The sequence below is a fragment of the Enterovirga sp. CN4-39 genome (assembly GCF_049446235.1).
Taxonomy (GTDB): domain Bacteria; phylum Pseudomonadota; class Alphaproteobacteria; order Rhizobiales; family Beijerinckiaceae; genus Enterovirga.
Map to the genome: position 1 here is coordinate 1 of NZ_JBMSEF010000001.1, position 110,543 is coordinate 110,543.

At 68.4% G+C, this 110,543-nt stretch carries 110 protein-coding genes and 2 tRNA genes (1 of these 112 running past the window's edge); 70 read left to right on the forward strand and 42 right to left on the reverse strand.

Annotated elements, in window-relative coordinates; all coding sequences use genetic code 11:
* Positions 1–153 precede the first annotated feature (153 nt).
* Positions 154–2,319, reverse strand: coding sequence for an acetate--CoA ligase family protein (locus ACO2SS_RS00005; RefSeq protein WP_423275512.1), 2,166 nt, complete (start codon positions 2,317–2,319; stop codon positions 154–156).
* Between the two features lie 505 nt (positions 2,320–2,824).
* Between ACO2SS_RS00005 and oxc the strand changes: the two genes are divergently transcribed.
* From oxc to ACO2SS_RS00020, 3 genes are all read left to right on the forward strand, one after another.
* A complete protein-coding gene (gene oxc, locus ACO2SS_RS00010; RefSeq protein WP_423275513.1) occupies positions 2,825–4,609 on the forward strand; it encodes an oxalyl-CoA decarboxylase in 1,785 nt (594 codons plus the stop codon).
* Between the two features lie 97 nt (positions 4,610–4,706).
* Positions 4,707–5,987, forward strand: a complete 1,281-nt coding sequence (frc, locus tag ACO2SS_RS00015) for a formyl-CoA transferase (protein WP_423275514.1) — start codon at positions 4,707–4,709, stop codon at positions 5,985–5,987.
* Between the two features lie 903 nt (positions 5,988–6,890).
* Positions 6,891–8,399: an amidase family protein gene (locus ACO2SS_RS00020; RefSeq protein ID WP_423275515.1), complete on the forward strand. Its 1,509-nt coding sequence runs from the start codon at positions 6,891–6,893 to the stop codon at positions 8,397–8,399.
* Between the two features lie 68 nt (positions 8,400–8,467).
* On the opposite strand, the gene ACO2SS_RS00025 is transcribed toward ACO2SS_RS00020, so the two are convergent.
* The 6 genes from ACO2SS_RS00025 to ACO2SS_RS00050 form a co-directional block, all read right to left on the reverse strand.
* Entirely contained in the window at positions 8,468–9,172 is a 705-nt protein-coding gene (locus tag ACO2SS_RS00025; protein ID WP_423275516.1) for a GntR family transcriptional regulator, read from the reverse strand.
* A gap of 89 nt (positions 9,173–9,261) precedes the next feature.
* Positions 9,262–9,627 carry a hypothetical protein gene (locus ACO2SS_RS00030; RefSeq protein ID WP_423275517.1) on the reverse strand — a complete coding sequence of 122 codons (366 nt, stop codon included), beginning with the start codon at positions 9,625–9,627 and terminating at the stop codon, positions 9,262–9,264.
* Complete coding sequence (locus tag ACO2SS_RS00035) at positions 9,624–10,616, reverse strand: NAD(P)H-quinone oxidoreductase (RefSeq protein ID WP_423276199.1); 993 nt, start codon at positions 10,614–10,616, stop codon at positions 9,624–9,626. Before ACO2SS_RS00035 ends, ACO2SS_RS00030 begins: the two co-directional genes overlap by 4 nt.
* Positions 10,617–10,669: 53 nt before the next feature.
* Complete coding sequence (locus tag ACO2SS_RS00040) at positions 10,670–11,371, reverse strand: retropepsin-like aspartic protease family protein (RefSeq protein WP_423275518.1); 702 nt, start codon at positions 11,369–11,371, stop codon at positions 10,670–10,672.
* Positions 11,371–11,574, reverse strand: a complete 204-nt coding sequence (locus ACO2SS_RS00045) for a DUF1289 domain-containing protein (protein WP_423275519.1) — start codon at positions 11,572–11,574, stop codon at positions 11,371–11,373. The genes ACO2SS_RS00040 and ACO2SS_RS00045 overlap by 1 nt, the downstream gene beginning before the upstream one ends.
* A 54-nt stretch (positions 11,575–11,628) precedes the next feature.
* Complete coding sequence (locus ACO2SS_RS00050; RefSeq protein ID WP_423275520.1) at positions 11,629–13,149, reverse strand: sensor histidine kinase; 1,521 nt, start codon at positions 13,147–13,149, stop codon at positions 11,629–11,631.
* A gap of 124 nt (positions 13,150–13,273) precedes the next feature.
* Between ACO2SS_RS00050 and ACO2SS_RS00055 the strand changes: the two genes are divergently transcribed.
* The 3 genes from ACO2SS_RS00055 to ACO2SS_RS00065 all read left to right on the forward strand — a co-directional run bounded on the left by ACO2SS_RS00055 (position 13,274) and on the right by ACO2SS_RS00065 (position 15,144).
* Positions 13,274–13,759 (forward strand): thermonuclease family protein, encoded by a 486-nt coding sequence (locus ACO2SS_RS00055; RefSeq protein ID WP_423275521.1) that lies wholly within the window; start codon positions 13,274–13,276, stop codon positions 13,757–13,759.
* A 73-nt stretch (positions 13,760–13,832) separates the two neighbouring features.
* Complete coding sequence (locus tag ACO2SS_RS00060; RefSeq protein WP_423275522.1) at positions 13,833–14,444, forward strand: glutathione S-transferase family protein; 612 nt, start codon at positions 13,833–13,835, stop codon at positions 14,442–14,444.
* Positions 14,445–14,505: 61 nt separating this feature from the next.
* Positions 14,506–15,144 (forward strand): uracil-DNA glycosylase family protein, encoded by a 639-nt coding sequence (locus tag ACO2SS_RS00065; RefSeq protein WP_423276200.1) that lies wholly within the window; start codon positions 14,506–14,508, stop codon positions 15,142–15,144.
* Positions 15,145–15,163: 19 nt separating this feature from the next.
* On the opposite strand, the gene nhaA is transcribed toward ACO2SS_RS00065, so the two are convergent.
* Positions 15,164–16,402, reverse strand: coding sequence for a Na+/H+ antiporter NhaA (nhaA, locus tag ACO2SS_RS00070; RefSeq protein ID WP_423275523.1), 1,239 nt, complete (start codon positions 16,400–16,402; stop codon positions 15,164–15,166).
* Between the two features lie 190 nt (positions 16,403–16,592).
* Positions 16,593–17,360, reverse strand: a complete 768-nt coding sequence (locus ACO2SS_RS00075) for a class I SAM-dependent methyltransferase (protein WP_423275524.1) — start codon at positions 17,358–17,360, stop codon at positions 16,593–16,595.
* Positions 17,361–17,587: 227 nt separating this feature from the next.
* On the opposite strand from ACO2SS_RS00075, the gene ACO2SS_RS00080 reads away from it, so the two are divergent.
* On the forward strand, positions 17,588–18,298 hold the full coding sequence (locus tag ACO2SS_RS00080) for an alpha/beta fold hydrolase (RefSeq protein ID WP_423275525.1): 711 nt from the start codon (positions 17,588–17,590) through the stop codon (positions 18,296–18,298).
* On the opposite strand, the gene ACO2SS_RS00085 is transcribed toward ACO2SS_RS00080, so the two are convergent.
* The 6 genes from ACO2SS_RS00085 to moaA all read right to left on the reverse strand — a co-directional run bounded on the left by ACO2SS_RS00085 (position 18,295) and on the right by moaA (position 24,124).
* Positions 18,295–18,552, reverse strand: coding sequence for a hypothetical protein (locus ACO2SS_RS00085; RefSeq protein WP_423275526.1), 258 nt, complete (start codon positions 18,550–18,552; stop codon positions 18,295–18,297). The two genes, ACO2SS_RS00080 and ACO2SS_RS00085, sit on opposite strands and share 4 nt — an antisense overlap.
* 112 nt (positions 18,553–18,664) lie before the next feature.
* Positions 18,665–19,546: an NAD(P)-dependent oxidoreductase gene (locus tag ACO2SS_RS00090; RefSeq protein WP_423275527.1), complete on the reverse strand. Its 882-nt coding sequence runs from the start codon at positions 19,544–19,546 to the stop codon at positions 18,665–18,667.
* Positions 19,547–19,605: 59 nt separating this feature from the next.
* Complete coding sequence (locus ACO2SS_RS00095; protein WP_423275528.1) at positions 19,606–20,379, reverse strand: transporter substrate-binding domain-containing protein; 774 nt, start codon at positions 20,377–20,379, stop codon at positions 19,606–19,608.
* A complete protein-coding gene (locus ACO2SS_RS00100) occupies positions 20,376–22,274 on the reverse strand; it encodes a TRAP transporter large permease (RefSeq protein WP_423275529.1) in 1,899 nt (632 codons plus the stop codon). The genes ACO2SS_RS00095 and ACO2SS_RS00100 overlap by 4 nt, the downstream gene beginning before the upstream one ends.
* Positions 22,275–22,318: 44 nt before the next feature.
* The gene (locus ACO2SS_RS00105) at positions 22,319–22,933 is read right to left on the reverse strand and encodes a TRAP transporter small permease subunit (RefSeq protein WP_423275530.1); all 615 of its coding nucleotides are present in this window, start codon (positions 22,931–22,933) and stop codon (positions 22,319–22,321) included.
* 156 nt (positions 22,934–23,089) lie between these two features.
* Positions 23,090–24,124, reverse strand: a complete 1,035-nt coding sequence (gene moaA, locus ACO2SS_RS00110) for a GTP 3',8-cyclase MoaA (RefSeq protein ID WP_423275531.1) — start codon at positions 24,122–24,124, stop codon at positions 23,090–23,092.
* A 94-nt stretch (positions 24,125–24,218) separates the two neighbouring features.
* On the opposite strand from moaA, the gene ACO2SS_RS00115 reads away from it, so the two are divergent.
* The 15 genes from ACO2SS_RS00115 to lpxB all read left to right on the forward strand — a co-directional run bounded on the left by ACO2SS_RS00115 (position 24,219) and on the right by lpxB (position 39,387).
* Positions 24,219–24,593 (forward strand): gamma-butyrobetaine hydroxylase-like domain-containing protein, encoded by a 375-nt coding sequence (locus ACO2SS_RS00115; protein WP_423275532.1) that lies wholly within the window; start codon positions 24,219–24,221, stop codon positions 24,591–24,593.
* Between the two features lie 173 nt (positions 24,594–24,766).
* Positions 24,767–25,786 carry a 30S ribosomal protein S2 gene (locus ACO2SS_RS00120; protein WP_423275533.1) on the forward strand — a complete coding sequence of 340 codons (1,020 nt, stop codon included), beginning with the start codon at positions 24,767–24,769 and terminating at the stop codon, positions 25,784–25,786.
* A gap of 84 nt (positions 25,787–25,870) precedes the next feature.
* Positions 25,871–26,824, forward strand: coding sequence for a translation elongation factor Ts (gene tsf, locus ACO2SS_RS00125; RefSeq protein ID WP_423275534.1), 954 nt, complete (start codon positions 25,871–25,873; stop codon positions 26,822–26,824).
* Positions 26,825–26,897: 73 nt separating this feature from the next.
* Positions 26,898–27,623 (forward strand): UMP kinase, encoded by a 726-nt coding sequence (gene pyrH / locus ACO2SS_RS00130; RefSeq protein ID WP_423275535.1) that lies wholly within the window; start codon positions 26,898–26,900, stop codon positions 27,621–27,623.
* Between the two features lie 52 nt (positions 27,624–27,675).
* Complete coding sequence (frr, locus tag ACO2SS_RS00135) at positions 27,676–28,239, forward strand: ribosome recycling factor (protein ID WP_423275536.1); 564 nt, start codon at positions 27,676–27,678, stop codon at positions 28,237–28,239.
* A gap of 30 nt (positions 28,240–28,269) precedes the next feature.
* Positions 28,270–29,034, forward strand: coding sequence for an isoprenyl transferase (locus ACO2SS_RS00140; protein WP_423275537.1), 765 nt, complete (start codon positions 28,270–28,272; stop codon positions 29,032–29,034).
* Between the two features lies 1 nt (position 29,035).
* The gene (locus ACO2SS_RS00145) at positions 29,036–29,890 is read left to right on the forward strand and encodes a phosphatidate cytidylyltransferase (RefSeq protein WP_423275538.1); all 855 of its coding nucleotides are present in this window, start codon (positions 29,036–29,038) and stop codon (positions 29,888–29,890) included.
* Positions 29,891–29,900: 10 nt separating this feature from the next.
* Positions 29,901–31,088, forward strand: coding sequence for a 1-deoxy-D-xylulose-5-phosphate reductoisomerase (gene dxr / locus ACO2SS_RS00150; RefSeq protein ID WP_423275539.1), 1,188 nt, complete (start codon positions 29,901–29,903; stop codon positions 31,086–31,088).
* A 10-nt stretch (positions 31,089–31,098) separates the two neighbouring features.
* Positions 31,099–32,265, forward strand: coding sequence for an RIP metalloprotease RseP (gene rseP, locus ACO2SS_RS00155; protein ID WP_423275540.1), 1,167 nt, complete (start codon positions 31,099–31,101; stop codon positions 32,263–32,265).
* A 157-nt stretch (positions 32,266–32,422) separates the two neighbouring features.
* Positions 32,423–34,939, forward strand: a complete 2,517-nt coding sequence (gene bamA, locus ACO2SS_RS00160) for an outer membrane protein assembly factor BamA (protein WP_423275541.1) — start codon at positions 32,423–32,425, stop codon at positions 34,937–34,939.
* 52 nt (positions 34,940–34,991) lie between these two features.
* The gene (gene lpxD, locus ACO2SS_RS00165) at positions 34,992–36,059 is read left to right on the forward strand and encodes a UDP-3-O-(3-hydroxymyristoyl)glucosamine N-acyltransferase (protein WP_423275542.1); all 1,068 of its coding nucleotides are present in this window, start codon (positions 34,992–34,994) and stop codon (positions 36,057–36,059) included.
* Positions 36,060–36,087: 28 nt separating this feature from the next.
* Complete coding sequence (fabZ, locus tag ACO2SS_RS00170) at positions 36,088–36,555, forward strand: 3-hydroxyacyl-ACP dehydratase FabZ (protein ID WP_423276201.1); 468 nt, start codon at positions 36,088–36,090, stop codon at positions 36,553–36,555.
* Complete coding sequence (gene lpxA, locus ACO2SS_RS00175; protein WP_423275543.1) at positions 36,552–37,367, forward strand: acyl-ACP--UDP-N-acetylglucosamine O-acyltransferase; 816 nt, start codon at positions 36,552–36,554, stop codon at positions 37,365–37,367. Before fabZ ends, lpxA begins: the two co-directional genes overlap by 4 nt.
* Positions 37,367–38,221 (forward strand): LpxI family protein, encoded by an 855-nt coding sequence (locus tag ACO2SS_RS00180; RefSeq protein WP_423275544.1) that lies wholly within the window; start codon positions 37,367–37,369, stop codon positions 38,219–38,221. Before lpxA ends, ACO2SS_RS00180 begins: the two co-directional genes overlap by 1 nt.
* Entirely contained in the window at positions 38,221–39,387 is a 1,167-nt protein-coding gene (lpxB, locus tag ACO2SS_RS00185; protein WP_423275545.1) for a lipid-A-disaccharide synthase, read from the forward strand. The genes ACO2SS_RS00180 and lpxB overlap by 1 nt, the downstream gene beginning before the upstream one ends.
* Here lpxB and ACO2SS_RS00190 read toward each other — a convergent pair whose 3' ends face one another.
* From ACO2SS_RS00190 to gltX, 3 genes are all read right to left on the reverse strand, one after another.
* On the reverse strand, positions 39,388–39,951 hold the full coding sequence (locus ACO2SS_RS00190) for a Uma2 family endonuclease (protein ID WP_423275546.1): 564 nt from the start codon (positions 39,949–39,951) through the stop codon (positions 39,388–39,390). It abuts the gene before it with no gap.
* Between the two features lie 71 nt (positions 39,952–40,022).
* Positions 40,023–41,309, reverse strand: a complete 1,287-nt coding sequence (gltA, locus tag ACO2SS_RS00195) for a citrate synthase (protein WP_423275547.1) — start codon at positions 41,307–41,309, stop codon at positions 40,023–40,025.
* Between the two features lie 134 nt (positions 41,310–41,443).
* On the reverse strand, positions 41,444–42,904 hold the full coding sequence (gene gltX / locus ACO2SS_RS00200; RefSeq protein WP_423275548.1) for a glutamate--tRNA ligase: 1,461 nt from the start codon (positions 42,902–42,904) through the stop codon (positions 41,444–41,446).
* 184 nt (positions 42,905–43,088) lie between these two features.
* Between gltX and ACO2SS_RS00205 the strand changes: the two genes are divergently transcribed.
* Positions 43,089–45,413 (forward strand): ComEC/Rec2 family competence protein, encoded by a 2,325-nt coding sequence (locus tag ACO2SS_RS00205; RefSeq protein WP_423275549.1) that lies wholly within the window; start codon positions 43,089–43,091, stop codon positions 45,411–45,413.
* On the opposite strand, the gene lexA is transcribed toward ACO2SS_RS00205, so the two are convergent.
* Positions 45,414–46,115 (reverse strand): transcriptional repressor LexA, encoded by a 702-nt coding sequence (gene lexA, locus ACO2SS_RS00210; protein WP_423275550.1) that lies wholly within the window; start codon positions 46,113–46,115, stop codon positions 45,414–45,416.
* Between the two features lie 144 nt (positions 46,116–46,259).
* Between lexA and ACO2SS_RS00215 the strand changes: the two genes are divergently transcribed.
* Positions 46,260–46,904, forward strand: a complete 645-nt coding sequence (locus ACO2SS_RS00215) for a DUF1007 family protein (protein ID WP_423275551.1) — start codon at positions 46,260–46,262, stop codon at positions 46,902–46,904.
* Positions 46,895–47,992 carry a nickel/cobalt transporter gene (locus ACO2SS_RS00220; protein ID WP_423275552.1) on the forward strand — a complete coding sequence of 366 codons (1,098 nt, stop codon included), beginning with the start codon at positions 46,895–46,897 and terminating at the stop codon, positions 47,990–47,992. Before ACO2SS_RS00215 ends, ACO2SS_RS00220 begins: the two co-directional genes overlap by 10 nt.
* Positions 47,993–47,995: 3 nt before the next feature.
* Here ACO2SS_RS00220 and ACO2SS_RS00225 read toward each other — a convergent pair whose 3' ends face one another.
* From ACO2SS_RS00225 to ACO2SS_RS00245, 5 genes are all read right to left on the reverse strand, one after another.
* Positions 47,996–49,213 carry an MFS transporter gene (locus ACO2SS_RS00225; RefSeq protein WP_423275553.1) on the reverse strand — a complete coding sequence of 406 codons (1,218 nt, stop codon included), beginning with the start codon at positions 49,211–49,213 and terminating at the stop codon, positions 47,996–47,998.
* A 75-nt stretch (positions 49,214–49,288) separates the two neighbouring features.
* Positions 49,289–50,368: an AI-2E family transporter gene (locus ACO2SS_RS00230; RefSeq protein WP_423275554.1), complete on the reverse strand. Its 1,080-nt coding sequence runs from the start codon at positions 50,366–50,368 to the stop codon at positions 49,289–49,291.
* Between the two features lie 61 nt (positions 50,369–50,429).
* Complete coding sequence (locus ACO2SS_RS00235) at positions 50,430–51,287, reverse strand: carbohydrate ABC transporter permease (protein WP_423276202.1); 858 nt, start codon at positions 51,285–51,287, stop codon at positions 50,430–50,432.
* 53 nt (positions 51,288–51,340) lie between these two features.
* Positions 51,341–52,279: a carbohydrate ABC transporter permease gene (locus ACO2SS_RS00240; RefSeq protein WP_423275555.1), complete on the reverse strand. Its 939-nt coding sequence runs from the start codon at positions 52,277–52,279 to the stop codon at positions 51,341–51,343.
* 177 nt (positions 52,280–52,456) lie between these two features.
* Positions 52,457–53,794, reverse strand: a complete 1,338-nt coding sequence (locus ACO2SS_RS00245; RefSeq protein WP_423275556.1) for an ABC transporter substrate-binding protein — start codon at positions 53,792–53,794, stop codon at positions 52,457–52,459.
* Between the two features lie 316 nt (positions 53,795–54,110).
* On the opposite strand from ACO2SS_RS00245, the gene ACO2SS_RS00250 reads away from it, so the two are divergent.
* The 9 genes from ACO2SS_RS00250 to ACO2SS_RS00290 all read left to right on the forward strand — a co-directional run bounded on the left by ACO2SS_RS00250 (position 54,111) and on the right by ACO2SS_RS00290 (position 60,854).
* Positions 54,111–54,878: a VOC family protein gene (locus tag ACO2SS_RS00250; protein ID WP_423275557.1), complete on the forward strand. Its 768-nt coding sequence runs from the start codon at positions 54,111–54,113 to the stop codon at positions 54,876–54,878.
* 137 nt (positions 54,879–55,015) lie between these two features.
* Positions 55,016–55,450, forward strand: coding sequence for a 4-aminobutyrate aminotransferase (locus tag ACO2SS_RS00255; RefSeq protein ID WP_423275558.1), 435 nt, complete (start codon positions 55,016–55,018; stop codon positions 55,448–55,450).
* Positions 55,451–55,559: 109 nt separating this feature from the next.
* Positions 55,560–56,189, forward strand: a complete 630-nt coding sequence (locus ACO2SS_RS00260) for a hypothetical protein (RefSeq protein WP_423275559.1) — start codon at positions 55,560–55,562, stop codon at positions 56,187–56,189.
* 102 nt (positions 56,190–56,291) lie between these two features.
* Complete coding sequence (locus ACO2SS_RS00265) at positions 56,292–58,271, forward strand: acetyl/propionyl/methylcrotonyl-CoA carboxylase subunit alpha (RefSeq protein ID WP_423275560.1); 1,980 nt, start codon at positions 56,292–56,294, stop codon at positions 58,269–58,271.
* Between the two features lie 57 nt (positions 58,272–58,328).
* Positions 58,329–58,577 (forward strand): DUF2188 domain-containing protein, encoded by a 249-nt coding sequence (locus ACO2SS_RS00270; RefSeq protein ID WP_423275561.1) that lies wholly within the window; start codon positions 58,329–58,331, stop codon positions 58,575–58,577.
* Positions 58,578–58,662: 85 nt separating this feature from the next.
* Complete coding sequence (locus ACO2SS_RS00275; protein ID WP_423275562.1) at positions 58,663–59,094, forward strand: DUF1489 family protein; 432 nt, start codon at positions 58,663–58,665, stop codon at positions 59,092–59,094.
* Between the two features lie 15 nt (positions 59,095–59,109).
* The gene (locus ACO2SS_RS00280) at positions 59,110–59,370 is read left to right on the forward strand and encodes a hypothetical protein (protein WP_423275563.1); all 261 of its coding nucleotides are present in this window, start codon (positions 59,110–59,112) and stop codon (positions 59,368–59,370) included.
* Positions 59,371–59,418: 48 nt separating this feature from the next.
* Positions 59,419–60,144 (forward strand): VWA domain-containing protein, encoded by a 726-nt coding sequence (locus tag ACO2SS_RS00285; protein WP_423275564.1) that lies wholly within the window; start codon positions 59,419–59,421, stop codon positions 60,142–60,144.
* Positions 60,141–60,854, forward strand: a complete 714-nt coding sequence (locus ACO2SS_RS00290) for a DnaJ domain-containing protein (RefSeq protein ID WP_423275565.1) — start codon at positions 60,141–60,143, stop codon at positions 60,852–60,854. Before ACO2SS_RS00285 ends, ACO2SS_RS00290 begins: the two co-directional genes overlap by 4 nt.
* An 82-nt stretch (positions 60,855–60,936) precedes the next feature.
* Here ACO2SS_RS00290 and ACO2SS_RS00295 read toward each other — a convergent pair whose 3' ends face one another.
* Positions 60,937–62,463 carry a serine hydrolase gene (locus ACO2SS_RS00295; RefSeq protein WP_423275566.1) on the reverse strand — a complete coding sequence of 509 codons (1,527 nt, stop codon included), beginning with the start codon at positions 62,461–62,463 and terminating at the stop codon, positions 60,937–60,939.
* Positions 62,464–62,722: 259 nt separating this feature from the next.
* Here ACO2SS_RS00295 and ACO2SS_RS00300 point away from each other — a divergent pair, with 259 nt between their 5' ends.
* The 4 genes from ACO2SS_RS00300 to ACO2SS_RS00315 all read left to right on the forward strand — a co-directional run bounded on the left by ACO2SS_RS00300 (position 62,723) and on the right by ACO2SS_RS00315 (position 66,573).
* Complete coding sequence (locus ACO2SS_RS00300) at positions 62,723–63,055, forward strand: phasin family protein (RefSeq protein WP_423275567.1); 333 nt, start codon at positions 62,723–62,725, stop codon at positions 63,053–63,055.
* 246 nt (positions 63,056–63,301) lie between these two features.
* The gene (clpS, locus tag ACO2SS_RS00305) at positions 63,302–63,673 is read left to right on the forward strand and encodes an ATP-dependent Clp protease adapter ClpS (RefSeq protein ID WP_423275568.1); all 372 of its coding nucleotides are present in this window, start codon (positions 63,302–63,304) and stop codon (positions 63,671–63,673) included.
* A 24-nt stretch (positions 63,674–63,697) separates the two neighbouring features.
* A complete protein-coding gene (gene clpA / locus ACO2SS_RS00310; RefSeq protein WP_423275569.1) occupies positions 63,698–66,151 on the forward strand; it encodes an ATP-dependent Clp protease ATP-binding subunit ClpA in 2,454 nt (817 codons plus the stop codon).
* Positions 66,148–66,573 carry a hypothetical protein gene (locus tag ACO2SS_RS00315; protein WP_423275570.1) on the forward strand — a complete coding sequence of 142 codons (426 nt, stop codon included), beginning with the start codon at positions 66,148–66,150 and terminating at the stop codon, positions 66,571–66,573. Before clpA ends, ACO2SS_RS00315 begins: the two co-directional genes overlap by 4 nt.
* 34 nt (positions 66,574–66,607) lie before the next feature.
* On the opposite strand, the gene trpE is transcribed toward ACO2SS_RS00315, so the two are convergent.
* Both trpE and ACO2SS_RS00325 read right to left on the reverse strand, forming a co-directional pair.
* Entirely contained in the window at positions 66,608–68,116 is a 1,509-nt protein-coding gene (gene trpE / locus ACO2SS_RS00320) for an anthranilate synthase component I (RefSeq protein ID WP_423275571.1), read from the reverse strand.
* A 9-nt stretch (positions 68,117–68,125) separates the two neighbouring features.
* A complete protein-coding gene (locus tag ACO2SS_RS00325; RefSeq protein ID WP_423275572.1) occupies positions 68,126–70,027 on the reverse strand; it encodes a SurA N-terminal domain-containing protein in 1,902 nt (633 codons plus the stop codon).
* A 128-nt stretch (positions 70,028–70,155) separates the two neighbouring features.
* Between ACO2SS_RS00325 and tpiA the strand changes: the two genes are divergently transcribed.
* Positions 70,156–70,926, forward strand: coding sequence for a triose-phosphate isomerase (gene tpiA / locus ACO2SS_RS00330; RefSeq protein ID WP_423275573.1), 771 nt, complete (start codon positions 70,156–70,158; stop codon positions 70,924–70,926).
* Between the two features lie 68 nt (positions 70,927–70,994).
* Positions 70,995–71,597 (forward strand): PRC-barrel domain-containing protein, encoded by a 603-nt coding sequence (locus ACO2SS_RS00335; RefSeq protein WP_423275574.1) that lies wholly within the window; start codon positions 70,995–70,997, stop codon positions 71,595–71,597.
* A 6-nt stretch (positions 71,598–71,603) separates the two neighbouring features.
* Here ACO2SS_RS00335 and ACO2SS_RS00340 read toward each other — a convergent pair whose 3' ends face one another.
* Complete coding sequence (locus tag ACO2SS_RS00340; RefSeq protein WP_423275575.1) at positions 71,604–72,158, reverse strand: CoA-binding protein; 555 nt, start codon at positions 72,156–72,158, stop codon at positions 71,604–71,606.
* Between the two features lies 1 nt (position 72,159).
* Positions 72,160–72,972, reverse strand: a complete 813-nt coding sequence (locus ACO2SS_RS00345; protein WP_423275576.1) for an enoyl-CoA hydratase — start codon at positions 72,970–72,972, stop codon at positions 72,160–72,162.
* A 97-nt stretch (positions 72,973–73,069) separates the two neighbouring features.
* On the opposite strand from ACO2SS_RS00345, the gene ACO2SS_RS00350 reads away from it, so the two are divergent.
* From ACO2SS_RS00350 to rpsI, 3 genes are all read left to right on the forward strand, one after another.
* On the forward strand, positions 73,070–73,498 hold the full coding sequence (locus tag ACO2SS_RS00350; RefSeq protein ID WP_423275577.1) for a PaaI family thioesterase: 429 nt from the start codon (positions 73,070–73,072) through the stop codon (positions 73,496–73,498).
* 174 nt (positions 73,499–73,672) lie between these two features.
* Positions 73,673–74,134 carry a 50S ribosomal protein L13 gene (gene rplM / locus ACO2SS_RS00355; protein ID WP_423275578.1) on the forward strand — a complete coding sequence of 154 codons (462 nt, stop codon included), beginning with the start codon at positions 73,673–73,675 and terminating at the stop codon, positions 74,132–74,134.
* Positions 74,135–74,136: 2 nt separating this feature from the next.
* Positions 74,137–74,613: a 30S ribosomal protein S9 gene (gene rpsI / locus ACO2SS_RS00360; protein WP_423275579.1), complete on the forward strand. Its 477-nt coding sequence runs from the start codon at positions 74,137–74,139 to the stop codon at positions 74,611–74,613.
* Between the two features lie 55 nt (positions 74,614–74,668).
* On the opposite strand, the gene ACO2SS_RS00365 is transcribed toward rpsI, so the two are convergent.
* Positions 74,669–75,202 carry a DUF29 domain-containing protein gene (locus ACO2SS_RS00365; RefSeq protein ID WP_423275580.1) on the reverse strand — a complete coding sequence of 178 codons (534 nt, stop codon included), beginning with the start codon at positions 75,200–75,202 and terminating at the stop codon, positions 74,669–74,671.
* 204 nt (positions 75,203–75,406) lie between these two features.
* Here ACO2SS_RS00365 and argC point away from each other — a divergent pair, with 204 nt between their 5' ends.
* Positions 75,407–76,345 carry an N-acetyl-gamma-glutamyl-phosphate reductase gene (gene argC / locus ACO2SS_RS00370; protein WP_423275581.1) on the forward strand — a complete coding sequence of 313 codons (939 nt, stop codon included), beginning with the start codon at positions 75,407–75,409 and terminating at the stop codon, positions 76,343–76,345.
* A 46-nt stretch (positions 76,346–76,391) separates the two neighbouring features.
* On the opposite strand, the gene ACO2SS_RS00375 is transcribed toward argC, so the two are convergent.
* Positions 76,392–76,742, reverse strand: a complete 351-nt coding sequence (locus tag ACO2SS_RS00375) for a CVNH domain-containing protein (protein WP_423275582.1) — start codon at positions 76,740–76,742, stop codon at positions 76,392–76,394.
* A 191-nt stretch (positions 76,743–76,933) separates the two neighbouring features.
* Positions 76,934–77,008, reverse strand: a tRNA-Asn gene (locus ACO2SS_RS00380).
* Positions 77,009–77,170: 162 nt separating this feature from the next.
* On the opposite strand from ACO2SS_RS00380, the gene ACO2SS_RS00385 reads away from it, so the two are divergent.
* From ACO2SS_RS00385 to ACO2SS_RS00415, 7 genes are all read left to right on the forward strand, one after another.
* Positions 77,171–77,244: transfer RNA gene (locus ACO2SS_RS00385), tRNA-Cys, on the forward strand.
* A gap of 154 nt (positions 77,245–77,398) precedes the next feature.
* A complete protein-coding gene (locus ACO2SS_RS00390) occupies positions 77,399–78,055 on the forward strand; it encodes a protein-L-isoaspartate O-methyltransferase family protein (protein WP_423275583.1) in 657 nt (218 codons plus the stop codon).
* A 215-nt stretch (positions 78,056–78,270) separates the two neighbouring features.
* On the forward strand, positions 78,271–79,632 hold the full coding sequence (locus ACO2SS_RS00395) for a TolC family outer membrane protein (RefSeq protein WP_423275584.1): 1,362 nt from the start codon (positions 78,271–78,273) through the stop codon (positions 79,630–79,632).
* 155 nt (positions 79,633–79,787) lie between these two features.
* Positions 79,788–80,351, forward strand: a complete 564-nt coding sequence (locus ACO2SS_RS00400; protein WP_423275585.1) for a PopZ family protein — start codon at positions 79,788–79,790, stop codon at positions 80,349–80,351.
* A gap of 109 nt (positions 80,352–80,460) precedes the next feature.
* Positions 80,461–83,223, forward strand: coding sequence for a valine--tRNA ligase (locus tag ACO2SS_RS00405; RefSeq protein WP_423276203.1), 2,763 nt, complete (start codon positions 80,461–80,463; stop codon positions 83,221–83,223).
* The gene (gene kdsA / locus ACO2SS_RS00410; RefSeq protein WP_423275586.1) at positions 83,220–84,062 is read left to right on the forward strand and encodes a 3-deoxy-8-phosphooctulonate synthase; all 843 of its coding nucleotides are present in this window, start codon (positions 83,220–83,222) and stop codon (positions 84,060–84,062) included. The genes ACO2SS_RS00405 and kdsA overlap by 4 nt, the downstream gene beginning before the upstream one ends.
* Before the next feature lie 150 nt (positions 84,063–84,212).
* Entirely contained in the window at positions 84,213–85,391 is a 1,179-nt protein-coding gene (locus ACO2SS_RS00415; protein ID WP_423275587.1) for an MFS transporter, read from the forward strand.
* Here the strand turns inward: ACO2SS_RS00415 and queF are convergent.
* Entirely contained in the window at positions 85,376–85,837 is a 462-nt protein-coding gene (gene queF / locus ACO2SS_RS00420) for a preQ(1) synthase (RefSeq protein ID WP_423275588.1), read from the reverse strand. The two genes, ACO2SS_RS00415 and queF, sit on opposite strands and share 16 nt — an antisense overlap.
* Positions 85,838–85,961: 124 nt before the next feature.
* On the opposite strand from queF, the gene eno reads away from it, so the two are divergent.
* The 12 genes from eno to ACO2SS_RS00480 all read left to right on the forward strand — a co-directional run bounded on the left by eno (position 85,962) and on the right by ACO2SS_RS00480 (position 96,651).
* Complete coding sequence (gene eno, locus ACO2SS_RS00425) at positions 85,962–87,251, forward strand: phosphopyruvate hydratase (RefSeq protein ID WP_423275589.1); 1,290 nt, start codon at positions 85,962–85,964, stop codon at positions 87,249–87,251.
* Positions 87,252–87,313: 62 nt separating this feature from the next.
* Positions 87,314–88,207 carry a DMT family transporter gene (locus tag ACO2SS_RS00430; protein WP_423275590.1) on the forward strand — a complete coding sequence of 298 codons (894 nt, stop codon included), beginning with the start codon at positions 87,314–87,316 and terminating at the stop codon, positions 88,205–88,207.
* A 35-nt stretch (positions 88,208–88,242) separates the two neighbouring features.
* Positions 88,243–88,569 carry an FtsB family cell division protein gene (locus tag ACO2SS_RS00435; protein WP_423276204.1) on the forward strand — a complete coding sequence of 109 codons (327 nt, stop codon included), beginning with the start codon at positions 88,243–88,245 and terminating at the stop codon, positions 88,567–88,569.
* Positions 88,570–88,636: 67 nt separating this feature from the next.
* Positions 88,637–89,677 (forward strand): pyruvate dehydrogenase (acetyl-transferring) E1 component subunit alpha, encoded by a 1,041-nt coding sequence (gene pdhA / locus ACO2SS_RS00440; protein ID WP_423275591.1) that lies wholly within the window; start codon positions 88,637–88,639, stop codon positions 89,675–89,677.
* Positions 89,678–89,719: 42 nt separating this feature from the next.
* Complete coding sequence (locus ACO2SS_RS00445; RefSeq protein WP_423275592.1) at positions 89,720–91,189, forward strand: pyruvate dehydrogenase complex E1 component subunit beta; 1,470 nt, start codon at positions 89,720–89,722, stop codon at positions 91,187–91,189.
* Between the two features lie 4 nt (positions 91,190–91,193).
* On the forward strand, positions 91,194–91,487 hold the full coding sequence (locus ACO2SS_RS00450; RefSeq protein WP_423275593.1) for a DUF5076 domain-containing protein: 294 nt from the start codon (positions 91,194–91,196) through the stop codon (positions 91,485–91,487).
* 55 nt (positions 91,488–91,542) lie between these two features.
* A complete protein-coding gene (locus ACO2SS_RS00455; RefSeq protein ID WP_423275594.1) occupies positions 91,543–92,127 on the forward strand; it encodes a Uma2 family endonuclease in 585 nt (194 codons plus the stop codon).
* 5 nt (positions 92,128–92,132) lie between these two features.
* A complete protein-coding gene (locus ACO2SS_RS00460; protein WP_423275595.1) occupies positions 92,133–93,587 on the forward strand; it encodes a pyruvate dehydrogenase complex dihydrolipoamide acetyltransferase in 1,455 nt (484 codons plus the stop codon).
* A 16-nt stretch (positions 93,588–93,603) separates the two neighbouring features.
* On the forward strand, positions 93,604–94,167 hold the full coding sequence (locus tag ACO2SS_RS00465) for a nucleoside 2-deoxyribosyltransferase (protein ID WP_423275596.1): 564 nt from the start codon (positions 93,604–93,606) through the stop codon (positions 94,165–94,167).
* 78 nt (positions 94,168–94,245) lie between these two features.
* Positions 94,246–94,929, forward strand: coding sequence for a protein-L-isoaspartate O-methyltransferase family protein (locus tag ACO2SS_RS00470; RefSeq protein ID WP_423275597.1), 684 nt, complete (start codon positions 94,246–94,248; stop codon positions 94,927–94,929).
* Positions 94,930–95,030: 101 nt separating this feature from the next.
* Entirely contained in the window at positions 95,031–96,269 is a 1,239-nt protein-coding gene (locus ACO2SS_RS00475) for a peptidoglycan DD-metalloendopeptidase family protein (protein WP_423275598.1), read from the forward strand.
* 31 nt (positions 96,270–96,300) lie between these two features.
* Positions 96,301–96,651, forward strand: a complete 351-nt coding sequence (locus ACO2SS_RS00480) for a DUF805 domain-containing protein (RefSeq protein WP_423275599.1) — start codon at positions 96,301–96,303, stop codon at positions 96,649–96,651.
* On the opposite strand, the gene ACO2SS_RS00485 is transcribed toward ACO2SS_RS00480, so the two are convergent.
* Positions 96,644–97,522: an ATP-binding protein gene (locus tag ACO2SS_RS00485; RefSeq protein ID WP_423275600.1), complete on the reverse strand. Its 879-nt coding sequence runs from the start codon at positions 97,520–97,522 to the stop codon at positions 96,644–96,646. The two genes, ACO2SS_RS00480 and ACO2SS_RS00485, sit on opposite strands and share 8 nt — an antisense overlap.
* Positions 97,523–97,816: 294 nt before the next feature.
* On the opposite strand from ACO2SS_RS00485, the gene ACO2SS_RS00490 reads away from it, so the two are divergent.
* Positions 97,817–97,969, forward strand: a complete 153-nt coding sequence (locus ACO2SS_RS00490; protein ID WP_423275601.1) for a DUF1127 domain-containing protein — start codon at positions 97,817–97,819, stop codon at positions 97,967–97,969.
* 116 nt (positions 97,970–98,085) lie between these two features.
* Complete coding sequence (gene trmFO / locus ACO2SS_RS00495) at positions 98,086–99,522, forward strand: methylenetetrahydrofolate--tRNA-(uracil(54)-C(5))-methyltransferase (FADH(2)-oxidizing) TrmFO (protein ID WP_423275602.1); 1,437 nt, start codon at positions 98,086–98,088, stop codon at positions 99,520–99,522.
* 1 nt (position 99,523) lies between these two features.
* On the opposite strand, the gene ACO2SS_RS00500 is transcribed toward trmFO, so the two are convergent.
* The 6 genes from ACO2SS_RS00500 to ACO2SS_RS00525 all read right to left on the reverse strand — a co-directional run bounded on the left by ACO2SS_RS00500 (position 99,524) and on the right by ACO2SS_RS00525 (position 105,011).
* The gene (locus ACO2SS_RS00500) at positions 99,524–100,378 is read right to left on the reverse strand and encodes a phytoene/squalene synthase family protein (protein WP_423275603.1); all 855 of its coding nucleotides are present in this window, start codon (positions 100,376–100,378) and stop codon (positions 99,524–99,526) included.
* Positions 100,378–100,767, reverse strand: coding sequence for an Mth938-like domain-containing protein (locus ACO2SS_RS00505; RefSeq protein ID WP_423275604.1), 390 nt, complete (start codon positions 100,765–100,767; stop codon positions 100,378–100,380). Before ACO2SS_RS00505 ends, ACO2SS_RS00500 begins: the two co-directional genes overlap by 1 nt.
* Entirely contained in the window at positions 100,767–101,705 is a 939-nt protein-coding gene (gene secF / locus ACO2SS_RS00510) for a protein translocase subunit SecF (protein WP_423275605.1), read from the reverse strand. The genes ACO2SS_RS00505 and secF overlap by 1 nt, the downstream gene beginning before the upstream one ends.
* Positions 101,706–101,717: 12 nt before the next feature.
* Complete coding sequence (gene secD, locus ACO2SS_RS00515) at positions 101,718–103,325, reverse strand: protein translocase subunit SecD (RefSeq protein WP_423275606.1); 1,608 nt, start codon at positions 103,323–103,325, stop codon at positions 101,718–101,720.
* A 35-nt stretch (positions 103,326–103,360) separates the two neighbouring features.
* Positions 103,361–103,687, reverse strand: a complete 327-nt coding sequence (gene yajC, locus ACO2SS_RS00520) for a preprotein translocase subunit YajC (protein WP_423275607.1) — start codon at positions 103,685–103,687, stop codon at positions 103,361–103,363.
* Between the two features lie 115 nt (positions 103,688–103,802).
* Positions 103,803–105,011, reverse strand: a complete 1,209-nt coding sequence (locus tag ACO2SS_RS00525; RefSeq protein ID WP_423275608.1) for a glycosyltransferase family 4 protein — start codon at positions 105,009–105,011, stop codon at positions 103,803–103,805.
* A gap of 104 nt (positions 105,012–105,115) precedes the next feature.
* Here ACO2SS_RS00525 and ACO2SS_RS00530 point away from each other — a divergent pair, with 104 nt between their 5' ends.
* The 5 genes from ACO2SS_RS00530 to glp are packed head-to-tail and all read left to right on the forward strand — an operon-like array spanning position 105,116 to position 109,264.
* Entirely contained in the window at positions 105,116–105,736 is a 621-nt protein-coding gene (locus tag ACO2SS_RS00530) for an anthranilate synthase component II (RefSeq protein WP_423275609.1), read from the forward strand.
* Positions 105,737–105,742: 6 nt separating this feature from the next.
* Entirely contained in the window at positions 105,743–106,765 is a 1,023-nt protein-coding gene (trpD, locus tag ACO2SS_RS00535; RefSeq protein WP_423275610.1) for an anthranilate phosphoribosyltransferase, read from the forward strand.
* Positions 106,762–107,568 carry an indole-3-glycerol phosphate synthase TrpC gene (trpC, locus tag ACO2SS_RS00540; protein WP_423275611.1) on the forward strand — a complete coding sequence of 269 codons (807 nt, stop codon included), beginning with the start codon at positions 106,762–106,764 and terminating at the stop codon, positions 107,566–107,568. The genes trpD and trpC overlap by 4 nt, the downstream gene beginning before the upstream one ends.
* Positions 107,565–108,044, forward strand: a complete 480-nt coding sequence (gene moaC / locus ACO2SS_RS00545) for a cyclic pyranopterin monophosphate synthase MoaC (RefSeq protein WP_423275612.1) — start codon at positions 107,565–107,567, stop codon at positions 108,042–108,044. Before trpC ends, moaC begins: the two co-directional genes overlap by 4 nt.
* Complete coding sequence (glp, locus tag ACO2SS_RS00550) at positions 108,044–109,264, forward strand: gephyrin-like molybdotransferase Glp (protein ID WP_423275613.1); 1,221 nt, start codon at positions 108,044–108,046, stop codon at positions 109,262–109,264. The genes moaC and glp overlap by 1 nt, the downstream gene beginning before the upstream one ends.
* Before the next feature lie 3 nt (positions 109,265–109,267).
* On the opposite strand, the gene ACO2SS_RS00555 is transcribed toward glp, so the two are convergent.
* Together ACO2SS_RS00555 and ACO2SS_RS00560 are read right to left on the reverse strand one after the other, a co-directional pair.
* Complete coding sequence (locus tag ACO2SS_RS00555; protein ID WP_423275614.1) at positions 109,268–109,690, reverse strand: HIT family protein; 423 nt, start codon at positions 109,688–109,690, stop codon at positions 109,268–109,270.
* Between the two features lie 33 nt (positions 109,691–109,723).
* Positions 109,724–110,543, reverse strand: partial view of a GNAT family N-acetyltransferase gene (locus tag ACO2SS_RS00560; RefSeq protein ID WP_423275615.1) — the 3' portion only. Its footprint extends 380 nt past the window's final position; 820 of the gene's 1,200 nt are visible here — the last part of the coding sequence; its start codon lies off the right edge, out of view — the gene reads right to left on this strand; its stop codon occupies positions 109,724–109,726.

Below are 110,543 nucleotides of genomic sequence, written 5' to 3' on the forward strand. Positions count from 1 at the left end.
CGCGCCGCTGCGGTCCCGGCCCTAACGCCTGGATTGTGGCTGTTCATGGCCCACGCTTGTCATGGCCGGGCTTGGCCCGGCCATCTCGATTGGAAGCGCTCACTGTGTCGAACGGGATGGCCGGGCCAAGCCCGGCCATGACGTCGCGCCAGCTCAGAGGAGCCCCGCGCCGCGGGCCCACTTGTACTTGGCGCCGAGCACCTCGACCGGCAACTCGGTCGAGTAGGCATAGGCCGGGATGCCGTGATCGTAGAGGTACTGCGCGGCCTCCTCGACTTCCACGTCACCCGCGAGGGAGGCGACGACGGGCTTCACCTTGCCCTTCGCCTTCATCTCCTCGACCACCTCGACCATCAGCCTGGCGAAGACCATCGGCGGCGTCACGATCGTGTGCCAGTAGCCCAGGATGAGCGCGTGGATACGGTCGTCCTCGAGGCCCAGCTTCACCGTGTTCTGGTAGGTCTTCGGCGGCTCGCCGCCCGTGATGTCGACCGGGTTGCCGGACGCTCCGAAGGGCGGGATGAACTTCTTGAACGCCTCGTCGAGGTCCGGCGGCATCTGCATCAGCGACAGGCCGTTATCGACCACCGAGTCCGACAAGAGCACGCCCGATCCGCCCGCACCCGTGATGATCAGGACGTTCTCGCCCTTCGGGGTCGGCAGGATCGGAACGCCGCGGGCGAACTCGAGGAGCTGCCGCAGCGAGCGGGCGCGCACCACACCCGACTGCTTGAGCACGTCCTCGTAGATCTTGTCGTTGCCCGCGAGCGCGCCCGTGTGGGATGCGGCTGCCTTGGCGCCGGCCGAGGTGCGGCCCGCCTTGAGCACGATGACCGGCTTCTTCTTGGAGACGCGCTTGGCGGCTTCCGCGAAGGCGCGGCCGTCCTTCAGGTCTTCGCAATGCTGGGCGATGACCTTGGTGTTGTCGTCCTGCTCGAAGAAGGCGAGCAGATCGTCCTCGTCGATGTCCGACTTGTTGCCGAGCCCGACGATGGCCGAGACGCCCATCTTGGCCGAGCGCGAGAAGCCGATGATGGCCATGCCGATGCCGCCCGACTGGGAGGACAGGGCGGCCGAGCCCTTCACGTCATAAGCCGTGCAGAAGGTCGCGCAGAGATTCTCGGGCGTGTAGTAGAAGCCGTAGATGTTCGGCCCCATGAGCCGGATGTTGTACTTCTTGCCGACCTCGACGATCTCCTCCTGGAGTGCCGGCTCGCCGGCCTCCGCGAAGCCCGACGGGATGAGCACCGCGCCGGGGATCTGCTTCTCGCCGCACTCGGTCAGAGCCGCGGCCACGAACTTCGCCGGGATGGCGAAGACGGCCGTGTCGATCACGCCCTCGACGTCCTTGACGCTCTTATAGGCCTTGTAGCCGAGGATCTCGTCGGCCTTCGGGTGGATCGGGTAGATCTCGCCCTTGTAGCCGCCGTTGATGAGGTTCTTCATCACCGAGTTGCCGATCTTGCCGGCCTCGGCGGAGGCGCCGATCACGGCGACCGCCTTCGGCCGCATGATGCGGTTCATGGCGGTCACGATCTCCTCGTTGGAGCGGACGGCCGGACGGAGCTTCGCGTCGAAATCCACCACGATGCGCACGTCCGCCGCGATGGCGTCGTCCTTCGTGGCGAAGACGGGGTTGAGGTCGAGCTCGGAGATCTCGGGGAAGTCGGAGACGAGCTGGCTGACCTTCACGATCACGTTGGCGACCGCCTCGCGGTTCACCGGGTCGCCGCCGCGCACGCCCTTCAGCATCTCGTGGGCCTGGATGCCGTCGAGCATGGAGAGCGCGTCCTCGCGCGTCGCGGGCGCCAAGCGGAACGTGATGTCCTTCAGGACCTCCACGAGCACGCCGCCGAGGCCGAAGGCGACGAGCTTGCCGAAGGAGCCGTCCGTGATGGCTCCGACGATGACCTCGGTGCCGCCCTTCAGCATCTGCTGGATCTGGACGCCGTCGATCTTCGCGTCGGCCTTGTACTTCTTGGCGTTGGCGAGGATTGTCTCGTAGCCCTTCGCCACCTCGTCGGCGCTCTTCAGCCCCACGAGGACGCCGCCCGCTTCCGTCTTATGCAGGATGTCCGGGGAGACGATCTTCAGCACGACGGGATAGCCCATCGAATCGGCCAGCCGGGTCGCGTCGGAAGCGGAGGTCGCAACATCCTCCTTCGGCACCGGAATGCCGTAGGCGTCGCAGACGAGCTTGCCTTCGGGCGCCGTCAGGCTGGTGCGGCCCTCGGCCTTCACGTGGTCGAGAACGCGCCGCACCTCGTCCTTCGCGGCCGAGCCGTAATCGTCGCTGCGCTTGAGTGCTGCCTCAGCCATATGGTCTCCTCCTGATCCGGGCACGTCGGTGCGCGCCTTTGGTTCGATCCTGCCGGAACGCGGTGGTTTGAGCCACCCGAAACGGGCTCGAACCCATGCTGGTATTTGGCATGCCAAGGCGCCGGGATGTCAAGCGTCAGAAGGTCGGAGACGCACGCCAGATTGACCTCTGGTATTTGGCATGCCAACGATAATGGCGGGAGAAGACGCTCGCTTTGGACAGCGTGAGGGACGGTCCGCCGACCTCTGCGCAATGCGTGGCGCGGGACGCCGGGGAGGGGCTGCATGGCCCTGACATGCTTGCGCGAAAGTCGGGAGCGGCTACCCGCCGCTTCGGGGCTCGCCACGTGCGGCGGGTGCCGCTGCCGCCGGGCGGGTGACGGCTTTTGCGGCAGCGCCGGCGTGCTCGTCTGCTGCCAGGCGATCGCTCCCGCTCAGGATGCGGCCAGTCCGCCCGCCTAGCGGGACGAGGAACGATTCAACATAGGGTTTCGGAGGGAGCAGAATGTCGGCAGTGCGGAGCATCGATCAAAACGTTGAGGACATCGGCACCGAGCCGGAGCTGACGGACGGTTTCCACCTGGTCATCGACGCGCTCAAGCTGAACGGCATCACCAACATCTACAACGTGCCGGGCATCCCGATTACGGATCTCGGCCGGATGATGCAGGCCGAGGGGATGCGCGTCTTCTCCTTCCGCCACGAGCAGAATGCCGGCTACGCCGCCTCAATCGCGGGCTACCTCACCAAGAAGCCCGGCGTGTGCCTCACGGTGTCGGCGCCCGGCTTCCTGAACGGCCTCACGGCGCTCGCGCACGCCACCACGAACTGCTTCCCGATGATCCTCATCTCGGGCTCCTCCGAGCGGGAGATCGTCGACCTGCAGCAGGGCGACTACGAGGAGATGGACCAGCTCGCCGTCGCCAAGACGATGTGCAAGGCGGCCTTCCGGGTGCTGCACGCGCAGGATATCGGCATCGGCATCGCCCGGGCGATCCGGGCCGCGGTCTCGGGACGTCCGGGCGGTGTCTATCTCGACCTGCCGGCGAAGCTCTTCGGCCAGGTCATGGACGCGGAGGCCGGCCGCAAGTCGCTCGTGAAGGTGATCGACGCCGCGCCGGCGCAGATCCCGGCGCCCTCCGCCGTGAAGCGCGCCGTCGAGGTGCTGAAGGGCGCGAAGAAACCCCTGATCATCCTCGGCAAGGGCGCCTCCTACGCCCAGGCGGACGACGCGATCCGCAACCTCGTCGAGACCTCCGGCGTGCCCTTCCTGCCGATGAGCATGGCGAAGGGCCTCCTGCCCGACACGCATCCGCAATGCGCCGGGGCGGCGCGTTCGACGGTGCTGAAGGATTCGGACGTCGTCATGCTGATCGGCGCGCGACTGAACTGGCTGCTCTCGCACGGCAAGGGCAAGGCCTGGGGCGACGCGCCGAAGAAGTTCATCCAGATCGACATCGAGCCCAAGGAGATGGACTCCAACGTCGAGATCGTCGCGCCGGTCGTGGGCGACATCGGCTCCTGTGTCGAGGCGATCCTCAAGGAGATGGGCGGCGGCTGGGCGAAGCCTTCGGCCGACTGGATCGGCGCGGTCTCCAAGAAGCGGGACGACAACGTCGCCAAGATGGCGCCGCGGCTCATGAACAACAACCTGCCGATGGACTACCACGGCGCGCTCGGCGTGCTGCGCCAGATCATCAAGGACCGGCCGAACGCCATCCTGGTGAACGAGGGCGCCAACACGCTCGACCTCGCCCGCGGCATCATCGACATGTACCAGCCGAGGAAGCGCATCGATGTCGGCACCTGGGGCATCATGGGCATCGGCATGGGCTACTCGATCGCGGCCGCGGTCGAGACGGGCAACCCGGTCCTCGCCGTCGAGGGCGACAGCGCCTTCGGGTTCTCCGGCATGGAGATCGAGACCATCTGCCGGTACAACCTCCCGGTCTGCGTGGTCGTCTTCAACAACGACGGCATCTACCGCGGCACGGACCAGAATGCCGGCGGGGACGACCCGGCCACCACGGTCTTCGTGAAGGGCGCCCGCTACGACAAGATGATCGAGGCCTTCGGGGGCGTCGGCGTGAACGCGACGAGCCCCGACGAGCTCCGGCGGGCGGTGGTCGAGGCGATGGATTCGGGCAAGCCCACCCTCATCAACGCCGTGATCGACCCGGCGGCGGGCAGCGAGAGCGGCCGCATCGGCAACCTCAACCCGCAAAGCGCCCTCAAGAAGAAGCAGCCGAAGCCGGAAGGCACCGAGACCGGGACCGCCGGCGCGGCCTGACGAGACGAGCGCGTCCCGCCCCTCGCGGGCGAGACGGTTTCACCATCGCAGCATAGGGGCGGGCGACCTCGCCCCGCCGATCGATCGGAGGGATCTCATGACCAAGGCATTGGACGGCGTCCGCATCCTCGATTTCACGCATGTGCAGTCGGGCCCGACCTGCACGCAGCTTCTCGCCTGGTTCGGGGCTGACGTGATCAAGGTGGAGCGGCCGGGTGTCGGCGACATCACCCGCGGCCAGCTTCGGGACGTGAAGGACGCGGACAGCCTCTATTTCACGATGCTGAACCACAACAAGCGCTCGATCACGATCGATTCGAAGAACCCCAAGGGCAAGGAAGTCCTCGAGGCGCTGATCAAGACCTGCGACGTCCTCGTCGAGAACTTCGCACCGGGCGCGCTCGACCGGATGGGCCTCACCTGGGACCACATCCACAGCCTGAACCCCCGCATGATCGTGGCCTCGATCAAGGGCTTCGGCCCCGGCCCCTACGAGGATTGCAAGGTCTACGAGAACGTCGCGCAATGCACCGGCGGCGCGGCCTCGACGACCGGCTTCCGCGACGGGATCCCGCTGGTCACGGGCGCGCAGATCGGCGATTCCGGCACCGGCCTCCACCTCGCGCTCGGCATCGTGACCGCGCTGTTCCAGCGCGAGAAGACCGGCAAGGGCCAGAAGGTCACCTGCGCCATGCAGGACGGCGTGCTGAACCTCTGCCGCGTGAAGCTGCGCGACCAGCAGCGCCTCGCCCACGGGCCGCTCACCGAGTACTCGCAATACGGCGAGGGCATTCCGTTCGGCGACGCGACCCCGCGGGCCGGCAACGATTCCGGCGGCGGCCAGCCCGGCCGCATCCTCAAGTGCAAGGGCTGGGAGACGGACCCGAACGCCTACATCTACTTCATCACCCAGGCGCCCGTCTGGGAGAAGATCTGCGACGTGATCGGCGAGCCGGAGTGGAAGACGCACCCGGATTACGCCAAGCCCGCCGCGCGCCTGCCGCGCCTGAACGAGATCTTCGGCCGCATCGAGGCCTGGACGACCCAGCACGACAAGTTCGAGGCGATGGAGATCCTCAACAAGTACGACATCCCCTGCGGGCCGATCCTTTCCATGAAGGAGATCGCGCAGGACCAGTCGCTCTATGCGACCGGCACGCTCGTCGAGGTCGATCACCCCACCCGCGGCAAGTACATCACGGTCGGAAACCCGATAAAACTGTCGGATTCGCCCGCCGAGGTGGTCCGTTCGCCGCTTCTCGGCGAGCACACGGAGGAGATCCTCCGCGACGTGCTCGGCTTCAACGAGAACCAGATGGACCAGATCCGGCAATCGGGCGCGATCGGCGGCACGCCGGACAAGATGGCGGCCGAGTAGGGGAGGGCTCTCGCTCCCCCTCCGCTCACACCGGCGCAAGCCAGTGTCCGGGGTCTGATCCCTCCCCGGAGGGGAGGGTGGCCCGAGCGAAGCGGAGGGCCGGGTGGGGCTGCCTGCCTAGCCGCAACCCCACCCCGGTTCGCGCCTGCGGCGCGACTCGGCCCTCCCCTGGAGGGGAGGGATCAGGCGGCTCGGCCGCCAGCAGGCACGCGCCGTCCTTCCCCGGTCCGGGGTCTGGTCCATCGGCACTGTCAAAGAGCCGGCCCGAAATCCTCGAGGGGAGCGGGATGCCGGTTCTCCGGCCTAAATTTGTAGAGCGCTGGAATCTGGGTGGGTGCTCAGGTCCCTCCCGGCGAACCCGGCCGTTGCCGCCTTCGGCAACATTCCGGATCCGCAAGTCGGGTTACCCCGACTTGCATCCCGCGACGGTCTTTTCGGCCCCATGGGCAAACGCCCGGTCAGCCGCCCAAGCGCCCCGGCCGACCGGACCGAGACCCTGGGACCCGTCCTCCCCTCCGCCAGACGTGACCGGTGCGCACGCGGCTCCCTCGCGAGAGGGGAGTGCGGAGGATATAGGAATAAATGCTAGGTTTGTCAACTCGGCATTCCGCTCACACCGGCGAAGGCCGGTGCCCAGGGACTAGACCCCGGCCTTCTCCGAGGTGAGCGGGAACGAGGCGGAGAGGGTGGATTGCTTCGCTGGCGCTCGCAATGACGGGCTGGAGCCACTGAAACTCAAGCGCCGCCCAGACCTGGATGAGATCCGGTGATCGTGCCGCCGGTCGCCGCGGAAATGTTCGCTATGCGGCCCAACGCGCCAGACCAGGAACCTCCAGGTGAAACTCCCTGTTGGGCTCGACCGCTCCCCACGCCGGCGCGATCGCCCGGCGATGGAGGTCTCACATGCTGAGTCGCCGCGACGTTCTCAGAGGCACCGGCGGGATCGGTGCAGCCTTCGCCGTCGGGGGAACTGCCTTCGCAGCGCCGGCCGGCGAGGAGATCGCCTGGATGCCGGCGACGCGGCTGATCCCGGCCTTCCGTTCGGGCGAACTGTCTCCGGTCGCGGTGCTGGAGGCGCAGATCCGGCGGATCAATCGCCTGAACGGCAAGGTGAACTGCATCACCTACCAGCATTTCGACGAAGCGCTCGCCGCTGCCCGCGAGTCGGAGCGCCGCTACCGGGCGGGCACCGCGCGACCTCTCGAAGGCATCACCGTCGCGGTGAAGGACGAGTACGCCGTGAAGGGATGGGTGACCACCATGGGCACCCTCCTCCGGAAGGATGCTCCGCCCGAGCAGGCCGATGGCCCGGTGATCGAGGGGCTTCGCGCGGCCGGGGCCGTGTTCCCGATCCAGACCACCGTCCCAGAATTCTACTCGTGGGCGACCACGGCAACTCGGCTATGGGGGATCACGCGCGACCCGTGGAACCTGCGATACTCGCCGGGCGGTTCGTCCGGAGGCACCGGCGCCGCGCTGGCTGCTGGGTTCACGACCTTGGGGCTCGGCTCGGACATGGGCGGGTCGATCCGAATCCCCTCGTCCCAATGCGGCCTGTATGGCTTCAAGCCGCCGTTCGGCCGCATCCCGACGAGCGAGATCGTCTACGAAACAGAGGGTCCGCTCGCCCGGACCTTCGACGACCTCAACCTCTTCACGCGCGCCATGGTCGGCCCGCACCCGATGGTGCATTCCTCGCTGTCGCCCCGCCTCGACTTTCCGGCAACCTACGGCCCGATCGAGGGATGGAGGATCGCCTTCGATCCAGGTACCGGGGTGACGCCGTTGGACCCGTCGGTCCGAGACGCCTTGGAAAACGGTCTCGCGCGGCTGCGCGAACTGGGCGCGAGCATCGAGCAAGTGGATCTCGACTTCCAGGCGTCAGACCTCCAGACCTTCAACCTCGGTCTGTTCTCGACCGCGCTGGGCGCGTTGCTGTCCCAGGCGAGGCGCGACCCGGACAAGCTCACGCCGTATGTGCGCGAACTGGCAAGCAAGCTGACCCATCTGGGGCCAGATCAACTGGCCGCAGCCGATGCGCTTCTCGCGCGCTACAATCGTCGCGTGCAGGAGCAGGTCTTCCAGCGCGGTTGCCGGGCGTTGATCATGCCGACGCTCGCGACGCCTTTCATTCCGGCCGAACATGGCCTGGATCCCGCGAACGACAGCGTCAACGTCGATGGCAAGCCGGTGCGCGGATTGAACTTCCTCTTGACCTGGCCATGGAACCTGCTGAGCCGCTATCCGGTCGTCTCCGCTCCACTTGGCCTCGGACCGGAGGACATGCCGATCGGCATGCAGATCATCGGCGACAGGTTCGACGATCTCGGCGCATTCCAGGTGGCCGCGGCCTATTCGCGGGTGGGGCCGCCTCTCTACGCCGGCAAGGCTTTTCCCGATTTCGAGGGGTGAGCATCCGAGCGGCCGCCTGGGATTAGGCGCGACCCTTCCGGCCGGGCTGCGCTCGTCGGCGCCTCGCCTCAATCCTCGTGAAACACGCCGTGCTTCGCCACGTGCTCCGCGAGCCCGAGCGTGTGGTCGCGGACGGCGGCTTCGGCACCGAGCGCGTCGCGGCGCTGCAGCGCGGCGATGATGCGTTCGTGGTCGGCCTTCGACTGCGCGGCGCGGTTGCTCTGCCGGACGGACACGGCCCGGATGGCCCGCATGTGCAGGAACAGGTTCTCGGTCATCTCCTGGATCAGCGTGCAGCCGCCGAGCCGGATGATGGTCTGGTGGAAGCGGATATTGGCGTCCGAATATTCGTGCACGTGCTCGCCGGGCTGGTCCTGCTCGAACTCCGAGAAGATCGTCTTCAGGCCGGCCAGTTCCGCGTCGCTCGCGCGCTCGGCCGCGAGCCGTGCCGCCATGCTCTCGAGCGCCGCCCAGACCTGGATGAGTTCGATGATCTCGCGCTTCGACTTGCGGATGACGAAGATGCCCCGCCGCGGGACGGAGCGGACGAAGCCCTCCTGCTCCAGCACGGTCAGCGCCTCGCGGATCGGCGTGCGGCTGACGCCGAGATCCTGCGAGAGTTGGCGTTCGTCGAGACGGATTTCCTCGTCCGCCCCGTAGATGTCCATGTCCGTGATGGCGCGTTTCAGCGAGTCGTACGCGAGCGCGCGTAGGCTCACGCTCGCGTCGAGCGGGGCAACGTTCAGGCGAGGGCGGGCTGCTGTCTTCTGCACGCCGAAAAAATAGCCGGATTCTGCTCTGGAATACCAGCATAAAGCCTTGCCGGAGCCCGACTTTTCTCCGCGGGCCGGATGCCGGTCCGCTACCCTCCGCGAAATCCGTGCAGGCGGCCATCCGCGGGCTCCACCTCGCGCAGCTGTCGCGCCGTCTCGGTGACGCGCGCGAGGAAGCTGGCGTAATCGGCCTTGTCCGCCTCCAGGTCCCCCGCGCACCCCGTCGCCGGGAGGAATCTCGCGTATCCGCCGACCGGCCGATCGCGCTCGCCGCTCTGCCGCTCCGCCTGCTGCAGGTGGAAGGCGCCGCTCTCGTCAGGCGGCGACAGCACCGTCAGGCCGTACAGGATACGGCCATTCGGGATGCTGTTGCGGTTCGCATCCTGGCGGAAGCGGTCGAGCGGATAGACCTGCTCGATGCTCGACGGGTCGTTGACGTTCGCGGTCGGGGTCATGCCGCCGCCCCTCGCACGACGAGGACGATCTTGCCGATATGCTGGCTCGATTCCATCAGCGCATGGCCCTTCGCGGCCTCCGCGAGCGGGAAGGTGGCGTGGACGAGCGGCCGGATGGAGCCGTCGGAGAGCTTCGGCCAGACATGCTCCCTGAGCTTGGCCGCGATGGCGGCCTTGTCGGCGATCGGGCGCGGACGCAGGGTCGAGCCGGTGAGCGTCAGCCGGTTGCGCATGACGCGGTTGAAGTCGATCTCCGCCTTCGAGCCGCGCAGGAAGGCGATCGAGACGTGGCGGCCGTCCGGCGCCATGACCGAGATCGAGCGCGGGATGTAGTCGCCGCCGACCATGTCGAGGACGACGTCGACGCCCTTGCCGCCGGTGGCCTCCTTCACGACCGCCGCGAAATCCTCCTCGCGGTAGTTGATGGCCCGGTCGGCGCCGAGCTTCACGCAGGCCTCGCATTTCTCCGCGCTGCCGGCGGTGGTGAAGACGCGCGCCCCCGCCGCCTTGGCGAGCTGGATCGCCGTCGTGCCGATGCCGGATGAGCCGCCATGGACCAGCAGCGTCTCGCCGCTCTTGAGCAGGCCGCGGTCGAAGACGTTGCTCCAGACCGTGAAGAAGGTCTCCGGCAGGGCGGCCGCCTCGATCATGCTCAGGCCCTTCGGCACCGGCAGGCACTGGGCCGCGGGGGCGGTGCAGAACTCGGCATAGCCGCCGCCGGCCACCAGGGCGCAGACCTCGTCGCCGACCTTCAGGTCGGAGACGTCGGGCCCGATCTCGACCACCCGGCCTGCGATCTCGAGGCCCGGGATGTCGCTGGCGCCGGGCGGCGGATCGTAATGCCCCTTGCGCTGGAACACGTCCGGCCGGTTGATGCCGGCCGCGTGGACCTCGATGAGGACCTCGCCCTCCGTCGGCTTCGGCACCGGCCGGCTGCCCGGCTTCAGCACCTCGGGTGCGCCGGGCGCCGTGATCTCGATCGCGGTCATGGTCTCGGGCAAGGGCGTCTCCTGTTCGGCGTCGTTCGGACGTTTGGTCGGGTTTAAGCCTTCGCGGCGCGCAAGACGAGGCGTCGGCCGCGGACCTCGTAGGAGTCCAGCCGCTCCAGGAAGGTCTGGCCGAGAAGGTTGCCTTCGAGCATCCCTGGGCGGGCGACCAGCGCGGAGAGCCGCCGCATCTGGATCGGCCCGACGCTGAGGCGCTCGATGGTGATCGGCGCGGCGAGGCCGCGCCCGTTCGCCGTGGATACGGGTATGCGGAAGTTCAGCGTCTCCGGCTTGAAGCCGAGGATGGCGGCCGTCTCGGCGGAGAGGACCACCGAACTCGCGCCGGTGTCGAACAGGAACGGCACGTCCCGGTCGTTGATCCTGGCCGGGATGACGAAGGTGCCGTCATAGCGGCGGTTCACGGCCACCTCCCCGCCCTGGATGATTGTGGCCTCCGGCAGGCCGAGGCCGATCTCCTCGCTGACGCCGCGGATGGCCTCGCCGAGTTCGGTCCGGTGCAGGTAGGCCGCCCCGAGGCTGCCGACCAGCACGACCCAGATCGCAACGGAGGCGACCGCGTTGCGCCACGTCCCGCGGGAGCGTTGCGTCGCCCAGCCGGTGAGCATCAGGGCGACGGCCAGGAACGCCAGCGCCGAGGCAATCTCGGTCGTGGAGAAGCCCGCGATGGGCCCGCTTCCGACGACCGCCACCGCCCAGGCGATGACGGCGACGATCCAGCCCCAGCCAACGGCACCCATCAGCCGGCTTCCGATTGCGCCCGCTCGGGGAGGAGCAGGCGGCGCATCCGCTCGTCGAGTCCCGCCATGATGGCGAGGCGCTCGTCCTCGCTCATGCTGCCCCACCGGGCGATCTCGTCGCGTGTGCGTCCGCAGCCCTCGCAGAGCCCGCTCTCGGGGTCGAGGATGCAGACGCGAAGGCAGGGGCTGGAGACGCGAGGCATGAACCCTATGTGGCGTGCCCGCTCGCGTTCGTCACCTCCGGAAGAATCCCCGGGTCAGGCCGCCTTCGAGTTCTTCGGCTTCATGTCGACGGCCGGCAGGGCGTCGATGACGCGGGCGGCCGGGAAGGTGACGATCACCTCCGTGCCCTCGCGCGGCTTCGATTTCAGCTGGAAGCCGCCGCCATGGAGGTCGACGAGGCCCTTCACGATCGGCAGCCCGAGGCCGGAGCCCTGCTCGGCCGTCTTGATGGCCAGCGAGCCGCGGCCGAAGGACGACATGACGACGGGGATCTCGTCCTCGGGGATGCCGGGGCCGGTATCGTTCACGCTGAGATACTGGCCGCCAGACGACGTCCAGCCGACCTTGATGGTGATCTCGCCGCCCTGGGGCGTGAACTTCACCGCGTTGGACAGGATGTTCAGCACGATCTGCCGCACGGCCCGCTCGTCCGCCCACAGCCGCGGGAGGGAGGGGTCGAGGAATTCGCGGAAGCTCTGGTTCTTCGCCTTGGCCTTGAGGTTCAGCATGTGACGGCACTCCGTCACGATATGCGAGAGCTCGACGGCCTCCTCGTTGAGCTCGTAGCGGCCCGCCTCGATGCGGGAGAGGTCCAGGATCTCGTTGATCAGCGTCAGGAGGTGCTGGCCCGAGCCGTGGATGTCGGCCGAGTAGTCCTTGTAGGCGGGCGTCGCGTGCGTGCCGAACACCTCGTTCTTCATCACCTCCGAGAAGCCCAGGATGGCGTTGAGCGGCGTGCGGAGCTCATGGCTCATGGTGGCGAGGAAGCGCGACTTGGCGAGGTTCGCCTCCTCGGCCCGCCGCCGGGCTTCGTCGGAATTCGCCTTGGCCTGTTCCAGCTCGGCGAACATCGCGTCCTTCTCGGCGCGGGACTGGATGCTCGAGAGCGAGTTCGCATAGAGGCGCGTCGCGAGCAGCAGGAAGAAGGCGACCGCGCTCGACGTCATGACGAGCATCATGAAGGCGTTGAAGTCGCGCTCGCTCAGCGCGACCGAGACCGCGATCGCCCCGACGGGCGCTACGCCGAGATAGACGGCGAGCGGGATCGTGGCCGAAAGGCTCGCCGTCACGGCGGTGACGATCAGCACCACGAAGAGCGCGAAGCCGCTGGTTCCGGTCTCGACCTTCGCGAGCGTCAGGACGCTCAGGGCCCAGACGAGGCCCGTGATGAGCTCGGCGAGCATGAAGCGGCGCCGCCAATCCGGCAGCCGCACCTCCTCCGGCGGCGTTGCGAGGAAGCGCTGCGACAGGACCAGCTTGATGCCGATCACCACGACGGCCAGGAAGAGCCATCCGGTCGCGAGCCCGATCGGGACCCAGAGCGACGATATTCCCGCGATGACGACCGCGAGGGCGAGCAGGAGGAGCGAACTGCCGCTGTGGTATTGCGCGTAGACGCGGACGAGCTCGTATTCGTAGGAGCGTTCGAGGCCGACGGAGGAGGTCAGCTTTTCGCGGGCGCTCCGCATCTCCTGCGATAGCTTCCGGCGATGCACGGCGCCGTGCAGCGTGGGGCGACGCCCCTGCTGGACAATCTGAGCCGTCAACTCGCCCATCTACGCACGCGCACTCGTCCGGGGTTACGCTCCGGTCCAATTGAGCATGCTTCGGAAACGTTAACCTCCCCCTGACGATATCCGTAAAGTCGATGTTCACCCCCGAAGTTTTTCACCTCCATCCATGTTGCGGCGCATCGACGGCCTTCTGGCGACCCTGATCCTGGTCGCTCTCGCGATCGGGGTGGTCTCGGTGCAGCGCGAGGCGGAGCGCGTCGAGGGGCTTCCCCGCGTGGTGGACGGGGATTCGCTCGAGGTCGGCGGCCGCCGCATCCGGCTCGCCGGCGTGGATGCGCCCGAGCTGTCCCAGACCTGCGAGCGCCCGGGTGGCGGCACCTATCGCTGCGGCGAGGTCGCCCGCGAAGGCCTTCGCGCGCTGGCCAGGGGCGGCCTGACCTGCACGCTCACCGGCCGGGACAAGTACGGACGGGACCTCGCGGTCTGCGAGGCGGCGGGGCGGGACGTCGGCGCGGCGCTGGTCACGGACGGCCTCGCCGTCTCCTATGGCCGCTACGAGCCTGAGGAGCGGGAGGCGCGCGGGCGCGCCGCCGGGCTCTGGGCAGGGCGGTTCGAGCGGCCCTCGGCCTGGCGCGCGGCGCACGGACGCTGAAGGTGCTTGCGGGCCTGCGGGACCTTCGCGAAAAAGCCTCCGCGACAGGGACGATCCCGGCGGGAGGAACAGGATGAAGCTCTACGATTCGGGACGCGCGCCCAACCCCCGGCGGGTGAAGATCTTCCTTGCCGAGAAGGGAATCTCCATCCCGACCGAGCAGGTCGACATCGGCAAGCTCGAGCACAAGGGCGAGGCCTATTCCGCCCTGAACCCCGTTCAGCAGGTGCCGGCGCTGGTCCTCGACGACGGCTTCGTGCTGACCGAGACGATCGCCATCTGCCGCTACATCGAGGAGCTGCACCCGGAGCCGCCGCTCTTCGGCACCGACGCCTTCACGCGCGCGCTCGTCGAGATGTGGCAGCGGCGGATCGAGTTCGGGCTCCTGATGCAGGTGGCGGCGGTGTTCCGCCATCTCCATCCCGCGATGGCGCAGATGGAGGTGCCGCAGGTGTCCGAATGGGGCGAGGCCAACAAGGAGCGCGTGCTCCGCTTCCTCGGCGTGCTCGACAAGGAGCTCGAGGGCCAGGAATTCATCTGCGGGGACACCCTGACGGTTGCGGACATCACCGGGCTCGTCGGGCTCGATTTCATGAAGCCGGCGAAGCTCGCCGTGCCGGAGGAGTTCGGCCATGTCCGCCGCTGGCACGCCCGGCTGTCGGAGCGGCCGAGCGCCAAGGCCTGAGGGCGCAAGAGGTCGCATGGACGGGGAGGGCGGTCCGGTCTTTCTCGCCCGCATGAACGAGATGCAGCCGGGCGGGACGGAGCCCTTCGAGGAGGTCGCGGCCCGCCTTCGCGCCTGCCGGATCTGCCGCGAGGCGCCCCGCCACGGGCCGGCGCTCCCGCACGAGCCGCGGCCGATCCTGCAGGGCTCCCCCTCGGCGCGGCTCTGCATCGCGAGCCAGGCGCCCGGCAACCGCGCCAATATCAGCGGGCGACCCTTCGACGATCCCTCGGGCGTGCGGCTGCGCTCCTGGCTCGGGCTCGACGAGGCTCGGTTCTACGATCCGAAGCGGCTCGCCATCGTGCCGATGGGGCATTGCTTCCCGGGCTACGACCGCCACGGCGGGGACATGCCGCCGCGGCGCGAATGCGCCCCGACCTGGCGCGAGCCCGTCTTCGCCGCCCTGCCGCGGCTGGAGCTGATCCTGGTGATCGGCCTCTATGCCCAGGCCTGGCATCTCGGGCCGGGGCGGGCGGGCCTCACGGCCACGGTCGCCCGCTGGCGCGAGATCTTCGCGGAGGAGCGGCATCCGCGCGTGCTCCCGCTCCCCCATCCGTCCTGGCGCAACACCGGATGGCTGAAGCGCCATCCCTGGTTCGAGGCGGAGCTCCTGCCGGTGCTCCGGGGGGAGGTCGCCCGGCTGGTCGCGGCTCCGAGCTGAACCGCCGCCGCCGGGCTGCCTATGCGATCTCGATCTTGGACCGGGCCCGCCGGCGCGGGGCGGGGGCCGGCACGTCGCGCGGCGCCACCATGAGCACGGCCCAGCCGAGCAGCCCCGCGACCAGGGAGCCGGTGAGGATCCCGATCTTCACCCCGTCCTGCAGGGCCGCGTTATCGGCGAAGGCCAGCATCCCGATGAACAGGCTCATCGTGAAGCCGATCCCGCACAGGAGGGAGATGCCGAGCAGCTGCAGCCGGCCGGCGCCCATCGGCACGTCGGCGAAGCCGAGGCGGATCGTCAGCATCGCGCTGCCGAAGACCCCGACGAGCTTGCCGACGAGAAGGCCGAGGGCCACGCCCAGCGTCAGCGGTTCGGTCAGCTTGTCCGTCGTCACCCCGGCGAAGGACACGCCGGCATTCGCGAACCCGAAGATCGGGACGATCGCCATCGCGACCCAGGGCTGGAGAGCATGCTCGAGCTGGTGGAGCGGGGAATGCGGGATGTCGTCCGGTTGTCCCGGCGAGGTCCGCAGCGGGATGGTCAGCGCGAGCAGCACGCCGGCGACGGTCGCGTGGACGCCGGAGCGAAGCACCAGGAACCACAGGACCGCGCCCAGCAGCAGATAGGGCAGGAGCCGGACGATCCGCAGCCGGTTCATCGCAACCAGCACGGCAAGGACGAGCGCCGCGCCGCCGAGCGCCATCCCGTTGAGCTCGCCCGTGTAGAACACCGCGATGATCGCGACCGCCCCGAGGTCGTCGAGGATGGCGAGCGCCGTCAGGAACACCTTCAGCGAGGTCGGCACCCGCGAGCCGAGCAGCGCGACCACGCCGAGCGCGAAGGCGATGTCGGTCGCCGACGGGATGGCCCAGCCCCGCAGGATCTGCGGATCGCCCCAGTTGAACGCCACGAAGATCAGCGCCGGGACGAGCATGCCGCCGGCCGCCGCGATGCCCGGCAGGATGCGCCGGCTCCAGGTGGAGAGCTGGCCGTCCAGGATCTCGCGCTTGATCTCCAGCCCGACCAGCAGAAAGAACACGGCCATCAGGCCGTCATTGATCCAGTGCTGGACGCTCAAGGGCCCGAGATAGGCGTGCAGGGCGGCGAAATAGGCCGGCGCGAGCGGCGAGTTGGCGACCACGAGGGCGAGGGCCGCCGCCGCCATGAGTACCAGACCGCCCGACGCCGAATTGTCGAGGAACGCCCGCATCAGGGAGACGGGGCGCGGTGCGGGCGAGCTTTCCTGGGCGAGGCTCAAGCGTATCTCCGGGCTTGGTGATCGGGACGAAGTCGCGCCGGCCCGACCTCGGGAGCAACGCCGGGCGCGATGGATGAGGCGGGCGGGCGCCGATTCGGTACGGAACCCGTCCCAAAAGGAACAAACGAAATTTCGGCGGCGGGGCCCAGATGGACAGCGCCCGGGCTGGATCAGGCGGAGGCGACCGGCGTCATTGCCGGATCTCGCCCCGGCTGCGGCGCGCGATGCAGACCTGGTTCAGGCTATCCCCCGTGAGGGGATTGCCGTCGAAATCGCCGAAGCGTGCTTCCAGCTCGAGCCCGGCGGCGTGCAGGAGCAGCGGCAGTTCCTGCGGGAAGATCGTCCGGAGCCGCATCTCCCGGGTCCGTCGGCGCTCGCTGTCCTCGTCGCCGAGCTGCCACCTGAGGACCCGCACCTGCGCGACCGGATCATAGGCGAGGAGCTCCTCGATCGCCGCTGGTCGCGGCGGCCGGCCGGGAGGGTCGAGCGTGACGCTCGCCCGGTACGGCCGGGAGAGTTCGTCGATGCGCGGGTTCACGACGTCGAAGGCGAGCCGGCCGCCGGGGGCGAGGTGCCGGGCGATCCGCTCCAATCCGCCGACGAGCTCCTCGTTGGTGACGAGGTGGGACAGCGAATTGCAGGACACGATGACGAGGGCGAAGTCGCGCCCGAGCTCGAACGACCGCATGTCGTCCTGGACGAACGCGATCTCCACGCGGGCGCCGGCCGCCTTGCGCCGCGCCGCCTCGAGCATCGCGGCGGAGTTGTCGATGCCCACGACCTCGTGCCCGTCCTTCGCGAGCGGCACCGAGATGCGTCCGGTGCCGCAGGCGAGTTCGAGCACGGGCCCGCCGCGCCGTGCGGCGAGCCTCCGATAGAAGCTCTCGCACGGGCCTGGCGGAACGACGGCATCGTAGAGCGACGGCGCCTCGTACAGCGCCACCTCGGTGTCATGCATCGGGCTGGAAATTCCGTCGGCCGGACGCGGCCACGACGGCCGCCCGCCTCAGGAAGCCGAGATCCAGAGCTGGCTCAAACCTTTTCGAGAGCAGCGGCTGGAAAATCGAGAGCCGTTCCTGCATCCGGCGGGGACCAGAGCTTCATCGTTCGGCCGAGGTTCCAGGTGAAGCCGCGATGGGTGACCTGTAGGAAGCAGCACCCCCTTCCGCTCCCGGCGCCCCTTCGATGAATATTCTTCTGATCCCCGGTTTCATGACGGACGGCTCCTTGTGGGACGAGGTCGCCCCGGAGCTCGCGGTGCTCGGGCCCGTCATCCGCGGCGACCCGGGCCGCTCGTCCACCATCCGGGAGATGGCGGAGGACATGCTCCGGCAGGCGCCGGATCGGTTCGCGCTGATCGGCTTCTCGATGGGCGGCTATGTGGCCCGGGAGATGGTGCGGATCGCGCCGGAGCGGATCGTGGCGCTCGTACTGATCGCGACCTCCGCCCGGGCGGACACGCCCGAACAGGCACGGCGGAAGATCGCCGCCGCGAGCGCCGTCGACCCCGCCCGGTTCGGCGGGGTGAGCCGGGCCGCCATCCTCGCCTCGCTGCATCCGGCCCGCTCCGGCGATGAGGCGCTGATCGAGCGCGTCCGGGCCATGAGCGAACGGGTGGGCGGCGAGGTGTTCCGGCGGCAGGCGGCCCAGCTGCGGGCAGGCGACCTCGACGGGCTCGCCGCGATCCGGTGCCCGACCCTGATCGTCGCGGCAGACCGGGACGCCTTGCGCAGCCGGGAGGAGGCGGAGGAACTCCACCACGGGATCCCGGGCTCCACCCTGGTCCTCATCGAAGGATCGGGACACATGATCCCGATCGAGGAACCGGAGCAACTCGTCGCCGCCATTCTGCCCTGGCTCCGGGCGCAGGCTGATGGTGATCGGTCCGGAGGCTAGTAGCCGTAGCGCCGGTCCATCCGCCGGTCGTGGCGCATTGTCCTTCGATCCATCCGTCGTTCGTGCCGCCCCATTCGCCGGTCTGCGCGACGGTACATTCCAGGGGTCTGCACCTCGACGATCAGCCCGTCCGCCAGGGCAGACGTGCCGACGGCCGACCGCGACGAGCCGAGCGGGGCGGCGATCCCTCCGCTTCCCAGGCCCAGCGCAAGCGCAACAGCAAGGGGAAGCACGGCAGGCTTGAGGAACGCCATCGTGACCTCCGTCACTTCATGCGGTTCCAGGACTGGCACCGCACGGCGATTGCGTGCCCTCGCGGTCAGATTGCTTGATCGGACGGGCCGCGGCCGTCCGACCGGCGAGGCCTCAGGCCTTCTTCGCGTTCTGCTGCAGGCGGGCGAGGAGGCTCGACGTGTCCCAGCGGTTGCCGCCCATGCGCTGCACCTCGCCGTAGAACTGGTCGACCAGCGCCGTGACGGGGAGGGTCGCGCCGTTGCGGCGGGCTTCCTCCAGGCAGATCGCGAGGTCCTTGCGCATCCAGTCGACGGCGAAGCCGAACTCGTACTTGCCCTCGTTCATGGTCTTGCCGCGATTCTCCATCTGCCAGGAGCCGGCGGCGCCCTTCGAGATGACGTCGAGCACGGCCTCGATGTCGAGGCCGGAATGCTTGCCGAAATGCACCGCCTCGGCGAGGCCCTGGACGAGGCCGGCGATGCAGATCTGGTTCATCATCTTGGCGAGCTGGCCGGAACCCGACGGCCCCAGCAGGCGGCAGGACCGCGCATAGCTCATGATGACGGGCTCGACGGCCGCATAGGTCGCGCCATCGCCGCCGCACATCACGGTCAGGACGCCGTTCTCGGCCCCGGCCTGGCCGCCGGAGACCGGCGCGTCGATGAAGCCGAAGCCGCGCTCCTTCGCGTTCGCCTCGAGCTCGCGCGCGACGGCCGCCGAGGCGGTCGTGTGGTCGACGAAGGTCCGGCCCTTGCCCATGGCCGCGAAGGCGCCGTCCTTCCCGGTCGTGACCGAGCGGAGGTCGTCGTCGTTGCCGACGCAGGCGAAGACGATCTCCTGGCCCTCGGCCGCCTCGGCCGGGGTCCGGGCCGCCCGGCCGCCGTTCTCGGAGACCCACTTCTCGGCCTTGGCGAAGGTCCGGTTGTAGACCGTCACCTCGTGCCCCTTCTGGCCGAGATGCCGGGCCATCGGGTAGCCCATCACGCCCAGGCCCAGGAACGCCACTTTCGCCATCGCTTCCCCCTTGATCGTCAGGCCGCTCTTATGGAGCGACCGGCGGGCGGTCAAACCGCCTACCGGATGTCGAACGGAACGTATTTCGCCCGGATGCGGTCGTAGGCGCCGCTCGCGATCACCCGGTCGATCGCGGCGTTGAAGAACTCGAGCAGGGTGGTGTCGCCCTTGCGCACCGCGACCCCCACGCCCTCGCCCCGGTTCACGGGCAGGTCGCCGATGAAGCGGCAGCACATCTTGCCTTCGCGCGAGTCGAGGAATTTCGAGATCTCGAGCTTGTCGCCGAGCACGTAGTCGAGCCGCCCGGTGAGGAGGTCGAGATTGGCCTCCTCCTGCTTGCCGAAGGGGCGGATGTCGGCGCTCCGGTAGGTGCTCTCGAGGTAGCCCGCGAACTCGCTGTCGGCGACCACGCCGACGCTCTTGCCGACGAGGTCCGGGATGCCACCCCCGGCATCGGCGGCGGTCGCCTTGGAGGCCATGAGGGCCGCCGGGATCGCGTAGTAGCGCTTGGAGAAGGCGACGCGGTGCCTGCGCTCCTTCGTGATCTCCATCGACGACATGATGGCGTCGTAGCGGCGCTCCTTGAGGCCGGAGACCATCCCGTCCCAGTCCTGCAGGACGAAGGTGCAGGTGGCCGCCATGGCCTCGCACATGGCGCGGCCGAGCTCGATCTCGAAGCCGGCGGGCTCGTTGTTCTCCACGTAGTTGAACGGAGGGTAGGCCCCCTCCGTAGCGATGCGGATCGGCTGCGCCGGCGCGGATGGGGCCTGTGCCGCGGCGGGGCCCGAGAGCCACGCCAGAGCCAGCAACCCTATCAGGCGCGCCGCACTCACTGGATCTTCGGCGGGGCGCCGAAGTCGATCGGCGGCAGGCCGCCCCCTCCGCCCGGCAGGTCGAGCCCGGGGACCGAGAGGTTGTCGAGGCTGCGCTGCACGGCGGCCGGATCCACCACCGTTGCGGCCGTTTTGTAGTGCATCACGATCTGCGGGTAGAAGATCACGATCGCCACCATGATGAGCTGGATCACCACGAAGGGGATCGAGCCCATGTAGATCTGCCCGGTGGTCACGGGCGCCATCTGCTTGCCCGTGATGCGGTCGAGATAGGGCACCTTCGGGGCGACCGAGCGCAGGAAGAACAGCGCGAAGCCGAAGGGCGGGTGCATGAAGCTCGTCTGCATGTTCACGGCGAGCATCACGCCGAACCAGATCAGGTCGATGCCGAGCTTGTCGGCTACGGGTCCGAGCAGCGGGATGATGATGAAGGCGAGCTCGAAGTAGTCGAGGAAGAACGCCAGCACGAAGACGAGCGCGTTCACGACCACCAGGAAGCCGGTCTGGCCGCCCGGGAGCGAGGTCATCAGGTGCTCGACCCAGATATGGCCGTTGACGCCATAGAAGGTCAGCGAGAACACGCGCGCGCCGAGCAGGATGAAGATCACGAAGGCGGAGAGCTTCGCGGTCGATTCCGTCGCCTGCTGGACGAGCGACCAGTTGAACCGCGCCGGATTGCGGTCGAGCCGGCGCTTGACGGCGGCGAGGATGAGGGAGCCGAGCGCACCCATCGCGCCGCCCTCCGTCGGGGTCGCGACGCCGATGAAGATGGTGCCGAGCACGAGGAAGATGAGGAGGAGCGGCGGCACCATCACGAAGGTGACCTGGGTCGCCATCCGGGACATCAGCCGCAACCCGGCCATCCGCTCGACGAGGCCGACGAGCAGCGCATAGAGCGCGGCGGCCGCCACCATCTCGATCACGAGGGCGGTGACCTCGTAGCTCGGGTAGGCGCGGTGCAGGAAGAGGTAGGCCGCGCCGAGGACGACCACGAACAGGGCCGAGAGGACCACGCGGCTCGCGCCGAGGAAGCGGTGCATCACGGCGCAGATGAGCGCGACCACGGTGGAGACGCAGATCGTCAGGATGACGAAATCGGCGCCGCCCCGGATGCTCGTCTGCGTCATCACGTAGTAGCCGACGAGGCCGGAGAAGAGGACGAGCACGCCGAGCTGCCAGACGCCGCGCGAGCCGTCCGGCTCCCGGTACCCGATCGCCTCGACCGGGAGGCCCGGGGCGGATTTCGGGTAGATCATGCTCATCAGGAACACGTAGCCGGCATAGAGGCCGGCGAGGATCAGGCCCGGCAGGAACGCGCCCTCATACATGTCGCCGACGGAGCGGCCGAGCTGGTCGGCCATGACGATGAGGACGAGCGAGGGCGGGATGATCTGCGCGAGCGTGCCGGAGGCCGCGATCACGCCCGAGGCGACGCGCCGGTCGTAGCCGTAGCGCAGCATGATGGGCAGCGAGATCAGGCCCATGGAGATGACGGAGGCCGCGACCACGCCTGTGGTCGCCGCGAGCAGCGCGCCGACGAAGATCACCGCATAGGCGAGGCCGCCGCGGATGGTGCCGAAGAGCTGGCCGATCGTGTCGAGCAGGTCCTCGGCCATGCCCGACCGTTCGAGGATCAGGCCCATGAATGTGAAGAACGGTACCGCCAGCAGCACCTCGTTCGACATCACCTGGAAGACGCGTTCGGGCAGCGCCTGCAGGAGGGGCCAGCTCAGCGTGATCGAATGCGGCGCATAGGGCGCGAGTTCGACCGCGATGATGAAGAAGAGGAGCCCGTTCGCGGCCAGCGCGAAGGCGACCGGGTAGCCGAGGAGCAGGAAGATGACGAGCGCCGCGAACATGATCGGCGCGAGGTTGTTGGCGATGAATTCAGCCACGTGAGCCTCGGACAGGAATTACGAGTTGCGGGCGGCGCGACGGGTCAGCTCTGCAGGGCCGGGGGTTTCACGTTCGGATCGCTGCCGGTGAGGGCGAGCAGGCGCTCGGCCTCGGCCTCGGCGGCCGTCTGGTGCCCGACGGCATGCGGATCCGCCATGATCCCGCGCGCGATCGCCACGCGCTTGATCACCTCGCTCACCCACTGGACCAGCAGGAGCGCGAAGCCGACCAGGATCAGGAGTTTCGCAGGCCAGATCGTCAGGCCGCCGGCGCTGCTCGAGACCTCCCCGCTCCTGAACGAGCTCAGGAAGAAGGGCCAGGAGAGCACCGTCATCAGCAGCGCGAAGGGAAGGAGAAACAGGAAGAGGCCGATGAACTCGATGATGTTCCGGCCGCGCTCCGACAGCTTCGAGGAGACGATGTCGATGCGGATGTGCTCGTTCACGGCGAGCGTCCAGGGAGCGCAGAACATGAAGACTGCGCCGAACAGATACCACTGGAGTTCGAGCCAGGCGTTCGAAGAAACCCCGAATGCCTTCCGGACGATCGCGTTCACGGCCGAGACGAGGACAGCGACGAGGATCGCCCAGGCGGAGATGCGCCCGATCGCGCGGGTGAAGCCGTCGATCGCGCGGCTGAGACTGAGCAGGGCGGTCACGCGTTTTCCCTCTGGCGCCGCTTCGTCGGGCAGCGTCCGTCAAAAAATCGCGGCAACCTCAAGGGCAGGAGGCGGCCAGCGTCAAGCCGCCAAGTCGAAGATAGACTAAAGACCGAGTGGTTCGGCTCGGTGCAGCGCCGACCGGAAGGGCTTCGGTCAGCCCCCCGTCACGCTCATGTGGCGCGGCACTGCCGGCCTGGATTGGCGCTCGATGACGAAGTCGTGCCCCTTGGGCTTGCGGCCGATCGCCTCGTCGATGGCGGCCTCCAGCCGATCGTCTCCCTCCGACCCCCGCATGGCGGCGCGCAGGTCGGCGGCATCCTCCTGGCCGAGGCACATGAAGAGCTGGCCGGTGCAGGTGAGTCGGACGCGGTTGCAGCTTTCGCAGAAATTGTGGGTGAGCGGCGTGATGAAGCCGATGCGCCCGCCCGTCTCCGCCACGCGCACGTAGCGCGCGGGCCCGCCCGTGCGCTCGCTCGTGTCCGTAAGAGTATAGGACGCAGCGAGTCGCTCGCGCACGACCGAGAGCGGCATGAACTGCTCGATTCGCTCCGGCTCGATGTCGCCCATGGGCATGACCTCGATGAAGGTCAGGTCCATGCCGCGCCCATGCGCCCAGGCGACCATGGATTCGATCTCGTCCTCGTTCACGCCCTTCAGGGCGACCGCGTTGATCTTCACCTTGATGCCGGCAGCCTGGGCGGCGTCGAGGCCGCGCAACACCTGGGCGAGATCGCCCCGCCGCGTGATGCGGCGGAAGCGCTCGGGGTCGAGCGAGTCGACGGACACGTTGAGGCGGCGAACGCCGCATTCGGCGAGTTCCGCCGCATAGCGCGTCAGCAGCGTGCCGTTGGTCGTGAGGGTGAGCTCGTCCAGCGCGTCCGTCTCGAGATGCCGCGAGAGCGACCGGAACAGACTCATAATGTCACGGCGCACCAAAGGCTCGCCGCCCGTGATCCGCAGCTTGCGCACGCCCTTGCGAACGAAGGCCGAGCAGACGCGGTCCAGCTCCTCCAGGGTGAGGAGGTCGCGCTTCGGCAGGAAGGTCATCTCCTCCGCCATGCAATAGACGCAGCGGAGGTCGCAGCGGTCCGTCACGGAGACCCGGAGGTAGGTCACGTGCCGGCCGAACGGATCGACGAGGTTCGTCCGGGCGTCGACCGCGCCGGACGGAGCAATGATGGCTGACATGCTGGTGCCGGTTCCCGGGGCGAGGTGCTCTCGGCTAATGTAGGGTGTCCTATCTGGACCGTAAATCGTTCACCCGCATGAGTGGATCCAACGTGTGACGCAGGACCTCTGGCCGACCGAGATTCGGCTTCTTTCCGACAAGCGCGTGCTCGCCGTCTCCTTCGAGGACGGCCGGCGGGTCGAGGTGCCGGCGGAACTCCTGCGCGTGGAAAGCCCCTCGGCGGAGGTGCAGGGGCATGGGCCGAGCGAGCGCAAGCTCGTCGCCGGCAAGCGGAACGTCCGCATCCTGCGGGTCGACCCGGTCGGGAACTACGCCGTCCGCCTCGCCTTCGACGATGGGCATTCGAGCGGAATCTATGGCTGGGGCTTCCTGCTCGACATGGGGCTGCGCCAGGCGGAGATCATGCGGGACTACGAGGCCCGCCTGCTCCAGAAGGGGCTCGACCGCGACAGGCCCGGGATCGCGTAAAAGCAGAACGCGCCCGCGCCCGCGAGGCGCGCTCGCCTTGCCATCCCGCCGCGTGACATCTATATGCGCGCGTATTCCACACGCGGTTGCGGCCTCATGATTTGCAATGAGGCATCCGGTGTCCGGCACCCGCCGGGCCACTTCGCGCCGCGGCGGCATAACCGGAGAGAACCTTGGCACTTCCTGATTTTTCGATGCGTCAGCTCCTCGAGGCGGGCGCGCATTTCGGCCACCAGGCCCACCGCTGGAACCCGAAGATGTCGACCTACATCTTCGGCACCCGCAACAACATCCACATCATCGACCTCGCGCAGACGGTGCCGATGCTGCACCGCGCCCTGCAGGCGGTGAGCGACACGGTCGCCAAGGGCGGCCGCGTGCTGTTCGTCGGCACGAAGCGGCAGGCCTCCGACGCGGTCGCCGAGGCGGCGAAGCGTTCGGCGCAGTACTATGTGAATTCCCGCTGGCTCGGCGGCATGCTGACGAACTGGAAGACGATCTCCGGCTCGATCAGCCGGCTGCGCACGCTGGACGAGACGCTGTCCGTCGGCGGACCGGGCCTGACCAAGAAAGAGCGCCTGATGCTCTCTCGCGAGAAGGAGAAGCTCGAGAAGGCCCTCGGCGGCATCAAGGACATGGGCGGCGTGCCGGACCTCCTGTTCGTGATCGACACGAACAAGGAGCAACTGGCCATCAAGGAAGCGGGCCGCCTCGGCATCCCGGTCGCCGCGATCGTCGACACGAACTGCGATCCGGACGGCATCGCCTACCCGGTTCCGGCGAATGACGATGCGGGCCGCGCCATCGCGCTCTATTGCGACCTCATCGCCCGCGCGGCGGTCGACGGCATCGGCCGCAGCCAGGGCGATCTCGGCGTCGATCTCGGCGCGGAGGAAGCGCCGATCCTCGAGGACCTGCCGGTCGCCGAGACCACCGAGTTCGCCGAGCCGACCGAGGCCTTCGAGCTCCTGGCGGCTCCGCGCGGCGCGCCGGACGACCTGACGAAGCTGACGGGCGTCGGCCCGCAGCTGGCCAACAAGCTGAACGATGCCGGCGTGTTCCACTACTGGCAGCTCGGCGCGATGCAGCCCGACGATGTCGCCAAGCTCGATGCGGACCTCAAGCTGAACGGCCGCATCACCCGGGACGACTGGATCGGGCAGGCCCGGAACCTGATCGAGGCCGCGGCCTAACCAGCCGCCCGGTCCCCGACCAGAAGATCTTTTCGAAGCCGGCCGCGTGCCGGCTTCGCCGCAATTGAAGGAAGGAACAGGACAATGGCGACCGTCACCGCCGCAATGGTGAAGGACCTGCGCGAGAAGACCGGCGCAGGCATGATGGACTGCAAGGCCGCCCTCAACGAAACCCAGGGCGACATCGAAGCCGCCGTCGACTGGCTGCGCAAGAAGGGTCTCGCCAAGGCTGCCAAGAAGGCCGGCCGGACGGCCGCCGAGGGCCTCGTAGGCGTCGAGAGCCCCGGCCGCTCTGCGGCGATGGTCGAGATCAACTCGGAGACGGACTTCGTCGCCCGCAACGACGCGTTCCAGGCCTTCGTCCGCGAAGCGACCAAGGTCGCGCTCATGACCGCCCCGACGGTCGAGGCGCTCGAGGCCGCTCACATGCCGGGCTCGACGACGACGCTGAAGGACAAGATCCAGGAGCTCGTCGCCACCATCGGCGAGAACATGACGATCCGCCGGGTCGCCAAGCTGGAGGTGAACGAGGGTGTGGTTGCGACCTACGTCCACAACCAGGTCTCGGAAGGCCTCGGCAAGATCGGCGTGATTGTCGCGCTCGAATCGGCTGGCGATGTCGGCGAGCTCTCGACGCTCGGCCGCCAGATCGCGGCGCATATCGCGGCCATGAACCCGGTTGCGGTCGATGCCTCGGGCGTCGATGCCGCCGTCGTGGAGCGCGAGAGCGCGATCCTGCGCGAGAAGAACGCCGGCAAGCCGGACAACGTGCTCGCCAAGATCATCGAGAGCGGCCTGAAGAGCTACTACAAGGAGAACACTCTCCTGGATCAGGCCTTCGTGTACGAGCCTTCCAAGTCCGTCGCGCAGATGCTGAAGGAGGCCTCCTCCAAGGTCGGCAAGCCCGTCGAGCTGACGGGCTTCGTCCGCTTCGCGCTCGGCGAGGGCATCGAGAAGGAAGAGAGCGATTTCGCGGCCGAGGTGGCGGCGCAATCGGGAATCGGAAAGAAGCCGGACGGCGAGGGCGCCGCGGCTTGATTGATCAGGGCGGCCTCAGGGTCGCCCTTTTCATGTCGGCACTAGTGTCTGCGCCGTCGTTCGGGTTTGGGAGTTGGGATCTGTGGTAAGGCCGTATCGGCGCGTTCTCGTGAAGCTTTCCGGGGAGGCCCTGGCCGCCCCCGATGGGTATTGGCTCCATCCCCAGACGCTCGCCGAGCTCGCCGCCGACGTCGCGGCGACGGTCGAGACGGGAATCGAACTCGCGATCGTCATCGGCGGCGGCAACATCATGCGGGGTGCCCGGATGAGCCAGGCCGGGTGGATCGACCGGCCGACGGCTGATTCCATGGGCATGATGGCGACCGTGATGAACTCGCTCGCGCTCGAGACCGCGCTGAACGCGGCGGGCGTCTCGGCCAGGACGATGTCGGCCGTCTCCATGCCGACCATCTGCGAGACCTATGCCCGCCAGCCCGCGCTCCACTATCTCGACCGGGGCCAGGTGGTGGTGCTGGCCGGCGGCACGGGCAACCCCTTCTTCACCACCGACACCGCGGCGGTGCTGAGGGCCGCCGAGCTGCGCTGCGAGGCCGTGCTGAAGGCGACCCAGGTCGACGGGGTCTATTCGAGCGACCCGAAGACGGATCCCGATGCCAAGCGCTACGACAGACTTACCCACGACGAGGCGATCCAGCGCGACCTCAAGGTGATGGACACCGCCGCCTTTGCGCTTGCACGCGAGTCCCGGCTTACGGTGATCGTCGGCTCGGTCCATTCGCCGAGCTCCGTCAGGGCCATCCTGAATAGGGAGGCCGCCTCCACCGTCGTCGCCCCTTGATGCGCGCGGGCGCCGCGCGTAATCGCTTAGAATTCAAAAGAGAACTGCTTCCATGGCCGCCACGACCTTTGACGTCAGCGATCTCAAGCGCCGCATGCAGGGCGCCATCAACTCGCTGAAACACGATCTCGGGAGCCTGCGCACGGGCCGCGCCACCCCCAGCCTGGTCGAGCCGATCCAGGTTGAGGCCTACGGCGCCACGATGTCGATGGCCCAGGTCGCCACCGTCAGCGTTCCCGAGCCGCGCCTCCTGTCGATCCAGGTCTGGGACCGCGGCATGGTCGCTGCCGTCGAGAAGGCGATCCGCCAGTCCGACCTCGGCCTCAATCCACAGACGGAAGGGCAGGTGATCCGCCTGCGCATCCCCGAGATGAACGAGCAGCGCCGCAAGGAGATGGTGAAGGTCGCGCATAAATACGCCGAGGAGGCCCGCATCGCGGTCCGCCACGTGCGCCGCGACGGCCTCGACGCGCTGAAGAAGATGGAGAAGGACGGCGACATCAGCGAGGATGACGGGAAGCGCCAGGCCGACCAGGTCCAGAAGGCGACCGACCAGACCATCTCGGAGATCGACGGTGTCGTGGCCGCTAAAGAAAAGGAAATCATGCAGGTCTAAGTTTCGCGAGTTCGGCGAGCAGGACCCAGCATGCCATCCGAATCCACCGTACTGAGCCTCGCTGCCACGGAGCCCCAGCTCGGTCCGGTGCCGCGCCACGTCGCCATCATCATGGATGGCAACGGGCGCTGGGCCGCCAAGCGCGGCCTCCCCAGGCTCGAAGGACACCGCCGCGGCGTCGAGGCGGTGCGTCGCGCTGTGCGGGCGGCGGCCGCGGTCGGCATCGAGCACCTCACAGTCTACGGCTTCTCGGCCGAGAACTGGCGCCGGCCGGCAGACGAGGTCGCCGACCTCTTCGGCCTGCTGAAGCGGTTCATCCGGGTGGACCTCGCCCAGCTCCATGCGAACAACGTGCGCGTCACGGTGATCGGGCAGCGCGGCGGCCTGGCGGATGATATCCGCCTGCTCCTCGACGAGGCGGAGGAGGTGACGCGGCGGAACACGGGCCTGAACCTGATCGTGGCGTTCAACTACGGCGGCCGGCAGGAGATCGTCGAGGCGATGCGCCAGATCGCCCGGAAGGTCCAGGCCGGCGAGCTCGACCCCGAGGCGATCGGGATGGACACGATCTCGGCCTGCCTGGACACGCGCGGCATCCCCGACCCGGATCTCGTGATCCGCACCTCCGGGGAGATGCGGATCTCGAACTTCCTGCCCTGGCAGACCGCGTATTCGGAATTCGTCTTCCTGCCCGACCTCTGGCCCGATTTCGACGAGCATACCCTCCACCAGGCCCTGGACGAGTTCCGCGGCCGCGACCGCCGCTTCGGCGGGCGGAGCGGCAAGGCCCTCTGACATGGCGGAACCCGGCCAGCAGGGCCGTCATCCGGGATCGGCTCCCGGTCGCAGCGAATTGCGCCTGCGGGTCCTCTCCGGCCTCGTCCTCGCGGCCGTGGCCCTCGCGGCGACGTGGCTCGGCGGCTTCGTCTTCGCCGCGCTCTGGCTCGCGGCGGGCATCGCGATGGCGTTCGAGTGGATCACGATCACGCGGGCGGAGCCGCGGACCACCCTGGCCGCCTTGTGCGCGGCCGGTCTCGCGGGGCTCGTGGTGGCCTACAAGCTCGATACGGGCTGGTCGGCCGAACTCGCCGTCCTGGTCCTCGCCTGCGCGGGGCTCCTGATCGCCGCCGATCGGGGCCGCGATCGCGGATGGGCGCTCGCCGGGTTCGGCTATGCCGCCCTGGTCGCGCTCGTTCCCGTGATCATCCGCGACCGGCCGGAACTCGGCGCCATCGGCATCCTCTGGATGTTCGGCGTCGTCTGGACGACGGACGTGGCCGCCTATTTCACCGGGCGGGCGCTCGGCGGGCCGAAGCTCGCGCCACGCGTCAGCCCGAAGAAGACCTGGTCGGGCTTTCTCGGGGGGCTCGCGGGGGCGATCCTCGTCGGCGTCCTCGTGGTCCAACTCGGCCGCTCCTTCGGCACGGAACTGCCTTTCGGGCTCGCCTGGGTCGTCGTGGCTTCCGCGATCGCCTCGGTCGCCAGCCAGATCGGCGATCTCGGCGAATCCGCCCTGAAGCGGCATTTCGGGGCGAAGGATTCCGGACAGCTCATTCCCGGCCATGGCGGCGTCATGGACCGGCTCGATGGTTTTGCGGCGGTCGCGCTTCTCTGCGGCGTCGCGCTCGCAGGCTCACGCCTGGCGCGCTGAGGAGAGAAGTTTGACACACCGTATCACGATCCTCGGCGCGACGGGCTCCATCGGCAAGTCCACCGCCGACGTGCTGGCGCAGCATCCGGACGGCTTCAGGGTATCCGCCCTCGTGGCCGGGAGCGACGTTCGCGGCCTCGCCGAGATGGCCCGGCGGCTCGGGGCGGAGTTCGTCGCCCTGTCGGACGCCTCCAAGCAGAAGCCCCTCCGGGAGGCCCTGGCCGGCACGGGGATAGCCTCCGGGGCGGGGCCCTCGGCCGTGACCGAGGCCGTGGAGCGCGAGGCGGAGACGATCGTCGCGGCGATCTCGGGCGTCGCGGGCCTCGCACCGACGCATGCCGCCCTCAAGGCCGGGCGGCGCATCGGGCTCGCCAACAAGGAGAGCCTCGTCTGCGCCGGCACGGCCTTCATGCGCGATGCGGCGGCGACCGGCGCGGTCATCCTCCCCATGGATTCGGAGCACAACGCGCTCGCCCAGGCCCTCGCCTCCGGCCATCCGGAGGACGTCGTCACGATGACGCTCACCGCCTCGGGGGGACCGTTCCGGACCTGGGATGCCGACCGGATCGGCGCGGCGACGCCGGCCCAGACGGCCAAGCACCCGACCTATTCGATGGGCGCCAAGATCAACGTCGACTCGGCGAGCCTGATGAACAAGGGGCTCGAGCTGATAGAGGCGCACCATCTGTTCGGCCTGAGCGCCGACCAGCTCGACGTCGTGGTGCACCCGCAATCCATCATCCACGGCCTCGTCCATTGGCGCGACGGGGCGGTGACGGCCGGCCTCGCCAATCCGGACATGAAGATCCCGATCGCGAACTGCCTCGCGACAGAGCGCCGCCTTCCGATGTCGGTGCCGCGTCTCGATCTTGCCGCTATCGGCGGGTTTACCTTTGAGCCTCCCGACGAGGCACGCTTCCCGTGCCTGCGGCTGGCGAAGGCGGCGCTTTCCGCTGGAGGCGGCATGCCGGCAGTGCTGAACGGTGCGAACGAGATCGCGGTCGAGGCTTTCCTCGCGGGTCGCGCCAGCTTTCCGGACATCCCCAGGGTAGTGGAAGAGACCTGTGCGGCCCTCGCGGGCGCAGGCAGAGCGGAGCCTGCGACGGTCGAGGAGGCGCTCGCTCTCGACAGCGAAGCACGGCGGGTCGCGGCGGGACTTCTGCCGCGTGTGACACGATCGGCCGCCTCGCGGCTGTAAGGAGACGGGAATGGAATTCCTCGCAGCAGCGCTGGGCAAGGCGGGCTCACTGCTGGTCTACCCCGTCGCGTTCCTGTTCGTGCTGACGATCGTCGTGTTCGTCCACGAATACGGGCACTTCTGGGTCGGCCGGCGCTGCGGCGTCGGCGTGAAAGCCTTCTCGATCGGGTTCGGGCGGGAGCTCTTCGGCTGGGACGATCGCCACGGCACCCGCTGGAAGATCTCGGCAATTCCGCTCGGCGGCTACGTGAAGTTCGTGGGCGACATGAACGCCGCCAGCGTGCCGGACGATGCGGCGGTCGCCCGGATGTCCGCGGCCGAGCGCGCCATGAGCTTCCAGACCAAGTCGCTGCCGAAGCGGGCCGCCATCGTGGCCGCTGGGCCGGCGGCGAACTTCATCCTCGCCATCCTGGTCTTCGCGGGGCTGGCCTATTTCGGCGGGCGGCAGGTTCTCGCCCCGCGGATCGAGGCCGTCCAGCCCGGCAGCGCAGCGGAGATCGCCGGCCTGCGTCCCGACGACCTCGTGGTCTCGATCGACGGGCGGTCGATCGCGAGCTTCGCCGACATGCAGCGGCTCGTCTCGACGAGCGCCGGCGACACGCTCGAGATCATCGTGGAGCGCGACGGGCGCCGCCTGAACCTCCAGGCGACCCCGACCGTTCGCGAGGTCGAGGTTCCGGGATTCGGCAAGCAGCGGATGGGCCTGCTCGGCATCCAGGGCTCGCGCGATCCGGCGGATGTTCGCTTCGTGCGCTACGGACCGCTCGAGTCGCTGTCGCTCGGCGTCTACGAGACCTGGAGCGTGGTCGACCGCACGTTCAACTACCTCGGGAAGCTGATCAGCGGACGCGAATCGGCGCAGCAGCTCTCGGGGCCGATCGGCATCATGCGGGTCTCGGGCGAGGTGGCCTCGCTGGGCGGGGTGAGCCCCCTGATCTCCCTGGTCGCGATTCTCTCGGTTTCGATCGGTCTCATCAATCTATTCCCGATTCCGCTCCTCGATGGCGGCCATCTGCTCTTCTACGCGGTCGAGGCTGTGCGTGGCCGCCCCTTGAGCGACAGGGCGCAGGAGATCGGGTTCAGGATCGGGCTTGCCATCGTGGTGATGCTCATGCTCTTCGCCACTTGGAATGACATTGTTCACCTTGGCGCATCATTTGCCGGCCGTGGGACGTGACACGGACGCAACGCGCGCTGAGAATGAGCCAACGTTAAGCTTAACCGGGTGTCCTTGGTTCGGGGCACCCGTTAGAAGCGGATTTCTCGCGGCTGCGTGAGATAAGCCGCCGAAATGGGCCTCGCTTCGAGAGAAGCAAGAGCGAGACGGGCAGTTGATGATGCTGATGAAGACGGTCCGACGGTTCAAGTCGGCGAGCCTAGCCGCTGCGGTCCTCGCAGTGGCCCTGCTTAGCGGGGGCGGTGTCGCCCTTGCGCAGGAGATCGTCGTCCAGGGCAACGGCCGGGTCGATGCGGAGACCGTGCGGTCCTACGTGACCGGGTCGGGCTCCCTCGAGGAGGCGCGCCGCAACATGCTGCAGACCGGCATGTTCTCGGATGTGCGCCTGTCCCGCCAGGGCAACCGGATCATCGTCAACGTCCGCGAGAACACCACGGTCAACCGTGTCGTGATCGAGGGCAGCAAGCGCTTCCAGCGCGACGCGATCGAGAACGAACTCCAGACGAAGGCGCGGCGCCCGTTCAACCAGGCGACCGTCGACGCGGACGTCGCCCGCCTGCGCGAGCTCTATGCCCGGGTCGGCCGCGCGGCCGCCAAGGTCTCGGCCCGCACCGTCGATCTTCCGAATGGCCGCATCGACGTGGTGTTCACGGTCGAGGAGGGCGGCAAGACCGGCGTCGTCGAGATCAACTTCGTCGGCAACGAAGCGTTCTCCTCGCGCCGCCTGCGCGAGCTGATGAACACGACGGAGATGAACCTCCTGTCGTTCCTGAAGTCGAACGACGTCTACGATCCGGACAAGATCGCCCTCGACGCGGAGATCATCCGCCGCCACTACCTCAAGAACGGCTATGCCGACTTCCACTTTGTCTCGACGGACGCCCGTTACGACGACCAGAAGGAAGGCTATGTCATCACCTTCACGGTGAGCGAGGGCCAGCAGTACCGCGTCGGCTCGGTCGGCTTCGACAGCCGCGTGTCGCAGGTCGACCCGACGATCCTCAAGGACGAGATCGAGCCGCGCGTCGGCGACGTCTACAGCGCCGAGGACGTCGAGAAGACCCTCAACAACATGACGAACGCGGCGGTCCGTCGTGGCCAGCCCTTCGTGATCGTGCGCCCGACCGGCGCCCGGAACCCCGCCACCCACACGGTCGATATCGGCTTCGTCGTGGAGGAGGGCCCGCGCGTCTACATCGAGCGCATCAATGTCCGCGGCAACACCCGCACCCGCGACTACGTCATCCGTCGCGAGCTCGACATCGGTGAAGGCGACCCCTTCAACAAGGTGCTGATGGACCGCGCCGAGCGTCGCCTGAACGGCCTCGGCTACTTCAAGAAGGTCCGTGTCTCGACCGAGCCGGGCAGCGCGGCCGACCGCGTGGTCGTCAACATCGACGTCGAGGATCAGCCCACCGGCGCCTTCTCGATCTCGGGCGGCTACTCGACCTCCGACGGCGCCATCGGCGAGGTCGCGATCTCCGAGTCGAACTTCCTCGGCCGTGGCCAGTTCGTCCGCCTTGCCGGCCAGCTCGGCCAGCGCTCGAACGGCGTCGACTTCAGCTTCACGGAGCCGTACTTCCTCGGCTACCGCTTCGCGGCCGGCTTCGACCTCTTCTCGAAGTACTCGGACCAGACCCAGTACTCGCGCTACGAGAACCGGACGACCGGCGGTCAGATCCGCATCGGCCTGCCGCTCACGGAAGAGTCCGGCGTCACGCTGCGCTACTCGCTTTACGAGCAGAACCTGAAGGTGCCGAACACCATCCGGCGGCCGTACAACGACTGCTCGGTTCCGATCCCCGGCTACACGCTGCTGAATCCGGATGGCACGTCCGCCTATCCGTCCTGCGCCTTCGACGGCGAGGCCTCGATCGCGGTGAAGGAGTCCCAGGGCTCGACCCTGACCTCGCTCGCCGGCCTGACGCTCGCCTACAACACGGTGAACGACCTGCGGAACCCGCGTAACGGCCTCTATGCCGAGGCCAAGCCGGAGATCGCCGGCCTGGGTGGCGACTCGAACTTCTTCCGCGTCACCGGCGAGGCCCGCTACTACAAGGAGCTCTACGAGGACATCATCGGCCTCGTGAAGATCCAGGGCGGCCACATCGAGTCGACCGGCAGCAACCGCTCCTCGAACGGGCTCGCCACCTTCGGCGGCGACCTCCGCCTCGTGGACCACTTCTTCCTCGGCCCGACACTGGTCCGCGGCTTCGCTCCCTCGGGTATCGGTCCGCGCGACATCTCAACCCCGGATTCGAGCCAGAACGCGCTCGGCGGCACCACCTATATCGGCGGTACCCTCGAGGCTCAGTTCCCGATCCCGCTCATTCCGCGTGATCTCGGGATCAAGGGTGCGGTCTTCGCCGATGCCGGTACGCTGTTCGGCTACCGGGGACCCCGCGGCTTCGACGTCACCCGTGACGGCACGATCAGCTGCGGCAACCCGACCATTCAGCCGGAATGCGTGAACGTCCGCGACCGGATCGTGCTGCGGTCCTCGATCGGCGCCTCGATCCTCTGGAACTCGCCGCTTGGCCCGATCCGGTTCGACTACGCCTATGCCCTGTCCAAGGACGAAGGCGTGATCGTGAACTATCCGACGCTCGGACCAGTGCGGGTTGGGCAGGACCAGACGCAGGCCTTCCGTTTCTCCGGCGGCACCCGCTTCTGATCCGCCTCATCTGAGAGAGTATCGCCGGCCGCCTCTGGCGGCCGGCATCATCATGTCCGAACCAGTCTTTTTCCCGCCCGAAGCGAGTCTCTCGCTCGGCGATGTCGCGCATCTGGCAGGCGTAGCGCTCCCGGCCGACGCGCCGGAGCTCCAGCTCCGGGCCGTCGCCTCGCTCGAGGAAGCCGGCCCGTCCGACCTCGCCTACATGGACAACCCCCGCTACGTTGAGGCGCTCCGCCTGACGCGCGCGGGTGCCTGCCTCGTCTCCAAGCGCTTCGCGCAGGCTGTTCCTCCCGGCACCTACGCGTTCATCGTCCCGGCGCCCTACCGCGCCTACGCGAACGTGCTCGCGCATCTCCACCCCTCGGCCATGCGGCCGAGATCCGTCTTCCGCTCGGCCGGCGTCACGCCCGGCAGCTTCGTCCACCCGACCGCGCGTCTCGAGCCCGAGGTCGTGATCGACCCCGGTGCTGTCGTGGGGCCCGGCGCGGAGATCGGACGGGGGTCGGTGATCGGCGCCGCCGCCGTGATCGGCGCGGGCTCGCGGATCGGCCGCGACTGTTCCATCGGCCCGGGCGCCAGCGTCCTGCATGCCCTGGTGGGCAATCGCGTCATCATCCATGCCGGCGCGCGGATCGGGCAGGACGGGTTCGGCTTCTCCTTCTCCGAAGGACGTCACCGGAAGGTGCCGCAGGTCGGGCGCGTGATCATCCAGGACGACGTGGAGATCGGCGCGAACACCACCGTCGACCGCGGCGCGACCCGCGACACGATCATCGGCGAGGGCACGAAGATCGATAATCTCGTGCAGATCGCCCACAATGTCGTGATCGGCCGCCATTGCATCATCGTCGCGCAGACGGGGATCTCGGGATCGGCGCGCCTCGACGACTACGTCGTCCTCGGGGGACAGGTCGGCGTGGTCGGCCATGTCCGTATCGGCGAGGGGACGCAGATCGCGGCCTCCTCCAACGTCGTGGCCGACGTTCCGGCGGGGGTGCGCTGGGGCGGATCGCCGGCGAAGCCCGTCCGGGATTGGTTCCGGGAGGTGCACACGCTCAAAAGGCTTGCATCCAGGCCCGCAAGCACCAAAGAGGGCGACAATGACGACGCTGCTTGATGGGACCGAGACCGGCGGGGACGTGACGATGACGGAAGATGCGGGGAAAACGCTCGGCAGCGCCGATATCGTGAAGCTGCTGGACCTGCTGCCGCACCGCTACCCGTTCCTCCTCGTGGACCGGATCATCGAGATGCGGGGCGACGAATCCTGCATCGGGATCAAGAACGTCAGCTTCAACGAGCCTCAGTTCCAGGGCCATTTCCCCGGCAAGCCCGTCTTTCCCGGGGTGCTGATCATCGAGGGCATGGCACAGACGGCCGGCGCCTTGTGCGTTTGGTCGCAGCTCGCGGACAAGAAGCCGCCGAGCAAAGTCTTCTTCATGACGATAGACAACGCCAAGTTCCGCCGTCCGGTGGAGCCGGGCGACGTCCTCCACTTCCACATGACGAAGCTGAAGAGCCGTCGGAACATGTGGTGGTTCCGGGGCGAGGCGAAGGTTGATGGCGTGCTGGCGGCGGAGGCCGAGGTGAGCGCCATGCTGGTGAGCGAATGACATTCCAAGGCACGATCCACCCGGCCGCGATCGTCGATCCGGGCGCCCGGATCGGCGACGATGTGAGGATCGGCCCCTATTGCATGGTCGGTCCGGACGTTGAGCTCGCGGACGGCGTGGAGCTGGTGAGCCACGTCGTCCTGTCGGGGCACACGTCCATCGGCGCGCGCACGCGCATCTATCCCTTCGCGTCCATCGGCCATGCGCCGCAGGACCTGCGCTACAAGGGCGAGCCGACGACGCTCTCCATCGGTTCCGATTGCATCATTCGCGAAGGCGTGACGATGAATCCGGGCACGCCGAACGGGACCGGCTCGACCACCGTCGGGAACGGCTGCTTCTTCCTGGCCCATTCGCACGTCGCGCATGATTGCCGGGTCGGCAACAACGTGATCCTGACGAACAACGTCATGCTCGCCGGGCACTGCAAGATCGGCGACTACGCGATCATCGGCGGCGGCGCGGGCATCCACCAGTTCGTCCGCATCGGGCCGCACGCCTTCGTGGGCGGGCTCTCCGGCGTCGAGAACGACGTGATCCCCTACGGGATGGTGCTCGGCAACCGCGCCTACCTCGCCGGCCTCAACATCGTGGGCCTGCGCCGCCGCGGCTTCTCGCGCGAGCAGATCCACGATCTCCGGCGCGCCTACCGCCTCCTCTTCGCCGACGAGGGCACATTGGCCGAGCGGGTCGACGACGTGGCCGAGGAATTCTCGCTCCATCCGACCGTGCACGAGATCCTCGACTTCATCCGCGGCGGCGGCGACCGTGCGCTGTGCACGCCTCGCGAGGCGGTCCCCGTTCGGCCGTGATGGCCGGGGAGGGAAGTGCCGGCCCAGTGGCGATCCTTGCCGGATCGGGCGAGCTTCCGCTGCTCCTGGCGAACAGCCTCTCGGCTTCCGGCCGGGAGGCCCGGATACTGGCCTTCCGCGGCTTTGCCTCCCGTGCCGTGCGGGCGCGGGCCGACCTCGTCGGCGGCCTGCTGGACGCGGCGGCGACGCTCTCCTGGCTGGAGAGGCTTCGTCCCGCCTGCGTGACCCTGGCGGGCGGCCTGCGGCGGCCCGACGCCCGGATCCTGCTGGACGCCTATTCGGCCTTCCGCAGCCGGGGCGAGCTGCGCGACATCCTCGGCCGGGGCGACGACAACCTGCTGCGCGCGGCGATCGGTCTGATCGAGGAGAAGGGTTTCCCGGTCCTCGGGCTCCGTGAACTCGCGCCCGAACTCCTCGCGGGAGCCGGCCAGTACGGCGCCCACGCTCCGGACGAGACGGGGCAGCAGTCGATCGCGACCGCGATCGAGCTCCTCCGCTCCCTTTCGTCCTTCGACATGGGGCAGGCCGCCGTGGTGGCCGGCCGCCGCGTCATCGCGGTCGAGGGGCCGGAGGGGACGGACGGGATGCTCGCCCGCGTGCGGGGGCTGCGCAGGGCAGCACCCTGGCGTCGTCCCGAGCGGGGCGGCGTGCTCGTGAAGGCCCCGAAGCAGGGACAGGACCTGCGCGTGGATCTCCCCGCCATCGGGCCCCGCACGGTGCGGAACGCGGCCCGGGCCGGGCTCCGCGGCATCGCGGTCGCGGCCCGGCATACGGTCGTGCTCGATGCGCAGACCACCCGGAGCGAGGCCGACCGGCTCGGCCTGTTTCTTCTCGGCATCGAGTATCCAGGCTGATGGCGCAGGCGAAGGTCTTCCTGATCGCGGGCGAGGAATCGGGGGACCAGCTCGGTGCGGGCCTGATGCGGGCGCTCAAGCAGCGCCTGGACGGCGTGGCCTTCGCGGGGGTCGGCGGGCGCGCCATGGAGGGCGAGGGGCTCCAGAGCCTGTTTCCGCTCTCCGAGGTCGCCGTGATGGGGATCACGGCGGTGCTTGCGCGGCTGCCCGCGATCTACCGGCGCGGCCTCCAGGTGGTGGATGCCGTCGTCGAGGCGAGCCCGGACGTCCTCGTCGTCATCGACAGCCCGGAATTCACCCACGCGGTCGCCCGCCGGGTGCGGCGCAGGCTGCCCAACCTGCCGATCGTGAACTATGTCAGCCCGAGCGTCTGGGCGTGGCGGCCGGGACGGGCACCGCGGATGCGGGCCTATATCGACCACGTGCTGGCGCTGAAGCCCTTCGAGCCCGCCGCGCATCTCCGGCTCGGAGGACCTCCCTGCACCTATGTCGGCCACCCGCTGGTCGAGCAGCTTGCCAAATTGCGGCCCGCCGAGGGCGAGCGCGCGCCCCTCGCTGCCGAGCCCCTGACCCTGCTCGTGCTGCCGGGCAGCCGGCGATCCGAGATATCGCGCCTGATGGAGCCGTTCGGGCAGGCGCTCGAGATCGTCGCGCGATCGACGCCGCGGCGGCTGGAGGTCATCCTGCCTGCCGTTCCGCATCTCAGGGACGAGATCCGGGCCCGGGCCGCCGGATGGGCCGTGCAGCCGATCCTGGTGGAGGGTGACGAGGCGAAACGCGCCGCCTTCCGACGGGCGAATGCCGCGCTCGCGGCTTCCGGTACCGTGACGCTGGAACTCGCGCTCTCCGGCGTCCCAATGGTCGTCGCCTACAAGGTCTCGAAGGTCGAGGAGCAGCTCAAGCACCTCATCAAGGTGCCCTCGATCGTGCTCGCCAACCTCATCCTGGGCGAGAACGTGGTGCCCGAGCGCGTGCAATGGGACTGCACGCCGGAGAAGCTCGCCGCCGCCCTCCTGCCGCTGCTGTCGGACACGGCCGAGCGCCGGGCGCAGGTGGACGCCTTCGGCCGCCTCGACACGATCATGGAGGCGAATGCGGTCGAGACGCCGTCCGAGCGGGCGGCGAAGATCGTCCTCGCGGAGATCGGGCGCGCCCGGGCGGGCTGATCAGCCCCGGTCCGAGAAGAAGCGCGCGACCGGCAGTGTGAGGCCCGGCGGCTCGAGGCGCAGCACGCCCTCGCGCATGAAGCTGGTCTGGATGCCGCCGTCAGCCCGGCGGGCGTGATGCGTGACGGTGCCGGAGCGCCCGTCGAGGATCAGGTAGTGCCTGACGCTCTCCAGGCGGAGATAGTCCTGGAGCTTGGCGCCGCTGTCGAGCCGATAGGTCGAAGGCGAGGTAACTTCGACGACGATGGTCGGATCCGAGATCTCGACCGTCTCGTCATCGACAAGAGGCCCAAGGCGGACGAGACAATCCGGCTCGTAGACCGTTCGCCCATCGATCCTGACGGCGATGCCGTCGCCGAGTACCTCCCCTGAGACACTCGATTCTCGCATCGCGTCGTTCAGCGCGAGCCATGCCCGCTGCTTGGTCCGGAAGTGCCCCGCCCGTTCCGCCGCCATCGGCACGACCTCGCCGGCAACGAGCTCGTAGCGCTCGCCCTTCGGAAGGTTCACCGCCCAGGCGATGAACTCGTCCGCGTCCATCCGGAGCTTCGTCGGTGCGTTCATCCCGCCCTCCGCGCTGCGGCGGAAGAGTAGCGCGGGGTTGCGCGGGCGGTCCAGCCGCCCGCGTCTGCCGATCAGCTGCGCTGGCCGATCGGCGTGTAGTCGCGGCGCGGCTCGCCGGTATAGAGCTGCCGCGGACGGCCGATCTTCTGGGACGGATCCTCGATCATCTCCATCCACTGGGCGATCCAGCCGACCGTGCGGGCGAGCGCGAAGAGGACGGTGAACATCGAGGTCGGGAAGCCCATCGCCTTCAGGGTGATGCCCGAATAGAAGTCGATGTTCGGATAGAGCTTCTTCTCGATGAAGTACTCGTCCTTCAGGGCGATCTGCTCGAGCTCGAGCGCGACGTCGAGCAGCGGGTCGTCCTTGATGCCGAGCTCGTTCAGGACCTCGTGCGTGGTCCGCTGCATGATGCGGGCGCGCGGGTCGTAGTTCTTGTAGACGCGGTGGCCGAAGCCCATCAGGCGGAACGGATCGTTCTTGTCCTTCGCCTTGGCGACATACTTCGCCACGTTGTCGGGCGTGCCGATCTCCGCGAGCATCTTCAGCGCCGCCTCGTTGGCACCGCCATGCGCGGGCCCCCAGAGGCAGGCGATGCCGGCCGCGATGCAGGCGAAAGGATTGGCACCGGACGAGCCGGCGAGGCGCACGGTCGAGGTCGAGGCGTTCTGCTCGTGATCGGCGTGCAGGATGAAGATGCGGTCGAGCGCCCGGGAGAGCACCGGGTTGACCTTGTACTCCTCGCACGGGACGGCGAAGCACATCTTCAGGAAGTTCGACGTATAGTCGAGCGTGTTGTCCGGATACACGAAGGGCTGGCCGATCGAATACTTGTACGCCATGGCGGCCAGCGTCGGCATCTTCGCGATCATGCGGATCTGCGCGATCATGCGCTGGTGCTCGTCCGAGATGTCGGTCGAGTCGTGGTAGAAGGCCGAGAGCGCGCCGACCGACGCGACCATGATGGCCATCGGGTGGGCATCGCGGCGGAAGCCGTTGAAGAACCGCGTCATCTGGTCGTGCACCATCGTGTGGCGCGTGACGCGGTAGACGAAATCGTCCTTCTGGTTCGCCGTCGGCAGCTCCCCGTAGAGGAGGAGGTAGCAGCTCTCCAGGAAGTCGCCATGCTCGGCGAGCTGCTCGATCGGGTAGCCGCGATAGAGCAGGACGCCCTGATCGCCGTCGATATAGGTGATCTTCGACTCGCAGCTCGCCGTCGACGTGAAGCCCGGATCGTACGTGAAGGCGCCGGTCTGCCCGTAGAGTTTCGAGATGTCGATGACCGAAGGCCCAAGGGTGCCTTCCTTCACCGGGAACTCGACCTTCTTGTCGTCAAGCGTGACCGTGCTGCTGCTCATCGAGCTCGCCTCTTCTTGGGGATCGGGCCCGGGAGAGACGATGCATCTCTCGAGCCACAAGGACGTCCGACGGCTGCCTGCGGCAATCGCCGGACCTCAGGTGACACGCTCGGTATCGGATCGACGAAGCCCGTTCAAGCAGCCCCGACCGCAGCCTGAACAGCAGATGAAGCGGGCGCGCTCTGGGCGTCGAGCCGGGCAAGGCACTCTTCCCGCCCCAGAACGGCCATCACGTCGAAGAGACCGGGCGAGGTCGAGCGGCCCGTCAGCGCGGCCCGGAGGGGCTGCGCGACCTGGCCGAGCTTACAGCCTGTCTCTTCTGCGAAGGCGCGCACGACCGCTTCCAGCGGGGCCTGAGACCAGTCCTCGACCGCCGCGAGCCGAGGCCGCAGCGCGGCGAGACGCTGCCGGGCGGCACCGTCCAGCAGCGAGGCCGCCTTTGCGTCGAGCACCAGGGGCGATTGGGCGTAGAGGTAATAGGCGGCGTCGAGCAGTTCGACCAAAGTCTTCGCCCGCTCCTTGAGGCCGTCCATGGCGGCCTCCAGCTTCGCACGCACGTCCGGCGAGAAGCTGGAGCCGAGACCGCGCGCCGGGCCGAGAGAGGGTAGAAGATCCTCCATGCGGCGGACAAGCTCCGCATTGGAGGCCTGCCGCATGTAGTGGCCGTTCAGGTTCTCGAGCTTGGCGAAGTCGAACCGCGCCGGAGAGCGGCCGATCTGCCCGAGATCGAATGCGGCGACCATCTCCTCGTCCGAGAAGATTTCCTGGTTGCCGTGGCTCCAGCCGAGGCGGACGAGATAGTTGCGCAGGGCCACCGGCAGGAAGCCGAGGTCACGGTAGGCGTCGATGCCGAGCGCGCCGTGCCGCTTCGAGAGCTTCGCGCCGTCGGGCCCGTGGATGAGCGGGATGTGCGCCCATTGCGGCACGTGCCAGCCCAGAGCCTGGTAGATCTGCGTCTGGCGCGCCGCGTTCGTCAGGTGGTCGTCGCCGCGGATGACGTGCGTGACATCCATGTCGTGGTCGTCGACCACCACGGCGAGCATGTAGGTGGGCGTGCCGTCCGAGCGCAGCAGCACGAGGTCGTCGAGGTCCTTGTTCTGCCACACGACCCGGCCCTGGACGTGGTCCTCGACCACCGTCTCGCCCTCGGAGGGAGCGCGCAGCCGGATGACGGGCTTCACGCCCGCGGGAGCGGTTGCGGGATCACGGTCGCGCCAGCGCCCGTCGTAGCGCAGCGGACGGCCCTCGCGGCGCGCGGCCTCGCGCATCTCCTCGAGCTCCTGCTGCGTCGCGTAGCAATGGTAGGCGCGGCCGGAGGCGAGCAGGCTCTCGGCGACCTCCCGGTGCCGGGCCGCCCGCGCGAACTGGTAGACGACGTCCCCGTCCCACGTCAGGCCCAGCCAGGACAGCCCATCGATGATGGCCTGGATGGCGGGCTCGGTCGAACGCTCGCGGTCGGTATCCTCGATGCGCAGGAGCATGCGGCCCCCGAAGCGGCGGGCATAGAGCCAATTGAACAGGGCAGTGCGGGCCCCGCCGATATGGAGGAACCCGGTAGGGGAGGGCGCGAAGCGCGTGACGACCGGAGCGGACATGGGCTCGTCTGTGATGCGGGAGGCCTGCGGCGGCCTCTGCCGGCGCGGAAGGCGGCTCCCTACCACCCGCGGACGCGCGCGTTAAGCCCGCCTTCCGTCGCCGGGTGTGGCGGCTGCCTCCAACCGTCTGGCGTCGCCCACCTGATCCGCTACTCTTCGGGGCGGCATCGCCTTTGGGTCGCGTATGGGGGCAGGGCGCCAGGACGGCGGAGGAGGCCGCGGGACGGGCGCCCGTGCGGCGGCGCTCCCTTTCGGGCGTGCCTGGGCCTGGAACGGGCAGCATCTGGCGCGGAGCTTCGCGGCCGGTCCGGGGTGGATCTCCGCAAGCCTTGCCAGGGAAGCCGATGCGCGCCGGCTCTTCCCGTGGATCGCGGTGTTCTACGGGATCGGGATCGCGCTCGCCTTCGCGGCCGACGGTCCGCTGTCGGTCTGGCCGCCGGCACTCGTCGGGCTCGGCATGGCCGCGACCGCAATCCTGTTTCGCGCGCGGCCCGTGGCGCTCCCGGTCCTGCTCGCGCTGGCGGCGATCGCCTCCGGGTTCGGCATCGCCGCCCTGCGCATCCAGCTTGCCGAGGCGCCCGTGCTCGGGCGCGTCCTGTCGACGAGCTTCGAGGGTTTCGTCGAGAGCGTGGAGGAGCGCCCGGCCGGCGGGCGGCTGCTGATCCGCGTCACGAAGCTCCACCGGGTGGAAGCTGCGGAGCGGCCGAAGCGCCTGCGCGTCAGCGCGCGTTCCCTGGAGGGCGTGGCGCCTGGGGATTACGTCTCGGCGGCCGCGCGCCTCCTGCCGCCGCCGGAGGCGGCACGGCCGGGCGGCTACGACTTCGCCCGGGATACCTATTTCCGCGGGATCGGGGCGGTCGGATCGGTCTCGGGTCGGCTACGCCGGATCGAGGCGCCGCCGGTGGAACGCCCGCTCGATCTGCGCCTCGCCGCCGGGATCGACCGGGCGCGCAATGCGCTGACCGCCCGGATCGCGACGACGATCGGCGGGCAGGCGGGGGCGGTCGCGGCTGCGCTCGTCACCGGCAAGCGGGGGCTGATCGAGGAGGGCACCAACGACATCCTCCGCGCCGCCGGGATCTACCATGTCGTGTCGATCTCTGGCCTGCACATGATGCTGGCGGCAGGCGTGTTCTTCTGGCTCGCCCGGGCCCTGCTCGCGCTCTCGCCCACGCTCGCGCTGACCTGGCCGATCAAGAAGCTCGCCGCCCTTGCCGGGATGGCGGGAGCGGCCGCCTATTGCGTCTTCTCCGGCTCCGAGGTCGCCGCCGAACGCTCGCTCATCATGATCCTGGTCATGCAGGGCGCGATCCTTCTCGACCGGCCGGCGCTGTCGATGCGCAACCTCGCCATCTCGGCGCTGATCGTCCTGACGCTGGAGCCGGAGACGCTGCTCGGGCCGAGCCTCCAGATGTCCTACGCGGCGGTCGCCGGGCTGATCGCGCTGGCGGAGTGGACCCGGCACCGCCGCGGCGCTCCCGAGGGCACCGATCCGCTCGGGCGGGCCCTGTACTGGGCGGGCGCTCTCGTCCTGGGCGTGATCGGCACCACGCTCGTCGCGACGCTCGCCACGGCGCCCTTCTCGGGCTTCCACTTCCAGAACCTGCAGCCATACGGGCTGCTCGGGAACGCCGCCACTCTCCCGCTCGTGTCCTTCCTGGTCATGCCCTGCGCGGTTCTGGGCACGCTCGCCTACCCGTTCGGCCTGGACCGCCCGGTCTGGTGGGCGATGGGGGTTGGGGTCGAGGCGGTTCTCGGGCTGTCCGGATGGGTGGCGTCGCTCGGTGGCGCGAGCGTCACGGTCCCGGCTTTCGGCCATGGAGCGCTGATGCTGCTCGTCGTGGCGCTTCTCTGCGCCACCCTGTTCGTCTCGGGGCTCCGCTGGCTGGCCGTGGCGCCGGCCGCCCTCGGCCTTGTCGCCGCCTTCGGATCGGCGCGCCAGGACGTCTATGTCGCCCGGGACGGCTCGGGAGCCGCGATCCGCGGGCAGGACGGGCGGCTCGTAGTGGTCGGCCGCGTTCCCTCCTTCACGGCGGAGCAATGGCTCAAGGCGGACGGCGACGGGCGGAAGGGGACTGATCCTGCGATCCGCACGGGAGCGCGTTGCGACCCGATCGGCTGCACGGTTCTCCTCTCGGGTGGCCGATACGTCTCCTATCTTGAGGATCGACGCGGCTTCCGCGAGGATTGCCGGCGCGCGGCGATCGTGATCTCCCGCCTGACCTCTCCGGCCGGCTGCGCCGCCTCGATCGTCATCGACCGCGAGCATCTCGCCGGACATGGCGCCACGGCGATCCGGGCCACGGAGACCGGCTTCACGCTCGCGACGGCGCGGCGCCCGGACGAGACCCGGCCCTGGCTGCCCAAAGCCGTCGCCTTCCGAGCTGCAGCCCGAACGCCGAGCTCGGCCGCAAGCTCGTCCCGACCGCCTCCCGCCGACCCGCCGGAGGCAGCGGCGGAGCCGGATCTCCCGCCGGCAGAGGCGCCGGACGGCGATCCCGGCCCGTGATCAGTAGCGCCGGACGAGGCTGACGAGCTTGCCCTGGATCTTCACGCGGTCCGGTCCGAGGACGCGCGTCTCGTAGGCGGGATTCGCAGCCTCGAGCGCGATGGAGGAGCCGCGGCGGCGGAAGCGCTTCAGCGTCGCCTCGTCGTCGTCGATCAGGGCCACGATGATGTCGCCCGTATTCGCCGTGTCCTGGCGCTTGATCACGACGGTGTCGCCGTCGAGGATTCCCGCATCCACCATGGAATCGCCGCGGACCTCGAGCGCGTAATGCTCGCCGCCGCCCAGGAACTCGGGCGAGACGGTGATCGTGTGGGAGCTGTTCTGAATGGCGCTGATGGGCGTGCCGGCCGCAATCCGCCCCATGACGGGGATCTGCATCGCCCGGCTGTCCGACGCAGAGGCGGGGGCGGGAGGCGGGGTCGGTATGCCTCGCGGCTTGCCGAAGCCGCCCTCGACGACGCTCGGCGAGAATTTCGGCCGCGCCATCGGCTCGGGCAGCTTGATCACCTCCAGCGCCCGTGCCCGATTGGGCAGGCGGCGGATGAAGCCGCGCTCCTCGAGCGCCGTGATCAGCCGGTGGATGCCGGATTTCGACTTCAGGTCGAGCGCCTCCTTCATCTCGTCAAAGGATGGCGGCACGCCTGTCTCACGCAGGCGCTCGTGAATGAAGCGAAGCAGCTCGTTCTGCTTGCGGGTCAGCATCGTCACCTCCGCGCGGCGTTCCGACTCGCGCTCGAAACAAAGCAAGAACAAGTTAGCCGTTCCTGCTGTGTTCCACAAGCGTCGCTTTTCAGCCGATTTCGGCCGTTAACCGGGGCGCTTACCTCTGCGCGTCAGCCTCTGAACATGCGATTCGTCAACAGTCTCGGCGCCGGCCTCGTCCTAGCCCTGCTCTCCACCGGGGCGATGGCCCACCCCCATGTCTGGGTGAAGTCGAAGGCCACCATCCTCTACGACGCGACGGGGCGGATCACCGGCATCCGCCATGGCTGGACCTTCGACGAGGCCTATTCGGCCTATGCCGTCCAGGGCTTCGAGAAGGGGCCTGACGGCAAGCTCGCGCCCGACAAGATGAGCGAGCTCGCCAAGATCAACATGGAGGCGCTGGCCGAGCAGGGCTTCTTCACGAACGCCAAGGCGAATGGGAGCAAGCTCTCCTTCGGCGAGCCGGCGAACTACACGACCGCCTTCCAGGACAACGTGCTGACGCTGACCTTCGACCTGCCGCTGCGCAGCCCGGCCAAGGCGGACCGCGCCTTCACGCTGGAGGTCTACGACCCGACCTTCTTCGTCGACTTCTCCATTGCCGAGGGCGACGACGCCGTGAGGCTCGATGGGGCGCCCAGCGGCTGCGCCCTGAAGGTGACGCGGCCGAAGCCGCCCGAGCAGAGCCAGACGCAATCGGTGAGCGAATCCTTCTTCAACGCCCTGAACGCCGCCTCGCAATTCGGCGCGCAATTCGCCTCCCGGGTGCTCGTCGCATGTCCGTGAGCTCGGCCGCGCTTGCGGCAGGCAGGCCGCGCCTGAACCGTCCCGCGCGGCGCGCGCTCGTCATGGCCGCGGCGCTCGCGATCGTGGCGGGGCTGATCGCGCTCCTGGGGCTTCTGGTCGGGGCGGGTGCCGCTCCGCCCGCGCCGGCGCCGAAGAACCCGTTCGGCACGGGCATCCGCGAGGCGGCTCCGGCCGCGACCGGCATCGGCGGCTGGATCCTGGCCGTCCAGTCCGAGTTCTACCGCGGCCTCACGGGCGCGCTCTCCGCCATGAAGCGCGACGGAGCCGCGTTCTGGGGGCTCGCCGGCATCGGCTTCCTGTACGGCGTGTTCCACGCCGCCGGGCCGGGCCACGGCAAGGGCGTGATCTCCGGCTACATCCTGGCGACGAAGCGGACGCTGGCCCGCGGCATCGGGCTGAGCTTCGCGGCCGCCTTCGTGCAGGCAGCGGTCGCGATCGGGCTGGTGGGGATCCTCGCGGCCGTGCTGCGCGCGAGTTCCGCCTCCATCAACGCCGCGGCGGGCGCGATCGAGGTCGCGAGCTTCGGAGCTCTTCTCGTCGTCGGGCTGGCGCTTCTCTGGCGCAAGAGCGCCGCCGTCGTGCCGGCGTCAGCCCATGCCCATCATCACCACCACCATAATGGCCACGGGCACCACGGCCACGTGCACCACGACCATCACCATCACCACGCCCATGGCGAGGCTTGCGGATGCGGCCATTCGCATGGCCCGACGGCAGCCGAGGTCGAGCGCATGGCAGGATGGCGCGAGAGCGTCGGCGTCGTCATCGCGGCCGGCATCAGGCCCTGCTCGGGCGCCATCATCCTTCTGGTCTTCGCGCTGTCCCAGGGGCTCTTCTGGGCCGGGGTCGCCGCCACCTTCGCGATGGCGCTCGGGACGGCGATCACCACGGGTGCGCTCGCCGCGCTGGCGGTGCTTGCGAAGAGCGTCGCGCTTCGCCTCGCCAGCGGCCGGGGAGAGAGCGGCGCGCGCGCCGTCGCCTGGCTCGAGGTGCTGGCGGCGGCCTTCGTGGCCGTCCTCGGCGGGGCGCTGCTGCTGGGGATGTGGGGTTCGGGCCTCGCGAGCTGAACCTCACTCGGCCGGGACGGCCTTCGCCTCCCACAGCTCCGGTTTCAGCTCCTCGGGCCGGTGGGGGAAGAAGAAGGCGCAGCCGAGCGTGATGAGGGCGCAGGCGGCGAGGACGAGCGTGACGGCGGTCAGGTTGCCGGTGCGCTCATGCAGGAAGGCGACGAGCGGAGCGGCGGCCGCGCTCCCGAGGAAGCCGACGAAGAAGCGCACCGAATACATCTTTGCCCGCAGCGCAGGCGAGATGTAGCGCGCCGTCATCGTCTCGTTCACGGTCACCTGGCCGAAGATGACGGCCGCCGCGATCCCGGCGAGCGGCAGCACGAGCCAGCCCTGCGCGAAGGAGAGCGCCGCGAGGGCGGGTGCCAGGATCATGGCCAGCGGCATGAACAGCCGCCGCAGCGTCGTGCGGTCGATCAGCCGGCCGACGCTGAACTGGGTGATCGCGCCGCAGATCGTGACCAGGAAGGCGAGGGTGCCGATGAGCGGCAGCAGCGTGGCGTCGCCCGCGAGGCGCTCCTCCATGAGCTTCGGGAGAAGCAGCGTGAAGGCGTTGAAGACGAGGCCCGACACCACGGCGACGGCGAGGAGCACGATCACGGCGCGGCGGACGAGGAAGCTCGGGATGGACGGGAAGGGCCGCGAGGCGAAATGCGCCGAATGGTCCGGCGTCTTCTCGCGCCACCACATGAGGCCGAGGATGATCCCGAACAGGCCCGGCGCGATGAAGGCGGCGCGCCAGCCGTACTGGCCGGCCAGGAACGCCGTCACGATCGGCGCCGAGGCGACGCCGAAATTGCCGAAGACGCCATTCACGCCGATGGACTTGCCGGGCGTCGCGCCCGCCGCCTCCACCAGCATGGCCGTGCCGATCGGGTGGTAGATGGCCGCGAAGAGGCCCGCGAAGCCGAGCGAGGCCGCAAGCCCGAAGGGCGTCGAGACAAGCCCTGCCGCGATCAGCGACGCGCCGGTGCCGATGCAGAAGGCGACCATCAGGGCCTTCCGGCCGACCCGCGCCGCGAGCCAGCCCTGCGGCAGCGAGCCGACCCCGTAGAGGACGAACATCGCGGTCGCGAGCGCCAGGACGGGGCCGTAATCGGAGCCGAACTCGCCCCCGGGCCGCGCCATGACCAGCACGGCCGTCGGCAGGATCAGGAGGCTGTAATGGGTGAGAAAATGCGCGGCGTTGATGAAGACGATCTGCCGGCCTGCATTCGAGGGCATGCGCGCGCTTTCTCCCGGCGGTCTCGGCCGCTTCCGGAGTTCCTCTAGCGCGCGCCGGGGGATCCCGCCACGTCTTCAGGTGCGTGGCGGCTCTGCTCCGATGTCTCGGCCCTCCAGGATCCGCTCGACATAGACCCGCCTGACCACGACGATGACGACCGCGAGGAGCGGGGTGGCGACCAGCACCCCGGGCACGCCGAAGAGCAGTCCCATCCCGAACAGGACGACGATCAGGAGAACCGGCGGGATCTCGACCTGGGATTTCTGGATCAGCGGCTGCAGGATGTTGTTCTCGCCCTGCTGCACCAGGACGAAGAGCCCGACCGTCCAGAGCGCGAGCTGGGGATCGGTCCCGAGCGCGACGAGGATCGCCGTGCCGGCGGACAGGATCGGACCGAGGTAGGGGATGAACTCGACGAGCCCGGCGAAGAGCCCGAGCGCCAGCGCATAGGGCACCCCGATCGCCCACAGGCCAAGGCCCACCAGGACGCCGATCGTCACCATCAGGATGAGCTGGCCGCCCAGCCAGTTCAGGATCGTCTGGTCGAGCTCGTCGAGCAGCGACTGGGTGAAGAGGCGGTGGCGGACCGGCACGAGACGGACGAACCCGCGCCGGTACAGGCCCGGATCGAGCGCCAGGAAGAGCGCGCCGACGAGGGCGAGGCCCGCATAGCCGAAGGCGGCGGAAACCGACCCGATCACCGACCCGACGCTGCCCATCGCATCGCTTGGGCTCGGCAGGCTCAGTCCCGAGGAAAGCTGGTCCCACAGGAACTGGAGCCAGGAGATCTGGGCGATGCGCTGCTCGAGCGAATTCACCGCCGCCGGCAGGCGCTGGACGAGCTGGCGGGCCTGGTCGCCGATCGTCGGGGCCACCAGCACCGCAGCGCCGCCCGCGAGGGCCACCAGCAAGGCTGCCACGAGGAGCACGCCCCAATGGGGCTTCATGCCCGTGGCGCGATGGACGAGGTCGCCGAGATAGCGCAGCACGATGGCGAGCAGCATCGCCAGGAACGTGACCAGCAGGAGCGTCCTGAGCGCCCAGGCGGCGGCGAAGAGCGCCGCCATGCTCAGGACCACGAAGGTCGTGAACACGACCCGCAGCCGATAGCCATGGATGCTGGAGGAAGGAGGGTCTGCGAGCAACTTGGCCATGGCGCTGCAATTCGCTCGGGGGAGGTGGCGTTCCCTCACCTCCGCCCGAGCACGCCCGGCATCAGCCCTTGGTGGCGCCCGATGTCAGTCCCGCGATGTAATAATCCATGAGGAAGGCATAGATGACGAGCGGCGGCGCCGCGCCGAGGAGCGCGCCCGCCATGATCTGCCCCCAGTTGAAGACGTCCGCCTTGATCAGCGTCGTGGCGATGCCGACCGACAGGACGAGCTGGTCCTGCGAGGTCGTGAAGGCGAGGGGGTAGAGGAACTGCGCCCAGGAGACCGTGAAGGCGAAGATGGTCGCCGCGATGATGCCGGGCAGGGCCACGGGCACGAAGATCTTCAGCAGGGTCTGCGTCCAGGACGCGCCGTCGATCAGGGCCGCCTCGTCCAGCTCCTTCGGGATGGAGGCGAAATAGCCGATCATGATCCAGGTGCAGAAGGGCACCGTGAGGGTCGGATAGACGAGCAGCAGCACGTACCAGTGGTTGATCAGCTCGATCCCGGTCCAGTCGCGAAAGGTCGCGAACATCTTGAAGAGCGGGATGAAGAGCAGCGTCTCCGGGACGAGGTAGGTCAGGAAGACGCCCGTCGCGAGGACGGACGAGCCCCAGAACTTCATGCGCGAGAGCGCAAAGGCCGCCGGCACGCTGATGACCATCGTGATGATGACGACCAGCACGGCCACGATCGCGGTGTTCTTGAAGAAGGTCAGGAACTGCGCCGAGGACAGCAGCTCGGCGAAGTTCGCCAGGGTCGGATGGTAGACCCACCAGGGATTGGTGGCCGCCGAGATCTCGTTGGAATGCTTCAGCGAGGTCAGCAGCATGTAGAAGGGCGGGACGAGCGCGAAGACGACGAAGAGGCACAGGAAGAAATACGCCCAGCGCACGGCCCAGCGCCGGTCGGAGCCGGCCATGTGGGAGGTGGAGGTGTCGATGACGGGTGGGGCCGAGAGCGCTGCCGTCGCCATCACATCCGCTCCGCACGCTTGTTGACGTCGCGCAGGATGAACACCGCCGCGACGGCCAAAATGGGCAGCATGAACAGCGACACTGAGGCGCCGAGCGGGATGTCCCCGCCCTGGATGCCGAGCCGGAAGGCCCAGGTCGCGAAGACATGCGTCCGATCGATCGGGCCGCCGGCGGTCAGGATCCAGACGATGTCGAAATTGGCGAAGGTGACGATGAGCGAGAACAGCGTCGTGATCGCGATGATGTTGCGCATCATCGGGAGCGTGATGAACCAGAGGCGCTGCCAGAAGGTGGCCCCGTCGATCGCCGCCACCTCGTAGAGCTCGGCCGGGACGGATTTCAGCGCGGCCAGGTACATGATCATGAAGAAGGGCGCGCCGTACCAGACATTCACCAGGATGACGGAGAAGCGCGCCCACATCGCGTCACCCGTCCAGGGGATCGGGCCGATGCCGAGCCCGCCCAGCACGTAGTTGAAGGCGCTGTAGGAGGGGTCGAAGAGCCAGAGCCAGGCGAGCGTCGAGAGCGCGGGCGGGATGACCCAGGGCACGAGCAGCATGCCGCGCCACTTGCGCTGCCCCTTCTCGGGGATGGCGTTGACGAGATGGGCGACGATGAAACCGATCAGGGCTTTGAAGATGACGGCGCTGATGGCGAAGATGCAGGACTGCTTCACCACCATCCAGAATGTTTCGCGGGTGAACAGGAAGGTGAAGTTCGACAGGCCGATGAAGCGGTCCATCCGCTTGTTCAGCGTGGCGAGGTGCATCGCGTAGAAGGCGGGATAGATCACCATCACGCTGATCAGGATCAGCAGCGGCAGCGTGAAGAGGAACGCCACCGTCGAGCGCTGGCGCAGGAAGGTGCCGAGCCGCGACCGCTTGCGCGGCGAGGATGTCGCGAGCGACGAGATATGCCGGACGGCGAGTTCGGTCATCGCGCTGGTTCACCGGTGCACCGGCCACGGGGATCCTCCCCCGCAACGCGGGGGAGGGGGACAAGGCAAAGCCTGGTGGAGGGGGCGCCCCTTTGCGCAAACGTCGCGCCCCCTCCACCGCCCTGCGGGCGGTTCCCCTCCCCCGTCGCACGGGGGAGGATCCCGGGGCTCACGACGCTAGCCCCGCATGAAGCCTTCCACCTCGCTTTCGGCCCAGGCGAGGGTGCGCTCGAGCGGCTCGCCGCCAAGGTTCCGCGCGACCATCTTGGTCATGATCGCCTGGTTGTAGATCTGGTTGGCGATGTTCGGCGGCGCCGGCGCGGCCGCGATCGACAGCGTCTGGTGGTTGTGCGGGTTCGGGTAGTGGTAGAGCGTGCCCTTGGGCGGCTCCGCCTCGGCCCAGGTCTTCAGGGTCGTCAGCTTCTCGTAGGCGGGCAGGTCGTAGCCCGCGCTGACCTCGACCATCTTGGCGATGGCGTCATGCGACGAGAGCGCCACGAGCAGGCTCTTGGCGGCGTTCTTGTTCCGCGAGAACGACCAGATGCCCCAGAGATAGGGGAGGTAGGGCGCGAACCGGCCCTTCGGCCCGGCCGGCATGCCGTGCGTCCAGCATTGCTTGGCGATGTCGGGCGCGTCGCGCTTCGCCACGGCCCAGGCGCTCGGCGGATTGCAGATGAGCGCGCCGCGTCCGGCGACCAGCCATTTGTTGTTGGAGGCGTCGTCCCATGCCGGCGCGTCCGGCGGCAGGAAGGCGGCGAGCTTGCGCAGGTATTCCATGACCTGACGGACATTGTCCGACTTGACGGTGATCTTGCCGTCCTTGTCGACCAGCTCGGCCCCGAAGGACTGGAAGAACGCGCCGATATTGTCCACCGAGTCGGTCGTCTGGCCGAGCCCGAGGCCGAAGGGGAAGCCGGCCTTGTGGCAGGCCTCCGCCGCCTTCAGGAACGTTTCCATGTTCCAGTTCTCGGCCTTCGGCGCCTCGCCGGCCGGGTACATGGCGACGACGTCGATCCCGGCATGCTGCTTCATCAGGTCGATGCGCGAGCAGGGGCCCTTGATCTGGCTGCCCGGCGTCGAGGGCACGGCCATCCAGCGGCCCTTCACCTTGGCGAGGTAATCGACGGTGCCGTTGACGTTGCCGTTCTGCTTGATGAGCTCGGGCATGACGTCGTCGACCGGCTCGAGCTGGCCCGCATGTTCGTGGATGTACCAGGTCGGGAAGGCGAAGATGTCGTGGCCGGATTTCGCCTGCGCCTCGGCCGCGATCGTCAGGAGGTTCTTGTTGCCCTGGGAGGTGATGAAGTCGATCTTCAGGTCGACCTTTTCCTTCTCGGCCCAGGCGCGGGCGACGTCCTCGCTCGCCTTGTTGCCGCCCGGCACCCAATGGTCCCAGAAGGCGACGGACAGGCTCCCCGCCGCATGGGCGCCGCGCACGAAGGGTGCAGCCACGAAGGCGGTCGTCGCCGCGCTTGTCTCGAGGAACCGTCGTCGCGTGAATTTCCCGCTCGCCATAGATCCCCTCCCGATGTCGTTCTGTTTGGTGCCGACTTCACTCCGACGATGCCGAGTTCCTCGCGTCCGGCGCCTCACTTTCGGGGCGGCATAAGACCTTCCGGATCGGGCATGCGGCATGATCTTGTGACGTTCTTGCTTAGCTTGCAACAGAGAGATGAAGAACGGCAGTAGTGTTGTCCTATTTGCTGCAAAGCAACGTTGGATTTTGCGGTTCTAGGGTCGGTAATGTTGCGTTTGCGAAGCCGGAGGCCGAGCGCTAGGCTTCGAGGAAAGCCGCGCTATCCATGCGGTGCGGCAGAAGGGGAGGTCGGGGATGGCCGCGAGCGCGGGCGAGTTCACCTGGTACGAGCTGATGACGACCGATATGTCGGCCGCGCGGCGGTTCTACTCGGACGTCGTGGGCTGGGCGGTCCGGGACGTCTCGCGGCCGGAGATGAGCTACTTCCTCTTTGAGGCCGGCGGCGTTCCCGCTTGCGGCCTGATGGACCTGCCCGAGCCCGGCATCCCGCCCGGCTTCTTCGGCTACGTCGCCGTCGATGACGTGGATGCGACGACCGAGAAGGCGAGGGCGCTCGGCGCCACGATCCACAAGGAGCCGACCGAGATACCGGGTGTCGGCCGGTTCGCCGTCCTGGCCGATCCGCAAGGGGCGGCCTTCGGAATCCACCAATGGAGCGAGCCCGCGACGGCTCCGAGCCCCGCCCTGATGAGCCCGGGACGGATGAGCTGGCACGAACTGACGACCACTGACTGGAAGGCCGGGTTCGACTTCTATGGCGAGCTCTTCGGGTGGCAGAAATCCGACGCGATCGACATGGGGCCGATCGGAACCTACCAGCTGTTCACGGGCCCCGGCGGCGGCGACGCGATCGGCGGCATGTTCAACAAGCCGCCGGAAATACCGGGCACCTTCTGGCTCTATTACATCGGTGTCCCGGCAATCGACCCTGCCGTCGAGAAGATCAGGACCGGGGGAGGGCAGATCGTCAACGGGCCGATGGAGGTCCCGGGCGGAGCCTGGATCGTGCAGGGTCTCGATCCCCAGGGTGCGATGTTCGCGCTCGTCGGGATGCGGGGCTGAGGCCCGCCCGCCCGGGCCTGCGCATGTGGCGCCTGGGCAAAATCGCTGCCAGCATCAGGCTGCCGATTGCGTCCGGAACGGGACGCCCCATCTGATGCTCGCCGGCCCGATCGGGGGCGGGCTGGAGGATGTTGTTGATGCGCAAGGCCCTTGCGGTTCTCACGATGGCGGCGAGCCTTTTGGCGGTGCCGGCTTTTGCCCAGACCGGCATCCACCGCAGCGTCACCGTGGAAAAGGGCAAGACGCTGCGGATCGCCGTGATCACCGCGCTGAAGAAGGATTGCAGCGTCGGCGAAGTTGGTGGCGTGCGGGTGATCACGGCGCCGAAGAACGGGCAGCTCGCCGTGCGGTCGGGCAAGCTCAAGACGCCTGCCCGCTTCCGCTGCCCCAACGTCGAGACGCCGGTTCAGGGCCTCTTCTACCAGGCTCGCCCGAACTTCTCCGGCTCCGACGAGGTCTCATACGAGACCCGCTCGGCCGATGGCGCGACCGAGACCTACAATGTGAAGATCACCGTGACGGACAAGCCCGGCGCGGCACCCGCCAAGAAGGACGGGCTCCTCGAGCTCTGACGGCGCGAGCCGCCCTCCGCCGGGCGGAATGAAAGAATGGAGGCGGCATCATGGGCCGCCTCGCGCGGGCGGTCTGTCGTCTTGGGCTCGTTTCGCCTATCGTGCCCGCGTGATCACGTCTGCAGTCGCTCCTCTCCTGCGCCGATTCGCGGCCGCGCTCCTGCTCGGCGGGAGCCTCTTCCCGGCGAGCCTCGCCGGGGCCCAGGTCGCACCGCCGACCTTGGGCATGGGGGCGCTGCCATACTTCGCCTGGCCTGAATCGGCCGAGCGCGAGGCAAGCCGGTGGGAAGGCTCCTTCGCCCGCCTCTCGACCGGTTTCGAGGTCTCCTCCTCCAAGCATTCCGGGAGCTATGCCGGACCGACCATCGGGTTCGAGGGCGGGCGCATGTGGCAGGAGGGCGACCTCGTCTACGGTGTCGTGGGCGGCTTCGACTACCTCGCCGCGATCGGCGGAGGCCCCACGCCGGCCTTCGGGCGCTACGCCTATTCGCGCGACTTCTCGGGTGCGATCCAGTTCAAGGTCGGCACGCTCGTCACGCCCGACGTGCTGGTCTACGCCAAGGCCGGTGCCTGGGCCGTGAACGAGAAGCTGCATTTCGGCCCGACCTCGACATCGCTGCCCTTCAACCGCCAGGACGTGATGGTGCGGCCGGATGCGCGCGTCGGCGTCGAATGGGCCGTCACCGACCGCCTTTCGGTCGCGGTCGAAGCCGGCGTGACGGGGCCCGGCCTGCGCTGAACCCTGCAGGAGGGAGGCACCGGCGGGCGGCCGCCGGTCCGCCAGGTTGCCGTCTCCGGTCCTAAATGCTGTACCCGCCTCTGCGTCCGCAGGATTGATCCCATGGCCTCGATCTCATCCGTCCTCATCGCCAATCGCGGCGAGATCGCCTGTCGCATCATCCGGACCGCCAAGCGGCTGGGCATCCGCACGGTCGCGGTCCATTCCGAGGCCGACCGGAACGCGCTCTTCGTCGAGATGGCGGACGAGGCCCACGAGATCGGCCCCGCCGCGCCGCGCGACAGCTACCTGCGCATCGACCGCATCATCGAGGCCGCCAAGCGGTCCGGCGCCGAGGCCATCCATCCGGGCTACGGGTTTCTCTCCGAGCGCGCCGAATTCGCGGAAGCCTGCGCCGAGGCCGGGATCATCTTCGTCGGCCCGCCCGCCTCCGCCATCAAGGCGATGGGGCTCAAGGATGCCGCCAAGGCGCTCGTGGCACAGGCCGGCGTGCCGGTCGTGCCCGGCTACCACGGCGCGCGCCAGGAGCCCGAGTTCCTGCGGCAGAAGGCCTACGAGATCGGCTATCCGGTCCTGATCAAGGCGGTCGCGGGCGGCGGCGGCAAGGGCATGCGCCGCGTCGACAAGCAGCTCGAATTCGAGGCGGCGCTCGAAAGCGCGCAGCGCGAGGCGGCAGGAGCCTTCGGCGATCCCCGCGTCCTCGTGGAGAAATACGTCCTGTCGCCCCGGCATATCGAGGTGCAGGTCTTCGCCGACAGCCACGGCAACGTCGTCCACCTCTTCGAGCGCGACTGCTCGCTCCAGCGCCGCCACCAGAAGGTGATCGAGGAAGCGCCGGCCCCGGGCATGACGCCGGAGATGCGCGAGGCGATGGGCAAGGCGGCCGTCGAGGCCGCGCGCTCCGTCGGCTATGTCGGTGCGGGCACGGTCGAGTTCATCGCCGATGCGCGGCAGGGGCTGAGGCCGGACCGCTTCTTCTTCATGGAGATGAACACGCGGCTGCAGGTCGAGCACCCGGTCACGGAAGCGATCACGGGGCTCGATCTCGTGGAGCTGCAGCTGCGCGTCGCGGCCGGCGAGCCGCTGCCCTTCACCCAGGAAGACCTCAGGATCGACGGCCATTCGGTCGAGGCGCGGCTCTATGCCGAGGATCCCGAGCACGGCTTCCTTCCCTCCACGGGCAAGCTCTGGGCCCTCCGCTTCCCCGAAGAGCCCGGGATCCGCATCGATACGGGCGTGCGCTCGGGCGACGAGGTCACGCCGTTCTACGATCCGATGATCGCGAAGGTGATCGCGCACGGGCCCGACCGCGACACTGCGCTCGACCGGCTCTCGGCGGCGCTCGGGCGCACGCTGGTGGCCGGGCCGAAGAGCAATACGGCCTTTCTGCAGGCCCTTTGCAATGCGGCGGAGTTCCGCTCCGGCCGGTTCGACACGGGTTTCATCGATCGCAATCTCGAGACGCTCGGCGCGGTCGAGCGGGGGCCTGAGGACGGGGCTGTCGCACTCGGCGCGCTGCGGATGCTCGAGCGTGAGCTGGGCCTCCTTGAGAAGTCGCACGAGTCGCGGTTCGAGCATCTCTCCCCGTGGGACGTGAATGACGGCTTCCAGCTCGTCGGGGAGAGGCGCCAGGTCCTGCCGCTCGTCGTGGACGGGGCCAGGACGGAAGTGGCGCTCTCCTGGCCCGACGGCGAACTCGCCGTCACGGCGGGATCCGTCACGGCGCGCCGCGGCAGCCTTGCCTCCGCCGAGGGCACCTATGCGGAGACGCCCGACGGCATCTACGTGCTCGGCGCGGGCCGGCAGACCTTCGTGCAGCCCTATGACCCCTTCGCGGTGGACCTCGAGCACCTGGACAGCGGCGACAGCGTCAACGCACCGATGCACGGCAAGCTCGTCGCGGTCTTCGTCGCGCCGGGCGAACAGGTCGAGAAGGGCCAGCGGCTTGCCATCGTGGAGGCGATGAAGATGGAGCATGCGCTCCTCAGCCCACGCGCGGGCACCGTGGCCGAGATCCTGGCCGAGGCCGGGTCGCAGGTGGCCCAGGGCGCACGGCTCGTGGTGCTCGCGCCGGAGGCCTGATCGGAACCGCGCCGCCAAGCTCCCGGTTTTCCTCGGTGAATCGGGAGAAGGACGCAGATGGGACAGGTCACCTACCGTATCGTCGAGCATGACGGCGGCTGGGCGTACAAGCTGGACGACGTCTTCTCGGAAACCTTTCCGACCCACGAGCTCGCGGCGCGCGCGGCGCGGGCGGTCGCCTCGGAGCAGCGCGTTCCCGGCGAGGTGGCGTACATCCTCTACCAGGATGCGAAGGGGGAATGGCGCGAGGAGGTGGCGGCCGGCAACGACCGCCCGGCGATCGACGTCGTGGACCCGGCCCGCTGATCCACCGTCCCGAAACCGTTGATAAGGTCGGGCGCGCGACCACGCGCCGCTCGACGGAAGAGGCGAGCCCGCCGCATAAGCGGGCATGGCCCTGCATCTCATCAAGCTCTGCGTCGGCTGCGATTCGATCCAGGATCTCGAGGCCTGGATCGTCGAGCGTCGCCGGATGCCCGGCGGCTCACCGACCGAGCACATCCACACCACCCGCATGGTGCCGAAGCGCGGCGACGCGCTGCTCGACGGCGGTTCGCTCTACTGGGTCATCAAGGGACAGCTCGCCTGCCGCCAGCGCCTGCTGGATGTCCGGCCGTTCACGGACGGGGAGGGCATCGGGCGGTGCAGGCTGGTTCTCGAACCGGTCGTCATGCCCGTGCGGCCGCGGCCCTACCGCCCCTTCCAGGGTTGGCGCTACCTCGAGCCGGACGACGCGCCGCCGGACCTCGGGAGCGAGGCGGCAGATGTGAGCGTGCTTCCGGAGACGATGCGGCGCGAGCTGGTTGCGCTCGGGCTCCTCTAGCGCAAGGCTGCGCCGATGAAGCGCCTTTTCCTGCTCGTGCTCCTGTCGCTCTCCGGTCCGATCACGGCGGCGGAGGCGCGGCCCTGCCGGGCGGGCGAGACACCCCGCATCCTCCAATCCGGCCGGCCGAGCTGCGAGGCGGCCGTGAAGCCGGAGCCCTACGATCCGGAGGCGCTGCGGGCCGGGCGGACGCCGGGCTTCATCGATCTCGGCGGCGGCACGGAGGTGCGGATCGGTGGCCGGGCGCGGATGGAATACGACACGCGCGGCCGATGAAGCTCCGCCGCATTGCGTCCCGGGGCTGACCGGCCACATTCTCGACCCATGAGCAACGACCCAAAGGGCGGGAACCTGCCGGCGCGCGGCGCCGGCGAATCCTCGTCGACGCAGGAGATCGAGGCCTTTCTGGGCGAGGCCAGGCGGCTTGCGCCCATTGCGCCGGGCCGCGCCGCGCGGCTCGTCTTCGCGGTCGACGCCACGATGAGCCGCCAGCCGAGCTGGGACCTGGCGAGCGAGGTCCAGGCCGGCATGTTCGAGACCGCGGCCGCGATCGGCGGCCTTGCCGTGCAACTGGTCTATTACCGTGGCTTCGCCGAGTGCCGTGCCTCCCGGTGGGTCTCCGACGCCAGGGACCTGAAATCCATGATGTCGAAGATCTCCGTTCGGGGCGGGCCGACCCAGATCGGTCGCGTGCTCGCCCATGTTCGGGGCGAGGCCGGCAAGGCGCCCGTGGCTGCCCTCGTCTTTGTCGGCGATGCGATCGAGGAGCAGCCCGACGAGGTCTGCCGGGCGGCCGGCGAGCTCGGCCTATTGGGCGTCAAGGCCTTCATGTTCCACGAGGGGCCGGACCCGATGGCGGCGAGCGTCTTCACCGAGATCGCGCGGCTCACCGGCGGGGCCGCGATGCGGTTCGACGCGAATGCGCCGGCGTCGCTCGCCTCGCTGCTGCGGGCCGCCGCGGCCTATGCGGCGGGCGGGCGCGACGCGCTCAACCGCCTCGCCGGGAAAGACCCCAACGCCCGGCGCCTTCTCGCAGCGATGCCCGCATGACCGCGATCGCGGGCCTTTTCACGGCCCTCCTCCTCTACTGGCTCATCAAGGTCTTCGCCCGGACGAAGCCTGAGCGCATCGTGCAGCTGACGAAGATGATCGGCGGCGTCGCGGCGCTGGGCGTCGCGGGCTTGCTCCTCCTGCGCGGGCGGCTCGACATGGCGATGCTGGCGGGCGGCGCGGGAGCCTGGCTTCTCGGCTGGGCCGCCCCCCCGACCTGGTGGCCCGCCGGGCTCGGACGAAAGGGGAGGCCGGATGCATCCTCGCGCGTCCGCTCTCCGACGGTGGAGGTGGCGCTCGACCATGCGTCCGGCGCGATATCGGGCCGGGTGCTCGCCGGCGAGTTCGCGGGCCGCCAGCTCGACGAACTCGGAATGCCGGAACTCGCCCGGCTGCGCGGTGCCTGCCTAGGAGGCGACGTCGAAGGGGGGCGCCTGCTCGAAGCCTATCTGGACCGCCGGTTTCCCCGATGGCGTGAAGACGCTCAGGGAGATTCGGACTTCCGGCGCGGGGCCGAGCTTCAGAACGGCACGATGACGGAGCAGGAAGCTCACGAGATCCTGGGGCTTAAGCCAGGAGCGGGTCCGGACGACATCCGGACGGCTCACCGGCGGCTGATGAAGCGGCTTCACCCCGACCAGGGCGGGTCGACGTATCTTGCGAGCCGCGTCAACCAGGCGAAAGACCTCTTGCTGAACCGACATCGCTGAACTCCACGCGCGACCGGTCGAACGGACCGGTGTCGGAACTCTCTGCCCCGGGCCGCCGGCCCGAGACGCTTCAGGGAGGAGATCAGCTCCTCGTCGCGAAACAGGCGAAGCCGCTTCTCTTCAGCGCGCGGCAGGCTTCCTGTGCGCTGTCGGCTTCGGAGAAGCCCGAGAAGCGGGCCCGGTAGAGCGTTGCGCCCCCACGGCTCACCTTCTCCGTGAAGGGAGCGGCCTTCGCGAGGACCCGGCCGGAGCGCGACTTGGCCTCGTCGAGAACGGCGCGGGCTTGGCGCTCGTCACCCTCGGCGGCGAGCTGGATCACCCACGGCGTGATGGCGGCGGGACGCGCCGTCGGCTCGCGCTTCGCCTGGGCCGGCTCGGCCTTCGCGGCGACCTCGACGCGGGCGGGCGGCTCGGGCACTGCCGGCACGGCCGGCATGAGCGGGAGGCGGGCCTCGATCTTCTGCGATCCGGACGAAGCGGCTGGGGCCGCGGCTTCGATCGAGGACGGCCGAGAGCTCGGGGTGGTGGTGGCCGCGCCGTTCGGGGCGGTCGCCACGGCCGGCCGCATCAGCTCGAGCGGGCGGTTGGAGCGGATCGAGGCGGTGGTGCTCGCCGCGCTCTCGATGTCGGCCGAGGCGAGGCGCGCGCGCGGCGGCTCCGGCACGTCGTCCTCGTCGCGGCTGGCGAACCGCGACGAACCCGAACCGGTGGACGCCTTGGCGAGGTTCGTCTGGATGAGGTTCGCCATGATGTTGTCGCGGCTCTTGCCCGACTTTCCGCCGAGCACGACGCCGATCACATGCCGGCCGTCGAGCTTGGCCGAGGTCAGGAGATTGAATCCGGACGCGTTCGTGAAGCCCGTCTTGATGCCGTCGACGCCTTCCACCCGTCCGAGGAGGCGATTGTGGTTGCCGATCGTCCTGCCGGCATAGTTGAAGCTGCGGGTCTGGAAGAACTTGTAGTAGCGGGGGAAGCGCTCCTGGATCGCCCGCCCCAGGATGGCGAGGTCCCGCGCCGTGGTGATCTGCTCGCGATCGGGAAGGCCGGAGGCGTTGCGGAACAGCGTGCGGTTCATGCCGAGCTGGCGCGCCTTGCGGGTCATGCGCTCGGCGAATTCCTCCTCGCTGCCCGCGAGGTTCTCGGCGATCGCGGCGGCAACGTCGTTGGCCGATTTCGTCACGAGCGCCTTGATCGCGTCCTCGACGGCGATCGTCTCGCCTGGCCGGAAGCCGATCTTCGAGGGCGCCATCGCGGCGGCACGCGCCGAAACCTTCAGCTCGCTGTCCAGCGAGAGCGTGCCGCGCTCGAGCTGCTCGAACAGCATGTAGAGCGTCATCACCTTCGTGACGGATGCCGGGTGACGCGGCTCGTTCGCATCGACCGCATACATCGTGCGGCCCGAATTGACGTCGACGACGATTGCCGAGAAGGGCGGAGAATAGCCGCCGCCCGAGGAGCGCGCGACGTGAGCCTTTTGGCTCTTGCGCGTCTGCTTCTTCTTGCTCCGCGCTTCCGCGTCCCCCGTCATCAACAACGAGGCGGCGAGGCTGACAATGCTCGCCAGGACGACAGCGCGCCTCCCCCGCTTACCGACGCAACGCAACATCATGATCATCCGTCCCCGAACTCGTCGGCTGACCTGGCCGGATCACCTCCTGGTACAGGGAGAGGTGGCCGGCACGACACATTCGGAAACGCTAGGTGGACGCAGTTACGGATGGGTTAAATACGCTTCAAATCCGTCCCATGTTGCGCTGCACAAAAGTTTGTTGACTTAATTTTGTGCAGCGCATAAAAGCGAGGTGGCCGGCCGGTTTGGAGGGCCTGATCGCAAGCACTAACGGTCCGACGCGGGCCGGGGAGCGACCATGATCCAGTTCGACAACTTTCAGAAGTTTGGGAAAGACAGCTTGGACGCAGCGATGACGTCCTTCGGGGCGTTTTCGCGCGGGGTGCAGTCCGCCGCGGTCGAGACGGCCGACTACGTGAAGCGTTCCTTCGAGCAGGGCAGCTCGACCGTCGAGAAGCTGGCAAGCGCCCGCACGCTCGACACTGCGGTCGCGATCCAGGGCGAATACGTCCGCACGGCCTTCGAGGGCTTCGTGTCGCAGGCAACGAAGATGGGCGAGCTCGCCGCGGCCACCGCGAAGGAGTCCTACGCCCCCGTGGAAGGCCTCGTCGCCAAGGCGCGCACGGCCTAAACCGACCTCGTCCAAGACGAGTTCATGACGCCCGGCTCTGCCGGGCGTTTTCGTTTGTGCCTGCCTTCGGCGAGCGAGCCGTGCTCTTGCCTCCCGCCGAAATGGCCGCGAGTATGCGTCGAGACGGCGCGGCATCTGGCGGGGCGCGGGTAGGCGACCTAGATTGGCTGTCGAGGGGAGTCGACCAGGGCCGGCCAGGGGCGCGTGCGAATTATCCCTGAACGAAAGGTTATCGGTCGGGCGGGCATGAGCGGGCGCAGCGGCTCACAACGATTCAGCATCACCGGAGCAGGCTCCGGGCCGGCCGGCGGGGATGACAACCGCAGCGGCACGGCGATCATTACGAAGACGAAGCCTCGGGCGAAACGCCCGAACCTCTACCGTGTTCTCCTCCTCAACGACGACTACACCCCCATGGAATTCGTGGTGCTGGTGCTCGAGCGCTTCTTCAACAAGTCGCGAGAGGACGCCACCCGCATCATGCTCCATGTCCACCAGAACGGGGTCGGCGAGTGCGGCATCTTCACCTACGAGGTCGCCGAGACAAAGGTGACACAGGTGATGGACTTCGCACGGAAGCACCAGCATCCCCTTCAGTGCGTCATGGAAAAGAAGTAGTGTTACTCGAACCCGAGGGGCACCTTGCCTAGCTTCTCTCGCAGCCTGGAACAGGCACTCCATCGCGCTCTGGCGCTTGCCGGCGAGCGGCGCCACGAATACGCGACGCTGGAGCACCTGCTCCTCGCGCTCATCGACGACCAGGATGCCGCGGCCGTGATGCGGGCCTGCAACGTCGAACTCGATGCGCTTCGGCGCAATCTCGTCGAATATGTCGAGACGGAACTCGTCAACCTCGTCACGGATGGCCGTCAGGATTCGAAGCCTACGGCCGGCTTCCAGCGGGTCATCCAGAGGGCGGTGATCCACGTCCAGTCTTCCGGACGGGAAGAGGTGACCGGCGCGAACGTCCTGGTCGCGATCTTCGCCGAGCGGGAGAGCCATGCCGCGTATTTCCTGCAGGAGCAGGAGATGACGCGCTACGACGCGGTCAACTACATCAGCCACGGCATCGCCAAGCGCCCCGGCCTCGGCGAGAGCAGGCCCGCCCGCGGCACCGAGGACGAATCCACCGAGCGGCCCTCCGGGGACGACGAGTCCCGCCAGAAGAAGAAGGGCGAGGCGCTGGAAACCTACTGCGTCAACCTCAACAAGAAGGCCCGCGAGGGCAAGATCGACCCGCTCATCGGGCGCGAATCCGAGGTGCAGCGGACGATCCAGGTCCTCTGCCGGCGGCAGAAGAACAACCCGCTCCTGGTCGGCGATCCCGGCGTCGGCAAGACGGCCATCGCCGAGGGGCTGGCCCGCAAGATCGTGCGCGGCGAGGTCCCCGAGGTCCTGGAGGACGCGACCGTCTTCTCCCTCGATATGGGCACCCTGCTGGCCGGGACGCGCTACCGCGGCGATTTCGAGGAGCGGCTGAAGCAGGTCGTCAAGGAGATCGAGGCGCATCCCAACGCCATCATGTTCATCGACGAGATCCACACCGTGATCGGCGCGGGTGCGACCTCCGGTGGTGCGATGGACGCCTCCAACCTGCTGAAGCCCGCGCTCGCCCAGGGCACGCTGCGCTGCATCGGCTCGACCACCTACAAGGAATACCGCCAGTATTTCGAGAAGGACCGCGCGCTCGTCCGCCGCTTCCAGAAGGTGGACGTGAACGAGCCGTCCATCCCGGACACGATCGAGATCGTGAAGGGCCTGAAGCCGTATTACGAGGAGTTCCATAAGCTCCGCTTCACCGGGGACGCCATCAAGGCGGCCGTCGAGCTCTCCGCGCGCTACATCAACGACCGGAAGCTGCCGGACAAGGCGATCGACGTGATCGACGAGACCGGCGCCTCGCAGATGCTCGTGCCCGAGCATCGCCGGAAGAAGACGATCGGCATCAAGGAGATCGAGGCCACGATCGCCACGATGGCGCGCATCCCGCCGAAGACCGTCTCCAAGGACGATGCGGAGGTGCTCTCCAACCTGGAATCGAACCTCGCCCGCGTCGTCTACGGGCAGGAAACCGCGATCCAGGCGCTCACATCGGCGATCAAGCTCGCCCGCGCCGGCCTGCGCGACGCCGAGAAGCCGATCGGCTCCTACCTCTTCGCCGGCCCGACGGGCGTCGGCAAGACGGAGGTCGCGCGCCAGCTCGCCGCCTCGCTCGGGGTGGAGATGCTCCGCTTCGACATGTCGGAATACATGGAGCGGCATACGGTCAGCCGCCTCATCGGCGCGCCTCCCGGCTATGTCGGCTTCGACCAGGGCGGTCTGCTGACGGACGGCATCGACCAGCACCCGCATTGCGTGCTGCTGCTCGACGAGATCGAGAAGGCCCATCCCGACCTGTTCAACATCCTCCTGCAGGTGATGGACCACGGGAAGCTGACCGACCACAACGGCAAGCAGGTCGATTTCCGCAACGTCATCATCATCATGACGACGAATGCCGGGGCGGCGGACCTCGCGCGGGCGAGCTACGGCTTCACCCAGAACAAGCGCGAGGGCGACGACACGGAGGCGATCAACAAGCTGTTCGCCCCCGAGTTCAGGAACCGGCTCGACGCGGTCATCTCCTTCGGGCGGCTGCCAAAGGAGGTCGTCGCCAAGGTGGTCGACAAGTTCGTCCTGCAGCTCGAGGCGCAGCTCGCGGACCGCAACGTCGTCATCGAGCTCTCGGACGAAGCGCGCGAGTGGCTGTGCGAGCACGGCTACGACGAGGCGATGGGCGCACGCCCGATGGCGCGCCTCATCCAGTCGACGATCAAGACGCCGCTCGCCGACGAGGTCCTGTTCGGCAAGCTCAAGAACGGCGGCGCGGTGCGCGTCGTGGTCCAGTCGGACGAGGCCGGCAAGCAGAGCCTCGCCTTCGAATATCCGGAAGGGCCGGTCACGCCGAAGCCCGAGAAGGTCGTCGAGGCCAAGAAGCCGAAGCGCAAGCCCAAGCTCTTTGCTAAGAAGGCGCCGAAACCGAAGCCCAAGGGCTCCGGCGGCAACGGCAACGGCGGCGTCCGCACAGTGCCGAAGGTGCCACTCGTCAGGGCATGATGGCTGATACTGCAAAGAGTAGCGGGATCGACTTTGCGATCGTCCCGGACGAGCGACCGGCGGCTCCAGCGGGTGAGCCGGCGCGCCGCCTGCGCCGGACCTGGTCGCGTATGCGCTTCCGCGTCGGAGGCTCGCTCGGCAGGGCGACGACGGCGGCTGCGGCGCCGAGCTTCGCCGACGACGGGCAGGACGCGGCACCCGCCCGTCCCCAGAGGCACCGGAAGAGCTGGCGCGAGCAGCGCTGGGAGCGCCGCCGGCGGCGGCAGATGTTCGAGGAAGTCCTGGGCTGGATCCTCGTCCCGATCATCCTGATCGCGGTCTATTGGGGGACCAAGGCGGGGCTGAACGCGATCGGCACGACCCCGACCGCACTCATCCAGGGCATCAAGGCCGCCATCGCGAGCCGCGGCGGCAGCCTCTAGATCTTCTCGGGCGCCGGGACGCCGCTGGGGCAGCTCAGTTCGTCAGGCCGGCCCGGCGGACGGCATCCTCCGCGGCCCGGAACAACGCCCGGGCCTTGTTTTCGCATTCCTGCTGCTCGGAAGCCGGGTTCGAGTCGTGCACGATCCCGGCGCCGGCCTGCACATACATGCGGCCGTCCTTCACGACCGCCGTGCGCAGCACGATGCAGGTGTCCATCTGCCCGTCCGCCCCGAAATAGCCGATGCAGCCGGCATACGGCCCGCGGCCGTCCGGCTCCAGCTCATCGATGATCTGCATCGCGCGGACTTTCGGCGCACCCGACACCGTGCCGGCCGGGAAGCCGGCGACGAGCGCGTCGAGCACGTCCCGGTCCGGCCGCAGCCGCCCCTCGACGTTCGACACGATGTGCATGACCTGGCTGTAGCGCTCGATGAAGAAGCTGTCCGTCACCTCGACGGAGCCGAGCTCAGCCACCCGGCCGACATCGTTGCGGCCGAGATCCAGCAGCATGAGGTGCTCGGCCCGCTCCTTCGGATCGGCCAGAAGCTCCTCCGCCAGGCGCTCGTCCTCGGCCGGGGTCGCCCCACGGGGGCGGGTGCCGGCGATCGGCCGGACCGTGACGCGGCCATCGCGCGCCCGGACCAGGATCTCCGGGCTCGAACAGACGACCTGGAAGCTCTCGAAATCGAGATAGCAGAGGAACGGGGCGGGGTTGATGCGCCGGAGCGACCGGTAGAGCGAGAAGGCCGGAAGCGGGAACGGCGCCTCGAAACGCTGCGAGAGCACGACCTGGAAGATGTCGCCGGCCAGGATGTACTCCTTGGCGCGCGCGACCATCGCCTCGTACCCGGCCGGATCCATGTTGGAGACCGGCGCCCCGATGCCCGTCTCGGGCCGGGGAGGGGCGGGGATGGCGAGCGGCGCCTCGAGGCAGGCGATCAACTCGGACAGCAGGGCGGTTGCCGCGCCGTAGGCTTCATCCGTGTCGGCCTCCGGCGCCGGCCGGACGACATGGATGATCGAGACCTCGTCCCGGAGATTGTCGAACACGACCATCGCGGTCGGCCGGATCATGATCGAATCGGGCACCCCGATGGGGCTCGCCTTGGCGGGGCCGAGCCTCTCCATCTGCCGGACCATGTCGTAGCCGAGATAGCCGAACAGCCCCGCCGCCATGGGGGGCAGTCCCTCTTCCAGCTCGAAGACTGTTTCCGCGACCAGCCGCCGAAGGCTCGCGAGTGCGCCGTCGGGCTCGGCCACGAAGGCCTCCGGCCGGACGAGGGCCTCGCGACAGATCTCTGCCGCGCCGTCGCGGGCGCGCCAGACGAGATCGGGTGAAAGCCCGATCATCGAGTAGCGGCCCCGGACTGCGCCGCCTTCCACGGATTCGAGGAGGAAGGCAGGCCCGGTCCGGGCCGCGCGGATCCTCATATAGGCGGCCACGGCGGTCAGCAGGTCGCCGTCCAGCCTCGTCCAGAGGGCAAACGGCTCGCCCGACGCGTGCAGCCGCCCGAACGCCTCCCTGTCACGGTACTCCGGCATCCGGGGCGACTAGCTCTCGCCGCCGATGGCCCGGCGCATGTTCTCCGGATAGGTCGTCACGCCGAGCTGCTTTTCCACGTCCGCGAAGTACTCGGCCAGCAGATCCTCGGCGAGAGCCTGGCGGAGCTGGTCCTCGACGGCTGCGGCCTGCTGCGTGCTCGTGACGAGCGGTGGCACGCTGGCAGACGTGACCTTGAAGACGGTCCGTCCCGCGTCCGTGGCGGCGTCGCCGGCCTTGCCCACGGGCGTAGCGAAGGCCCGGGTGACCACCGGGCGATCGAGGTCGGGCCGGGGATTGCTCCGGGTGATGTCCGTCGCGCTCTGCGCGGTCAGGCCGAGTTCGCTGGCGAGGGCTGCGAGCTCCGCACCGCCGTTGAGCTTCTCGACCAGTTCGCGCGCCTTGTCCGACAGGCGGCGCTGCACCTCCTCCGACTTCCAGTCATTCGCAACGCGGTCGCGGATCTCGGCGAGGGTGCGGTCGCGGGCCGGCTCGATCCCGGTCACGTCGAACCAGATGTAGCCGCTCGACGGGAGCCGGATCGCCTCGCTGTCGGCGCCGATGTCTGAACGGAAAACAGCCGCCACGAGGGAATTCGGCTCGGGAAGGTCTGCGACCGGGTTGCCGGCCTTGTCGCGTCCGCCGCGGTCGATCGGCGGGACGGCGCCGAGGGCGAGGCCACGCTCCTTGGCGATCTCCGGCAGCGGCCTCGCGCCCGCCCGCTGGTCCTCGATCGCATCATGGACCCGCTCGATCTCGTCCTTCGCGCGCTCCATGGCGAGCTCGCGCTTCACCTCGCCCGCCACCTCTTCATAGGGCTTCTGGGAACCCGGCTCGATCTTGGCGGCGCGCACGATGACGGGCCCGAACCGGCCGGCAACCGGCTCGCTCGCGGCACCTTCCGCCAGCCCGAAGGCGGCTTCCGCGGCCGCGGGATCGATCATCTCGCCCTTGGTGACGGTGCCCAGGTTGAGCGTGGCATCGTCGACGCCCCGCTCCTTCGCGAGGTCCTCGAAGGAGGTGCCGGCCTTGAGCTTCTGGCTCGCGGCATTCGCCTCCTCCATGGTCGGGAACACGAGCTGCTGGACATTCCGCTTCTCGGGGGTGCCGAACCGGGTCGAGGCGACGCGGTCATAGTAGCGGCGCGCATCCTCGTCGCTGACGGCGTCCGGCTTCGCCAGCGCCGCCGCGTCCAGGACGAGGTGGTTGAAGCTGCGGTATTCCGGTGCGCGGTAGCTCGCCTTGCGCTCGTCGAAGAATGTCTGGAGCTGCTGATCGGTCGGCGCCGGGATCTCGCCCGCCTGAGCGGGCGTCAGCGCGACGAAGTCGAGGTTCCGCTTCTCGTTCTGGAAGCGATGGACGGCCTCACGCATCGCCATCGGGACGGGGACGCCGCCCGACACGGCATCGGCCATCTGCAGGCGGGTCGAGACCGCGCGCTGGTCGCGGACATACTGGCCTTCCGAAAGGCCGTTCGAGCGCAGGAGCTCGGTGAACTGGTTGCGATCGAACTGGCCGTTCGGGCCCTTGAAGTTCGGGTCGTTCTGGATGGCCTGGACGACCTGCCCGTCGGAGACGGTCAGCTTCATCTGCTGCGCCTTCTGGTCCAGCGCGGATTCGGTGACCAGACGGGCCAGGACGTTCCGGTCGAGGCCGAGGGCGCGCGCCTGCTCGGGCGTGATCGTCTGCCGAGTGCGGCGGATCAGGCTCTGGTATTCGTTCTGGTAGGCCGTCCGGAAGGCGTCGGCCGTGATGTCCTGCTTGCCGACGGTCGCGACCTGCGTGCGCACCTGGCCGCGGAAGATGTCACCGATGCCCCAGATGGCAAAGCTGATGATGAGGAAGCCGAACAGGATGGAGACGACCACCCGGCCGACCCAGCTTCGTCCGATCCTGTTGATGCCTTGGAGCATTGACCTGCCTTCACGCGCGATCCGGCCGCGATACCGTATGGAGGCTGTCGGGAAAAGGCCGGTGCGGCAGAGCGTTGCGACGGGCGGGTGGCTCTGTTACGCCGCCCGCCAAGCTTAGGGGGAGATTGATGGACAGGGCCTCGCCGCGGCCGCTCGTCGCGGGCAACTGGAAGATGAACGGCACGAAGCGCTCGGCGAGGACGCTGGGCGAGGTCATGGAGGGCTACACGCCCGAGATGCGCGCCAAGGTCGATCTCCTCGTCTGCCCGCCGGCGACGCTCGTCAGCACCTTCGCGGTCGTCGCTCTCGGGTCGCGGGTCGCGGTCGGAGGGCAGGACTGCCATCCGAAGGTCTCGGGCGCGCATACGGGCGACGTCTCGGCCGAGATGCTGGCCGATTCCGGAGCGACCTACGTGATCGTCGGCCACTCGGAGCGGCGGGCCGATCACGGCGAATCCGACGAACTGGTCCGCGCCAAGGCCGAGGCGGCCCGGCGGAGCGGCCTCACGGCGATCGTCTGCGTGGGCGAAACCCGCGAGGAGCGCGAGGGCGGCCGGGCGCTGGACGTCGTCTCGGGCCAGCTTCGCGGCTCGATTCCGGCGGGCGCGACGGCCGAGAACGTCGTCATCGCCTACGAGCCGGTCTGGGCGATCGGGACCGGCCTTACGCCGACGGTCGCGGACGTGGCGGAGATGCACGCGCGCATCCGCGGCGACCTCGCCACGCTCGTCGGCGAAACCGAGGCGGCGGGGATGCGCATCCTCTATGGGGGTTCGGTGAAACCCGGCAACGCGCGCGAGCTCCTCTCGGTCGCGAATGTCGACGGAGCGCTGGTCGGCGGCGCAAGCCTCGTCGCCGCCGACTTCCTCGGCATCGCCGGAGCCTACCTGGCAGAGTGACCAGGGGTCCGAACCCGGACGGCTCCTGAACATTGTTCCCCCACATGCCTGCGGGCTTGGGGGACATCATGATCAGGTCGTCACTCGCCGGGGCAGCGCTCGTCGTGCTTGCCGCGGCTTCTCCGGCCCTTGCTCAGGGCGCCCCGGCGGATGGCCAGTTCCTGACGGAGGCGCCGAACACCTTCCGGGCGACCAAGGCGCGGGGGATCGCCGTCATCGGCCAGGACCATACCCGCCTCGGCGAGGTGGAAGACCTGCTGATCGACCGGAACGGCAAGGTCCACGCCGTCGTGATCGGGGTCGGCGGGCTGCTGGGCATCGGCGAGCGGAACCTCGCGGTTCCCTTCGACCAGGTCCTCTGGAACACGGGCGACGTGGCCCGGCAATCCGACCTCGGTGCGAGCATGGCACCCACGAAGGAGACCGGCCCGGAATCGACGCCGCCGAGGGTGCTCGAGCAGATGCCGGGTGCCCAGATCAGCAGCGAAGTCCTGAACACGCCGCCGGACGCCCCGGGCAACGTCAATCCGGCAACGGGGCCCGTCACCGCTCCGGAGCCGAGGGGACCGGCAACGGTAATCCTCGTGCCTCCCGGCGGAACCCTTCGCCATGCCGAGATCCGCGCCACCAAGGCCGAGATCCAGGGCGCGCCCGAGTTCAAGCTGAGGTGAACGGGATCAGAGCTTCCGGTCGATCGTGAGCTTCTGGAAGCCCTTGCCCGAGAGGGCAGGGCGCTTTGCGGAGAGCACGCGGGAGTTGATTCCCTGCCAGCCGATCTCGCCGGAAAGCCGGCCGTACTCGATCTTCGGGCAGCGATTCATGATGACCTGGACGCCCTTGGCTTCCGCCCGCTCGGCCGCTTCATCGTCCCGGACCGAGAGCTGCATCCAGATGACCTTCGGCAGCGGGTCGAGCTTCAGCGCCTCGTCCGTGACGCCGCCGGCTTCCGCCGAGGCGCGAAAGATCTCGACCATGTCGATCGGCCGCTCGATGTCGGCCAGCCTCGCATAGGCCTTCACGCCCAGGATCTCCCCGCCTGCCAGGCGGGGATTGACCGGGATGACGTCGAAGCCGCGCTCCAGCAGGTACTTGAACACGATGAAGCTCGGCCGGGCCGGGTTGTTGCTCGCGCCGACGAGCGCGACCGTCTTCACGGATTTGAGGATCCCGCGAATGGCTTCGTCGGGGTAGGATTCATGCCGCGGGGCGGCGACCGGGAGTGCGTCGGACATCTCAGGCTCCGACCCAGACCGGCTGGCGCTTCTCGACGAAGGCGCCGATTCCCTCCTCGGCATCACGCGCGAGCATGTTATCGACCATCACGCGCGAGGCGTGGGCATAGGCACCGTCCAGGTTCATCTCGCGCTGCTCATAGAAGGCCCGCTTGCCGATCCGCACCGTGTGGGTCGACTTCGAGGCGACGATCTCCGCCATCCGGCGCGCCTCGTCCAGCGCGGCGCCGGCCGGGACGGCGCGATTTACCAGACCCATCCGGGCGGCGTCCTCGGCCGAAACCATCTCCCCGAGCAGGAGCATCTCCATCGCATGCTTGGGCGCGACGTTGCGGGAGAGGGCGACCATCGGGGTGGAGCAGAACAGCCCGATATGCACGCCCGGGGTCGAGAATCGCGCCTCGGCTCCCGCAACCGCGAGGTCGCAGCTCGCCACGAGCTGACAGCCGGCGGCTGTCGCGACGCCCTCCACGGCCGCGATCACCGGCTGCGGCAGGCGCACGATGCGCGTCATCATGGCTGAGCAGCGCCCGAGAACATCGGCGAAATAGGCGCGGCCGCGGTCCGGATCGGCGCGGCGGGCCGTCATCTCCTTGAGGTCGTGACCGGCCGAGAAGACAGGTCCGTTCGCCGCGAGGATGACGGCCTTCACGCTCCGGTCCTCGGCGATCGCGTCGAGCTCCGCCGTGAGCGCAGCGATCAGCCCTTCGGAGAGCGCGTTGCGGGCCTGCGGGCGGTCCAGCGTAAGGGTCGCGATAGCGTCGCGGTCGCTGCGCCGGAGCGGGGAGGGGGCGAGCGTCGCCTGCGCGTTCATCGAGCCTTGGTCCGGTGGGATCAGTCTTTCGAAGCTATTGTCGGGGTCGCGCACCCATGCTGCAAGCGCCGGGCAGGTTCGGACGGGTGGGGGTGCCATGCAGCCGGTGATGGGTGTGGAGGAACTCGAGAGGTTTCTCGACCGCGAGTTTCCGCAGATCCACCTCGACGGCCGCATCTATTCGGTCGAGGAGGTCGGGCCCGGGACCGCCCGCATGCGGATGAAGGCCGGGCCGCGGCACATCCGGCCCGGCGGCACCCTCTCCGGCCCTTCCATGATGACGCTCGCTGACCTCGCCCTGTACGTCGTGATCCTGGCCCATATCGGCCCGGTCGGGCTCGCGGTGACGACGAACCTGAACTTCAACTTTCTCCGCAAGCCGGAGCCGCGGGACCTCCTGGCGGAGTGCCGTCTCCTCAAGCTGGGCGCCCGCCTCGCCGTCGGGGAGGTGAGCCTGTTCAGCGACGGCGTCGACGACGCGGTCTGCCATGCGACCGGCACGTACTCGATCCCGCCGAGAAAATAGCGGTACTATGATACCGATAATCTGTAAGTGTTTGTAATCGAAGGCATATGCGGTTTTCTGGTCGGTGAGATTCTGCTTGACGAAGCAGGCTCGTGCTCCTAGATCGGCAACGTTCGCCGTCGCGCATCTGCGGCGGCTTCGCTTTTTGGCGGCCCGGCCGCCTCGGAAGAACTCATGAAGACCTTTTCCCTGAAGCCGGCCGAGGTCGACAAGAAGTGGGTTGTCATCGACGCCCAGGGTCTCGTCGTCGGCCGCCTTGCCTCGATCGTCGCCATGCGGCTGCGCGGCAAGCACAAGCCGAGCTACACTCCGCACGTGGATTGCGGCGACAACGTCGTCGTCATCAATGCCGACAAGGTGGTCTTCACCGGCCGCAAGCGTGAGCAGAAGGTGTATTACCACCACACCGGCTATATCGGCGGGATCAAGGAGCGCTCCGCCAAGGCGATCCTCGACGGGCGCTTCCCTGAGCGCATCGTCGAGAAGGCCGTCGAGCGCATGCTGCCGCGCGGCCCGCTGTTCCGGAAGATCCTCGGCAATCTCCGCGTCTACAAGGGCGCCGAGCACCCTCACGCCGCCCAGCAGCCTGAGGCGCTGGATGTCGGCGCCCTCAACCGCAAGAACGTGAGCGCCTGAGCATGGCCGTCCTCCAGTCCCTCGCCGATCTCGGCCAGACCACGCAGGCGGTCGAGCCCGAGGCTCCCCGCTACGAGAAGAAGGTCGACTCCCAGGGCCGCGCCTACGCGACCGGCAAGCGCAAGGACGCCGTTGCCCGCGTGTGGGTGAAGCCCGGCTCCGGCCAAATCACGGTCAACGATCGTCCGGTCGAGGTCTACTTCGCCCGTCCGGTGCTGCAGATGATCATCCAGCAGCCCCTGCAGCTCGTGAACCGCGCGACGCAGTACGACGTCGTCGTGACGGTTGCCGGCGGCGGTCTCTCCGGCCAGGCCGGCGCGGTGCGCCACGGCCTGTCGAAGGCGCTGACCCACTACGAGCCGGAGCTCCGCTCGCCGCTGAAGCGCGAGGGCTTCCTCACCCGCGACCCGCGCGTGGTCGAGCGCAAGAAGTACGGAAAGAAGAAGGCGCGCAGGAGCTTCCAGTTCTCCAAGCGCTGATCGGCACGGCCGTATCGGAACATGGAAAGGGCGCCTCGCGGCGCCCTTTCTCGTTTCAGCCCTGCGATGGTGGTTCGGGGAACCAGTTTCCCAGGACCTCCGCTTCGCTGAAGCGGCGCGCCCGCAGGTTGTTCAGGGTGGCTTCGTCCGCCTCGAGGCGATCGGCGAGATCCATTGCGACGAGGTCGCTCGCCCGAGGGGTCGCCCATTCGATCAGCGCCGGTACTTCCCTGACGAGGCTGCGGTTGTCATCGAGGAGCGCCTCGATGTTGTTCCGCTCGCGCCGGACCGTGCTTCGCCAGCCGTCCCTCGGATCCGATGCGGGCGAGTAGGCGAGCTTCAGCAGATGCTCGATAACGGTGGTGAGCCGCGAGCGCAGCTCGGTACGCTGGGATCGGCCCAAGCTCTCGATCTCCTCGGCGACGTGCTCCCAGTCGATCGGCAGGTTGACCCTTGCATCCCCGGCCGCCCGCAGCGCCCGGGCCTGATCTTCGGCCCAGCGGATCAGATCGGTCTCGTAGAGGTCCACGGCCTCGTCCATGAGCCAAGGATCGCATTCGCCCTCGACCATGACAACGGCGGCCGCCACGATTGACAGAGGCCGCTCGCGCGCTCATATCCCGCGGCATGTTGACCCGAGCCGCCCTGCGACGACGACGCGCTTGAGAGCGCCACGCCTTGGCGCGTTGGGGTACGAACCCCGCTGGTCACATCTCTGTCCCGGCTACCGGGCAGCCTCTTTCTTCCAGATGTATGGGCGCCTCGCGCCCGCAGCTCCGCACGGAGGGTTGCGATGAAGTCGGTCTTTATCGACGGTGAAGCCGGGACGACGGGCCTGGGCATCCGCGAGCGCCTCGAGGGCCGCCCGGATCTCGAGATCCGCAGCATCGACCCGGAGCGGCGGAAGGACCCTGCTGCCCGCAAGGCCATGATGGCCGGGGTCGACCTCGTGATCCTCTGCCTGCCGGATGCCGCCGCGAAGGAGGCGGTCGCGCTTGCCGGCGAGCTCGGAGACAAGGCGCCGCGCATCCTCGATGCCAGCACGGCCCACCGCGTCGCGCCGGATTGGATCTACGGATTCGCCGAGATGGCGAAGGGGCAGGCCGAGGCGATCGCCTCCGCCCGGAAGGTCTCGAATCCCGGTTGCTACTCGACGGGCGCCATCGCGCTTATCCGGCCGCTCGTCGATGCGGGGCTGTTGCCCACGGATCATCCGCTCTCGGTCAATGCAGTCTCCGGCTATTCGGGCGGCGGCCGGCAGATGATCGAGGCGTTCGAAGGGGGGCAGGGTCCCTCGTTCGAGCTCTATGGGCTCGGTTTCGCGCACAAGCACCTGCCCGAGATCGAGACATATGGGCGGCTCTCGGCGCGGCCGATCTTCATACCCTCGGTCGGAAATTACCGGCAGGGGATGCTGGTCTCCATCCCGCTCCATCTGGGCGCGCTGCCGGGCAAGCCGGGGCTCAAGGATCTGGAGACGGCGCTTCGGAATCACTACCCGGCGGGCGGCCAGGTGCGGGTCGTCGCGTCCTCGCCGGACGACAGGCTGGAGCCCGAGGCCCTGAACGGCACGGATGTGATGGAGTTGCGGGTCTACGGCCGTGACGAGGTCGGTCAGGCGCTTCTGGTCGCCCGTCTCGACAATCTAGGTAAGGGCGCCTCCGGGGCCGCCGTCCAGAACGCCGAGATCATGCTTGGGCTCGCGGCCCAGGCGGTCGCTCGCGCCGCCTGAGGCCATTCGGAACGGCCCGCTCCCGGCGGAGCGAGCCGTCGCCGGCTTACTCGCAGGCGAGCCGGCCGTTGTTGTTTCCGATGCTGCGGCAGCTGCGCGTGTCGATTCGCGACGGCCGCCAGCCGCCGCCACGCATCCGGCAGGTCGCCGAAAGGTAGGGACCGTCCTGCTGGATATCGCGGCAGCTCTGGGCGAAGCTTCCGCGGGCAAACCCGCCGCGGCGCGGGCCGTCGAAGTCGTCCCGGCGCGGGCGATCATAGCCGCCGCCATAGCCACCGCCGCCATAGCCGCCGCCGCCGTATTGGGCCTGCGCCGGAGCAGCCGCCAGCATCGCGGATCCCGCAATGGCAAGCGCGCTGAGCGCAATCTTCAGGCGACTCGGCCCGAATCCTCTCATGGTCCTCTCCTTCATGGCCCGGTTCAGGGCCGATCTGCATGGATCAGCAAATCATCTCGCGCCTGAACGGGTTCCGAATGGCGTTGACCACACAAACTGCGGCGACCGCAATCGAACTTAGGCAGAACTGTGCTGCTGAGATCAGGAGATGTGCAGATTGTCTGGAGGGGAGAGCCTGAAGATGTTCAGGCTGGCTCCGCGGGTAGGATTCGAACCTACGACCAGCCGGTTAACAGCCGGCTGCTCTACCACTGAGCTACCGCGGATCAGTGGGGACGGCATATACACCGGGAGCGCAGCGTGCAAGCGCTTCGCGCTCATTTCCACAATCTGCGACAGTTCGGAGCGGAATTTCTCGCTTTGCCTTCCGTTCGGCGCCTGGGCGGTTGCTCTTTTCCGCCATAGCGGTATAGGGGCGTCTCTCCGGCGGCCTCGTGGCGGAGTGGTTACGCAGAGGACTGCAAATCCTTGCACCCCGGTTCGATTCCGGGCGAGGCCTCCACCTTCCAGACATTCTTCGATCTCCGCGCCGTTCGGTCCTCGCGCGGCTGTCTGGGTTCGCCGCCCCGGTATTCGCCGACCGTTCCGGTCAGCTTGCGTTTCTCCGCGCGATCCCGGAGAAGCCCGGCAGGGTTCGTCTCCGGGAACGAAACGGGATGCTGGATTTCGCTCGCGCGCGCCGCAACATGGTCGACAACCAGTTGCGCACGTTCGATATCACCGACCGCGCTGTGCTCGCCGCCATGGGCCAGATCCCGAGGGAGCAGTTCCTTCCGGAGGACCAGGCCGCGTTCGCCTATCTCGACCAGAACGTCCGGGTTTCGGCCGAGGGCGGCGAAGTCCGCTGGATGCTGCAGCCGATGGTGGTCGGGAGGCTCCTTCAGGAGCTCGAGATCGAGCCCGGAATCGCTGCACTCGATGTCGCGACCGGTCGCGGCTACGTCGCGCAGGTCATGTCGACCCTTGGCGCGAACGTCGTGGCGCTCGAGTCGGATCAGGCGCTCGCGGATGCCGCGCGGGCATCCCTCAACACCACCGCGATCGAGGTCGTGACGGGGCCTCTGGACGAAGGATGTCCCGGCAAGGGCCCCTTCGACGTGATCATGATCAACGGCGCAGTCGAGCGGCGGCCGGACGGTCTGCTTGCGCAGCTGAAGGACGGCGGCCGGCTCGTCTGCCTCGAGCGGCACGGGGCGGCGTGCCATGCCGTCATCTATGTCCGCGCGGCGCAGGGCTTCGGCCGGCGGCGCCTGTTCGATGCGGCGGCGCCTGTGCTTCCCGCCTTCAGGGCCGAGCCGGCTTTCCAATTCTAGCAGCCCGGCGACGCGCTTCCGAACTGTCGCCTTTTTGCGGCAGTGCGGTCGGAAACGGCGCTCCAGTAACCGCCGGGCCGTTTTCTCCAGCCTTCTTAGCGGGTACGAATGGGAAGCGGCGTCGCGCTTTCTCTAAAGGGTGGCTCGGCCGCTAAAGCGGGCAAAGCGTGGCACGACAGAAATCAAGATATTGCCGGCATTTGCAGCGGAGTGCGATGGCGGTCGCCGTCTCGCTCGCCGGGGCTGCAGCCGTTAACGCCGAGACGCTGGATAGCGCGCTGGCGCGCGCCTATGCCGGCAATCCTGGCCTCGATGCGCAGCGGGCGGCAGTCCGGGCGACCGACGAGAACGTTCCGCGTGCGCTGTCCGGCTATCGGCCGAGCGTCACGGCCAGCGGCTCGCTGGGGACGACCTATTCCACCGGCGTGACGAACACGTCGATTCTCGGCGGCAACGCGGACTTCCGGCGGGACCTTTTCCCAGGCTCCCTCGGCATTACGGTCACTCAGAATCTCTTCAACGGGTTCCGGACGGCCAATTCGGTCCGGCAAGCCGAGTCGCAGGTCTTCGGGGCGCGCGAGACGCTTCGCAACACGGAGCAGACGACGCTCTTCAACGGCGCGCAGTCCTATATGAACGTGCTGCGCGACACGGCCATCCTGGATCTGCAGCGCAACAACGTCGAGGTGCTCGAAGAGCAGCTCCGCCAGACGCGCGATCGCTTCAACGTGGGCGAGGTGACCCGGACCGACGTCGCCCAGGCCGAGTCGCGCCTCGCGGCTGCCCGATCGCAGGTCAGCGTCGCGGAAGGCAACCTTCAGACGTCGATCGCCGTCTATCGGCAGGTCGTCGGTGTGGAGCCGCGCCAGCTGGCGCCTGGCCGTCCCATCGACCGGCTCGTGCCCCGCACCCTCGCTGCCGCCGTGCAGATCGGGCTCGAGGAGCATCCGGCCGTGATCTCGGCGCTGCACGCGGTCGACGTGGCGGAGTTGCAGGTGAAGGTCACGGAAGGCGAACTCGCTCCCACGCTGAACGTGGTCGGGCAGTTCAACCAGGCCTTCGAGACGTCCTTCCCCGGCGACCAGACCACCTCGGCGGCCATCGCCGGGCAGATCAGCGTCCCGATCTATACCGGCGGCGAGGTCTATGCCCGCGTTCGCCAGGCGAAGGAGACGGCCGGGCAGCGCCGCATCGAGGCCGAGTCGACCCGTGACTCGGTGAGGGCGGCCGTGATCTCGTCGTGGGGGCAGCTCGAGTCGGCCAAGGCCACCGTGCAGGCGGCGCAGGCGCAGGTGGCGGCGGCGGAGGTCGCGCTGACGGGCGTGCGCGAGGAGGCCCGCGTCGGCCAGCGCACCACCCTCGACGTCCTCAACCAGCAGCAGGAACTGCTGAACGCGCGCGTGAACCTGATCACCGCGCAGCGCGATCGCGTGGTCGCTTCCTTCTCGGTCGTGCAGTCGATCGGGCGCCTGAGCGCCCAGTCCCTGGGCCTGAGGACGACCCTCTACAGCGCCAAGCAGCATTTCGACCAGGTGAAGGATCTGCCCTGGGGCCTGCGGACTCCGGACGGCCGCTGACGCCGAATAGCCTGTGGCCGGGCGATTGGATCGCTTGATCCCCCGATTCGGCCTGAGGATAGTGTCGGGGCGTCAGCCGATGATTCCTCCGGCGGCGCTCACCTAGACTGGGCTTTTTGATGAGTGCGGCGAGCGCCAAGACGCAAGAACCGTCGATGGAGGAGATCCTCGCCTCGATCCGGCGCATCATCGCGGAGGACCAGGACCTTCCGAAGGAGGCAGGGGCCGGGTCGGAGCAGCCCGACGGCGAGGCCGGGGTGCTCGAACTCTCGGACCCGGTGACCGTCGCTTCCGAGGCGGAGCCGGTGGTCGAGCCGGAGCCGCCGCCGCAAGCCCTTCCCGATCTCGAGATCGCAGTTCCGGAAGTCGTGTTCAGCAACGACCCGGTCGAGCAGGAATCGCCCAGCCCGGTCCAGCCGGAGCCGGCGCGTCCGCTTGCGGCCGCCGTCAAGGCTGCCGCGCAGCCGTCCGAGCTGGCCCGGGTCGAGGCTCAGGCGATCACCGAGGAACTCCTGTCCAGCGCCGCGGGCGCGTCCGTCGGACAGGCCTTCAACATGCTCTCGCACACGGTGCTGAACCGGAACGCCCGGACGCTCGAGGATCTCGTGAAGGAGATGCTCAAGCCGATGCTCAAGATGTGGCTCGACGACAACCTGCCGCCGCTGGTGGAGCGGCTCGTCCGAGCGGAGATCGAGCGGGTCGCTCGCGGACGGAACTGACCTCCCGCCCGCGCGGCGGCCGGGCAGCGGTTGACGAAGCCCGGCGGGCGCTCCAAAGCCCCCTGAAACCCTGCGGCTCCGCCCGGGCATTTCAGGACGTCACGCGCAGATCATGGACAAGACCTTCGACCCCGCCGCCGTCGAGGCCCGCATCGCACGGCGATGGGAGGAGGCGGATGCGTTCAAGGCTGGCCGCCCCGACCGCCAGGGCGCCGAGCCCTATTGCATCGTCATCCCGCCGCCGAACGTCACGGGCTCGCTCCACATGGGGCACGCCCTGAACAACACGCTGCAGGACGTGCTCTGCCGCTACCTGCGCATGCGGGGGCGGGATGTCCTCTGGCAGCCTGGAATGGATCACGCCGGTATCGCGACCCAGATGGTCGTGGAGCGTCGGCTGGCCCAGAAGCAGATCCAGCGGCGGGATCTCGGTCGCGAGGAATTCGTCCGGCGCGTCTGGGAGTGGAAGGAAGAGTCCGGCGGGACCATCGTCAGCCAGCTGAAGCGGCTCGGCGCGTCCTGCGACTGGTCGCGCGAGCGCTTCACGATGGACGAAGGCTTGTCGCGGGCGGTCCTCAAGGTCTTCGTCGACCTGCACCGCGACGGCTACATCTACCGCGACAAGCGGCTGGTGAACTGGGACCCCGCCTTCGGCACCGCGATCTCGGACCTCGAGGTCCAGCAGGTCGAGACGAAGGGCAACCTCTGGTACATCCGCTACCCCATCGAGGGAGAGCCGGATCGCTTCATCACGGTCGCGACGACCCGCCCGGAGACGATGCTCGGCGACGTCGCGGTCGCGGTGCATCCGGACGACGAGCGCTATGCCGACCTCGTCGGCAAGCGGGCGATCCTGCCGCTCGTCGGCCGCGCGATCCCCATCGTGGCGGACGAGTACTCGGATCCGGAGAAGGGCACCGGCGCCGTGAAGATCACGCCGGCCCATGATTTCAACGACTTCGAGGTCGGGCGCCGTCACGATCTCGCGCCCGTGAACGTGCTCGGTCCGGCCGCGGAGATCCGCATCCTCGACAACGACGCCTTCTGGGACGGCCTGTCCGCCGAGGCGCAGGCCGAGGCGAAGCTGACCCTGTCGCATCTGGAAGGCGAGAGCCGGGAAGCGGCCCGCAAGAGCATCGTGGCGATGCTCGAGACGAACGGCTTCCTGGAGAAGGTCGAGCCGCATACCCACGCGGTCCCGCACGGCGACCGCTCCGGCGTCGTGATCGAGCCGTATCTCACCGACCAGTGGTTCGTGAATGTGAAGCCCTTCGCCGAGCGGGCGCTGGCCGCCGTGCGTTCGGGCGAAACGCGTTTCGTGCCGGAGAACTGGGAGAAGACCTTCTTCCAGTGGCTGGAGAACATCGAGCCCTGGTGCGTCTCGCGCCAGCTCTGGTGGGGTCACCAGATTCCGGCCTGGTACGGGCCGGACGGGCACATCTATGTTGCCGAGAGCCACGACGAGGCGCTCGCGGCCGCGCTGGCGCGCGATGTCATCGAGGGCTCGCTCACCGAGGAGGAGGGCGCTGCCATCGCCTCCGATCCCGAGCGGGCGGCGACTTATCTCACCCGCGAGGAGGACGTTCTCGACACCTGGTTCTCCTCCGCTCTGTGGCCGTTCTCGACGCTCGGCTGGCCGGACAAGACGCCTGACCTCGCGCGCTTCTACCCGACGAACACGCTCGTCACGGGGTTCGACATCATCTTCTTCTGGGTCGCCCGGATGATGATGATGGGCCTCTACTGCATGGACCGCGTGCCGTTCGACACGGTCTACATCCACGCCCTCGTGCGCGACGAGCGCGGGGCGAAGATGTCGAAGTCGAAGGGCAACGTCATCGACCCGATCGACCTCATCGACAAATACGGTGCGGACGCGCTCCGCTTCACGCTCGCCGCCATGGCGGCGCAGGGCCGGGACATCAAGCTGTCCCTGCAGCGGGTCGAGGGCTACCGGAACTTCGCGACCAAGATCTGGAACGCGGCGCGCTTCGCCGAGATGAACGGCTGCGCGACCGTGCCCGGTTTCGATCCGGCAGGCGTCCGGCTCCCGCTCAACCGCTGGGTGCTGGGCGAGGCGACGAGCACCGTCGGTGCCGTGACGGCCGCCATCGACGAGTACCGCTTCAACGACGCGGCCGGGGCGGCCTACCGCTTCATCTGGAACACGTTCTGCGACTGGCACCTCGAGCTGGCAAAGCCGATCCTGCAGGGAGCGGACGGGCCGGAGAAGGACGAGACGCGGGCGACCATCGTCCACGTCTTCGAGCTGATTTTGAAGATGCTCCATCCCTTCATGCCCTTCCTGACGGAGGAGCTGTGGGAAGCTCGCGGCGGAACGGGTGTGCTTGCGCTCGCGTCCTGGCCGGATTCCCGCGACCTCTCGGACGCGGCCGCCGAGGGCGAGATCGGCTGGGTGGTGGACCTGATCTCCGAGGTCCGCTCCGTTCGCTCCGAGATGGGCGTGCCGGCGGGCGCGCAGGTCCCGATCGTCCTCATCTCGCCCTCCGAGGGGACGCGCGCGCGGATCGGGGCCTGGGGCGAGACGATCCGGCGCCTGGCGCGGATCTCCGACATCTCGGTCTCGGACGTCGCGCCCGGGCAGTCGCTGCAGCTCATCGTGCGCGGTGAGGTGGCGGCGCTTCCGCTCGCCGGGATCGTCGATATCGACGCAGAGGTGGCCCGGCTCACCAAGGAGGTCGGGAAGCTCGGCGGCGAGATCGGAAAGATCGACGCCAAGCTCGGCAATGCCGACTTCCTGGCGCGGGCGCCGGAGGAGGTCGTGGACGAGCAGCGTGAGCGCCGGGCCGAGGCCGAGGCGAGGCGCGCGCAGATCGAGGAGGCGCTGGCCCGACTGGGAGGCCGCGCGTGACGGCGGCGGCTGCCATCGTCCAGGCCGGCGAGGTCCGCTTCGGCAACGCGCTGCCCTTCTCGCTCATCGCCGGCCCTTGCCAGATGGAAAGCCGGGACCACGCCTTCGAGATGGCGTCGGCCCTGAAGGAGATGACGGGCAAGCTCGGAATCGGGCTCGTCTACAAGTCGTCCTTCGACAAGGCGAACCGCACCTCGGCCTCGAGCGCGCGCGGCATCGGCCTCTCGGCCGCCCTCGACGTGTTCGCGCAGATCAAGGAGCGGTTCGGACTGCCGGTGACGACAGACGTCCACGAGGTCGAGCAATGCGCGCCCGTGGCCGAGATCGTGGACATCCTGCAGATCCCGGCCTTCCTCTGCCGCCAGACCGACCTGTTGGTCGCGGCCGCCAAGACCGGCCGAGTGGTGAACGTGAAGAAGGGGCAGTTCCTCGCGCCCTGGGACATGGCGAACGTCGCGGACAAGATCACGGGCGCGGGCAATCCGAACGTCATGGTCTGCGAGCGCGGGGCCTCCTTCGGCTACAACACGCTCGTCTCCGACATGCGATCGCTGCCGATCATGGCGGAGACGACCGGCGCGCCGGTGATCTTCGACGCGACCCATTCGGTGCAGCAGCCGGGCGGAAAGGGAACGAGCTCGGGCGGCGACCGCCGCTTCGTGCCTGTGCTCGCCCGCGCGGCGATCGCAGTTGGCGTGGCGGGGCTCTTCATCGAGACGCACGAGGACCCGGACAACGCCCCTTCCGACGGGCCGAACATGGTGCCCCTGAAGGACATGCCCGCGCTTCTGGCCGAGCTGAAAGCCTTCGACGATCTCGCCAAGAGCGGCGCGCGGTGATCCCTGGCGGGGTCGCGCGCCGGCAGCGCGATCCCGCCTTTCCCGCCTTCTCGGAAACGTCAAGGGCGCCCGGGGCTTGGGCGCCCCGCTTGCAGCGCCTCGCACTCCGCCCGGCGCGGCGCTAAAGCCCGGCGGACAGCCCGAGCCCACATGATCCCCGACAGTTCCGGCCAGCGCACGATCCTGGTCCTTTCCGTCTGCGGCTTCGCCTCCACCTTCGCGATCCGCTTCGTCGATCCCATGGTCGGCGAGATCTCGCGCGACCTCGGCCGCCCGGCCCACGACGTCGCGCTCCTCGCGAGCGCCTTCGCGCTGCCCTATGCGCTCGTCCAGCCGATCCTCGGACCCGTCGGCGACGCGCTCGGGAAGGAGCGCATCATCAAGATCTGCCTTCTCGTGCTCGCCGTGACGCTCGGGCTCGCGAGCTTCATGCCCGATCTCGACACACTTCTTTTCCTGCGCGTGCTCTCCGGAGCGGCCGGGGGCGGCATCATCCCGCTCGTGCTCGCCACGATCGGCGACCGCGTCCCGATGGCGGAGCGGCAGGTCGCCATCAGCCGCTTCCTCCTGTTCTCGATCACGGGACAGCTCCTCGGCGGCTCAATGTCCGGGGTGCTCACCGCCTGGATCGGCTGGCGCGGCGTCTTCTTCCTCGCCGGCATCCTGGCGGCAATCGCGACCGTCGCGGCCGTGGTCGGGCTGCGCCACGCCCGGCCCGCCGCAGGCACCTTCAGCGTCCGCGTGGCGGCCGAGCGCTATGGGCGGATCCTGGCGATGCCGCGCGCCCGCGCGCTCTTCGCCTTCGTGTTCATCGAGGGCGGGATCATTTTTGGGATTCAGCCCTATCTCGCGCCGCTCCTCGAGGAGCGCGGCCTGGGCGGCGCGCCGGAAGCGGGGATCATGATCGCCTGTTTCGCGGCCGGCGGCATGCTCTACACGCTCTCGGTCCGGCCGCTGCTGCGCATTCTCGGGGTCGCCCGTATGCTCATCACGGCGGGCATGATCGGCGCCGTCTCGTTCCTGGTCCTGGCCGCGGGGCCCGCATGGCCGATCCAGGCCGCGGTCCTGATGATGACCGGCATCGCCTTCTACATGCTCCACAACTCGTACCAGACGCAGGTGACGGAGCTGTCGGCCGATGCGCGCGCCTCGGCCGTGTCCCTCCACGCCTTCAGCTATTTCGTCGGGCAGGCCCTCGGCACCCCGGTGATCGGCTTCGGGCTGATCCATCTCGGCGTGACGCCGACGCTCGCCATCTGCGCCGTCGGCGTCCTCGGACTCGGGATCGTGTCTTCGGTGGTGCTGTTCGGGCGTCAGCGCGCCCGGTAGGTCGGCACGCCCTGGTCGGGCAGCCACACGCCCTTCAGCGGCTCGCCCGTCTGCCAGAAGACGTCGATCGGAATGCCGCCGCGCGGGTACCAGTAGCCGCCGATGCGCAGCCAGCGCGGCTCGAGCAGCGCGACGAGGGTCTTACCGATCTTCACCGTGCAATCCTCGTGGAAGGCGCCCTCGTTGCGGAAGCTGGTCAGATAGAGCTTCAGCGACTTCGACTCGACCAGCCAGCGATCCGGCACATAGTCGATGACGAGCGTCGCGAAGTCGGGCTGGCCCGTCACGGGGCAAAGCGAGGTGAACTCGGGGACGGTGAACCGGGCCAGGTAGTCGGTGTCGGGGTGCGGGTTGGGCACACGGTCGAGCCGGGCCTCCTCGGGCGAACGGGGAAGGGGTGTCGGCTGGCCGAGCTGGAGGCCCCCCCGGGAAAGGTCGTCTGTCATTAGCGGCTCACGTAGGAACTGGCACCGATAGCGCCAATCGCTTGCCCGGTCAGCGCTTTCGGTCAATAAGCCGCGGACTTTCGGCCGATCTGCCGAGCAGCCCGCTCTCCTGGAGTAAAGCCCCGTGACCGCCATCATCGACATCGTCGCCCGCGAGATCCTCGACAGCCGCGGCAATCCGACGGTGGAGGTGGACGTGGTGCTCGAAGACAGCTCGATGGGCCGCGCCGCGGTCCCGTCCGGAGCCTCGACCGGCGCGCACGAGGCCGTCGAACTGCGCGACGGCGACAAGGGCCGCTATGGCGGCAAGGGCGTGCTCAAGGCCGTCCAGGCGGTCAACGACGAGATCATGAACGCCCTCGGCGGCATGGAGGCCGAGGACCAGGTCGAGATCGACGAGGCGATGATCGAGCTCGACGGGACGCCGAACAAGTCGCGTCTCGGCGCGAACGCCATCCTTGGCGTCTCGCTCGCCGTCGCGAAGGCTGCCGCCGAGGCCTCCGGCCTGCCGCTCTATCGCTATGTCGGCGGCACGCAGGCGCGCCTGCTGCCCGTGCCGATGATGAACATCATCAATGGCGGCGCCCATGCCGACAATCCGATCGACTTCCAGGAATTCATGATCATGCCGGTCGGCGCGCCCACGCTCGCCGAGGCGGTGCGCACCGGGGCCGAGATCTTCCACACGCTGAAGAAGGCCCTAAAGGACGCCGGCCACAACACCAATGTCGGCGACGAGGGCGGCTTCGCGCCGAACCTGCCTTCCGCGGAGGCAGCGCTCGACTTCGTCATGAAGTCGATCGAGGCCGCGGGCTTCAAGCCGGGCGACGACGTCATGATCGCGCTCGACTGCGCGGCGACCGAGTTCTTCAAGGACGGCGCCTACCGGTACGAGGGCGAGGGCGTGACCCGCTCGCCTGAAGAGCAGGCGGAGTACCTCGCCAAGCTCGTGGAGACCTACCCGATCGTTTCGATCGAGGATGGGATGTCGGAGGACGATTTCGACGGCTGGTTCAAGCTGACCCGCCGGGTCGGCGAGCGCTGCCAGCTGGTCGGCGACGATCTCTTCGTCACCAATGTCGAGCGGCTCTCGAAGGGCATCGAGATGGGCCTCGGCAACTCCATCCTCGTGAAGGTCAACCAGATCGGCTCGCTGACGGAGACGCTCGCGGCGGTCGAGATGGCGCAGCGCGCCGGCTACACGGCCGTGATGTCCCACCGCTCGGGCGAGACGGAGGATTCGACGATCGCCGACCTCGCGGTCGCGACGAATTGCGGGCAGATCAAGACCGGCTCGCTCGCCCGCTCCGACCGGCTGGCCAAGTACAACCAGCTGATCCGCATCGAGGAGGAGCTCGGCGCGGCGGCTCGCTATGCCGGCCGCGGCGCGCTGAAGATCAGGTCTGCGTCCTGAGCGTAGTCTCCGGCACGGGAGTTGATTAGGCGGAGGTCGATGTCGACCTCCCTCTCTCGCTCGTGAGTCCCCGCCTCGCCGTTCTCGCGATCCTCGGCGCGATGGTGATCTACGGGGCGAACTTCGCGGTCACCCGTCTAGGCACCTATTACGGCCTCACCCCGGGGGATCTCGCTGCCGCGCGCTTCGGCGTCGGCGGATTGATCCTTCTGCCGGTCTTCATCCGGCATGGCGTCGCCACCTGCGCAGGCATCGGCTGGCGCCGCGGCCTGATCCTCTCGATCTCCGGCGGAGCGGTGATGACGCTCTGCATGAACACGGGCCTGTCCCTCTCGCCTGCCGCCCACGGAGCGGCGCTCGGGCCGGGCACCGTGACCACGGTCGGCGTGGTCTACGGCATGATCGCCGCCGCGGTCAGGCCATCGATCCTGTCCGTTGTCGGGCTTGCGACGATCCTCGCGGGTCTTGCGACGATCGCGGCGGCAGGATCTGCCTCTGGCGGCAGCAACGTGCTGGTCGGGGACCTCCTGTTCTTCGTCACCGGCCTGCTCTGGGGCTTCTACCCGATCCTGCTGCACCGATGGCGCATAGGCCCCATGGCGGGGGCCGCGATCGTCTGCGTGATCTCGCTCGCGTATCTGCCCTTCTGGCTCTTGGGAGGCGTGTCGCATCTGGCAGCCGTGCCGCTCTGGATGATTCTGTTCCAGTGCTTCTTCCAGGGCGTGCTGAACAGCGTCGTCGGGCTCTGGTTCTGGGGCCATGCCGTGAAGGTGCTCGGAGCGTCGAAGACGCAGCTCTTCCCGCCCCTCATTCCAGTACTGGGAATGCTTTTTGCCATTCCGATCCTGGGCGAGATCCCGGGTCCCTTGCAGGTTGTCGGGGTGATGATGATCGTCGGCGGCATCATCGCCTCGCTCGTCGGTGTGCGGCAGCAGGCGCGGGCGCGCCTCGACTAAACGCCGCCTTAACCATGCGCGGCCATGCTGCCGGCATGGTCGTTCGCCGGCGCCTCAGGGCTTTTCTCATTCCGCTCGCGCTCTATGCGGTCGCGGCGGCGGCGGTCGGCTATTTCGTCCATAGCGCCAAGATGGGAGACCGCGGCCTCCTCGCGAAGCGGGCGCTCAAGCTCCAGGTCTTCGAGCTGAAGCAGGAACTGGCAGCGGCCCAGGCCGAGTACGCGGACTGGAATCACCGTCTTGCGCTTCTCCGCTCGGATCAGGTCGATCGCGACCTCCTGGAGGAACGGGCCCGCGTGATGCTGGGCCGCGTACACAAGAACGATCTCGTCATCGTGCGACCCTTCGCCGGGGAACCTTGACAGGCGCACTCGATTTCAGCCCTCGACTGGTCTACCGTCTCGCTCAAGACCTGTCGGAGGAACCTGGATGGCAGTCGCCGCGCGCAAGCAAACCCGCGCCGCCGCAAACGCAAGCGAGGCGCAGGGCCCGGGCGAGTTGCCGGAGCTGAACCGGGACCAGGACCTCGAAGCGTATCGCAGCATGCTCCTCATCCGCCGCTTCGAGGAGAAGGCCGGCCAGATGTACGGCATGGGACTGATCGGCGGGTTCTGCCATCTCTACATCGGCCAGGAAGCCGTCGTGGTCGGCATGCAGATGGCGGCCAAGCCGGGCGATCAGGTCATCACGGGCTACCGCGACCACGGCCACATGCTCGCCTGCGGGATGGAAGCCCGCGGCGTGATGGCCGAATTGACGGGCCGCCGCGGAGGCTACTCCAAGGGCAAGGGCGGCTCGATGCACATGTTCTCCAAGGAGAAGCAGTTCTACGGCGGCCACGGCATCGTGGGCGCGCAGGTTTCTCTCGGAACGGGGCTTGGGCTCGCGAACTGGTATCGCGAGGACGGCACGGTCTCGATGACCTATTTCGGCGACGGCGCCGCCAACCAGGGCCAGGTCTACGAGAGCTTCAACATGGCGGAGCTCTGGAAGCTCCCCGTCGTCTACATCATCGAGAATAATCGCTACGCGATGGGGACCTCGGTCTCGCGGGCCTCGGCGCAGACGGATTTCTCTAAGCGCGGCGTCTCCTTCAACATCCCCGGCGAGCAGGTGGATGGGATGGACGTCCGGGCGGTGTTCGCGGCCGGGCAGCGCGCGCTCGACTATGCTCGCTCCGGCCAGGGTCCCTACATCCTGGAGATGCAGACCTATCGCTATCGCGGCCACTCGATGTCCGACCCGGCAAAGTACCGGTCGAAGGACGAGGTGACCCGGATGCGGGAGGAGCACGACCCGATCGAGATGGTCCGGCGCCGGCTCGTCGAGCGGCACAAGCTGACCGAGGACGAGTTGAAGGGCGTGGACGCCAAGGTGCGCGAACTCGTGAACGACGCGGCCGAGTTCGCGACGCACGATCCCGAGCCGGACGTATCCGAGTTGTGGACGGACGTGCTGCGGGAGGCGTGATCCAGAGCCTCCCTGCCGTCCACACCAACCTACAGAGCACCCATGGCAACCGACATCCTGATGCCCGCTCTCTCCCCGACGATGGAGCAGGGCAAGCTGGCGAAGTGGCTGAAGAAGGAAGGCGACCGGATCAAGTCGGGCGACGTTCTCGCCGAGATCGAGACCGACAAGGCGACCATGGAGGTCGAGGCGGTCGATGAAGGCGTGCTGGCCAAGATCCTGGTCGGGGACGGGACGGAGAACGTCGCCGTCAACACGCCGATCGGGGTGATCGCGGCCGAGGGCGAGGACGTTTCCACGGCGGCACCGCAGCCGAACGGGGCCGAGGCGCGCGCGATGGCGCCGAACATCGATGCGACCCGCGAGACCGGGTCGGGCGCGGGCTCCGGCGGCGGCCAGGCGAAGGGCGAGGTGCCGGCGGGCGACGGCGTCCCGGCGACCGTGCCGGCGGCCCCGAAAGCCCCGTCCGCGGCAGCAAGCCCGCCCCAGCCCCAGACGGTCTCGACCCCGGAGGTTCCCGAGGGCACCGAGATGGTCACCATGACCGTCCGCGAGGCCCTGCGCGACGCGATGGCGGAGGAGATGCGCCGCGACAAGGACGTCTTCGTCATGGGCGAGGAGGTCGCCGAGTACCAGGGCGCCTACAAGGTCACGCAGGGGTTGCTGCAGGAATTCGGCCCGAAGCGCGTCATCGACACGCCCATCACGGAGCACGGTTTCGCTGGGCTCGGCGTCGGCGCCGCCCTCGCGGGCCTCAAGCCGATCGTCGAGTTCATGACCTGGAACTTCGCCATGCAGGCGATCGACCAGATCATCAACTCGGCCGCCAAGACGCTCTACATGTCGGGCGGACAGATGGGCGCGCCGATCGTGTTCCGCGGCCCGAACGGCGCCGCCGCGCGCGTCGCCGCGCAGCACTCGCACGACTACGCGGCCTGGTACTCGAACGTTCCCGGCCTGAAGGTCGTGATGCCGTATTCTGCCGCCGACGCGAAGGGGCTGCTGAAGGCCGCAATCCGCGACCCGAACCCGGTCATCTTCCTGGAGAACGAGATCCTCTACGGGCACTCGATGCCCGTGCCGAAGCTGGACGACTTCGTCCTGCCGATCGGCAAGGCCCGCATCCACCGCGAAGGCAAGGATGTGACGATCGTCTCCTTCGGCATCGGGATGACCTTCGCCCTCAAGGCGGCCGAGGAACTCGCTAAGGAAGGGATCGAGGCCGAGGTGGTCGACCTGCGGACGATCCGGCCGATGGACATCGAGACGGTCGTGCGCTCGGTCCAGAAGACAAACCGCTGCGTCGCCGTCGAGGAGGGTTTCCCGCAATCGGGCGTGACGGCGGAGATCGGGATGCGGATCATGGAGGCGGCGTTCGACTATCTCGACGCTCCCGTCGCACGCGTCACCGGCAAGGACGTTCCGATGCCCTACGCGGCGAACCTCGAGAAGCTTGCGCTCCCGAGCGTGGGCGAGGTGGTGCAGGCGGCCAAGGCCGTCCTGTATCGGTGAGAGCGTGAGCGCCAAGTTCGAGGAGCTCCCGGTCCCGCCCGACGCCCTCGAGCGTGGCGGCGTCGAGATCCTGCGCGCCTCGATCGTCGAGGGCGCGGTCAGCGTCGGGCTGCGGCGGTCCTTCGACGACCCGTTCACCTGGGGCATCCTGCTGGTCGACCTCGCCCGCCACGCGAGCCGCATCTATGCGCTCGAGGCGGGGATGACGGAGGAGGAGGCGTTCGCGCAGATCCAGGCGGGCCTCGAGGCGGAGCTGAACAGGCCGACGGATCTCGGCTCCACCAAGGCGATCAATTGATGCGCCGCCTCTGCAGGCCGTATCGTTGGGCGCCCGTCGCCGGACCTCGTTGACCATGGCCCAGCCCGCGAGCCGCCAGGCCACATATGCCGACCTCGAAGCCGTGCCGGAGCACCTCGTCGCCGAGATCATCGACGGCGTGCTCGAAACGCATCCCCGGCCGAGGCCGCGGCATGGGGCGGCTGCAAACGCCCTCGCGACCGAACTCACGGGACCGTTCCAACGCGGACGTGGTGGCCCCGGCGGCTGGCTGTTCATTCCCGAGCCCGAACTGCACCTTGGCGGGCAGATCGTGGTGCCGGACATCGGCGGATGGCGCCGTGAGCGCCTCACGATCGAACCCGAAACGGCCTTCATCGAAGTTGCGCCGGATTGGGTTTGCGAGATCCTGTCGCCTTCAACGGCCCGACTAGACCGAGGCGCGAAGCGCCGGATCTATGCCGAGGCTGGGATAAGCCATCTGTGGCTGCTCGACCCCGTTGCGGGGGAACTCGAGGCGTTCGAGTTGAGGGACCGTCGTTGGGTTCTCCTCGGCACCATCCAGCGCGGCGACACGGTGTCGACCGCTCCGTTCGAGGCCGCTTCGTTCGCGCTCGACGACCTCTTTCCATTCGACAAGCCGTCCTCTTCCGAGGCCTGAATCCGATGCCCACCAACATCCTCATGCCCGCGCTCTCCCCCACGATGGAGAAGGGCAACCTCGCCAAGTGGCTCAAGAAGGAAGGCGACCCGATCAAGTCGGGCGATGTCATCGCCGAGATCGAGACCGACAAGGCGACCATGGAGGTCGAGGCGGTCGACGAGGGCGTGCTCGCCAAGATCACCGTGCCCGACGGCACGGCCGATGTTCCCGTGAACCAGGTGATCGGCGTGATCGCGGCAGAGGGCGAGGACCCGAATGCGGTCGCGGCTGGGAGCGGCGCGCCGGAGCCGGCAGCCAAGAGCCGGGCAGAGGCGCCCGCACCTGCCGCCCAGAAGCCGGCCGACGATGCCAAGGTCTCGGCGGATGCGCGGCCGAGCTATGCTCGTGCGAACGAGGCTCCCGAAGGGCCCGCCCAGCCGGCCCAGCCGGCCCAGGCTGCCGCACCTGTTTCCGCACCCGCAAAGCCGAACGGCGCCGGCGGCGCATCCGCGGAACGCGTCTTCGCGTCTCCGCTCGCGCGCCGCATCGCCAAGGAAGGCGGCATCGACATCGCCCAGGTGAAGGGCTCCGGCCCGCATGGCCGCATCGTCCAGGCCGACGTGAAAGCCGCGATCGAAAGCGGGGCGGCGAAGGCGGGTGCGCCTGCCACGGCCCCCGTGTCCGCACCCCAGCCGGCCGCTCCCGTCCAGGCTCCGGCAGGTGCGCCGGCGCCCGTCATGTCGGACGAGCAGATCAAGAAGTTCTTCGAGCCGGGCTCCTTCGAGGAGATCCCGCACGACAACATGCGGAAGACGATCGCCCGCCGTCTGGCCCAGTCGATGCAGACGACGCCGCATTTCTATCTGACGGTCGATTGCGACCTGGAGAAGCTGCTCAAGCTGCGTGAGGAGCTGAATGCGGCCGCGCCCAAGGACAAGGAAGGCAAGCCCGCCTACAAGCTCTCGGTCAACGACTTCATGATCAAGGCGCATGCGCTTGCGCTGATGCAGGTGCCGGCCGCGAACGTTTCCTGGACGGAAGGCTCGATGCTCCGCCACAAGCATGTCGATGTCGGCGTGGCGGTCGCGATCCCCGACGGGCTGATCACGCCGATCGTGCGGAAGGCCGACCTGATGAGCCTCTCGGCCATCTCGAACGCCATGAAGGATTTCGGCGCCCGCGCGAAGGCCAGGAAGCTGAAGCCGGACGAGTACCAGGGCGGATCGACTGCGCTCTCCAATCTCGGGATGTTCGGCATCAAGCAGTTCACGGCGATCATCAACCCGCCGCACTCGACCATCCTCGCCGTCGGTGCCGGCGAGAAGCGGGTCGTGGTCCGGAACGACGCGCCGGCCGTCGCGACCGTCATGTCGGCGACGCTCTCCTGCGACCACCGCGCCATCGACGGGGCGCTGGGCGCGGAGGTGATCGCGGCCTTCCGGCAGTTCGTCGAGAACCCGATGGCGATGCTCGTCTGAGCCTCGCAACCGCCCCGTGCCGCACAAGGTCTATCTCGCCGGGCCGGAGGTCTTCCTGCCCGACGCCGTGACGGTCGGGCGCAGCAAGGTCGAGATCTGCGCCAGGTACGGGCTGATCGGGCTCTTTCCGATTGATCTCGATGCGCCGGCGGCGGGTCCGACGACCTCGCCGGCGATATTCCAGGCTTGCCTCGCGGCCATGCACTACGCGGACGCCGTGATCGCGAACCTCACGCCCTTTCGCGGCGTCGGCGCCGATCCGGGGACTGCCTTCGAACTCGGCTACATGCTTGCGCTCGGAAAGCCTCTCTTCGGCTACACGAACGAGCCGGCTTCTCACGCCGAGCGTGTTCGTTCGGCCCTTGGCCCACTCACCTTGGCCCAGGACCAGCTCTTCGCGGCCGATGGCTGTGCGGTCGAGAACTTCGAGCTGTTCGACAACCTGATGCTCGCAGAGGCGCTGCTGGGGAGGGGAACCGGCGCCTTCATGCCTCAAGGGCCGGTCGCGGATCCCGGGCGCGATCTTGGCGCCTTCGAGCGTTGCGTCGCGCATGCCGCGGGAGAGTTGGTGCGCGGCTAGGTCCCGCGCCGCCGGACAACCTTTCCCTAACCCTCGATGACTAATCTCGGCGGCATTGTAGCTGTCGAGTAGCGTATCGTGTCCGCAGCTCTGAGCCTCGAGGCTCCCTCCGACTTCGAACTCCTCCGTCAGGGAACCGCCGCGTTCGTCCTCTCGCTGCGAGAACGCGGCGTTTTCGACGTCAACGTGCTGCGCGCGATGGAGACCGTCCCCAGGGACTTCTTCGCCCCGCGGCGCTTCGCCGACCTCGCGAAATCAGACGTGGCGCTTCCGATCGCATGCGGTCAGACGATGACGGCCCCCACCGTCGTCGCCAGCATGCTGGCGGCGCTCGAGGTCAGGCCGGGACAGCGCGTGCTCGAGGTCGGGACGGGCACCGGATATGTCAGCGCCCTCCTGGAGAGGATCGGCGCGGAGGTCCACACCATCGAGCGCCAGCCGATCCTCGCCGACAGCGCAGCCCGGCGCCTTCAGGCCGGCGGGTTCAAGGGCGTGCGACTTGCGTGCGGGGATGGCCTGGAAGGGGGCGAGGACCAGGGTCGCTACCATCGCATCCTGGTGAACGGCATCCTGCCGTATCTCAGCCCGGCGCTGACCGCGCGCATCGTCGCTGGCGGACGTCTCGTCGCCGGTGCGGTCCTCGACGGTACGCCGCAGCTCCTGACGATCTGGCGGGACGAGGAGGGCGAGCTCTCGCATGCCTGTGGCACGCCAGTCCGGCTTTCGCCGCTCGTGGCAAGCACAGATCAGGCTCAAGTTTAAGGCAAACAGAGCCGGCGAAACGGAAGTTTAACCTGAATCCGGCTTTAATTCGATCGTGGCGTAGGCGTTCAGTTCGGGTGGCTTCCATGCGTAGCGGTGTGATGAGCGAGTTGGCTCGGACCGTGTCTCGGCTCGCGATAATCGGGGCGATCGGCAGCATGGCGGCCGCGTGCAGCACCGATGCGATGCGCCTGTCAGGGACGCCTTTCGCAAACCCATTTTCGAGCGAGCAGGCCTCCGAGCCTGCCATGACGGGCAGCGTCGACCAGCCTGCTGCGGCAGCTCCGATGCCGCGCAGCACCGTCCGTTCCGCGCCGCTCGCTCCTCCCGCCCAGAACGTCGCCTCCGCCCCGGCGTATAACCGCCCGGCTCCAATGGACGGCGTCAACTCCTCCCGCTCCGTTGCAGGCCTCAATCCTGCGGCAGGCGCCCCCTCGTCGGTCGCACGTCCGACCGCTCCGACGCGCGTCGCGGCTCCGGCTGCCCGCCCGGAGCCGGCCGCGCGCCCCGAACCTGCTCGTCCCGCCCAGCGCCAGCTTGCGCAGGCGAAGCCCCAGCCCGTCGCCGCGCCTGAAAAGGCGCCGGCCCGTCCTGCTCAGCTCGCCTGGAAGCAGGGAGCGGAGCCCGCCCGGACGGCGCCGGCAACGCAGCCGAAATCCCCCGCTCGCCCCGGCCAGGTTGCGGCTGAGAAGCCTGTGCCGGCGAGGGAGCCGGTCAAGGTCGCGAAGGTGGAGAAGCCTGCCGAGGTGGCCAAGCCGGCAAAGGCCGAACCCCTGAAGGTAGCCAAGGCGGAGCCGGCCAAGGCCGCTCCTGCGGCTGCCCCGGCCAAGCCTGCCGAACCCGCGAAGGTGGCTGCGGCCAAGCCCGCTCCGGCCGCCGCTCCGCAGAAGGTCGCGGCCGCCGAGCCGGTGAAGGTCACCAGGGAGCCGGAATCGACGGCGTCGCTCCCGGCGCAGCCGGCTGCTGCCTCCGCCGATTTCCGCTGGCCGGCCCGCGGCCGCGTCATCTCCGGCTTCGGTGGCTCGGGCTCGAACGAGGGGATCAACATCGCCGTGCCGGACGGCACGCCTGTGAAGGCCGCCGAGGCGGGCACCGTCGCCTACGCCGGCAGCGAGGTGAAGGGCTACGGCAACCTCGTCCTGATCCGTCACGACAACGGCTACGTCTCCGCCTACGCTCACAACGGCGAGATCGAGGTGAAGCGGGGCCAGAAGGTCTCCCGCGGGCAGACGATCGCGAAGTCCGGCCAGTCCGGGAACGTGACCTCGCCGCAGCTGCACTTCGAGATCCGCAAGGGTTCGACACCCGTCGACCCGATGAAGTACCTGGCGAGCAACTGAGCCGCACGATCGAGCCGGGAGGGGGCGCGGAATGACCCTGTCGCAGCTCCTCTTCACCTTCGAGGGGCGGATCAGCCGGCAGGCCTATTGGCTCGCGGTCGTGGTCCTGCTTGCGGCGGGCTTGGCGGCTTCGATCGTCGACTGGATCGTGTTCGGGACGGGAAGCGGCCTCGTCTCGATGGTGGTCGGGCTCGTCTCGCTCGTGGCCGGCATCGCAGTCGGCGTGAAGCGCTGGCACGATCGCGACAAGTCCGGCTGGTGGGTCCTGATCGTTTTCGTGCCGCTGATCGGCTGGCTGTGGGCGTTCATAGAGAACGGCTTCCTGCGCGGGACGGAGGGCCCGAACCGGTTCGGGCCCGATCCGCTCGGCTCCTTCAGCTGATCTGCTTCCCGAGCCGGCCCGCAAGATCCTGGATGTATTGCCAGGCCGTGCGGCCCGAGCGCGACCCGCGCGTGGTTGCCCATTCGAGCGCTTCGGCCCGGACCACCGCCTTGTCCTCGACCAGCCCGAGATGGGTCGCGTAGCCGAAGACCATGTCGAGATATTCGTCCTGGCTGCACTTGTGAAAGCCCAGCCAGAGGCCGAAGCGGTCCGATAGCGAGACCTTCTCCTCGATCGCCTCGCCGGGATTGATGGCGGTCGAGCGCTCGTTGTCCATCATGTCGCGCGGGAGCAGGTGCCGGCGGTTCGACGTGGCGTAGAAGATGACGTTCTCCGGCCGTCCCTCGATCCCGCCTTCGAGCACCGCCTTCAGCGACTTGTAGGACGTATCGTCGGTATCGAAGGAGAGATCGTCGCAGAAGACGACGAACCGGTGCTGGTCCTGGCGGACGAGGGACATCAGCTCGGGCAGGGTCTCGATGTCCTCGCGGTGAATCTCGATCAGCTTGAGGGCCAGGCGAGGGCGGTCGGAGCCGGCGTTGATCTCGCCGTGCACGGCCTTGACCAGCGAGGACTTGCCCATGCCACGGGCACCCCAGAGCAGGGCGTTGTTCGCCGGCAGGCCGCGGGCAAACCTTTCGGTATTCTCGACAAGCGTGTCGCGGACGCGGTCGATGCCGCGCAGGAGGGCCATGTCGACGCGGTTCACGCGCGGCACGGGCACAGGCTGCCTGGTCGAGGCCTGCCACACAAAAGCGTCGGCGACGGAGAAATCCGGGGCGGCCGGCGGCCTCGGCGCGATCCGGTCAAGCGCCTCCGCGATGCGGCTGAGCAGGGCGAGAGCGGAGGACTCGTTGTTGGGCGACATCATTCTTCCAGGACCACCAGGCGTCGCGGACGCATAGCCATGGGGCCCGACCCTGTCCAATGCCTACTTCAACCGGTGATGACCGTGCACTGCACAATCCGCGATCAGCCTACATTTGCGTCAGGCGCATGGCGAACCGCTCCGGCGAACTCCGCTTTGTTTCACAGTGGTTACAGAGGTATGCTGATGTTGCATAGCTGGAGAGGAAATTTATCTCTCCTCGGTTCGACCGGCTCGTTCTATATGCATTGCAACACGATCGGGCATCCGCTCGACGCGAACTACCGAGCCTGAGAGATGTTTACCTCCGTCATTCTGTCCAAGATTCGCGAGTACCTCCGTTACCGCGAGACCGTGCGCGAGCTGTCGCGCCTCTCCGACCGGGAACTCGAGGACATCGGCATCGCCCGCTATCAGATCGATGGCGTGGCCCGCGGAGCCGCCGCCTGATCCATTCAGTGGTCCCGGACCAGACGGCGTTGAACGCCCGCCCTCGAGGCGGGCGTTTTCGCGTCTGGAGGTCGCAACCGCTTGCGGCAGGCCGTCCGCATCGCTAACCGGCTGCCATGAGCGGTCAGGCCATTCACATCGTCGGCGGCGGACTTGCCGGGTCGGAAGCCGCCTGGCAGGCGGCGGAGGCCGGTGCGCAGGTCGTCCTGCACGAGATGCGGCCTGTCCGGGGTACCGAGGCGCACAAGACGGACGGGCTAGCCGAACTCGTCTGCTCGAACTCCTTCCGGTCCGATGACGCCGAGGCGAATGCGGTCGGCCTGATCCATCAGGAGATGCGCCGGCTCGGCTCTTTGATCATGCGGGAAGCGGATCGGCACAAGGTGCCCGCAGGCAGCGCCCTGGCGGTCGACCGCGACGGGTTCTCGGCCGCAATCACCGCCGCGCTCGAGGCGCATCCCGGGATCACGATCGTCAGGGAAGAGGTGGCAGGGCTGCCTCCGGAGGCCTGGGGCCGGACGATCATCGCCACGGGGCCGCTGACCTCCCCCGCCCTTGCCGACGCGGTTCGCGGCCTGACGGGAGAGGGCGAACTCGCCTTCTTCGATGCGATCGCGCCGATCGTCCATCGTGACTCGATCGACATGGACACGGCCTGGTTCCAGTCGCGCTACGACAAGGCCGGTCCGGGCGGCACGGGTGCCGACTACATCAATTGCCCGCTCTCGCGCGACCAGTACGAAGCCTTCGTCGATGCGCTGATCGCGGGCGAGAAGACCGTCTTCAAGGAGTGGGAAGCCTCCACCCCGTATTTCGACGGCTGCCTGCCGATCGAGGTGATGGCGGAGCGCGGCCGCGAAACCCTCCGCTGGGGACCGATGAAGCCGGTCGGGCTCACCAACCCGCACAAGCCCGAGGAGCGCCCCTATGCGGTGGTCCAACTCCGGCAGGACAATGCGCTGGGGACGCTGTTCAACCTCGTCGGCTTCCAGACAAAGCTGAAGCACGGCGAGCAGGTGCGGATCTTCCGCACCATCCCGGGCCTCGAGAACGCCGAGTTCGCGCGGCTCGGCGGCCTTCACCGGAACACCTACATCAACTCGCCGAAGCTTCTCGACCGCACGCTGCGGCTGAAGGCGCGGCCGGACCTTCGCTTCGCAGGCCAGATCACCGGATGCGAAGGCTATGTCGAAAGCGCAGCCGTCGGGCTGATGGCGGGACGGTTCGCGGCCGCGGAGGCGGCCGGGCAGAGCATCGAGCCGCTCCCGCTGACCACCGCGATCGGCGCCCTCATCAACCACATCACGGGCGGGCATATCGAGGCCGGCCCGGAGGAGGGCGACGTCTCGGTGGGCAAGCCGCGTTCCTTCCAGCCCATGAACGTCAATTTCGGCCTGTTCCCGCCGCTTGAGCGGGCCCCGAAATCGCCGGATGGGAAGCGCCTTCGCGGTTCGGAGAAGGCGCTCGCCAAGAAGCGTGCCCTGACCGACCGCGCCCGCGCCGATCTCGCCCGCTGGCTCGGCGACGAGCCTGTGCCGCAGGCGGCGGAGTAGCTCAGCGCCGGGCTGTCCGCCACAGCCGGGCGATCTTCAGCCATCCCGGGCGGTCGATGACGGTCGATAGCGGATCATAGCCGGGCCGCTCCATGCGGCCGAGATAGCCGCGGACGAGCGCGACGGGCAGGAAGGCCGGCCGGATCTCGGCCGAGACCGTCCCCCGCAGCTCCTCGAAACGCGCGAGGTGCTGGCGCGCGAGCGACCGCATGTCGGCCAAGGCGGCGACGAAGCCGGGACCGCCTCGCCCCAGCACGATGTCGTCGCGGGTCACGCCGTGCCGCTCCAGGATCTCGCGCGGGATGAAGACCTGGCCGCGGCGGGCATGCCAGGGCAGGGCGCGCAGCAGCCCCGCGATCCCATAGGCGAGGCCCGCATAGCCGGCCGCCTCGGCGGCGCCAGGATCGCGGCCGTCTGCGAGAACGAGCGAGGCCAAGCGTATCAGCGCCGAGGAGGTCTCGCCCAGATAGCCTTCGAGGTCGCCCGTCGAGGGCATGGGGTCGTCATAGAGATCGAAGGTCCGAGCCTCGATCAGGTTCAGGAAGGCATCCCGCGGCAGGTGGAAAGCCTCGATCGTAGCCAGCAGGGCAGCCGCGACAGGGTGGTCGAGGACGTTGCCGCGCGCCTGCCCCTCGAGCGCGTCCCGCCACCATTGCAGGCGGATCTCGCCGGGCATGGGGCCGGAGATCGTCTCGCGGATCCGGCTGATCTCGCTGGAGAAGGCGTAGATCGCGAACAGGTGACCGCGCTTGTCGGCAGGCGCGAACAGGGTCGCGTAGTAGCGATCAGGGTCGTTCTCGCGGACGAGCGCCTCGCAATGCGCCTGCGCACCCTCCGGCTGGTGTTCACCCGGCATCAGGCGACCGCGATCAGGGCAGCGCCGACCCGGCGGTTCTCCGCGACGAGGATGTTGTAGGTACGGGCGGCGGCGCCGGTCTGCATGGCGTCGATCGAGATGCCCGCTTCCTGGAACGGGCGGCGGAGTTCCGCCGCGAGCGGAACGAGGTCGAGCCCGGTTCCGACGAGCAGGAAGTCGATCTTGGGCAACTCCGCCAAGGCTGCGGCGAAGTGCTCGGCCCTCAACTCGCCGGGCGCATCGACCGGCCAGGCGACGATCCCTGACGGGAGCGCCAGGATCGAGCCCTTGTGGGACATGCCGGCGAACCGGAAGCCGCCCTGGCCATAGGCATCGATCTGGTGCCGGCCCGGAACGAAGCCGTGACCGAGACGCGGATCCTGGCTCACTACTCGGCCGGTTGCGGGACCGCGCCGCGGCTGCCCGCACGTTGTCCGCTCCTCAGCCCGATATAGATCAGCGCGGGAGAGGAGATGAAGATCGCCGAATAGGTGCAGATGAACACGCCGGCGAGCATGACCTGGGCAAAGCCCTCGATCGCACGGCCGCCGAAGAGGACCAGCGCGATGAGCGCCAGGATCGTCGTCATGGCGGTGATCGCGGTGCGCGACATCGTGGCGTTGATCGACAGGTTCAGGAGCTCGACCGTCGGCATCTGCTTGTAGCGCCGGAGGAGCTCGCGCGTCCGGTCGAACACCACCACCGTTTCGTTCAGCGAATAACCCACGATCGTCAGGATCGCAGCGATCGAGGTCATGTTGAACTCGTGCTGCGTGAGCACGTAGAAGCCGACCGTCAGCACGATGTCGTGCAAGGTGCCGATGATCGCCGCGATCGCGAGTTCCCGCTCGAAGCGGAACCAGAGATAGGCGAGCACGGCGAGCACCGACAGGATGACGCCGATCGTGCCGGCCTGGACGAGTTCGCCCGAGACGCGCGGACCGACCGTCTCTATCCGCTCGAAATCGTACCGGTCCCCGAAGGCCCCCCGGGCCTTCTCGACGACCGCCGTCTGGCCGGCCTCGCCGCCGGGCTGGATGCGGAACCGCAGGGAGACTTCGCCCTGGGTGCCGAATTCCTGCACTTCCGCCTCGCCGAAGCCGAAGCTGTCCGCCGCCTCGCGGATCGCGCCCACATCGGCCTTCCCGTCCTTCGAACGCATCTCGATGAGCGTACCGCCGGTGAAGTCGATGCCGTAGTTGAGCCCAACCGTCATGAAGGTGATGACGATCGCGATCGAGATCGCCGCCGACAGCGGAAACGAGAAGTGCCGGAGCCGCATGAAGTCGAAGCGGGTCTCGTCCGGCCAAAGGCGAAGCAGGCGCACGGGAGTCGAGTCCTAGAAGGGGATCGCCTTGGGGCGAGTGTATGCGTACCAGAGCGCGATCATCATGCGGGTCAGCGTCACGGCCGTGATCACGGTCGTGAGGATGCCGAGGATGAACACGACCGCGAAGCCGCGGACCGGCCCAGATCCGAGGAAGAACAGGATGATGGCGGCGATCGCCATGGTCGAGTTCGAATCGATGATCGTCGCGAAGGCGCGCTCGAAGCCCGCCTGGATGGCGGAGACGACCGAGCGGCCTGCCTTCGCCTCCTCGCGGATGCGCTCGTAGATGAGCACGTTCGAGTCCACCGCCGTGCCGATCGTCAGGACGATGCCGGCGATGCCGGGCAGCGTCAGCGTCGCCTCCAGCACCGACATCAGGCCGAAGATCAGGCCCACGTGGACGACGAGTGCGATGTTGGCGATGAAGCCGAACATGCCATAGGTCGCGAACATGTAGACCGCGACCAGCAGGGTGGCGATGTAGGTCGCCATCTTGCCGGCCTCGATCGAGTCCTGACCGAGGCCGGGTCCGACGGTGCGGCGCTCGACGACAGTCAGCTTCGCCGGGAGGGCGCCGGACCGGAGAAGGACCGCGAGGTCGTTCGCCTGCTGGACCGTGAACCGGCCCGAGATCTGGCCGGATCCGCCCGTGATGGGCTGCAGGATGCGCGGCGCGGAGATCACCTCATTGTCGAGGACGATCGCGAGCGGCCGGCCGACATTCTGCGTCGTCGTCTCGCCGAAGCGCTGCGCGCCTCGGAGGTTGAAGCGGAAATTGACGATCGGCTCGTTGGTCCGAGAGTCGAAGCCCGGCTGCGCGTCCGTGAGGTCTTCACCCGAGACGATCACGCGTCGCTCCACCGGCACGCGCTGCCCGCCGGCATCCTTTGATGGCATGAGCTCGGTATCGGTCGAGCCTGCATCGCCGAGGAGGCGGAACTCGAGCTTTGCGGTCTGCCCGAGGATCTGCTCGAGGCGGGTCGGATCCTGGAGGCCCGGGACCTGGACCAAGATGCGGTCGGCGCCCTGGCGCTGGATGGACGGTTCGGTCGTGCCGAGCTGGTCGACGCGGCGGCGTACGACCTCGATCGACTGGTCGACGGCGCGCCGCACCCTGTCCTGGATGCCCTGTTCCGACAGCGTGAGCTGGATCAGCCCGCTGTCGTTCTCGGTGACATCGAGGGTACGGGCGCCGGTCTGGCCGAGAATGGTGTTGGTGATCGGCTGCGAGAGCTCGCGCAGCTTCGGCATGAGGCGCGCGCGGGCCGCAGCATCCGGCACTCGCAGGGAGATGCCCCGAGGCGTCGTCTGGATGCCGCCCTCGACGGCAACGCCGGTCTCGCGCAGCACGCGGCGCACGTCGTCGCGCAGCGCCACGACCTGGGTGCGGATGAGGTCAGTCTGATCGACCTCGAGAAGGATGTGGGAGCCTCCCTGGAGATCGAGGCCGAGCACAATGGCCCGATGCGGGATCAGCCAGGACGGAACCCAGGACGGAAACGCCGCCCGAAACGCTTCACGCTGCTCCTTGGACATCATGCTCGGCACGGCGAGCACCAGGCCGAGCAGGATGATGCCCAGGGTCAGGAGCGTCTTTGTTTTCGAGTAGCGCAGCATGTGCTCGTCGCCGATTTCCGTCCGGGAGCCCCGGATCAGGCCTTGACGGGTTCGCCCTTGGTGCGAACGTCCGTGATCATCGTCCTGACGAGCTTCACGCGCACGCCGTCCGCGATCTCGACCTCGATCTCCGGATCATCCGTCACCTTCGTGACGCGGCCCACGATCCCGCCCGTCGTGACGACGGTGTCGCCGCGGCGCACCGCCTTGATCATGTCGGCATGTTCCCGTGCTCGGCGCTGCTGCGGCCGGATGATGAGGAACCACATGATGACGAAGATGAGCACGAAGGGGACAAACTGGAGGAGCGTGTCCATCGCAGGCAGCCCGGATGCTCCTTGCGCGTAAGCGGGCGTGATCAAGTAGTGCTCCTCAGGGCTCGGAATCTGATGAAGGGCGGAGCCCGCCGCCTATCACGATGGTTGTTGCTGGAGCAAATGAGGTCGAGCGGGGCCGCCGTCCAGTGCTCCGGGACCGTTAAGCTGTGCAGGATGGCGCGGAGGCCACACCTGAAGCCTCCTGGTAGACCCGCTCGTATTCCGCGATCACCCGCTCGGGAGCGAGCCGCGCCAGCCGGCGCTCTAAGCTGGCAGGCCTGATCCGACGGTCGCTACGATCTGCGGCCAATGTCGCGGCCGCTGCGGCGAGGCTCTCGACGGAGCCCGCGTCGAAGAGCCACCCCGTCTCGCCCTCGTCGATCTGCTCAGGGATCCCGCCGGCGCTTGAGCCGAGGACGGGCACGCCGTGGCTGAAGGCCTCGAAGATCACGCGGGGCTGCGGGTCAGGCCATATCGAGGGAACGACGAGCACGTCGATGCCGGCGAAGAACGGGGCGGCGCCGGTCCAGCCCAGGAACCGGACGTTCCGGCCGGCCTCGCGCTTCAGCTGCTCGATATAGGTTTCGTCCCCGGTGCCGGCGATGTCGAGCGTCCAGCTCTCGGCCGGGATGGCTTGGAGCGCCTGAAGCAGGACGTGAGCGCCCTTGTCCGGGATGAGGCGGCCGAAATAGCCGAGCCTGAGCGGGCCGGACTTGGCCGGAGCGCGCCCCCGGAAGCTCAGGCCGTGGAAGATGTTCGGAAGCACGGCTTGCCGGGCATTCGGGAAGAAGCCCCAGTCGAGGTGACGTTGCAGGGTGAACCGGCTTACGCCCACCACGGTGTTGACCAGGGCGGAGAGGCGCTTCCTCGGCCGGGTCAGGAGCGAGCAACTGGCGCAGGGCCTCTTGCACAGGTGCCCGTCCCGGAAAGCGGAGCCGCGCGGGCACATCGTGCCGTATTCGTGCAGGTAGTGGACGATCGGCACCCCACGCCGTCTCGCCTCGCGCCAGACGAGTTGCGACAGCCCCACCACGACATGCGTGTTGAGGAGATCCGGTTTCTCGCGATCGAGGATCTCGCCGAAGGCGCGCGCCATCAGCGGATTGGCGCTGTCCACCCCGTGCCAGGCGAGGCGGAGCGGGGCAGGGCGGCGGCGCCCGTCGAACCCGAAATAGAGGTTGCGATTGGGAAGCGCGTAGACGCGCACGCCGCCATCGTCGCTTTCCTCCAGCTCCGCGCCTGCATGGTGCACGGCCAGCGCGACATGGTGTCCGCGGGCCACGAGCGCATGGCCGAGATCGAGCACGGCGGCTTCGGCGCCGCCCTTGATGGTGGCGGGATGACCGGTATTGGCGAGGAGAATTCGCATGAGGGCGCGAGAGCGCTAGCACGCCCGGGTTATCGCCCGCTGAAGGTAATCCTTGACCCGGCAGGCGTCCGGACCACACATGCCGCAGCGGAAGTGCCTGCCGAATGACCAAGGTCCTCGTCGTCGACAATTACGATTCCTTCACCTGGAATCTCGTGCACCTGATCGGCCCGCTCGCGGGATCGATCGAGGTCGTGCGCAACGACGAGGTGACGGTGGGGGCCGTGCAGGCCCTCGCGCCCGACGCGATCGTGGTGTCGCCGGGGCCTTGCACGCCGACCGAGGCGGGCATCTCGCTCGACATCATCCGAGAGGTTTCACCCGAGGTGCCTACGCTGGGCGTGTGCCTGGGGTTGCAGGCCATCGGGCAGGCTTTCGGCGGCGCCGTGGTGCGCGCACCCGCTCCGATGCACGGCAAGGTCGACGAGATCAGCCACCGCAGCGAGACGCTGTTCCGGGGCATCAACGGCCCGTTCCGGGCGACACGGTACCATTCGCTCGTGGTTGCCCGCGAGGGCTGCCCGGAGGACCTGGCGATCACGGCAGAGACGCGGGATGGCTGCATCATGGGGCTATCGCACCGAACGCTGCCGATCCACGGCGTGCAGTTCCATCCGGAGAGTGTCTCCTCCGAGCACGGACGGCTGATCGTGGAGAACTTTCTCGATCTCGCGCGGCGGTGGAACACGGGCGGGCGTGACAAGCTCGGCCGCGCCGTGCATTGAGCCGGCATGGACTCCTTCAAACCCTATCTGGCGAAGGTCGCGACGGGCGCCGCCTTGACGCGGGAAGAAGCCCGGGAAGCCTTCGAGACGCTGCTCTCGGGCGAGGTCACGCCGTCGCAGGCCGGCGGCTTCCTCATGGCCCTGCGTGTTCGGGGCGAGGCGCAGGGCGAGATCATCGGCGCGGTGGACGCGATGCGCGGCCGCATGCTGCGCGTGAGCGCCCCGCCTGACGCGATCGACATCGTCGGCACGGGCGGCGATGGCTCGGGCAGCTACAACATCTCTTCCCTCGCGGCGATCATCGTCGCCGGTGCCGGCGTGAAGGTCGCCAAGCACGGCAATCGCGCGGCCTCTTCCAAGTCGGGCGCCGCAGACGTCCTCGGCGCGCTCGGCGTGCGGCTCGGGCTCGATCCCGCCGGACTGGAGCGGTGCCTGGATGATGCGGGCCTCTGCTTCATGTTCGCCCAGACCCATCATGCCTCGATGCGGCATGTCGCGCCGACCCGGGTGGAGCTGGGCACGCGCACGCTCTTCAACCTGCTCGGACCCCTGTCGAACCCGGCCGGCGTGCGCCGGCAGGTTCTGGGCGTGTTTTCAAGAGCTTGGCTCGAGCCACTCACCCGGGCCCTCCAGGAGCTCGGGAGCGAGCGGGTCTGGACGGTCCACGGTTCGGACGGGCTCGACGAGATCACGACCACCGGTCCCACGGAGGTCGTCGCGCTGGAGAACGGCACCATCCGGTCGTTCACGATCACGCCGGAGGAGGTGGGTCTCTCTCGCGCCCGCCCGGAGGACCTGAAAGGCGCCGATCCCGAGCACAACGCCCAGCAGCTGCGAGCGGTGCTCGACGGGCGCAAGACCCCGTATCGCGATGTCGCAGTCCTGAATGCGGCGGCAGCTCTCGTCGTCGCCGGGCAGGCGCACGATCTCAGGGAAGGCGTGGAGCGTGCTGCGGCGTCGGTGGATACGGGTGCCGCAAAAGGCGCGCTGGACCGCCTGATCGCAGTTTCGAACGACGGCTCGCCATGAGCGACATTCTCGAACAGATCGCCACTTACAAGCGGCGGGAGATCGCGGCCGCCAAGGAGCGGATCGACCCGGACGCGATGGAAGACCGTGCGTTCGCGGTGTCGAAGCCGCGCGGCTTTCTGTCGGCGATCCGCGACACCCTCGCCGAGGGCCGCGCGGCGCTGATCGCCGAGATCAAGAAGGCGAGCCCCTCCAAGGGCCTGATCCGGGCCGATTTCGATCCGGCGGCGTTGGCCAAGGCATACGCGCAGGGCGGCGCCACCTGCCTTTCCGTGCTGACGGACGAGCCCTCCTTCCAGGGCCGGCCGGAATACCTCGACGAGGCGCGTTCCGCCTGTTCCCTTCCGGCGCTCCGGAAGGATTTCATGTTCGATCCGTACCAGGTGTTCGAGGCCCGCGCGCTCGGTGCGGACTGCATTCTCGTCATCATGGCGGCCGTGACCGACAGCGAGGCACAGGCCCTGATCGGCACGGCCGAAGCCGTCGCCATGGATGTGCTGGTCGAAGTCCACGACGAGGCGGAGCTCGAGCGGGCGCTGAAGCTCGATGCGAACCTCATCGGCATCAACAATCGCAACCTGCGCACCTTCGAGACGAGCCTCGCGACTTCCGAGAGGCTGGCGCCGATGGTCCCGAAGGACCGGATCATCGTGGCCGAGAGCGGCATCGCGAACCCGGCCGACATCGCCCGGCTGCAAGCTTGCGGCATCCATACCTTCCTCGTGGGGGAGAGCCTGATGCGCCAGGCCGACGTGGCCGAAGCGACGCGCCGGCTGCTCTCCCCGGCGGTCGAGCTGGCGTGAGCGAGCTCACCCACCTCGACCGGACCGGCGCGGCCAACATGGTCGACGTCTCGGACAAGGCCGAGACGTCCCGGATCGCGAGAGCCGAGGGCCGGGTGGTGATGCTCCGGGAGACGGTGGACCTGATCCGGGCGGGCGACGCCAAGAAGGGCGACGTGCTCGGGACGGCCCGCCTCGCCGGCATCATGGCGGCGAAGCGCACTCACGAATTGATCCCGCTCTGCCATCCCCTGCTGCTGACCAAGGTAAAGGTCGAGTGCGAAGTGGATGACACGCTCCCCGGCGTGCGAGTCGCCGCCGAGGTCGGCGTGAGGGGCCAGACAGGCGTCGAGATGGAGGCCCTCACGGCCGTCTCCGTCGCCTGCCTGACGCTCTACGACATGGTCAAGGCTGCCGACCGCGGCATGCGGATCGAGGGGATCCGTCTCCTGGCCAAGAGCGGCGGCCGCTCCGGCGAGTATCGGGCGGAAGCCTGATGGCGCTTATCTCCGTCGACGAGGCACTCGGGCGGGTTCTCGCGAGCGTCCCCGGTCCTGTTGAGGGAGAGATCGTCCCGATCGGGGATGCGGTCGGACGGACGCTCGCCACCGATCTTGCGGCGCTTCGGACGCAGCCGCCCTTCGCAGCCTCCGCCATGGACGGCTATGCGGTCCAGGCGGCGGACCTCGCCATCGTGCCGGCCAGCCTCACGGTCATCGGCCGAAGCGTCGCCGGAAGGGGGCACCCCGGGCCGGTCGGGCCGGGTGAGGCGGTTCGCATCTTCACGGGCGCGCCCATACCGGACGGGGCCGACGCGATCGTGATTCAGGAGGACACCGATCTCGGCGACCCCGAGGTGGAGATCCGCGAGCACGTTTCGCCGGGCCGCTTCATCCGCCCGGCCGGGCTCGACTTCCGAGAAGGGCAGCTCCTGTTGCGGGCAGGCGAACGGCTCGATGCCCGCCGCCTGGCGCTCGCTGCCGCGATGGGCCATGCGGAGCTGCCGGTCCGGCGCAAGCCGCGCGTCGCGATCCTCGCGACCGGGGACGAGCTCGTCAGGCCCGGCGAGCCTGCCGGCCCCGACCAGATCGTCGCCTCCAACCCCTATGCGCTCCGGGCGATCGTCGAGCGGGCTGGTGGCGAGGCGCTCGATCTCGGGATCGCCCGCGACACGCTGGACGACCTTCGCCGTGCGATCGACACGGCGCGGGAAGCGAGGGCGGACCTCCTCATCACGCTCGGCGGGGCCTCCGTCGGCGAGCACGATCTCGTCCAGGCGGCCCTGACCGAGGGCGGCATGGAACTCGGCTTCTGGCGGGTCGCGCTTCGCCCCGGCAAGCCGCTCATGCACGGCCGGCTCGGATCGACGATGCTGCTCGGGCTGCCGGGCAACCCTGTGTCGTCCATCGTCTGCGGGATCCTGTTCGTGGTCCCCGCGATCCGAGCCCTGCTCGGGGATCCGCATGCGGGCGAGGACCCGACGGAAGCCGGCCTGCTCGGCCGCGACCTGCCGGCGAACGACACGCGGCAGGATTACATGCGCGCCAGGCTCGAGCGTGAGGAGGGGGAACTCGTCGCGACCGCGGAACGGCGGCAGGATTCGTCCATGCTGGCCACGCTCGCAGCCTCCGAGGCGCTCATCGTCCGCGCCCCCCATGCGCCTGAAGCGGCAGCCGGCGAGCGCTGCCGCATCATCCGGCTCGACCGGTTCTGCTGAAGCTCAGCGCAAGGCGGCCCGGATCTTCTCGGCATTCGCCGCGACGAGGTCCTTCGGTGCCATCTCGCCCGTATGCGGCCGCAGCGCGATCCCGTTCCAGCGCGGCAGGATGTGGACGTGCATGTGGAACACGACCTGCCCGCCGGCGGGCTCGTTGAACTGCTGGATGGTGAGCCCATCCGCGCCGAGTCCCTTCACGGCGGCGCGCGAGATCTTCTGCACGCTGGCATAGAGCGCGGCGAGGTCATCCGGGCCGACATCGAAGAAGGTGCGGGCCGGCGCCTTCGGAATGACGAGCGTGTGCCCGTCCGTGCGGGGCATGATGTCCATGAAGGCGAGGGTCTTCTCGTCCTCGTAGACCTTCTCGGCCGGCATCTCGCCGCGGAGGATCTTGGCGAAGATGTTGGACGGATCGTAGGCGCTCATGGGCTCCGCTCGGCGAATTGACGCGCCCGCTGATTAGCTCTCCGGGCAGCCGGGAACAATCGGCCGGTCGCCCTTTCGGAACGGCACGGCCTCTTCGTATTCTTCCTGGGCCTGATCCACGTACAGGCGCTCGCGGCGCAGATAGTCCGAGATGGCGCGCCGCAGCCCGGGATCAGCGATGCGATGGGCCGAGTAGGTCGTGACCGGCCGATATCCGCGGGCCAGCTTGTGCTCGCCCTGCGCGCCCGCCTCGACCCGCTTCAGCCCACGCGCGAGCGCGAAATCGATGGCCTGATAGTAGCAGATCTCGAAATGGAGGAACGGGTGGTTCTCGACCGCGCCCCAGTTGCGGCCGTAGAGCGCCTCGCTCCCGATGAAGTTGATTGCCCCGGCGATGTAGCGGCCGGCGCGCTTCGCCATCACGAGCAGGACGCGGTCGGCCATGCGCTCGCCGATGAGGGAGAAGAAGCGGCGGTTCAGGTAGGGGTGGCCCCACTTCCGCGAGCCCGTGTCCATGTAGAAGGCGAAGAACGCGTCCCAGTGTTCCTCCCTGATGTCGGTGCCCGTGATCCACTCGACCTCGATCCCGGGTGCCAGCGCCTCCCGTCGTTCGCGCCGGATCGCCTTGCGCTTGCGCGAGGCGAGCGCGTCGAGGAAGCCGTCGAAGGTGCCGAAACCTTCATCGACCCAGTGAAACTGCTGGTCGGTGCGGATCAGGTATCCGGCCGCTTGCGCCGCGGCGCGATCCTGCTCCTCGAGGAAGGTCAGGTGGGTGGAGGAGGACGCGGTCTGGTCGCGCACCGCCTCGAGGCCCGAGAGCAGGGCGCGGCGCATGAGATTGCCGTCCTCACCG

What these genes read in the sequence shown, in the direction of transcription:
- ACO2SS_RS00005 (WP_423275512.1), bottom strand. Translation starts at nt 2,319, where the DNA reads ATGGCTGAGGCAGCACTCAAGCGCAGCGACGATTACGGCTCGGCCGCG.
- oxc (WP_423275513.1), top strand. Translation starts at nt 2,825, where the DNA reads ATGTCGGCAGTGCGGAGCATCGATCAAAACGTTGAGGACATCGGCACC.
- frc (WP_423275514.1), top strand. Translation starts at nt 4,707, where the DNA reads ATGACCAAGGCATTGGACGGCGTCCGCATCCTCGATTTCACGCATGTG.
- ACO2SS_RS00020 (WP_423275515.1), top strand. Translation starts at nt 6,891, where the DNA reads ATGCTGAGTCGCCGCGACGTTCTCAGAGGCACCGGCGGGATCGGTGCA.
- ACO2SS_RS00030 (WP_423275517.1), bottom strand. Translation starts at nt 9,627, where the DNA reads ATGACCCCGACCGCGAACGTCAACGACCCGTCGAGCATCGAGCAGGTC.
- ACO2SS_RS00035 (WP_423276199.1), bottom strand. Translation starts at nt 10,616, where the DNA reads ATGACCGCGATCGAGATCACGGCGCCCGGCGCACCCGAGGTGCTGAAG.
- ACO2SS_RS00040 (WP_423275518.1), bottom strand. Translation starts at nt 11,371, where the DNA reads ATGGGTGCCGTTGGCTGGGGCTGGATCGTCGCCGTCATCGCCTGGGCG.
- ACO2SS_RS00045 (WP_423275519.1), bottom strand. Translation starts at nt 11,574, where the DNA reads ATGCCTCGCGTCTCCAGCCCCTGCCTTCGCGTCTGCATCCTCGACCCC.
- ACO2SS_RS00050 (WP_423275520.1), bottom strand. Translation starts at nt 13,149, where the DNA reads ATGGGCGAGTTGACGGCTCAGATTGTCCAGCAGGGGCGTCGCCCCACG.
- ACO2SS_RS00055 (WP_423275521.1), top strand. Translation starts at nt 13,274, where the DNA reads ATGTTGCGGCGCATCGACGGCCTTCTGGCGACCCTGATCCTGGTCGCT.
- ACO2SS_RS00060 (WP_423275522.1), top strand. Translation starts at nt 13,833, where the DNA reads ATGAAGCTCTACGATTCGGGACGCGCGCCCAACCCCCGGCGGGTGAAG.
- ACO2SS_RS00065 (WP_423276200.1), top strand. Translation starts at nt 14,506, where the DNA reads ATGCAGCCGGGCGGGACGGAGCCCTTCGAGGAGGTCGCGGCCCGCCTT.
- ACO2SS_RS00075 (WP_423275524.1), bottom strand. Translation starts at nt 17,360, where the DNA reads ATGCATGACACCGAGGTGGCGCTGTACGAGGCGCCGTCGCTCTACGAT.
- ACO2SS_RS00080 (WP_423275525.1), top strand. Translation starts at nt 17,588, where the DNA reads ATGAATATTCTTCTGATCCCCGGTTTCATGACGGACGGCTCCTTGTGG.
- ACO2SS_RS00085 (WP_423275526.1), bottom strand. Translation starts at nt 18,552, where the DNA reads ATGGCGTTCCTCAAGCCTGCCGTGCTTCCCCTTGCTGTTGCGCTTGCG.
- ACO2SS_RS00090 (WP_423275527.1), bottom strand. Translation starts at nt 19,546, where the DNA reads ATGGCGAAAGTGGCGTTCCTGGGCCTGGGCGTGATGGGCTACCCGATG.
- moaA (WP_423275531.1), bottom strand. Translation starts at nt 24,124, where the DNA reads ATGTCAGCCATCATTGCTCCGTCCGGCGCGGTCGACGCCCGGACGAAC.
- tsf (WP_423275534.1), top strand. Translation starts at nt 25,871, where the DNA reads ATGGCGACCGTCACCGCCGCAATGGTGAAGGACCTGCGCGAGAAGACC.
- frr (WP_423275536.1), top strand. Translation starts at nt 27,676, where the DNA reads ATGGCCGCCACGACCTTTGACGTCAGCGATCTCAAGCGCCGCATGCAG.
- ACO2SS_RS00140 (WP_423275537.1), top strand. Translation starts at nt 28,270, where the DNA reads ATGCCATCCGAATCCACCGTACTGAGCCTCGCTGCCACGGAGCCCCAG.
- ACO2SS_RS00145 (WP_423275538.1), top strand. Translation starts at nt 29,036, where the DNA reads ATGGCGGAACCCGGCCAGCAGGGCCGTCATCCGGGATCGGCTCCCGGT.
- rseP (WP_423275540.1), top strand. Translation starts at nt 31,099, where the DNA reads ATGGAATTCCTCGCAGCAGCGCTGGGCAAGGCGGGCTCACTGCTGGTC.
- bamA (WP_423275541.1), top strand. Translation starts at nt 32,423, where the DNA reads ATGATGCTGATGAAGACGGTCCGACGGTTCAAGTCGGCGAGCCTAGCC.
- lpxD (WP_423275542.1), top strand. Translation starts at nt 34,992, where the DNA reads ATGTCCGAACCAGTCTTTTTCCCGCCCGAAGCGAGTCTCTCGCTCGGC.
- fabZ (WP_423276201.1), top strand. Translation starts at nt 36,088, where the DNA reads ATGACGGAAGATGCGGGGAAAACGCTCGGCAGCGCCGATATCGTGAAG.
- lpxA (WP_423275543.1), top strand. Translation starts at nt 36,552, where the DNA reads ATGACATTCCAAGGCACGATCCACCCGGCCGCGATCGTCGATCCGGGC.
- ACO2SS_RS00180 (WP_423275544.1), top strand. Translation starts at nt 37,367, where the DNA reads ATGGCCGGGGAGGGAAGTGCCGGCCCAGTGGCGATCCTTGCCGGATCG.
- lpxB (WP_423275545.1), top strand. Translation starts at nt 38,221, where the DNA reads ATGGCGCAGGCGAAGGTCTTCCTGATCGCGGGCGAGGAATCGGGGGAC.
- ACO2SS_RS00190 (WP_423275546.1), bottom strand. Translation starts at nt 39,951, where the DNA reads ATGAACGCACCGACGAAGCTCCGGATGGACGCGGACGAGTTCATCGCC.
- gltA (WP_423275547.1), bottom strand. Translation starts at nt 41,309, where the DNA reads ATGAGCAGCAGCACGGTCACGCTTGACGACAAGAAGGTCGAGTTCCCG.
- gltX (WP_423275548.1), bottom strand. Translation starts at nt 42,904, where the DNA reads ATGTCCGCTCCGGTCGTCACGCGCTTCGCGCCCTCCCCTACCGGGTTC.
- ACO2SS_RS00205 (WP_423275549.1), top strand. Translation starts at nt 43,089, where the DNA reads ATGGGGGCAGGGCGCCAGGACGGCGGAGGAGGCCGCGGGACGGGCGCC.
- lexA (WP_423275550.1), bottom strand. Translation starts at nt 46,115, where the DNA reads ATGCTGACCCGCAAGCAGAACGAGCTGCTTCGCTTCATTCACGAGCGC.
- ACO2SS_RS00215 (WP_423275551.1), top strand. Translation starts at nt 46,260, where the DNA reads ATGCGATTCGTCAACAGTCTCGGCGCCGGCCTCGTCCTAGCCCTGCTC.
- ACO2SS_RS00220 (WP_423275552.1), top strand. Translation starts at nt 46,895, where the DNA reads ATGTCCGTGAGCTCGGCCGCGCTTGCGGCAGGCAGGCCGCGCCTGAAC.
- ACO2SS_RS00225 (WP_423275553.1), bottom strand. Translation starts at nt 49,213, where the DNA reads ATGCCCTCGAATGCAGGCCGGCAGATCGTCTTCATCAACGCCGCGCAT.
- ACO2SS_RS00230 (WP_423275554.1), bottom strand. Translation starts at nt 50,368, where the DNA reads ATGGCCAAGTTGCTCGCAGACCCTCCTTCCTCCAGCATCCATGGCTAT.
- ACO2SS_RS00235 (WP_423276202.1), bottom strand. Translation starts at nt 51,287, where the DNA reads ATGGCCGGCTCCGACCGGCGCTGGGCCGTGCGCTGGGCGTATTTCTTC.
- ACO2SS_RS00240 (WP_423275555.1), bottom strand. Translation starts at nt 52,279, where the DNA reads ATGACCGAACTCGCCGTCCGGCATATCTCGTCGCTCGCGACATCCTCG.
- ACO2SS_RS00245 (WP_423275556.1), bottom strand. Translation starts at nt 53,794, where the DNA reads ATGGCGAGCGGGAAATTCACGCGACGACGGTTCCTCGAGACAAGCGCG.
- ACO2SS_RS00250 (WP_423275557.1), top strand. Translation starts at nt 54,111, where the DNA reads ATGGCCGCGAGCGCGGGCGAGTTCACCTGGTACGAGCTGATGACGACC.
- ACO2SS_RS00255 (WP_423275558.1), top strand. Translation starts at nt 55,016, where the DNA reads ATGCGCAAGGCCCTTGCGGTTCTCACGATGGCGGCGAGCCTTTTGGCG.
- ACO2SS_RS00265 (WP_423275560.1), top strand. Translation starts at nt 56,292, where the DNA reads ATGGCCTCGATCTCATCCGTCCTCATCGCCAATCGCGGCGAGATCGCC.
- ACO2SS_RS00270 (WP_423275561.1), top strand. Translation starts at nt 58,329, where the DNA reads ATGGGACAGGTCACCTACCGTATCGTCGAGCATGACGGCGGCTGGGCG.
- ACO2SS_RS00275 (WP_423275562.1), top strand. Translation starts at nt 58,663, where the DNA reads ATGGCCCTGCATCTCATCAAGCTCTGCGTCGGCTGCGATTCGATCCAG.
- ACO2SS_RS00280 (WP_423275563.1), top strand. Translation starts at nt 59,110, where the DNA reads ATGAAGCGCCTTTTCCTGCTCGTGCTCCTGTCGCTCTCCGGTCCGATC.
- ACO2SS_RS00285 (WP_423275564.1), top strand. Translation starts at nt 59,419, where the DNA reads ATGAGCAACGACCCAAAGGGCGGGAACCTGCCGGCGCGCGGCGCCGGC.
- ACO2SS_RS00290 (WP_423275565.1), top strand. Translation starts at nt 60,141, where the DNA reads ATGACCGCGATCGCGGGCCTTTTCACGGCCCTCCTCCTCTACTGGCTC.
- ACO2SS_RS00295 (WP_423275566.1), bottom strand. Translation starts at nt 62,463, where the DNA reads ATGATGTTGCGTTGCGTCGGTAAGCGGGGGAGGCGCGCTGTCGTCCTG.
- ACO2SS_RS00300 (WP_423275567.1), top strand. Translation starts at nt 62,723, where the DNA reads ATGATCCAGTTCGACAACTTTCAGAAGTTTGGGAAAGACAGCTTGGAC.
- clpS (WP_423275568.1), top strand. Translation starts at nt 63,302, where the DNA reads ATGAGCGGGCGCAGCGGCTCACAACGATTCAGCATCACCGGAGCAGGC.
- ACO2SS_RS00315 (WP_423275570.1), top strand. Translation starts at nt 66,148, where the DNA reads ATGATGGCTGATACTGCAAAGAGTAGCGGGATCGACTTTGCGATCGTC.
- trpE (WP_423275571.1), bottom strand. Translation starts at nt 68,116, where the DNA reads ATGCCGGAGTACCGTGACAGGGAGGCGTTCGGGCGGCTGCACGCGTCG.
- ACO2SS_RS00325 (WP_423275572.1), bottom strand. Translation starts at nt 70,027, where the DNA reads ATGCTCCAAGGCATCAACAGGATCGGACGAAGCTGGGTCGGCCGGGTG.
- tpiA (WP_423275573.1), top strand. Translation starts at nt 70,156, where the DNA reads ATGGACAGGGCCTCGCCGCGGCCGCTCGTCGCGGGCAACTGGAAGATG.
- ACO2SS_RS00335 (WP_423275574.1), top strand. Translation starts at nt 70,995, where the DNA reads ATGATCAGGTCGTCACTCGCCGGGGCAGCGCTCGTCGTGCTTGCCGCG.
- ACO2SS_RS00340 (WP_423275575.1), bottom strand. Translation starts at nt 72,158, where the DNA reads ATGTCCGACGCACTCCCGGTCGCCGCCCCGCGGCATGAATCCTACCCC.
- ACO2SS_RS00345 (WP_423275576.1), bottom strand. Translation starts at nt 72,972, where the DNA reads ATGAACGCGCAGGCGACGCTCGCCCCCTCCCCGCTCCGGCGCAGCGAC.
- ACO2SS_RS00350 (WP_423275577.1), top strand. Translation starts at nt 73,070, where the DNA reads ATGCAGCCGGTGATGGGTGTGGAGGAACTCGAGAGGTTTCTCGACCGC.
- rplM (WP_423275578.1), top strand. Translation starts at nt 73,673, where the DNA reads ATGAAGACCTTTTCCCTGAAGCCGGCCGAGGTCGACAAGAAGTGGGTT.
- rpsI (WP_423275579.1), top strand. Translation starts at nt 74,137, where the DNA reads ATGGCCGTCCTCCAGTCCCTCGCCGATCTCGGCCAGACCACGCAGGCG.
- argC (WP_423275581.1), top strand. Translation starts at nt 75,407, where the DNA reads ATGAAGTCGGTCTTTATCGACGGTGAAGCCGGGACGACGGGCCTGGGC.
- ACO2SS_RS00375 (WP_423275582.1), bottom strand. Translation starts at nt 76,742, where the DNA reads ATGAGAGGATTCGGGCCGAGTCGCCTGAAGATTGCGCTCAGCGCGCTT.
- ACO2SS_RS00390 (WP_423275583.1), top strand. Translation starts at nt 77,399, where the DNA reads ATGCTGGATTTCGCTCGCGCGCGCCGCAACATGGTCGACAACCAGTTG.
- ACO2SS_RS00395 (WP_423275584.1), top strand. Translation starts at nt 78,271, where the DNA reads ATGGCGGTCGCCGTCTCGCTCGCCGGGGCTGCAGCCGTTAACGCCGAG.
- ACO2SS_RS00400 (WP_423275585.1), top strand. Translation starts at nt 79,788, where the DNA reads ATGGAGGAGATCCTCGCCTCGATCCGGCGCATCATCGCGGAGGACCAG.
- ACO2SS_RS00415 (WP_423275587.1), top strand. Translation starts at nt 84,213, where the DNA reads ATGATCCCCGACAGTTCCGGCCAGCGCACGATCCTGGTCCTTTCCGTC.
- queF (WP_423275588.1), bottom strand. Translation starts at nt 85,837, where the DNA reads ATGACAGACGACCTTTCCCGGGGGGGCCTCCAGCTCGGCCAGCCGACA.
- ACO2SS_RS00435 (WP_423276204.1), top strand. Translation starts at nt 88,243, where the DNA reads ATGGTCGTTCGCCGGCGCCTCAGGGCTTTTCTCATTCCGCTCGCGCTC.
- pdhA (WP_423275591.1), top strand. Translation starts at nt 88,637, where the DNA reads ATGGCAGTCGCCGCGCGCAAGCAAACCCGCGCCGCCGCAAACGCAAGC.
- ACO2SS_RS00445 (WP_423275592.1), top strand. Translation starts at nt 89,720, where the DNA reads ATGGCAACCGACATCCTGATGCCCGCTCTCTCCCCGACGATGGAGCAG.
- ACO2SS_RS00455 (WP_423275594.1), top strand. Translation starts at nt 91,543, where the DNA reads ATGGCCCAGCCCGCGAGCCGCCAGGCCACATATGCCGACCTCGAAGCC.
- ACO2SS_RS00460 (WP_423275595.1), top strand. Translation starts at nt 92,133, where the DNA reads ATGCCCACCAACATCCTCATGCCCGCGCTCTCCCCCACGATGGAGAAG.
- ACO2SS_RS00475 (WP_423275598.1), top strand. Translation starts at nt 95,031, where the DNA reads ATGAGCGAGTTGGCTCGGACCGTGTCTCGGCTCGCGATAATCGGGGCG.
- ACO2SS_RS00480 (WP_423275599.1), top strand. Translation starts at nt 96,301, where the DNA reads ATGACCCTGTCGCAGCTCCTCTTCACCTTCGAGGGGCGGATCAGCCGG.
- ACO2SS_RS00485 (WP_423275600.1), bottom strand. Translation starts at nt 97,522, where the DNA reads ATGATGTCGCCCAACAACGAGTCCTCCGCTCTCGCCCTGCTCAGCCGC.
- ACO2SS_RS00490 (WP_423275601.1), top strand. Translation starts at nt 97,817, where the DNA reads ATGTTTACCTCCGTCATTCTGTCCAAGATTCGCGAGTACCTCCGTTAC.
- trmFO (WP_423275602.1), top strand. Translation starts at nt 98,086, where the DNA reads ATGAGCGGTCAGGCCATTCACATCGTCGGCGGCGGACTTGCCGGGTCG.
- ACO2SS_RS00500 (WP_423275603.1), bottom strand. Translation starts at nt 100,378, where the DNA reads ATGCCGGGTGAACACCAGCCGGAGGGTGCGCAGGCGCATTGCGAGGCG.
- secD (WP_423275606.1), bottom strand. Translation starts at nt 103,325, where the DNA reads ATGCTGCGCTACTCGAAAACAAAGACGCTCCTGACCCTGGGCATCATC.
- ACO2SS_RS00525 (WP_423275608.1), bottom strand. Translation starts at nt 105,011, where the DNA reads ATGCGAATTCTCCTCGCCAATACCGGTCATCCCGCCACCATCAAGGGC.
- ACO2SS_RS00530 (WP_423275609.1), top strand. Translation starts at nt 105,116, where the DNA reads ATGACCAAGGTCCTCGTCGTCGACAATTACGATTCCTTCACCTGGAAT.
- trpD (WP_423275610.1), top strand. Translation starts at nt 105,743, where the DNA reads ATGGACTCCTTCAAACCCTATCTGGCGAAGGTCGCGACGGGCGCCGCC.
- trpC (WP_423275611.1), top strand. Translation starts at nt 106,762, where the DNA reads ATGAGCGACATTCTCGAACAGATCGCCACTTACAAGCGGCGGGAGATC.
- glp (WP_423275613.1), top strand. Translation starts at nt 108,044, where the DNA reads ATGGCGCTTATCTCCGTCGACGAGGCACTCGGGCGGGTTCTCGCGAGC.
- ACO2SS_RS00555 (WP_423275614.1), bottom strand. Translation starts at nt 109,690, where the DNA reads ATGAGCGCCTACGATCCGTCCAACATCTTCGCCAAGATCCTCCGCGGC.